This is a genomic window from Pontibacter coccineus (genome assembly GCF_030546575.1).
In the GTDB taxonomy this organism is placed as follows: domain Bacteria; phylum Bacteroidota; class Bacteroidia; order Cytophagales; family Hymenobacteraceae; genus Pontibacter; species Pontibacter coccineus.
Window position 1 is genome coordinate 1 of sequence record NZ_JAUOTN010000003.1, and the last position, 115343, is coordinate 115343.

Below are 115343 nucleotides of genomic sequence, written 5' to 3' on the forward strand. Positions count from 1 at the left end.
AAAGGACTCTTCTGCCATCAAACGCCAATTGAATGCTGTCGGCTTCCAGTTTGTGGCTCATCTGATTTTGTAGGCTAGCACAGCAAGAAATATAAACAGGAAAAGCTCGAATCCCAAGATAGTTGCCCAGAGTACGGTCTTCGATAAGCCTAAATTTTGGTAATAGTAGTAATGGTTGCTCTTATAGCTGTTAATAAAGTAGAATATAAGGCCAAGGGTGGCGACTTTAAACCAGAACAGCATACCGAATATCATAAAATCGTAGTCCCAAAGCAACTTAATGCAGCAAACAGTTATCACGACAGAAGCCACGACAAAGCTTCTGTAGAAAGTCCATATAAGTCTTGCTGTTTTGTAAAGCTTCATAACGATTGAATGGCTGCTGGTGGCTTGGCTAAATGACGGCGTAGCTAACATTTAGGCGTGGTTGGCAGAAGACTCTCTTCTACCTTTCTTTTTAATTTGGCTACCAAACCAAAAGCCAACTAAAACGACAGGAACCAAACCGAATATAGTTATCCAGAAAAATGGTTTGAAAAAGTAATCTTCAAAAGGATTGTCCCCCGTACCTATATTATCAAGTCCTTCTTCGAAGAAGCCTACTAAACAGCCAACAAAAGTACCTGCCCACAAGGTTAGAAACCCGTACTTGAACCCTACCCATGTATGGTCCTTTTTTTGAATAATTATTTCGTGTCCTGCTTTCTTACCAAAGATATACCCGAAAACGAGAAGTCCTAAAAGCCCAACCAGCAGATTTTTAACATACCCAATGTGCTTTATCCAAGTGAGTGCTTCAATAATGTTGTCCCAAGACCAAGTCATAAAGGTCATGACGAGATATGCGACTATCGCTCCGAATAGAACTGACTTCATCGCAAGCCTACTGCCTATTATTTGAGCCTCCTGATCATTCATGATTATCGATTATTACCAACGGACTAGGCCATAAGGCAGCGCAGCTTGCTTTTGGGTGTGGTTAGATTAAAGTGGTTTTATTCACTTCTTCTCACTTCTTAAAAAATGCTAACACTCCGCCTCGCCCGACAACTGAAAGCGTCAGGTATTCATCAGACAGTCCTGTTATATAATAGCATATTGTACTTTCATCGCCAACGTTTATAAGCTGTAAGAAAGTTGAATTCGCATCGACGGTAAATTCAAGGCCACATTGTGGAGAAGTGTTTGATATAGAATAGTTTTCAGTAGAGATTACTTCATCACCATAGTGCTGTATGCACTTACCATCAGATGTAAAAACCAACTTCCAATTTTTATCTTCTTCAGAAAGCCATGTCCCTAAAATCTTGATGGAATCTTGAACAATACTATTTCTGTCACTTCCAAGTGAGGAAAATTGGCCTATATTTTTAGTTTCTACATCTTTTTCATTTATAGCGTCTTCTTTCATTATTGGTTTTTCTACAGTAAGAGCAGTTTGCTCGGCTTCCCGTTCATCGCAGGGAAACAGCAAAAGCAATAGAACAAGATTAGTGATGAAGAGAGTGTTTTTCATTAATCTGATTTTATCCAACGGACTTGTACAGGCTGAGGCGAGGCTTTTGCCAAAGCTTAAGCCTGTGCTATGTTACCTGTTTTTTTCAATGTATGTAATATAAGCTTTAGTCAGCAGCAATTCAGAGCTTCTGAGTCCGTTTCCCGTAATCTTCTATCATTTTGTCTCTAAGCAATAGCGCTCCTTCAACAGCTTTAGCCGCCGCACTGTTGCAAATAACAATGTATCCCAGCTTTTTATTTTTATCAAGAAGTGCATAGCAATAGAATGTTCCCGCAGAGCCCACTTGTTCTGATAACTGACGTTTCTCCGTCTTTACATTTCCCCAGCCAATTGAGTAGTCTTGCATTCCATAATGGAGGAATTCGTACGTCTCCGCTTTCAGTATATTATTTCTGCCGGTTAGCCCCTGCAGGTTTAGCTGTATGAACCTGGCATAGTCAACTAGTGGCATACTGATATCCCCTGCGGGCTCCCCAAGTCTTAAGTTATAGCCAGCCACCGGGGATAAAGCGATAAGTGTGTCCTTCTCAACCCAGTGCCCCCAGGGCTGCTTACTATCGTAGCTATTGGGCCAGCCAAACCGGTAGTTTAGCTGTAGTTTTTGATTTAGAATTTCATCAATAAGTTCCTCCCATGATCTCTGTGTAACTTCTTCCAGCATGAGAGCGGCAGCGCTGTAGCCTGCGTTTGAGTAGTTATAGGCCTTACCTAGGTTCTTGATTGGCTCTTCCTGCAGAACATACCGAACGAATTGCTTTCTCTGCTCAGACCGGGTTCCTCTAAAGTGGGGCAATTGCCGATACTCAGGGCCACTCGTGTAGGGCTTAATCCCGGTCCTGTGGGAAAGGAGGTCGGCTAATGTCATGTCATGGAAGGCGGGATTACTAACTGCTTTCCATGCTGGAAACAAATCAAAGAACTTTGTCGCCCATTCTATTTTACCGTTCTCTACTAAGTAGGCAGCTACAAACCCTGTGACAGCTTTTGTATTGGAGCCAATATGGAAGTAATCTGAGATAGCGACTGGATTTGCTTCTTCAACCATATCAACCCTGTTGTATCCAATAATATTGAGTTCCAATATTGAATCAGGTGTAACTACAGCATAGGCTAAAGCGGGTATTTGATGGACTTCCCTGATATTAACTGCTGTATCCTTTAAATTTTGTCCTTGAGCTGCACAGGAAAGTAAAGCCACAAGAAATGAGAGTATAGCTTGTTTCATTCAGAATATATATGGTTATATATCAGGTAACTACCGTATAGTAGGAGTACCTACTCCCTCTATCCGCCCTATATACAGAGGCAATTTCCAATTCTTACCGCCCATGCTTCCGGATATTCCACCACGTATTGAAAATTGCCAGAGCCAATCCTGCCCCGATGAAAACCCAGCCGATATACTTGTTTTCAAAAAAATGCCCAATGCTGATGACAGCGCCTGACACTGCTAATAGCACAGCAATAAATCCGAGCAGATTGAATGATTTCATATGCTTTGTTTAGATCCAGGTATAAGCGAAGACAAGAGCCTCTCCAAAGTAAGTTACATAGATTTTTCTATATATTCTTCCTGGTCTCCCATATTTCTCCCCACACCGAACATCTCAATTCCAAATTTCTTAACTCCTCAAACTCAAAACAGCTCCTTCAGCCATTGAAAGAACTTTGGTCGGGTATAGGCTACAGCCCCCAGGTCGGGTGCAGCGTTTGATTCAGTGGAGTTGCCGAAGACGGCTTCTGTGGGTGGAGAGAATGCAGGCGGGAGAGGCACGGCTATACCTTGCCCGATCAACGGTGATTTTTTCTGAAGGCTATACCTGTCACGCAGGGCATCCAAATCGAGCGGGTAGCCCAGTGTGCCTGCCGTGCCGGGGGCCTCTAGCAACGGGTCAGCGACTATACCTGTCGGCTTACCGTCTAGCCTTTCCTGACCAGTGGCTGCCTGAAAACCCTGCAGGGAGGTAAAGCGGTGCTGGCCCCACACAAAGGTATAGCGGCCGTCTTCGCTGAAGTAGGCATTGTTATGAAAGGAGACATCCATGGTCGTATCGGTCGCCACAACCATAGGCGCGCCGTTGCGACTGTAGAAAATATTGTTGAAAAACCTGACGTTGTGGTGCCCGCCGCTCTTGAAAAACACGCCTCCGCCGGAAGGAGCAACCGCGCTGTCGGCAAAGATGGTGTTGTTGTACACGAGCAGGTCCAGGTTGCCGCCTCTGTCGTGGTTCTCCACCCAGAGCGTGATGCCTTTGTAGTCGTTTTTGCGCCCGTCGTTTTCCGAAATATTATAACGGATGATGTTGTTGCGCATCGGTCGGGCCCACTCAAACTGTGCGATCAGAAAACCGGCCCCGTCGTTGTCGTGCGAGTAGTTGTACTGCAGCACGGAGTTGGTCACGCCCCCGTCCAGGTCAAAGCCGCCGCCGTCGCAGCCGCTGCCCGCGCTCATGTTGTAGGCCTCGTTGTACTGGATGGTGATGGCGTTGGCGTCCCAGGCCCAGATGCCAATCGGTCCGCCACAGTTCCTGTTCTGCATACCCGAGGTATGGACCACGCTGTGCTCTATGGTGCCGCCATCCACGTCCGACAGCACGATGCCGCTCCCGCTGTGCTTGTCGGGAAGTATCAGTCCATACACTTTATACACATGGCACTGTCCGATGTAGACGTTCTGGTGCGCGTAGCCGGTTTTGGTATGGTCGAACTCCCCGTAGGTGTTGATGCCGACCGAGTCGATGTCGTGCACCACGGCCTGCGTAATGCGGGCATCGCGGAAACCGCTGTTGCCTTTCCAGGCGCCCAGGGTGATGCCGGATTTCCGGAAACCGCTCACCTCCACCTGGTCTATGACAATGTGCGGCAGCTTCACATCGCCGGGCAGATCGTTGTAGAAAAGGATGCCGTGGTTGGTGTTGCGGGTATAGCCACTGCCCCGGAAGTTCAGGTCCCGGATCTCTATGCCTGCCACGTTGTGCGCATAAAAACCATAGCCGGCACCGGCATCGATGGTAGCACGGCCTTCGCCAAAGGAACTGATGACCACCGGCGCTTCCGCTGAAGCCGTGTTGGCCGGATGTAAGTACAGCCCTCCCTTAAACCCGCTTCCGCCTTCAAACAGAATGGTATCTCCGGAAGAGTACTTGTGACTGTTTACCCGCTCAATGGTGCGCCAGGCGGAAGCAGGCGAGCTGCCCGTGTTGGCGTCATCGCCTCTGGAGCTGATGTAGTAGGTGTGCGCCAAGGTATAGGGTGCTGTGCAAAGGTATAGAAAGGCAGAAAAAAGAAGCGCCAGGGCCAGTTTCATAGTCAAAGTTCGTCAGGTGCAGGTATAGCCTTGCGTCGGCTATACCTGGCGGAGTCTATTTGTCGGCGCCGCTATTGGGCATTTCCAGTTCCGATACGTGCAGTGGGCGGAGCATGGATGTTTTCTTGTGCTGATGCTCCTGCATGCGCTGGAGAATGTCATCGAGCAGCTCCACGGCCCGCAGCACAAACGGCCCTTTGTTGAGCATCACGCAGTCGGCCCGCTGCGACATGGCCGCATCCGTAATTTCAGCTCTTGACGGGCGCCCTTTCTTGGCGAGCGACTCGAGCACCTGCGTGGCCCACACCACGGGTATGTGCGCCGCCTCCGTTATCCACAGAATCTCCTCCTGCACTTCGGCCAGTCGCTGCCAGCCGCACTCCACAGCCAGGTCGCCCCGGGCAATCATCACGCCCACCGGGTGGTTCTTCATAACCGTCAGCAGCAAGTGGGGCAGATGGCGGAATCCTTCTTTTGTCTCGATCTTAAGGATGATGCCCAGGCGAGGCGGCGCTTTCAGGCGTTTCAGTTCCTTATGCAGTGCCTCGATCATCTCGGGGTGGTTCACAAACGAAAGACTGACGATATCGGCATGTTCCACAACGAACGTGAGGTGCTGACTGTCCTGCTCCGAGAGCCCGTTGAGCTGCAGATCGCTTTCGGGCAGATTGATGCCCTTGTCGTGCATCAGGCGGCTTCCCGAATCTTTGGCCTCGGTAATTTTCACAAGCAGGGCATCGTCGCTCACGTTCATGATCACGCCCGCTATTTTGCCGTCGTCAAACAGAATCGGCTGCCCCTCCTTCACGCGACGGAACACTTCGGGTAAGGTACAGGCAATGTGCGCCGGTTTTACAATGTGGCCTTCGGCATCGTAGAGGGCGGGCTCACCGGGTGTTTCGTCTTTGGTGAGGATCAGCAAATCGTCTTTGCGCAGGTAAATGGGCGCCACGCTCGCGGGCAATTCTCCCACTTTAGCGCTGCGCTCCAGGGCGCTCTGTTTCGTGATGGTGAGTTCGGTTCCCGTGCCGATGTAGGAGGTTTTGAACAAGTGTGCGATGACGCCCTTTTCTTTGCGCTGCATCACGGTGAAAGATCGCCTGCGACCGCGCGTGTCCTTGAACCGGAGCTTATCGCCTTGTTGCAGCTGGGCCACCCAGGCCTCGTCGAGCGGCAGACTGGCGTCCGTGGGCACTTCGCTCTCCACGCCGGCAGGAGCGAGCCATACCTTGGCAGGCGACACTAGTTGCCCTAGTTCGTTCTGTATCGGCCGGATGGGCAGCAGCGCAGGGCCAGGCTTGAGGGCCCCCGTGCGCAGCTTGGGTCCCATCAGGTCCATCAGGATCTTGCAGCTACGGCCCGTTTCTTTCTCAGCCTTTCGGATGGACTGTACCATGGCTTTCCATACCTCCTCGTCATCGTGGGCGCAGTTGATGCGGGCGCAATCCATACCTGCCAGCAGCATGCGCTTGACCAGTTCGTAGTCCTGGGCCAGCTCGGTGGAGAAAGTGACCATGATGCGGGTGCTGCGTTTCGGAGGCCGCGCCCCCAGTAGTTCGCTCGTGTGCTTTTCGAGCAGCTCAACGCTCTCGGCATGCGAAACAGGTATAGGTTTTTTGGTGGGCGCACAGTCAAGCAGGTGGCAGAGCATGTTGTGCACGGCCTGCAGACTAGCCAGCACATGCCCTTCGGAGCGGCCCAGCGACGAGAGACCCAAACGGGCCAATCCCTCCTGCAGCTGCCGGATGTCGTGCTGCCGCAGCGACAGGTAGTGCAGCAGGTTGCGGGCGCTTGTGCGGAAAGACGGGTGCACGCTTTTGATGGCGGAGGCAAATTTCTTTTCCAGTTCAAGGGCATCGTGCTGGAGCACGTCCAGCTGCGAAATCATCTCGCGAAGGTGTTTCTCGTCTGTTTGCATGGTATTAAAAGGTATAGCATCCTATCAAACTCAAGAGACAGGAGCAAGGTTATTTAAAAACTATTGACCATGGCCCTGTGCAACGAATTGGAGCTCCAGTAGCCACTCGCAATAATACGGCGGATGCTGTGCAGCGGGTCCTGCGGATCTCGTGTGTCGGCCAGTTGGAAAGCTGCCACCATGCCTCGCTGTTTCAGTTCAGGTATAGCCGCGGGGTTCCAGAGGCCGAAGGGGTAGGCGAAGTATTCGGTTGGTTTGCCCGTAATTTCGGCCAGTTGCCGCGACGGCTTTTCCACTTGCGTGATCCAGTCCTGCCCCTGGTATTTCTTTACGTTCTGGTGGTCCCAGGTATGCGAACCCATCACATGTCCCTTGTCCGAAAGCTCCTTTACCTGCGCCCTGGTCATGTAGTTGGGCCTGCCCAGCGACACGATCATGATGAAGAACACGCCCTTGAACCCGTACTTTTCCAGCTCCGGTGCGGCCACGGTATACTGCCCCAGGCTGGTGTCGTCGAAGGTGAGCATCACGGGTTTTTCGGGGAGCGGAGAACCGGTTGTTAGGTAAGCCAGCAACTGGTCGGGCAGCACGGTCTGGTAACCACTGTCAGCCAGCATTTTGATATGGTCTTTGAAGCGCTCCTCCGGTATAATGTAATCTTTGGACTGTTTGGAGTCTTTCTCCCGCCAGTCGCGCACCTGGTGGTAGCACAGAATCGGCACTTGTTTGCGGGCGATGATGGTTTCGGCATCGGCTACAGAACTGGCCACCACTGCTGCGGGCTGAACCGGCCCGGCAGGTATAGCGGCCTGCAAACTCAGGCTGTCGGGGGCAGGTATAGCGGCGTTGGTATTGGCTGAAGCAACAGGTATAGCCGCCTCTACTGGTGATTGCGTTTCAACGGTTTTGCCTTCCCGCACACAGGACGAAAAGCAGAGAAGAAAAGCGGATAAAAGTGTGAAAAAACTTGTGAGAAAAAGGGAGTAAGGGTATTTCATGGTCGTATTGGTAAACGCTATAATGATAGCCATTTTTTAGCTGTCTTCCCATTCACTGAAAGAAAAAGCAACTGAATTTGTCAGCAAAAAACGTTACCTTAAGCTATCGTTCCCAAGCCAATCAGAAACTGCATAACCTATACCTGAAACCGCCTATGGCAGCCATTCCGTTTACCCGCGAGGCCATGCTGCGCCAGCTTTCCGAAGTGCCTGAGTGGGATGTGCTCGTGATTGGCGGCGGCTCCACCGGCCTCGGGACTGCCTTGGATGCTGCTTCGCGCGGGTACAAGACGCTTCTGCTCGAACAGTCCGATTTTGCAAAAGGCACCTCGAGCCGCAGTACCAAGCTGGTGCACGGCGGGGTGCGCTACCTGGCGCAGGGCAATATCCGGTTGGTGTTCGAAGCACTTCGGGAGCGGGGAATTCTGCTGCTTAATGCGCCGCATGTGGTGTCAGTACAGCCGTTTGTGATCCTTTGCTACAGCTGGTGGCAGCGATTCTTCTATGGCATCGGCCTCACACTCTACGATTTTCTGGCTGGCAGGTATAGCCTGGGACGCACTGCCTGGTGGAGCCGCAAAACGGTGCTGGAGCGTATGCCCACCGCCAAACCCGAAAACCTGAAAGGCGGCATCGTGTACTACGACGGACAATTCGACGACGCCCGCCTGGCCCTGAACATCGCCCAGACCTGCGCCGAACAGGGCGGCACGGTGCTTAATTATGTTCGCGTGACTGGCCTGACAAAGGACGCCAATAGAAAAGTGAACGGCGTGGAGGCGCTGGACCTCGAAACCGCTCAACCCTATACCTTGCGGGCCAGAGCGGTGGTAAATGCCACGGGCGTGTACGTGGACGATATCCTGCAGCTTGACCAGCCTGACCGTAAGCCGCTCGTCATGCCAAGCCAGGGCGTGCATGTGGTGCTCGACAAGTCTTTTCTACCCGGTGGTACGGCCCTGATGATTCCCAAAACACCGGATGGTCGCGTGCTCTTTGCGATACCTTGGCAGGGCCACGTATTGGTCGGAACAACAGATACCCCGCTGCACCAACTGAGTCTGGAGCCCGTGGCGCTGGATGCTGAGATTGACTTTATCCTGCAAACTGCTGGAGCTTATCTGCAGCAGCCCCCGACACGGCAGGATGTGCTCAGCGTGTTTGCAGGCCTGCGTCCCCTGGCTGCTCCCGACAGCCTGACTGGCAACACCAAAGAGATTTCCCGCAGTCATAAACTGCTGGTGGCGCCGTCCGGACTGATCACTATTACAGGCGGCAAGTGGACCACCTACCGGCAAATGGCTGAGGATACCGTAAACGCAGCTATCCGGGTGGCGGGCTTGCCTGCTATACCTTGCCTTACAGAAAAGCTGCCCATTCATGGTGCTATACCTGCCTCGTCTATACCTGCGGCAGATGGCCCGGGTGAACTCGCCCGCTACGGCAGCGACGCTGCGGCTTTGCAGGCGCTGATGCAGACTGAACCAGAGTTGGCCCAAAAGCTGCACCCTGACTTTAGCTATACCCTGGCTCAGGTAGTATGGGCGGTGCGCCACGAAATGGCCCGGACCGTGGAAGATGTGCTGGCACGTCGGTTGCGGGTGCTGTTCCTCGATGCCCGCGCTGCACTGGCTATGGCGCCTGCAGTAGCCGCCCTAATGGCTCGCGAGCTCAATCGCGATGAAGCGTGGCAGCGGGAACAGGTAGCTGCTTTCGAAAGGCTGGCCAGGCATTACCTGCCACAGCCCGCCGAAAAGACCGTGGTGCAGGCACTTTGACGAAATTTTTCCGAAATTGCAGCAAAATTACCCGATCTCATGCAACGACCCATCAAATTCATCATATCGGCTGGCATTGCGCTGGTGCTCTTCTACTTTGTGCGCGAGTCTTTTTTAAGCGACGACAATTACCTGATTCCGCTGAAAAAAGAGCGCGAGGAAAAAGATCTGTCGTTTCGCAGCCGCACCAACAGTCCTTTTGAGGAGGCCGACCGCAGGATGTTCACCAACCTGGTTTATTACGAGCCTAATCTGAACTATCGTGTAAAGGTAAAACTGGAGGATATTGAGCCGAAAGACACGGTGCATATGCCGATGACCAACGGCAGCACGGAGGCTTACCTCCGCTATTCTTTGGCTAATTTCGAGCTAAACGGGGAGCCGCAGCGCCTGACGCTCTACAAAAAGGTGAAAGAGGAAGAGGAAAAGCTGTTTGTGCCTTTCACGGATAAAACCAACGGCTTCGACACCTATGGCGGCGGCCGCTACCTGGATGTGCCTTTCAAGGAAGGCGCCAAAACAGCCACCCTCGACTTTAACCGCGCCTATAGTCCTTTCTGCGCCTACAACCCCGATTACGTATGCCCCGTGCCGCCTAAGGAAAACCGCCTGACCGTTGCCGTGGAGGCCGGTGAGAAAAATTACGACAAAGTGCATCCGGTGGTGGAGTAGGGGGCTTTAGCGTATCAGGTAGCACGATTCCTTAAAGATGACCTGACAAAGGACCATTTGACAAAGGACAAAAGGCGTAGGAGCACATACAGCGCTCTTTCGGATTTGCAATCCGATAGTTTATGACCAGCGGATTTGCAATCCGCTTTGCAAAGGCTTTGCTATTGGCAGGCAGCGGATTGCAAATCCGCATAGTAAGTAGTTTCGGATTGCAAATCCGGAACAGCAGTTTGGACAGTAAATTAGAAAGTCAGACTGCAAATCCGAAAAAGCGGTCTTCCCAGAGGTCTTTTGTCCATTGTCGAAATGTCCTTTGTCAAGTTAAAAAAAATCGTACGACGTGTGTCGTGATACTTGATACGATCTACGTGATACGAAAGAAAAATCCTTAATTTTGGGAATTAGCTTCTAAAAACGAGGCTATACCTTACAGAACAACAGAAATAAACCATGCTGATTTCATTCGACTGGCTGAAACAACTCATTCATATAGAGAATACCGCTGAAGAAACGGGTGCCTTGCTGACGGGCGCAGGCCTGGAGGTGGAGGCAATCCACAACTTCGACCAGGTAAAAGGAGGCCTGGAGGGCATTGTGATAGGCGAGGTACTGACCTGTGAGCGCCACCCCGACGCCGACCGCCTGAGCGTAACCACGGTGGATATTGGTACCGGCGAGCCAAGCCACATTGTGTGCGGTGCGCCAAACGTGGCGGCCGGGCAGAAGGTGGTAGTGGCGACTGTTAACAGCACGCTCTACCCGACAGGTGGTGAGCCTTTCAAAATCAAGAAGTCAAAGATTCGCGGTGCCGCTTCAGAGGGCATGATCTGCGCCGAAGACGAAATTGGCGTGGGTACTTCGCATGCCGGCATCATGGTGCTCGACACCGACCTGCCAAACGGTACGCCTGCCGCAGAGTACTTCGGTCTTGGCTCTGACAAAGTGTTTGAGATCGGCCTGACGCCAAACCGCGCCGATGCCGCGTCGCACCTGGGCGTGGCCCGCGACCTGAAAGCCCTGTTGCGCGTGCCCTATACCTTGCCTTCGGTAGAAGATTTCACAGTAAGCAACAATTCCCGCCCGATCGAGGTGGAGATTGAGAATATAGAAGCCTGTCCACGCTATGCCGGTGTTACGGTGAGCGGCGTGAAAGTGGGTCCTTCACCCGAGTGGCTGCAGAAACGCCTGCGGGCCATCGACCTGGCCCCTATCAACAACATCGTGGACGTGACCAACTACGTGCTGCACGAGCTCGGTCAGCCACTGCACGCTTTTGATGCTGATAAAATCAAAGGCGATAAGATCGTGGTGAAAACAGCCGAAGCCGATAGCAAATTCGTGACGCTGGACGGGGTGGAGCGCAAACTCAAAGCCAACGACCTGATGATCTGCAACGCCGAGGAGCCCATGGCGATTGGCGGAGTATTCGGTGGCAAAGAGTCGGGTGTGAGCGAGGTGACGACGAGCATTTTCATCGAAAGCGCTTACTTCTCGCCTGACTACGTGCGTCGTACAGGCATGGCGCACAACCTCAAAACCGACGCCTCGTTCCGCTTCGAGCGCGGCACCGACCCGAATATGGTGACTACCGCCCTGAAGCGTGCTGCCCTGCTGGTGCAGGAAGTGGCCGGCGGCGAGATCAGCTCTGACATCGTGGACGTATACCCGCAGCCGATTCAAAACCTGGAACTCACACTGGATATCAAACGCGCCCATACCTTAATCGGTCAGCACATTGGCGCCGAGCGTATGAAGGAAATCCTGACAGACTTAGGTATAGAGATCACTGGTGAAACAGAAGAGAAGCTACACGTGTCGGTACCGCCGTTTAAGGTGGACGTAACCCGTGAAGCCGATTTGGTGGAGGAGGTCCTGCGCATTTACGGTTTCAACAACATTGAGGTGAGCGAGCACATGGCGACTACTTACATGGCCAGCTTCCCGAAACCTTATCCGGAGGATATCAACAAAACGATACTGGACTATATCTCCGCCAACGGCTTCCACGAGATCATCACCAACTCCATTACCAACTCCAACTACTACGCCGCTGGCGGGGAAGAGGAGACGGCAGGACTCGTGAAGGTGCTCAACTACAACAGCGAAGACCTCGACGTGCTGCGTAAGAGCATGGTGTTTTCCGGTTTGGAAGTGCTGCGCTACAACATCAACCGCCGCCAGCGCGACCTCAAGGTATACGAGCTGGGTAAGGTATACGAGCAACTGGAAGACGGCTTCAAGGAAACCCGCAAACTGGCCCTCTACATGGTGGGCAACACCACAGCCGAGAGTTGGAAGCAGCCTGCCCAGAAAGTGGCTTTCCACGACCTGGCCAGTGTGGTGCAGAATGTGCTGCAGAAACTCAACGCCGCCGACTACGAAGTGCAAGCCATTGAGCAAAGCCGCTACATGCGCCAGGGTATCACCTATGTGAAGAACGGCGCCGTGATCGCGCAGATAGGCTTGCTGGACGTCGCCGTGACCAAAGCCATGGACGTGAAAGAGCAGGTATGGTATGCCGAACTCAACTGGGACTACCTGACCAAGAAGTATAAAGACAAACTGGTGGCCGAGGAGCTTCCGAAGTTCCCGGAAGTACGCCGTGACCTATCGCTGGTGGTTGACAAGAGCCTGACCTTTGAGCAGCTGAAGCAAGTGGCCCTGCGCACCGAGCGCAAGCTCCTGCAAGGCGTGAACGTGTTCGACGTGTACGAAGGCGACAAGATCGAAGCAGGCAAGAAAGCCTATGCCCTGAGCTTCACGTTGCTGGACCGCCAGCAAACTTTGACCGACAAAGTGATCGATGGCGTGATGAACCGCCTGATGCAGCAATTTGAAAAACAGCTGGGAGCCATTATCCGCAAATAGTTATGCCAAAGGAAAAACAACTGCAACAGCTTCAGTCGATTGAGAGCAAGGTACGCCAGCTCCTAAACCGGCATGCCGAGGCGCAACAGAAGCTTGTCGCCGCTCAGGAGGAAATTAAAATGCTGGAGTCGCAGCTGCAAGAGCGGGATCAGCAAATAAAAAATTTTCAAAATCAAGAGAATATTGTTAAGATTGTAGATGCGATAGCAGGAAACACTGCAAATTCGACAGAGTTAAAGCTGAAGTTAAACGAATATATAAGGGAAATTGATAAGTGTATCGCCTACTTGCGTGACTAGCGGGAGGCAGTGAGCTGGAGCCGGACATACGGCAGGCCATTGTTAAAAAGCAACGAGACGCGGTAGCCTATACCTAAAAAACGCAACGGATGGGTGAATTAGCTATTAAGATTCGCATCGCAGAACGCGAGTATCCGATGCGGGTGAAGGAAGAAGAAGAAGAAAGGCTTCGGGTGGTAGGTAAACTTTTGAACGAGCGTTTGCGCTTCTTCAAAGACCAGTTTGGCATACAGGACAAGCAGGACTTGCTGGCGATGGTCGCTTTTGAGACCATGGTAGACAAGCTGAAGCTCGAGGATGACAAAAACAACCACCTGGACAAAGTGGGCGCGCAACTAAGCGTGCTGGACGAGCTCTTATCAACAAATAAGTAAACGTATTCCGAGGCGGCTTCCCAAGCGGCCTCTTTAACTACGGTGTGGTTTGAAAACCACTTCACTGTCCTGCTGCAGGTACTGCTATAGTTTTTATAAACCATAAAAGCGTATAGTATGTCCGATATTTTAATCATTCTAATCACCGCCATTGTCGCGCTCGGAGTCGGCGTGTACATTGGGCGCGTACTGCTGCTAAAGGTATACAAGCAGCAGGAAGAAGCCGCCCGCCAGAAGGCCAAATCCATCATCCGCGAAGCGGAGATCAACGCCGAGAGCATCAAGAAAGACCGCATGCTGGAGGCCAAGGAGAAATTCCTGAAGCTGAAGTCTGAGTTCGAAGAAGAGTCGAACAAGAAGAAGAACATCATCATCCAGAACGAGAACAAGGTAAAGCAGCGCGAGCAGCACGTGGCCAAGCAAATGGAGCAGACCAAGCGCCGCGAAACCGAACTCGACAAGGAGAAAGAAGCCCTCGACCACCAGCACGAGCTCCTGAAGAGACGCAAGGAGGAGGTAGAGCAGCAGCACAGCGAAGTAGTGGCACGGCTCGAGAAAATTGCCGGATTGACCGCTTCTGAAGCTCGTGAGCAGATGGTGGAAGCCCTCAAGAGCGAAGCCAATTCACATGCTTCTTCCTACGTGAAAGACATCGTGGCGCAAGCCAAACTCACCGCTACCAAAGAGGCCAAGAAAATCGTGGTGGAGACCATCCAGCGCACTGCTGCGGAGCACGCCATCGAAAACTGTGTGTCTGTTTTCAACATCGAAAGCGACGACATCAAAGGCAAGATCATCGGTCGTGAAGGCCGCAACATCCGCGCCCTCGAAGCCGCTACCGGTGTGGAGATCATCGTGGATGATACGCCGGAGGCGATCATCATCTCTGGTTTCGACCCGGTTCGCCGCGAAATCGCGCGTCTGTCGCTGCACCGCCTGGTGGCCGACGGCCGCATTCACCCTGCCCGCATCGAGGAAGTGGTGGGCAAAACCCGCAAAAACATCGAAGAGGAGATCGTGGAAATCGGTGAGCGTACGGCCATCGATTTAGGTATACACGGTCTGCACCCCGAATTGATCAAAATGGTGGGCCGCATGCGCTTCCGCTCGTCTTACGGACAGAACCTGCTGCAGCACTCACGCGAAGTAGCCAACCTGTGCGCCACTATGGCCGCCGAGCTGGGCCTGAACGTGAAGCACGCCAAACGCGCCGGTCTGTTGCACGACATCGGTAAAGTAACTCCAGACGAGCCGGAATTGCCACACGCGATCATCGGTATGGAGCTGGCCAAGAAATACAAGGAGCATCCAGATATCTGCAACGCCATCGGCGCTCACCACGACGAGATCGAAATGACGGCGATGATTTCTCCATTGATTCAGGCTTGCGATGCTATTTCCGGTTCAAGACCGGGCGCCCGCCGCGAGATCATGGAGTCTTACATCAAGCGCCTGAAGGATCTGGAAGCAGCTGCTGTATCGTTTGACGGCGTGAACCAGTGCTACGCCATTCAGGCCGGCCGTGAGCTCCGCATCATGGTAGACGCTGACAACGTGAGCGACGAGAAGGCCGCGCAGCTTTCTTTTGACATCTCTCAGAAGATCGAGAAGGAAATGCAGTACCCTGGCCAGATTAAGATCACGGTGATCCGCGAAATGCGCGCCATTAGTTACGCCAAGTAAGGTATAGGCCCTATACCTGTAAATACAAAAAGCCGCCTGTTACAATTGTAGCAGGCGGCTTTTGCATTAAACTAAACCAATCGTCACTCTCACTATTCTTAGCTCAGGAATGCCTTCAGCATCCAAAGCGTCTTTTCATTTTCGTTGATGTCCTCACTTACCAGGGCTACCGTACCTTCGTCATCGCGCTCTGCAGCCAATGCCAGAATATCGCGCTCCAGGCTTACAATCACGGACAGGTTCTGGTGTGTAGCCTCTACCGTTTCGCGGTCGCCGCTCAGGCTCGACGCTTCCTGTATGCTGGACACGCGCAGGTATTCTGAGAAGGTATGCAGCGGCTTCTGGCCGATGGTCAGGATACGCTCAGCCAACGCATCGATGCGGGCAAGGGCGCTGTTGTAGAGCTCCTCGTACTTGGCATGCAGCTGAAAGAAGTGTATACCTTTGATGTTCCAATGGAAACCGCGCAGGTTCTGGTAATAAATGTGATAGTTGGCCAGCAGCTCGTTCAGCTTGTCGGCAATCTCTACGGAGTCTTGTTTCTCCAATCCAATATTCGTTAGCTTATTCATAGTCTTTCCAGTGTTTTATGTTCGTTGTTTGTATATACAAATATACTGCTAATAAAGTTATCAATCAAATCGATTATGCTTATGTTTATATAGGTGTATCCTATAACTTGCGGGGCGATTCGCTGTAATGAGGAGATAAGTTGCAGATAAGGGCGGACCCCATTATGGAGGTCCGTCATATTACCACTATACGTTTAATACCATGACACTGGTACAATTAGAATATTTGTTGGCAGTAGACACGCACCGCCATTTCGCCACGGCTGCAGACCATTGCTTTGTAACGCAGCCCACTTTGAGCATGCAGCTGCAGAAGCTGGAAGAGGAGCTCGGGGTGCAGTTGTTCGACCGAAGCCGTGTGCCTGTGCGGCCCACCGAGATTGGCAAAGAAGTGATTGCACAGGCCCGCTTGGTGGTGGCCGAGTCGAAAAAGATAAAAGAGATCGTGCAGAGCCAGAAGCAGGAGCTAAGCGGTGAATTGCGCGTGGGCATTATACCTACCTTGGCGCCTTACCTGATTCCGCTGTTCGTGACCAGCTTCATGGAGAAGTATCCGGATGTGCGGCTGGTGGTGCAGGAGTTGCTGACCGAAGAAATCGTGCAGAAGCTGAACTACGAGCTACTGGACGTGGGCTTGCTGGTGACGCCCCTCGAAGACAAATCGATCAAGGAACTGCCGCTGTTTTATGAAGCTTTTGTAGCCTATATCAACCCGGCACATCCCTTGGCCAGCAGCAGGGCCATCAGCCCGGAGCAGCTCGACCTGGACGAGCTGTGGGTACTCAACGAGGGGCACTGTTTCCGGAGCCAGGTGCTCAACATCTGCAACAGGGGAGGGGGTAGCACAACACCATCCGGACACTTCGACTACAAGAGTGGTTCCCTTGAAACACTAAAGCGCATCGTGGAAACCCAGCGCGGACTCACGCTACTGCCTGAGCTATCGGTGCTGGACATACCCAAGGAAAAGCAGTCGCTCGTCCATACCTTCCAAGAGCCCCAGCCACTGCGGGAGGTGAGCCTGGTGGTGCACCGCAGTTTTTTGAAGAAAAAGCTGATCGAGGCGTTACAGCAAGAGATCATCAACTGCATTCCAGAAAGTATAAAAAACCGCGATAAGGCGAAGGTGGTGGCAATAAAGTAAAAAAGTAGAAAGGTAAAAAAGACCTCGCAGTGCGCGCAGCTCCTTCGAGTGTCTGGAGCTTATATAAACATAGAACTATGCAGAAAGTACGGTGGGGAATAATTGGCTGCGGAAACGTAACCGAAGTAAAGAGCGGTCCGGCCTTCAGTAAAATAGAGAACTCTGAGCTGGTGGCCGTGATGCGCCGCGATGGAGCCAAGGCAAAGGATTACGCGGAGCGCCACGGCGTATCCAGGTGGTATGATAATGCCGAAGCCCTAATCCACGACCCCGAAGTAGATGCCGTGTACATCGCCACACCCCCGGGCTCGCATGCTGCTTATACTTTGCAGGTAGCCGCTGCCGGCAAGCCGGTGTATGTGGAGAAACCGATGGCCCTGAACAATGCGCAGTGCCAAGAGATGATTGTCGCCTGTGAACAAGCAAATGTGCCGTTATTTGTAGCTTACTACCGCAGGAGCCAGCCTGCTTTTAAGAAAGTAAAGGAGCTACTGGAGCAAAAGCTAATTGGAGATATACGCTTTGTAACTATCAAATTGTACCAGCCGCTGCAGCCACAGCTGTATACAGATAACTTGCCATGGCGCGTGCAACCTGAGATTTCCGGTGACGGCCTGTTCCACGACCTGGCTCCCCACCAGCTCGACATACTTGATTTTATATTTGGGCCAATTATCTCTGCGTCCGGACAAGTAACTAACCAGGCTAGGTTGTATAAGACGGAAGATCTGGTAACGGCGCAGTTCAGATTCGAGAGCGGCGTGTTGGGCAGTGGCGTGTGGTGCTTCAGCGTAGCCGAACAGCAACAGGAGGATAGTATAGAGATTGTTGGCAGCGCAGGCCGCATCACCTTCCCGACTTTTGCCAGAAAACCTATCGTGTTAGAAACCGCAGCAGGCACAGAGGAGCTTTTGCTTCCCCCGCCAGCCCATGTGCAGCAGCCTTTTATCCAAACTATTGTAGAGGAGCTAACCGGAAAAGGCAAATGCCCCGGCACCGGCGTTTCAGCTGCGCGTACTTCTTGGGTGATGGATCAGATTGTGGGGAGGGAGTAGGTTTATGAAAAGACCACGCAGCGTCCGAAGGTCCTGCGAGTATCTGGTAATTACTGTTGCTTAGCCACCAAGACGGTCGCGTGTCTCAAAGACACCACGAGGCCATGCTGAAGGCAATCCCGAAAACAAAACGGGCTGCTTCTAAGGGAAGCAGCCCGTTTTTATAACTTATACCTTAATGTAGGTATAAAAAATCAAATTAAGCGTTGATCATGCCGGCTTTGGTCAGCACCTCTACCATCGTAGCGCCGATCTCAGCAGGAGAGTCCACCACGTGGATGCCATTCTCGCGCATGATCTTCATTTTAGCGGCAGCTGTATCGTCAGCACCACCCACGATCGCACCGGCGTGGCCCATACGACGACCGGCAGGAGCTGTCTGGCCGGCGATGAAACCAACCACTGGCTTCTTGTTGCCTGTCTCGCTGATGTACTGGGCAGCCATGGCTTCGTAGTTACCACCAATCTCACCAATCATCACGATCGCATCCGTCTCAGGGTCTTCCATCAGCAGCTGTACCGCGTCTTTCGTAGGTGTTCCGATGATCGGGTCACCACCAATGCCGATCGCTGTAGAGATACCCAGGCCAGCTTTTACGATCTGGTCAGCAGCTTCGTAGGTCAAGGTACCTGACTTAGACACGATACCGATACGACCTGGCTTGAACACGAAACCTGGCATGATGCCTACTTTCGCTTCGCCTGGCGTGATCACACCCGGGCAGTTAGGGCCGATCAGGGTAACGTCTTTGCCTTTCAGGTAGTTTTTAGCCGTCACCATGTCCTTCACAGGAATGCCTTCTGTGATCGCAACGATCACTTTGATGCCCGCATCAGCAGCTTCCATGATCGCGTCGGCAGCGAAAGCCGGTGGCACGAAAATGATAGAAACATCGGCTCCTGTCTTCTTCACAGCGTCTTCCACTGTATTGAAAACCGGCAGGTCCAGGTGATTGTTGCCACCTTTGCCTGGCGTAACACCACCCACTACGTTGGTGCCGTACTCGATCATCTGAGAGGCGTGGAAAGAACCTTCAGAGCCCGTGAAACCCTGTACGATCACTTTCGAATTTTTATTTACTAAAACACTCATGTGTATCTTATTAAGTTGATGAATGATGGTCTAAAATAAGGTAGTGCAAAAATAGCCTTTTTTGTGGCGCTTCCAAAAAATAGTTAAAGCTAATATAGGCGTTAAAACAGCCTGGCGGAACGGGAACGGGTACGCCTTCTGTTATACGGGAGGCAGGGGGCTATACCTGTTAAGTATAATTTTTATTACGTACCTTTGCACCCGTATCTCAAAAAAAGCACTCAGATGAAATACCTGAATCATATAACCGAGGCGATCGGTAACACACCCCTAGTAAAGCTCAACAACGTAACCAAAGGCACTAAAGCGACCATTCTGGCCAAAGTGGAGTACATGAACCCGGGCAACTCGGTGAAGGACCGCATGGCGATCAGAATGATCGAAGATGCCGAGAAAGCCGGTATCCTGAAGCCGGGTGGCACAATCATCGAGGGCACTTCCGGCAACACCGGTATGGGACTGGCCCTGGTCGCCATCGCCAAAGGCTATAAGTGCATCTTCACGCTGGCCGACAAGCAGAGCAAGGAGAAAATGGACATCCTGCGCGCTGTTGGCGCCGAGGTGCGTGTTTGCCCTACCAACGTGGCACCTGACCATCCGGATTCGTACTATTCGGTGGCCAAGCGCCTGAATGAAGAAATCCCGAATTCGTTCTATCCGAACCAATATGACAACATGTCGAACTGGGCGGCGCATTACGAATCTACCGGCCCCGAGATCTGGGAGCAGACGGAAGGGAAGATAACCCACTTTATCACGGGTGTTGGCACAGGTGGTACAGTAACCGGTATCTCCCGCTATTTGAAGGAGCAGAAGCCGGAAGTAATAACGGTAGGTATAGACACCTATGGCTCTGTGTTCAAGAAATACAAGGAAACCGGTATTTTCGACGAGAACGAGATCTACTCCTACGCCACCGAAGGTATAGGCGAGGACATCCTGCCCAAGAATGTGGATTTCGACGTGATCGACACCTTCTTGAAGGTAACAGATAAGGACGGTGCCGTGATGACGCGCAGACTGGCCAAAGAGGAAGGGCTGTTCGTAGGCTGGTCTTGTGGCACGGCCGTACATGGCGCGCTGGAATACGCCCGCGAAAACAATCTGACCGAAGATGATGTGATCGTTGTGTTGCTGCCAGACCATGGTACCCGTTACTTGGGCAAAATCTACAACGACGAGTGGATGCGCGCACAGGGCTACATCGATTAATCAAACTTAGGTAACTAAATTCGAGGTCTATAATTTGTTTGAAGCATCCAACTTATGTACCTTGTGATGCGGCAAATACCTAGGGTTAAATGCAGGACAACAAAATTCAGAAACGTTAGCTTGAAATATACGGCTTGCGTAAATACAGGCCGGGGATAGTTTAGCTATGAAAAAGATATCAGGCGTTCTTCTAATTGACGACGACGACACCACAAATTTCCTGAACCAGCGTCTGCTTGAGCGGATGCAGGTGACAGACAATATACGCACGTTTGTGAACGGCAAACAGGCATTCGATTACCTGTACAATGTGAGTAACAACAACTACGAGCAGACCGATGGGAACTACTTTCAGCCAGAGCTGATTTTCCTGGATATCAGCATGCCGGTGATGGATGGGTTCGAAATGCTGGACCTGTACGAGCGGCTGAACCCGGAGTTCCGTAAAAATATCGTACTGGCCGTACTCACTACCTCTACGCACCCACAGGATACGGACGCCGCCCAGAAGTATTCGGCAGAGTACCTCACCAAGCCGCTTACAGCAGAGAAAGTTAAAAACCTGATCAACAAGCATTTTAGCTCCGCCAACCAGGAGGCCTAAAAGATGGTAGGTATAAAGACGAGCCGATGCGCTGACTTCATCATGAGCAGCACATCGGCTCGTTTCGTTTTACCCTGTTTGAAGCCAGGTATACGCCCGCCGGGTTGCAAGCCTAAAGTATAAGCATCCGATTAGGTAGGATGTCCTATACCTGAGTTGATGCGCTATACCTAGAACGAGAAGCCGAAATTGGATTTGATCAGCAGGTTGATGATCACGCCCGCGCCGGCTAGCAGTAAACCAATCCCGATCAGCTTTTCGAGGCCCTGCATTTTGCCCTGTCTTTTCTTCAGCATGTTGCCACCAACAGCCCCAATGGCAAAGGCGGCCATTAGCGGTAGGCTGCGGGTCCAGATCACGTTGCCGAGCAGGTAATGGCTGATAAACCCGGTGAAGCTCGTAATCACCAAAATGAAAAGGGAGGTGGAAGTGGCGATCTGGGGCGGTATGCGGAACAGCTTGATCATCATAGGGGTCTGCAGGAAGCCCCCGCCGATCCCGAACAGGCCTGCAATAATGCCCGAAGCAAAACCAAAGACCGATACCAGGCCCCCGTTCAGGCGGTAGGCAGTGTGCTTGGCCCTGTTTTTCCGGATAAAGGAGGTAGGCACCCGCCGAATGCGATACATCATACCGGAATGCCGCTGGATCTTATCTTTCTCCTGGGGCTTTACCATAAAAAAGCCCACCGTCAGCACAAAAAGCGCGAAGATAACCTGCAGCTCGGAGACCGGCAGGAAAGCCACCATAAAAGCCCCCAGCACTGTGCCAGCCACCGCCGGAAACTGAATCAGGGAACCAACCAGGTAGTCGATGCTGCGGTCGCGGAGGTTGAAAACTGAGGCAATGATGGAGGCCGGCACCAACGCCGACATGGTCGCACCGATGGCGATCTCGATGTTGTATCCGAAGAAGATGATCAGGATCGGCACCATGAACACGCCTCCCCCGAAACCGATGATGGTGCCAAACCCGCTCACGAGTGCACCCACAACAAAAATGATGAATTCCTCCATTTGCTAAGCCTCGCAGGGCCGTGGTATTATACCTTTTTGTGCAAGGTACACTATTCAGCTACAGGTACGAATTTAAAGTCATCACCGTTAAACAATCCTTTGTCGCTGAGCTTGAGCGAAGGTATAACGAGCAGGGCCATAAACGAGAGCGTCATGAAAGGGGAGGCCAGTTGGCTGCCCATTTCCTTGCTCATGCGGTCGATGGCTGAGTAGGCGCGGGCCACTTCATACCCATCGGCCGCCGACATAATACCCGCTACCGGAAGCGGCAACAGTTGCTCGTTGTCACCATCCACGGCCGCTACGCCACCCTTGGCACTGATGATCAGGTTGACGGCACGGGCAATGCTCTCATCGTCTACCCCCACAGCGATGATGTTGTGCGAGTCGTGGCCTACGGAGGAAGCGATGGCACCGCGCTGTATACCTACGTTCCTGATGAAAGCCACCGCCGGCTCGGCATTCGCATACCGGTTCACCACGGTTATCTTGAGCACATCCTGCGCCACATCGGAAACGATATACCCATCCTCGGTTTTCGGCTCGGCCCAGACCTGCTGCGTGATCAGCTGGCCGTCAAATGCCTCGATCACGCGGATCTTGCTGGCTTTGTCGGCTGGTAACCCGAACTGCGCTGGCGTTTTGGGTTCGGTGTTGAAGTTGTTGATCTCTTCGCTTGGCGTAAAAGTAATATTCGACTTGCCGTGCTCCGCCACCAGTTCCCCGTTGATGTAGGTTGCTTCCACAGCAAAGTCTTCCAGGTTGTTCACCACGATAAAGTCAGCCGGGTCACCTTCACGAAGCAGGCCCACTTCCAGCTTGTAATGCTCCACTGGATTAAGGCTGGCGGCGCGCAGCACATGGAACAAGTCGTGGCCTTTGGCGAGCGCCCGTTTCACGAGTAGGTTCAGGTGGCCTTCCACCAGGTTGTCGGGGTGCTTGTCGTCGGAGCAGAACATGATTTGGTCCGGGTGACTAGCGAGCAAAGGTATAAGCGCTTCGAAGTTCTTGGCGGCACTGCCCTCGCGGATCAGGATCTTCATACCGACGGCCAGTTTGTCAAGTGCCTCTTCGGCCGTGAAACACTCGTGGTCGGTGGTGATGCCGGCCGAGGCGTAAAGGGCAGCCTGTTCGCCACGCAGGCCGGGTGCGTGTCCGTCCACGGCTTTGCCATACTTTTTGGCCAGCTCTATTTTCTCCATCACCGCCGGGTCGCGGTGCAGCACGCCGGGCCAGTTCATCATCTCGGCCAGGTACTTGATCTCGTCGCGCTGGAACAGGGTTTCGATGTCGGCGGCCGTAATCTCGGCGCCTGCTGTCTCGAAAGGCGTGGCGGGCACGCAGGAGGGAGCCCCGAAAAAGAACTTAAACGGCACCTTTTTCCCGTTCTCGATCATGTACTCCACGCCGGCTATACCCAGTACATTGCCAATCTCGTGCGGGTCCGACACGGTGGCCACCGTACCATGCGGCACTGCCAGCCGGGCAAATTCGGAGGGCACCAGCATGGAGCTTTCCACGTGCACGTGCGCATCCACAAAGCCCGGCAAAATATAACTGGAAGAGGAGGTGGCCTCACGAACTATTTTAGAAATGCGGCCGTTTGACACATGGACCGTTCCCTCAAAAATGGCTTGCTGGTGCAGGTTTATGATGCGTCCGCTTACGGTATAGGAGCTATGCATGGATAGGACTGTCTTGTTGATATAAAATGCCCACTGATGGGGATTGAACCCGTAAATTACCTTATATTTGCGTTAAAATTCGTCGTTTTGAGAAAGATAATTTCATACATACTTTTAGCGGGGTTTCTGGCAGCCGGCCCTCTGGCAAGCTGCACTACCAAGACTCCTCAGCAAAAAAAGACGGCCTCCTTCATGAAAAAGAGCAAGCGCGGCAATGTGCCCTGCCCTTGCGACTCGAACTAACACCTGACAGCTTACCATGAAAAAAATTGTAATCGCCATAGATGGCTACTCCTCGTGCGGTAAAAGTACAACGGCCAAACTGGTGGCTGCCGAACTGGGCTACGCCTACATCGATACCGGGGCAATGTACCGGGCGGTTACGCTTTATTTTCTGGAGCATCATGTCAGCCTCACCAACCCCAAAGAGGTAAACGACGCCCTGGATAATATAGATATCACGTTTCACTACAACCCAAAGGCCAAAAGAAACGAAGTATTCCTCAATGGGCTGAACGTGGAGGACGAGATTCGCAAGATGTACATCTCTAATCAGGTGAGCGAGGTGAGTGTGGTAAGGGAGGTGCGTCGCGCCATGGTAGCCCAGCAGCAGAAGATGGGCCGTAAACGCGGTGTGGTGATGGACGGTCGCGACATTGGTACGGCTGTGTTTCCGGATGCTGAGGTAAAAATCTTTATGACGGCTGACGTGGATACCCGCGCCCGCCGGCGTCAGGATGAGTTGCTGGCCAAAAAGCAGCTGATCAACCTCGACGAGATCCGTGCGAACCTGCAGAAGCGCGACCTGATCGACTCGACCAGAGCCGAGAGTCCGCTGCGCCGTGCCGACGATGCTTTTTTGCTCGATACATCGCATATGACCATCGATGAGCAGGTAGAGTTTGTACTTAATAAGGTAACTTCCCGTATCTTCAACGGTGACTATGCCTTACAGGAATAGAGGAAAGTAGAAATGAACGTAACGATAGACAAAAATTCCGGTTATTGCTTCGGTGTGGAATTCGCCATTCAGATGGCGGAGGATGAAATGGAGAACTGCGAAGAGCTCTATTGCCTGGGCGATATCGTGCACAACAGCATGGAAGTGAAGCGCCTCTACAAAAAAGGACTTCGCATCATTGACCGGGAGCAGCTCAAAGAGTTGCGCGATACCAAAGTGTTGATCAGAGCGCACGGCGAACCGCCGGAAACCTACAAGACAGCTCTGGAGAACAACATCGAACTGATAGACGCTTCCTGCCCGGTGGTGCTCAAGCTCCAGAACCGTGTGAAGCACGCTTTTGATGCGGACAAAACCAAGGGCGGCCAGATCGTGATTTACGGACAGGTAGGCCACGCCGAGGTGATCGGACTGGCAGGTCAGACAGGTGACGAGGCCATTATCGTGACCACGGAGGAGGATCTGGACAAGATCGACTTCTCACGTCCGGTGACCCTTTTCAGTCAGACCACCAAAAGCACCAAAGGCTTTTACCACATCAAGTCGCTGATCGAAGAGCGCATCCAGCAGGCCAACCAGGACAGCACCGCCTTCAACGCCAACGACAGCATCTGTCGTCAGGTGTCGAACCGCGAACCGCAACTGACCAGGTTCTCCATGGAGCATGATGTGATCATCTTTGTGAGCGGCAAAAAGAGCTCCAATGGTAAGGCACTCTATAGCGTGTGTAAGCAGCACAACCCCAACAGCTATTTCGTGGAGAACGAGGAAGAGCTGGAGAAAGACTGGTTTGCCAATGCAGCGAGCGTAGGTATATGCGGAGCCACTTCCACGCCGATGTGGCTGATGCAACAAGTAGCCGACAGCATCGAAAAATTTGACCTTGAGACAGTATAGGTATAACACTATACTACAACATAGTGGCTTTTTAGCTAATTTAGGCTTTGCATTGGCAAGGCCTATTTTTTTATGTATAAACCCGCATGAGACGCATTTTACGTTATTTCCTGAACGGACTCCTGATTGTGGCTCCTTTCACCATCACGGTTTGGATCGTGGTGGTCATCATCGATTGGCTGAACAGCCTGTTCGACTTGGGTATACCTGGGCTGGGAATCATGCTGATGTTCGTTTTGCTTACTTTGATCGGTTTCATCAGCTCGTCCTTCTTCGTGAAGCCCTTCATTGTGATCACCGGGCGCTGGTTTAACAAAGTGCCGTTGGTGGGCATCGTCTATTCCAGCATCAAAGATCTGTTCGATGCCTTCGTGGGCGACAACCAGAAGTTTAACAAACCCGTGATGGTGAAGATGTCGGAAGACTCAGATAACCTGAAGTTCGGTTTTGTGACGCAGGATACGTTCAGTTCTTTGAACGTGGAAGACCGCGTAGCCGTGTATTTCCCGCACTCCTACAACTTTTCGGGTGAGCTGTTTGTGGTGCCCGCACAAAATGTCGTATACCTGGATTTGCCGAGCAGCGACGTGATGAAATTCATTGTTTCAGGCGGCGTGTCGAAGTTGTAATTGCCGTTGCTATACCTGTGGTAGCCGAAATAAATCAGCGGCGAAACTATCCTTAAATTTCTGGCCATTCTTGTATCTTATTTGTATGCATGCCGAATAAGTAAGAAGAGATTTCCAACTCAGAATGCCTTACATTATACACAACGGTACAAAACTGCACTACAGGGTGCTGGGACAGGGCTCACAGCCGCTGCTTGCCTTCCACGGATATGGGCAGAGCGGTGCTTACTATGAGCCTATGGGGCACGCGCTGGGAAGCGACTATACCATTTACGCCTTCGACCTGTTCTTTCACGCCCATAGCACGCTGCACAAAGAGAACATGCCGCTCGACAAGGATTTTTTGCAGGAGCTGATCGGTTTGTTTCTCAAAAAGGAAAAGATCGGTCATTTCTCGCTGATGGGCTTTAGCATGGGTGGCAAGTTTGCGCTCACGCTGGTGGAACGCTTCCCCGAGCGCATCGACGAGCTTTTCCTGATTGCGCCGGACGGCATCAAGACCAGTTTCTGGTACAACATTGCTACTTACCCGGGTTGGCTGCAGCAACTCTTCAAGCGCACCGTACTCAAGCCGGAGCCTTTCTTCCGGTTGCTCAACGTGCTCAACCGGTATAACATGATCCACAAAAGCCTGATCCGCTTCGCCCGTTTCCAGATGGACAGCACCGAGAAGCGCCTGCGGGTATACCGCAGCTGGATCGGATTCCGCGAACTCAACTTCGACATCCGCGAGATTGTACGGCTCCTCAACCACAAGCAGGTGCCGGTTACGATGTTTCTCGGCGAGTTCGACCAGATTATCTCTCCCAAGCGGGTGAGTGTGTTCATAAAGGCCCTGCACAAAGGGGAGTTGGTCGTGCTGAAAGCCGGGCATTCGCATCTGCTGCAGGAGGTTGCAGAGCTATTGCACCAGAAGAAGGTTGGGATTGTGCCACCGGCGAATGACTAGGGTTGATATGCTAGTATCTGTCCTAAATCCTGTCTATCCCGCAGGTTTAGCAACGCGTAAGTGTGGTTTGTATGCAGTCAGTTTGTAACTGGTGTAGCGGGAGTTTTAGGTATAGCAAATGCTTTGTTTCATTGCTTCGCCTGTGCGGCGGGCACTCACTTTTTTCCTTGATGAAAAAATCGAGGGCCCCTACCCCCAGTAAGCAAAAAAATCAAGACGATTTTGAACTCGCTGACCGCTCAAACAAAAAATCGTCACTGGTGCACCTGGCTAGTGCTATCTGCTTTGTAGCTTCCGGGTCAAGCTACTCTTGCTATACCTGCCAGTGGTATGTGACAGGTGTCATAAAGCTTATACCTTTGAAATGGCAGCGGCGGAAAAGTCCCTCTTCGAAGGGGGCAGGGGGGATGATAATCGTGCACGGGAAACCGGAACTATAGTGTCTATACCTGTTGAATGTCAACTACAGATTCCCTGCCTGGGGGTAGAGCCCTCTTAAAGGGAAAGGAGGGGCGGGGGTGGTTTGACCCGGTTTTGCAACGGAAACTGCAGCGCCTATAACTGCAGATTAACAATAGACAAAAAGCCCCCTTGGAGGCAAGAGATGTTAATCGTGTACGGGAATCCTGAAAATCACTTAATCCTGCAAATCCTGATTCAGACAATCCATACTTAAATAACCCACCAGACGCTCGCAGGTCTGGAAGACGCTGCGAGCGTTTATGCTTTCCTCCAACTTCTTCAATCCCGAAAATCCTTAAATCCTGAAAATCCTGATCCACATTCGTCGTACGTAAAGCAGAATGCTTAAATTGGCCCCTGATGAAAGAGGAGAACCTAAAAAAGCCCAAACCAGAGAAGAAGATCATCGGCAGGCGCGAGATGGTGGCCTTTCCCGAACTGGATATCGACGAGATAGAAGCCAAAATTGACACCGGCGCCTATACCTCCGCCATACACTGTTCGGATATTCATGAGGAAACCCTCGCCGACGGAACTAAAGTGATCAGTCTGGACTTATTAGACCCATCGCACCCGCAGTACAATCACAAAAAACTGACTTTTGCTGACTATAGTTTGCGCGATATCCGTAACTCGTTTGGTGATGTGCAGGAGCGCTACGTCATCAAAACACGTATCAAGGTGTTCGACGAGCTGATCGAGGCGGAGTTCTCGCTTTCGGACCGCAGCGATATGAAATACCCGGTGCTGATTGGTCGCAAATTGCTGAAGGGCCGGTTTATAGTCGACGTTTCCCGTAAAAACGTATCACTCAAATTCAACAAAAAACAAAAGAAGAATAAATAGTCTTTATGAAAATAGCGATTCTCTCTCGCAACTCTAAGTTGTACTCTACCCGCCGCCTGGTGGAAGCTGCCCAGCAGCGAGGCCACGAAGCCGTGGTGCTCGACCACCTGCGCTGCGACCTTGTGATTGAGCAGGGCGACCCGCACATCCTCTACAAGGGAGAACGCTTAACCGATATCGACGCCATCATCCCGCGCATCGGGGCATCGGTTACCTTTTACGGTACGGCCGTGGTGCGTCAGTTCGAGATGATGAAAGTGAAGAGCGCCGTAGACTCCCAGAGCATCGTGCGCTCCCGCGACAAACTGCGCAGCAGCCAGATCCTCTCCCGGGCAGGACTGGGCATGCCGAAGACTGCCTTCACGAACTATTCCAAGGAAACCTCCATGCTGGTGAAGGAAGTAGGCGGCGCCCCGCTGGTGATCAAACTGCTGGAAGGTACACAGGGCCTGGGTGTGGTACTGGCCGAAACCAAAAAGGCGGCTGAATCGGTGATTGAGGCATTTCATAACCTGAAGGCCCGTATCATTGTGCAGGAATTCATCGCTGAGGCGGCAGGTGCCGACATCCGCGCTTTTGTGGTGAACGGCGAAGTAGTGGGAGCCATGAAGCGCCAGGGCAAGGAGGGTGAGTTCCGCTCTAACCTGCACCGCGGTGGCAACGCCACCCTCGTCAAACTCACCCGGCAGGAGAAGGCCGCCGCTTTGCTGGCCGCCAAGTCGCTTGGCCTGGGTATAGCCGGTGTGGACATGCTGCAGTCCAAGCGCGGACCGCTGATCCTGGAGGTGAACTCATCGCCGGGTTTGCAAGGTATAGAGAAGGCGACCAACAAAGACATCGCCATTAAAATAGTGGAATACGTGGAGGGGCTCGTGCAGAAGAAGGCCGCTAAGAGAGTGAAAGAATAGCATGCCCGAAACCATTAAAATCAACGGTGTCAGCATAGACCGTGGAGAAAAAGTGCTCACCCGGCTCGTTATCTCCAAGTTGCCCAGCGGCACTGTCATCGACATACCTGTTTATGTGTTCCGCTCGGTGCACGACGGGCCGGTGCTCTTGCTAATGGCAGGTATGCACGGCGACGAGGTGAACGGCACGGAGATCATCCGCCGCATGATCACGAAAAAGATGCTGTACCCGCTCAAGGGAACCATCATTGCGGTGCCTATTTTAAACATCTACGGCTTCCTGAACTTTTCGAGGGACGTGCCGGACGGCAAGGACGTGAACCGGAGTTTCCCTGGGAACAGAGAAGGCTCGCTGGCCAGCCGTGTGGCGCATCGTTTTATGAAAGAGGTGATGCCCTACATCGATTACGGCGTGGATTTCCATACAGGCGGCTCGAGCCGGGGCAACTACCCGCAGATACGCTGCGTGCTGGCCGAATCGAGAAATCAGCAACTGGCCGAGGCCTTTGCTGCGCCTTTCACGCTGAACGCGTCGTACCGCCAGGGCTCGCTTCGGAAGGAGGCCGCCAAATTGGGCAAGCACATTCTGGTGTATGAAACCGGTGAGTCGCTGCGCTTCGACGAGCGAGGTATAGCGATGGGTATAGAAGGCACGCTGCGCCTGATGCACCACTTAAGTATGGGCGCCTCGGCCCCCGCTCCAACAGAGCCAACCACCATTTGCATGAAGGACATTTGGGTGCGCGCCAAAAATGCAGGCTTGTTCCGTAGCCTGGTGCAGGAAGGTAGCTACGTCAGGAAAGGCCAGGTAGTCGGTACGATCACGGACCCCTACGGTGAAATGGAAGTGCGCCTGAATGCGCCGGCTGCCGGTTATATAGTGGGTTTGAATAACATGCCGGTTGTTAATCAGGGAGATGCCCTGATGCACATTGCTTTTTAAGGTATAGCAAACAAAAAAGAGCCCGCTACCGGAAGGTAGCGGGCTCTTTTTTTATAAAGCTTTTCAGCTGTTAGAATACGTAACGCACGTGCAGGGCAGAATCCCAGAAGCCACGGCCATGCGGTATGTTGATGTAAGGCTTGATATCAGCACCGATCGTGAACGGAATGTCGCGGATGTAGTACTCAAGACCTAAAACAGCGTCAATACCAAAGCCCACTACGTTGTCATGATAGTATCTGTCGCGTCTGTCCTTGTCATAATAGTAGTAGTAGCGACCTTCGTAGAAACCAACGTGACCACCTAAACCATAGTACCACTGCAGGCCTTTGGCGTTGAAAGCCGGGGCGTGCTTTTCGTAAAGTACTGTCACTACGGCTCCTCTGTGACGGAAACCTGTGCTCAGGATACCTTCGATGGCGGCATCACTTTTAATAAAATGCTTGATAGTAAGGCCAGAAGCTACACCGCCTCTGAATCCTATACCTGTTTTGTACTCCTGTGCATTGGCACCAAAAGCTAGCGTCATCACCAGGGCCAGGGTAAAGCCGACGCGAAGAAATGTTTTCATTGTTCTATTAAAAAAGTTATATCCAGCTTGCCAGACAGGTACGTCCAGCTGGCAGGCTGCAAAAATAGAACTTCTTCCGGTCGAAAAAACTAATATTTACTTTTTTCGCAAATTTTAACCCGATTGCTTGTACGACTGCAGGTAGGCAGTCTTGGAGGTTCGCCGTCCGATTAGCTTGAAAAACGTGATAAACTTCTCTTTGTCAAGCTCCAGCGCTCTGGCGAAGGCGTCTTCCTCCTCTGACTTCTGGTAATCCTTCATGTACTGCTCACGCACCAGCCCGGCTTCTGTCAGTTCAGCGGCGGCCTCTATTTCCACTAGCCCCGTTTTCTCCCAAAGCCTGCGCCACCAATCGATGGTGTGAATAAAGTACCAATAGTTCTGATAATCATCTTGTAAGAATTCAGGTACCTGGTTGTGGGTTTCGATTTCTTCGGTGAAACATACATCAACAATCGCGATGTGCCCCTCTGGTTTGATGAAGCGGGCGATATAGGGCAGGTACTTTTCGTCGGTGCCGAAGTAGGTATAGGAATCCACCACGATCACGGCATCAAAGTACTCTTCGGGGAAGGGGAGGGAGCGGGCCTCCATCTCAAGCGGGAACACCTTGTCTTCGCAGCCCTCGCTGCAGATGCGCTCGTAGTTGTCGCTGGCCGACACCGCCTCATCAACGGCCCAGACGGTAACCCCGAACTCCTTGGCCAAAAAGATGGAACTGATTGCTTTGCCACAGCCCAGGTCGAGCACGCGCATGCCGGGCTTCAGGTCAAGGGACTTGGTCAGGCTCTCCAGGTTGAAGAGGACGTTCTCGCCCATGGAGTGCTTGCGCACCCAGGCCGGGTCATATTGGGAGGCTTTCGGAAAGGCGCGGCGCAGGCTTTTGTTTGGCATAGGTATAGGTATAAGATGCCTTGGAGCTTACGCGACAGGTATAGGGAGGGTTAGCGGCCCAGTCGCTCTATTTCGTCAGACAGGTATACCTTGTCGCCTTTGTGGTCCTGCGCAGCGACCCGCAGCATGGCATTGGCTACCGTTTCAGCCTGAATGGGACGGTATTTGCGCAGAGGACCGAACATGATTTTGGAAAGAGGCTTCATGATCCGGGCGCCAATCTCCTCTTCGGTGCGGTGCTCTTCGCGCTCGCCCAGCAAAAGCGAAGGCCTGAAGATGTGCAGTGACTGAAAACCCAACTCCCGCACATCCCGCTCCATTTCGCCTTTCACGCGGTTGTAGAACATGCGCGATTTGGCATCGGCACCCATCGACGAAACCACCAAAAACTGGTTGGCATTGCGACGCAGCGTGACCTCGGCCAGCTGCGTGACGTAGGTATGGTCTACCTTATAGAAAGCCTCTTTGGTGCCGGCTTTTTTGATGGTGGTGCCCAGGCAGCAGAACACATCGTCGGCGGCCAGCTCAGAGGCGCTTTTGTTGAGGTGATCGAAGTCGACGATCTGCTGGTCGAGCTTGGGATGGATGATGGCCAGTTCGCGGCGGCCTGCGGAGATCACCTGGCTGTAGCGGTCGCTCTGCAGGAGCATACGCAGCAGGTGACTGCCCACAAGGCCGCTGGCGCCGGCAATCAGTGCGGTTCGGGTTCGGTGCATGGAGGTTTGCGTTTCGCTGAATTACGTGAATGCCTGCCACATAGGTTAGCAAATCGCGTGCTTTCCCATAAATAATCCGCTTGCGGCTGTTTTTGTTTTGAAACCAGCCTCCCGCGCAATACCAGGGTATAATCTGATGGAGTTTATTCGTCGCCTTTCAGCCGGATGTGGTCCGTGTCAATCTCGATCTTGCCCTCTTTGTACAGTCCGCCGATAGCCTTTTTGAACACCTTTTTACTCATGCCCAGCATGCGGTATACCTCATCCGGGCTGCTTTTGTCAGACAGGGGAAGATAACCTTTGGCTGCCTCCAGCACTTCCATTACTTTATCGGCCGCCTCGCTGGATTCGCTCAGGCCGGTGGTACCCGGTTTGCGGAGCGTTACGTCAATTTTGTTGTCCGGACGGATGGTCTTGATAAACCCACGCACCTTGTCGCCCATGTAAAGCTCCTTGAACACCTCGTTCTTGTAGAGCATGCCCATGTAGCGGTTGTTGATGATCACCTTGATGCCGATCTCGGAAAAGCCGGCTACCAGCAGCTCCACCTCCTCGTTCTCTTTTAGTTCGTTGGCGGCTTCGTCGTTGTGCAGGTACTTGCCCAGCTTGGTCGTGCCCACGATGCGGTCGGAGGTTTCGTCGAGGTATACATACACGCAGTACTTGTAGCCGGGGCGCATTTTGTCTTTCTGGTTATGCAGCGGAACGAGAAGGTCTTTCTCCAGGCCCCAGTCCAGGAAGGCGCCAAAGTCGGTGCTGTCTTTGCAGGTCATGCAGGCGAACTCGCGCACGGTGGCGTGAGGTGTCAGGTTGGTGGCAATAACACGGTCTTCGGAGTCGCGGTACACGAACACGCGCACCTTGTCGCCTACTTGGGCCCCCTCCGGAATGTACTTGCGCGGCAGCAGGATGTCGCCGTCTTCAGAGGTCAGGTACATGCCGAAGTCCACTTCGCGTGCTATCTCCAGTTCGTTATAATGGCCGAGGTCTACCATAAGAGCGTATTTTGTTAGGTATAGAATGCTGCAAATATAGCGAAACCATTTCAGGTATAGTTCTCCGGTTCCGGCTGTTCCCCTTATACCTGTGCGACGGGGCAAAAGGATACAAAATGAAAAAGGCCAGGTATAGGTATACCCCCGGATGGGAAAAAATACAGGCAGCCTTTTCGGGCTGCCTGTAAGGTATAGCTGATTGGCTCAGGTATAGCGGATCGGGTCTTTACGCCTTCGCCTTTTTGGTGGTTTTGGCTTTGCCGTTCTGGCTTCTGGCGGGCTGATCGTCTTCCTCCATGATGTCATCCGGACTGGCGATCAGGCCGATGGACAGGCCGTCCTCTCCCAGGAAGTGCTCGATGTGGTGGCAGCGGTCCTCTGTCTTGAGCAGGATGCCCTCCAGCAGCGCTTTGGTCGCGAAATCTTCCTGTTCAAAGGCTTTTTTGATCGACTTGCGCAACTCCAGCACGATCGTCTTTTCATCCTCCATGTCTTTTTTGAGCATCTCGCGGATGCGGAACACGCCTTCCTCCTCGTGCTGGATGTAGGAGAGTTCCAGCTGCTTGGCCGGGTGGCAGGTCGGGCAGTAGCCCATCACGGTGAGGCGCTCGGCAATGGCGTCGTACTGCTCGTGGATCTGGGTATAGTGCTCTTCAAAGAACAGGTGCAGGTCGCGGAACTGCGGGCCTTCCACCATCCAGTGGTGCTTGTGATACTGGTTGAAGAGGGTGATGAACGACGACAGGTGGCGGTCCAGTTCGTTGGCCATGGCAGTTGCCGTATTCTTTGACAGCCCAACCGGGTTGCCTTCATATTCTGATTTTTCTCTTAGCTTTTCCATGTTCAGGGTTTTTTGAATTACTCTAACAGTGTACCCCGATCAGCTTAAAAGGATACAGGAATTTTACCTGAACTCGGCTATGCCGGGCTGTTTGAAGCGAAAGTCCTCGAATTCGAAGTACGAACGGGACGACTCGTAAATGCGGAGGTTGTTGAAGTTTTCGTTAGCCGGAATTTTCGGATAGTAGCCCACCAGGATCTGGATGGTGCTGAATGACAGGTACTCATTGCGGAAGCGTATACCTACCCCGAAGCCCGGAAAAGGCTTGCTCTTGAAAGGCGAGCTTTTGTTGCCGTACGAGAGCCAGGCCACATCCGCAAAGGCGAGGGTAGCCAGTCGGAAGCCGAACAGCGAGAAAGGGGTGTAGAGGTTGGCTTCGTAGTTAATGACCACGCGGCGGTTGCCCCGCAGCAGATCGGACCGGAAACCGCGCAGGCCTTCCTCGTTGTTGATCGAGAGCAGCTCCTCCGGGTTGCGGTTGACGCCGATGGTGCCGCGGCCCAGAATGAAGTGGCGCAGTTTCCAGTTGCCATTCTCGTACAGCCGCGTAAAGTAGAGCGACTCCAACTCCAGCATACCCTGCTCCCAGGTACCGCCTTTTATAAAGGAGCCATACCCGGCGCGGCCGTAGAGGTAGCCGAAGTCCTTGTTATAGCGGGCAAAGGAGAGATCGAGCCCAAAGTAGCGGCGTTTAAAAAGGTCTCCGTGCTCATAGCCGTACGATATGGAGGCCAGCACGCCGGCAGGTACGTCCTCTGTTCGTCCGAAGCCATACAGGTAGCGGTCTTTGTAGTAGCGGCGCACGCTGTAACCTAAGCTGGCAATGCCCAGCACATTGTCCTGAAAATTTTCGGTGGGTTTGGTGTAGAAGTTCGTATTGATCACGCGCAGCGCCGTGATCAACCGGCCACGCGGCTCATAGCCCAGGTTGTAGCTCTTGAACTTAAAGGAGCGACCCAGCCAGCCATCCTGCCGCTGATAGCCAAGGTCAGCAAAGCGCTGGATGGTATCCTCCGGCACAGGCGGCAGCAGGAGCCGCTCGTCTATTTTGCTGGCCCCGACGGCACCGGCGTAGCGCGTGTTGGTGGCAAAGAAGTCGCGCCGCAGGAAGGCGCTGCGCTCCTTGTAGTAATTCTGATCGAAGTAGTTGATGTCGGCCGTGATGTAAGTGTTGCCGATGTTTTCCACGGTATAGCCGGCGGTGGTTTCCCAGGAGCGGGGCGCGTCCATGTTGAAGCGGTAAGAGCCGCGGATCTGATGGCCCAGTCCCAGGAAGTTGAGCTCCCGCAAGGCTACTTTGCCCGCTCCCGACGAAGGGCTGTAGGAACCCGATCCGCCCAGGCTAAAGATGTCTTTGGTGATCACCAGCACGTCCACGCTGTCTTCGGTGGTGGTGCGCTCGTCCACAATGATGCGCGCATCGAGCAGGTATTCCGTCTGGCGCAACAAACGCTCCGACTCGACCAGAGCCAGCGGCTCCAAAGGCTCCATCCGCTCGAAAAGCAGTTTGTTGCGCACGAGGTGACGGCGGGTTTTCATGTGCAGCGAGTTGCCTGCCTTTTCCAGAAAGCTGCGCGGCACGCGGGTGGTGTCGTGTATAGAATAGCCCAGCGCGTCCAGCGTCATGATCTGGATATTGCGCACCACCTTATAGTTATGCCGCTCGTACTCGCGCTGAATCAACTCCGCATCCAGCCCCAGTACTTCCTCGTCTTTCCGGTCGAAGACCAGAATCGCTTTGAGCAACTTGCCCATGATGGTTTTACGCTGCGAGATTTCCCGCAGGTTGTCCATCACCCGTTGGTCAAACTTTTGCCTGATGGTATCGGTTGGAGCGGCTAGGCTGTCTTTCCGGGAAGGTATTTCCTGCGCCTGCGCATTGCCGGCCAGTAGCCACGCCCCAAGCAGGCAAGCTAACAGGCAGCATAAAATGGGCGAACGTGGAAATGCCATGGAGGTATAGGGGCGCTTACTGTTTCTTGTACGTGTTTGTACGATAGAACCTCCTAAGATACTCTTTTCGGCTTTATGTGGAAAATTTCGTTTTGAAATCTTGAAAAAGGCCTATGCTAATCATGTTAGCAATATTTAAATGTGGATAGCGTGTTGATAACTATTATTGCTAAATATTTTGGGGTTTGTGGGAATGATTTTGTAATTTTATAACCGTCAAGCAGATAGAAGTAGCGCAGATGAACGATAAGGTAATTGGTAAACTAAAAATATTAGCAGATGCTGCCAAATACGATGTTTCCTGTTCATCGAGCGGCGGAAAGCGCAAGAACGAGAACAAGGGCCTGGGCAACGCAGAAGGCATGGGCATTTGCCACAGCTATACCGAAGACGGTCGCTGTGTGTCGCTGCTGAAGATCCTGCTGACCAATTTCTGCATCTACGATTGCGCCTACTGCGTGACACGCAAAAGCAACGACGTGCAGCGGGCTGCCTTTACGGTGCAGGAAGTGGTGGACCTGACCATTAACTTCTACCGTCGCAACTATATTGAGGGGCTGTTCCTGAGCTCGGGTATTTTCAAGAATGCCGACTACACCATGGAACGGTTGGTGCGGGTAGCCAAAAAGCTGCGGCAGGAGGAGAAGTTCAACGGCTACATCCACCTCAAAACCATACCGGGTGCGAGTGAGGAGCTGATTAAGGAAGCTGGTTTGTATGCCGACCGCCTGAGCGTGAACATTGAGCTGCCATCGGAGCAGAGCCTGCAAAGTCTGGCGCCGGAAAAGAACTACAGTGAGATCCTGTTGCCGATGGGTTCTATCAAGGACCAGTTGGTGCAGGCCAAAGAAGAAAGCAAGCTGTTCAAGGCGACGCCGAAGTTCGCACCGGCCGGGCAGAGCACGCAGCTGATCGTGGGGGCCACCGCCGAGAGTGACCGCCAGATCCTGCAGCTGTCGGACCAGCTTTACAAAGGGTATAGCCTGAAGCGGGTGTATTATTCGGGTTATGTGCCGGTGAGCACGGACAGCAGGCTGTCGATCATCACGGAGCCGCCCATCATCCGGGAGAACCGCATTTACCAGGCCGACTGGCTGATGCGCTTCTACGGCTTCGATGTGAAGGAGCTACTGGACGAGGCGCAGCCGAACCTGGATCTGGACATAGACCCGAAACTGGGTTGGGCGCTGCGCAACCGGCATTTCTTTCCGCTGGAGATTAACACCGCAGACTACGAAATGATCCTGCGTGTGCCGGGTATCGGGGTGAAGTCGGCTAAAAATATCATCTCGGCACGACGGTTTGCGCCGCTGCACTTTGAACACCTGCGCCAGATGGGCGTGGTGCTGAAGCGGGCCAAGTATTTTATCACCTGCCAGACCAAAAGCCTGCAGCGGCAGGACTTCGACTCAGAGCAATTGCGACGCCGCATTTTGTTTGGCGAAGGCTCTGTGCGAAGCGCGCTGCTAACGCAACAACTGGACTTGTTCCGGCAGGTAGGCTAGTAACAATAAAACGTGACATGGAAGAGGGGAGAGAAGCGCATCATACAGAATTGTGTAACCAAAAAGATCATACATCATTTCAAACCATTCATAAGACCATGAGAAATTCTACTAAAGTTGCCCGTGTTTCCTGCTGCTGCAAACTTAACATGCTGGTGCCGCACCTGAAGAGCCTTTCTTCCAGAATGCAAACCGACAGCAAACGCGACAAAGCACGCTCAACCAGTAACGCAAAGCAGTAGTCAGCATACCTCTGCCGATGCACTTCTATACCTACGACGGTTCCTTTGAGGGGCTGCTCACCGTAGTGTTTGAGGCCTATGAGCGCAAAGCCTGGCCCACCGCCATTGAGCCCGAGCAGTTGGCGCAGCCTTCCATGTTCGGCGAAACCGTGCAGGTGGTGACAGACGAGGGCAAAGCTAACCGGGTGTGGCAGGGCTTGAAGAAGCGCTTGTCCGCTTCGGCGCTGGAGTCGCTCTACTATACCTACCTGTGGGAGCAGAGCGGCTTGGAGCGGCTGATCTTCGACTATGCCCGGCTGGTGTTTGACTCGCCGGAAAGTGTGGAGGGAAACTATACAGCCCCCTTTGTATTGCAGGTACAACAGATCCATAAACAGGTGCACCGCGAGAAGCACCGCATGGAGGCCTTTGTGCGATTTCAGAAAACGGCCGATGGCCTGTACTACGCCAGCATCTCGCCCGACTTTAACGTGCTGCCCCTGATCGTGCGCCACTTCGAGAAGCGCTACGCCGATCAGCGCTGGGCTATTTACGATGCTTCGAGGAGGTATGGGGTTTATTATGATCTGAGGCAAACAAGCTTCGTGCAGTTAGAAAACCCGGGCGTCACCCCCAGGCAACAGGGCAAGCTGAGTGCTGATCAGTACGACGAAAACGAAACCCGCTACCAGATGCTCTGGCAGGTATACTTCGACCACGTGAATATACCGGAGCGCAAGAACCCCAAATTGCACCTGCGCCATATCCCCAGGCGCTACTGGAAATACCTTTCCGAGAAACAGCCAAGATTACTGTAAATAAATAGCACTGGTAACCTTCTGTTTTTCAGGACTCTCTCATAACAAAGGCTATACTTCTGCCTGATTCACTGATTTTTTTCGCAACACAGGACAACCCGGATGCCGATTTCGGAGTATACGTGTATATAGATATTTTATGAAAACCAGTCAGCCGGCGCCCTTTGCACAAAGCAGCGGGAATAGCCCGCTGTCCTTCATTATCTAAAAAAGAACGATGAATACACGTATACGAAAAAAACTCATTCAAGTAGCCCGCGGTCGCGCTCACCTGATGTCATTCCAAAATCTGATACTGGAAGCCGAACTGGGTCTTAATCTCGAAAACACTTATGAGAAATCGCAACTTAACGACGTAATCGACGAAATCTCTGAAGCAGAGCACGCAGCGGGACGCCCCCTGCTAAGCTCGCTCGTTCGCATCAAAGGCCGCCAAAACCAGGGCGACAGTTTCTTTAAGCTTTGCGAGCGCCTGGGCTATGGCGATTGGAAAAGTCTGAAGCGCGACCAGGAGTTCCTGGAAAAGCAGCGTGAGACCTGCCGCGAGTTCTGGCAAAACAGCAACAATTTTTCATCCTACCTGTAGTACGGTGCAAAGAGGCAGGCCCGCCTTCACTCCCTGGGTCTGTTTCTTTGCCAATTTCACCCTTGTACACGAACTGGTAGCAGGGCCATGATTTACTTCATGGCCCTGCTTTTTTGTGTCCTATAGTCACGGCCAACTGTAAGTTGTACTAAAGGGAGGTGCGTACTTATCTTTAATAGTAACCCCATACTGTACAGTGCGCTGATTGTACCATTTCTGAACTGAATTTATAGCACAAGCTTTGAATAATAATATTGAAGTATAAAGCTGCTCAGGTAGGATATAAACAATAAAGTATGCAAGCGAAAATGTGAGCACGATAACAGACTTGTTGAAATTCAAGACAAAATTTTGATTTAGGGTTGATAATATAGAAGAATATTATTTATTTTATACATCGGTCTGTTGAACTGCTTTATAAATGATACCGCCATTTTATGAAGTTCCTAGACAAGCTGCAACTTCATAACATATCATGTAACCCAATTTCAACAGCCTATGAAACTTCAAACTTCTACGCTATTTTTTTCGCTCGTTTTGCTATTAGGTACCGGCCTCTCCCGTGGGTATGCGCAGGACCAGCCTGCCAAATTTGGCAAGGTGGACGAGGAAACGCTGAAAATGCGCGTGTACGATCAGGACACAAGCGCCGCCGCTGTCGTGCTATCAGACCACGGTTATTCTTACTTTACTTACAACAAGGGGTTCAAAGTCGTATTTGAGCGACACACACGCATAAAGGTGCTGAAGAAGTCAGGCTATGACGTGGCCAATATTTCAGTGCCGTATTACCAGCGCAACTCCAAAAAAGAGAGCGTCTACAGCATCAAGGGCTTTACCTACAACCAGGAAGGTGGCAAAGTGACCAAAGACAAGCTGGAGTCGAAAGCGGTATTTGACGAGCAAACGAACGAAAACTGGTTTGCCAAAAAGTTTACGATGCCGAACGTGAAGGAAGGCTCCGTGATCGAATACTCGTATACCATCACCTCTGACTTTCTGTATAACCTGCGCGAGTGGGAGTTTCAGAGTACCATTCCCGTAGCCTACAGCGAGTACAATGTGCGCATTCCGGAGTACTTCCACTACAAGCAGGAGCAACAGGGATACTTAAGATTCGACGAGTCCACCAAAACCAAGTCCAAAGACAGTTTCACCGTTGTCTGGTCGTCTAATATAACACCAGGTATGGGAGGAGGCCGCACATCTGGCGGCTCTGGACAAGTAGAGGCCAGCAGCGACACATACCGTTGGGTTATCAGAAACGCACCTGCCCTGCGTCCTGAAAAGTACATCACCACACTACGCGATTACCAGTCCAAGATCGACTTCGAGCTGCAAACGGTGAAGTATCCGAACGAACTGCCCCAGGTGATGACAGGAAACTGGGATGATGTAACGAAGGATTTGCTGATGGCTGAGAAGTTTGGCAGCCAGCTCAATCGGAAAGGCTTCTTTAAGGCTGAAATAGCAGCCATCACGGCCAAGCACACCAATCCCGAGCAGCAGATGATCGCCATACACAACCTGGTGAAAAGCAGCGTAAAGTGGAATAACAAGTACGGCTACTATACCTCCGGACCCATCCGGAAAGCATTTGAGAACCGAAGCGGAAGCGTTGCCGACATCAACCTGATGCTGACGGCCATGTTGCAGGACGCTGGTCTGAATGCAGGCCCAGTATTGGTCAGCACCCGAGAGCACGGTCGTGTGCCGCAGGGCTCCCCCATGCTCAACAAGTTCAATTACGTGATCGCACATGTGAAACTGGGTGACAAAGAATACCTGCTGGATGCCACGGACCCGCTACTGCCGGCAGGTATGCTGCCTGTGCGCTGCCTGAACGGGCAGGGACGCCTGATCAAAAAAGATGACCAGCGCTGGGTAGCGCTCACACCCACTGGCAAACTCACCAAATTCTTTAATGGCGAGCTGACCATCAACCCGAACGGAGGGTTAACAGGTACGGTGACGGAGTCGAGCGCCGGGTACAATGCCCTGAGCATACGCCGAACGATACTGGAGGACGGCAAAGAAAAATTTGCTGAAAAGATAAGCAAGGAGGTAGGCAACTACAAAGTGGAAAAGCCGGAGTTCAAAAATGTGGAGGACCTGAACCAGACGCTAAGCGTCCATTACAGCCTGTCAGCGAGTGGCAACAGCCAGCCTGTCGATGTGATCTACCTGAACCCGATGCTAGGCCAGGGCGAGACAGAAAACCCCTTTAAGCTCGAGGAGCGGCTATACCCGGTGGACCTTGCCGTGCCGATCGATTATACCTATGTCATCAAGTTTGTAATACCGGAGGGCTACGAGATAGAAGAGTCGCCGAAGGGAGCCATTATTTCGCTGCCCGAGGATGGAGGCAAATTTATGTACATGGTGCAGCGAGAGGGAAATGTGCTGCAGATCATGAGCAAAATTAACATGCTCAAGCCCGTGTACTTTGCTCCTGAGTACCCCTATCTGAAAGAGTTCTACAACCAGATCGTGGCCAAGCACGCCGAGCAGATCGTGTTGAAAAAAATATCCTCTAACTAATCATTTTTCAGCGCACTCCAGGTTAAGCGTATAGCAAGGCTTAGCCTGGAGTGTGCATTTGCCTACCTTCCATGAAAACGAAGCACACACTTATTTTAATCCCAATTCTTTGTCTCTCGGTTTTGGAGGCCTTCTCGCAGTCCGGCCCCTATAAGTACGGGAAAGTGCAGGAGGAAGAACTCCGGATGCGAACCTACGACAAGGATACCAGCGCGGCAGCCGTCATCCTGTCCGACTTTGCCGTGTCGCATTTTCGGCTCAACGGTGACGTAAAACTCATCACGGAGCGTCGCACACGCATCAAAATCCTGAAAAAGACGGGCTATACCTGGGCAAACGTAGAAGTGCCGATGTACCAGAATGGCAACAGCAAAGAGAACATCACCGGCATAAAAGGCTATACCTACAACCTGGAGGATGGCAAGATTACAAAAGACAAACTGGAGCCGAGTGCTGTATTTGAAGAGCGGCAGTCGGAGTACAGGCAGACCAAGAAGTTTACGATGCCGAACGTGAAGGAAGGCTCGGTGATTGAGTACACCTACACCGTTAACTCAGACTTTATTTACAACCTGCACGATTGGGAGTTCCAAAGTACCATACCCACCGTATGGAGCGAGTATAGGGTGAAGATACCGCAGTACTTCGACTACAAAACACTGCAGCATGGCTACCACAGTATCTATGAGCCAAAAGACAACTACGATACGAACAGAGACGGCTACCGCTGGGTGATGGTAGACCTGCCGGCACTGCGTCCGGAACGCTACATCACCACCTTAACCGATTACCAGGCCCGCATTGAGTTTGAGCTTCAGATGCTGCATGTGCCCGGGGAGGAGTCGAAGGTGATGACGGGCGAATGGAACGAGGTGATAAAGGACCTGCTGCGACAGGAGCGATTTGGCAGCCAGCTGAATCGCAAGGGCTTTTTCAAAGGAGACATTGCCGCCATCACAGCGCAATTCACCGCGCCCGAGCAACAGATGAAGGCGATCTACGAGATGGTGCAGCAACAGATGAAGTGGAACGGGAAGTATGGCATTTACACGACCGGCACCTTGCGCAAGGCCTTCGACAACAAAACAGGCAGCGCGGCTGAAGTAAACCTGCTGCTCACTGCGATGTTGCAGGAAGCCGGATTGGACGCGGCGCCTGTGCTGGTAAGTACGCGGGAGCATGGCAAGGTATACAAGGGCACGCCCATGCTCAACAAGTTTAACTACGTGATCGCGCACGTCAAACTAAATGGCCAGTCTGTCCTGCTGGATGCTACGGATCCGCTGCTGCCGGCAGGTATGCTGCCCATGCGCAGCCTCAACGGCGAGGGCCGCCTGATTAAGGACGGCTCGGACCAATGGGTAGCACTGAAGCCTTCGGACAAATACCAGCGGGTGTACACGGGCAACCTGACCATCCATGAGAGCGGACAAATGGAAGGCGATGCCACAGAGGTGAGCAGCGGCTACAGGGCCTTCTACCTACGCAAGGAGGTGAAAGAAGAAGGGGAGTCCAGTTATACAGAGAAGCTGAACAAGGAGGTCGGCACCTTCAAGTTCAGCAGCCCTACATTCAAAAACCTGAAAGAACTGAACAGCGCTCTTGAACTCAACTACAAGATATCGGCCTCAGGCAACGGGCCGGCGCTGGATATGATTTACCTGAACCCCATGCTGGGGCAGGGAGAGGACGAAAACCCCTTTAAGCTGGAGCAACGGGCCTATCCGGTTGACTTCGCTTTCCCGATCAGCGAGACCTTCATCTGTCGCTTTACCATACCGGACAATTATGAGCTGGATGACGCGCCGCAGAACGTTAAAGTGAGCCTGCCAGATCAGAGCGGAAGCTTCCTGTACATGGTAGAGAAGCGGGGCAATGTAGTGGAGGTGCTCAGCAAGATCGATATCCCGAAGCCCGTTTACTACGCAGCCGAGTACCCGCAGCTGAAGGAGCTGTATGCGCGCATTGTGGCCAAACATGCCGAACAAATTGTACTGAAACGAAAATAACCCCAGGAGGATCTGACGACGATCATCATGAAAAGAAACTTACACAAACTGCTGATCATTATGCTTTGGGTGATGGCAGGCCCGGTGCTTGGTGCTGACCCCGACCTGCTGAAGGGCGCCAATGCCATCATCAATCAGGAAGAGAAGGTATTTACGGTGCACTCGCCTAGCAAAGGCACCACCCATGTCAAGCGGGTGGTGACCATCTACAATGAACACGGAAATGACCACGCCAAGCTGTATGTGCATCACGATAAGCTGAACAAGGTCGACTTTATCAAGGGAACCAGTTATGACGGGAACGGGAAGAAAATCAAGAGCCTGAAAAACAGTGAGATCAGAAACGTGAGTGCGTCAAGTGCTGACAATGAGGTGCTGGATAACCGCGTTATGATCGCTGAGCTGACCCACCGGGTATACCCTTACAAAGTGGAGTTTGAGTACCAGACCACGACCAGCAACATGCTCTTCTACCCGAACTGGGTGCCGCTCAACAGCAGCAAAACCTCTGTGGCCAAGGCCTCTTTTCAGGTGATGATGCCAAAGGGGATGAAGTTGCGCTACCGCGAAAGCAACCTGGCTGAGAAAGTTAAGCAGTGGTCTACTACCACGCACGACATGTATAGCTGGGAAATCAGCAACCTGACCCCGGTGGAAAGCGAGCCTTATGCCCCCAGTATGCTGGAGCTGCTGCCGATGGTTCGCACGGCTCCTTCCGATTTTGAAGTACAGGGCTACAAGGGCAACATGGATTCCTGGGAAGCCTACGGAAAGTGGATCAACCAGTTGAACCAGGGGCGCGACGTATTGCCCGAAGCCACAAAAGCCAAACTGCAGGCCATGGTGGCCGGTATTGACGACCCGGTGGAGAAGATCAACAAGGTATACCAGTACCTGCAATCGAACACGCGCTATGTTTCCATTCAGTTGGGGCTGGGTGGGTGGCAGCCTTTCGAGGCCAGCTTTGTCGACTCCAAAGGCTACGGCGACTGTAAGGCGCTTACCAACTACACCAAAGCCATGCTGCAGGCGGTTGGCATTCCCTCCATATATGCCCTTGTGAATGGGGGAAGCGATGAACGGGAGGTGCTCACCGATTTTCCGAGCAGTCAGTTTAACCACGTGATCCTGAGTGTGCCGATGAAGCAGGATACGCTTTGGCTGGAGTGTACGAGCCAGTTTGAGTCCGCCGGTTTCTCTGGCAGCTTTACAGGTGATCGTCATGCCTTGCTCATCACACCCGAAGGCGGCAAGCTGGTGAAAACCCAGGAATACACAGCCAAGGACAATGTGCAGAGCCGCCTGGCTACTGTGAAGCTGGACGAGAGCGGAAATGCCGTGGCGCAGGTTCAGACAAGGTATACAGGTATAGAACACGAAGATCACCGTGACGTCATTCACAACCTGTCGCCGGAGGAGCAGCGCAAGTGGTTGTACCGCAACATCAGTATCCCGGCCTTCGATGTGAAGAGCTATTCCTTCAATCTGAAAAAAGGGCGCATGCCGGAAGTAAACGAAAAGCTGGAGCTCAGCCTGCGCCAGTTCGTGACGATAAGCGGAAAACGCATGTTTTTGACGCCTAATCTGATGAACCGCTGGAACACGGTGCCCCAAAACACAGGCAAACGCAAGTATGAGGTCGTGCGCTCGAGTGCTTACACCAACGTGGACACGATCATCTATGAGATGCCCGCCGGTTTTGCGCTGGAGTTTAAGCCAAACGATTTTTCCTTCAGCACCGCATTTGGAAAGTTTGAGTCAAAAGTAACGATTGACGGACGCCAGGTTACTTATATCAGAACCTTGCAGATGGATAAAGGCCGCTACAAGCCCGAGGTATACGCTGCGATGGTGGCGTTTATGAACGATGTCTACAAAGCAGATCAGCAGCAAGTGGTGTTCGTGAAGAGCATAAAGTAAATTGCTCGAATGGACTTAAACGCAGCCCCGCTGAAAATTTTTTCGGTGGGGCTGCGTCTTTTCAATAGGCTCCCCGTCATCAAGGTGAAACAAGACCAGAATCACCTTAAAAAGACAAAGCCATGAAAAGATTTCACGTAAATGTGCGCGTTAAAAACCTGCACGAATCGCTTGCCTTCTACACAGCCCTGTTCGGAGCGGAGCCTACGGTTGTAAAAGGAGATTACGCCAAGTGGATGCTGGATGATCCGCGTATCAACTTCGCCATCTCGCTGCACCCCGAAAACGCAGGTATAGAACATTTAGGTATACAGGCCGAAAGCGAGGAGGAGTTAGCAGAAGTATACGGCCGTTTGAAGAGGGCCAAGGGCGCCATTCGGGAAGAGGGAAAATGCACCTGCTGCTACGCCAAGTCCGAAAAGTCGTGGATTACGGATCCGCAGGGAGTGGACTGGGAGGCCTTTTATACCTTCGGCGAATCCACCGTGTACGGCGAAGGTATGAATACCCGCCCTGCCGCCAGCCAAGTAACTGTCCTTTAGTGCAAAATAAAACTACAAACCCCGGCCAGGGCAGGTATACGCTATACCTGCCCTGGCCGGGGTTATTGCAGCGTTCCCGGAAGCAACTCCGAGTTTGTCTCTTCTGCTTTTTTCAACGTAAATTGATACTCGAATTCACCTGCTTGTCACCATTACATTCTTCGAGCCATGGAAAATAAAAGCTGCCATACCTGTACGGGCACCCAGGTCATCGCCCCGGTAGATACATGCGCTGCCGTAGCGCCCCTATACCTGGAGTACGAGGCCAAGCTCAGGAGCTTTGTGCTGAAGCGTGTGAAAGATAAAGAGGAGTCAAACGACATTTTGCAACAGTTGTATGTGAAACTCTACAAACACTGCGAACAGCTGCAGGATGTGCGCAACCTAAATGCCTGGCTCTACCAGATAGCCCGCAATGCCGTGTACGATTACTACCGTGAGCAAGGCCGCAACATACCTATAGAAGACGAAAGCAAGCTGGAAGAGAAGCTTCAGCAGAATTCCGAACATCAGGATTCCGAAAGTCTGGTGCTGCCACTCATCAACATGCTCCCAGTAGAGTATGCTGAACCATTGCGCCTGAGCGAAATTGAAGGCATCAGCCAGAAGGAAATCGCGGAACGTTTAGGTATGTCCTATTCCGGAGCCAAGTCGCGGGTGCAGCGCGGCCGGGAGAAATTGAAAGAACTGTTTCTGGAATGCTGCCATCTGGAACTTGACCGAAAAGGCGCCCTGGTAAGCGCTATTGCAAAAGAAAGTTGCAAGCCCTTGCAGGTACAGTTAAAAGGTGAGTTGGGGTTTTAGTCACTGCTGTTATATCATTGGCTTTTCTCCTGTGCAGCGGGTAAGTGATATAGGTGCTGCCCGTTGCAGGTATAGCAACTTACTTGTTTTATAGCTTGCCCTGCCGGGCGGGCCCTACTTTTTTCCTTGATGAAAAAAGTAGGCAAAAAAATCAAGACGCTCCAAACTCGCTGAACGCTCGAACAGTGGAGCGCCGTAAAGTGCACCGGGCTAAAGCCTTCTGTTTCATAGCTCAGGGGTAAGTTACTCTTTCAATGCGTGCCAGTGGTGTGTGACAGGAGCAATGAAGCTTATACTTTAGAAATAACAGTTCCAGATTCCCCGCCTTAGAAAAGGAGGGGCGGGAGTGGTTGGACCCGGTACCACAAAGGAACGGCTGTAACTAAAGGAGTATAACTATAAACTAGCAGTGGCTAATTCCCCTCTCGGGAGGGGCAGGGGTGGGTTAATCACGCGTAGGTAAGCCACAGCGAAGAAGCCTATACCTGTAAAGTAGTAAGTACAGACTCCCCGCCCGGGGGTAAGGGCCCTCTAAAAAGAAAGGGGTAGTGGTGTGTTATAGCAACCGATTAACCTCCCTTCAACCAAGATCCTTTCAGGATGACAGAATGGAAAGCAGCAGCAGAAAGTCCCCCATGGGGGTAGGGGCCCTCGACAAAGAAGGGGGCAGGGGGATGTCAATCATGCACCAGAATCCTGCTATTCCCTACGGGTAGGGGGCCTCTCTAATCCTGATAAGCTATACTTTCAAAACCTATACCTTGTCTGCACTCTTATATCTGATCTTCTCGCCCCTTCAATCAGTTCCAAACCCGAACCGATGGTGCGCTGGTTTCTATAATGCGTCAGGCTATATTTCATCCATACATCCATGCGGCGCATCGGCCGGAGTTGCAGCAGGGCATACAAGCGCGTGCCTCTTCCGCTGAAAGCAGGTATGGAAAAGGCGTAAAGCACATCCCGCTCGAAGGCATACTGCCGGGTCTCATAATCGTCGGTGTCGAAGATGGCGTAACGGGTGCTCAGGCGTACTTTGTTGAAATTGAAGTTGATGTCCTGAGAAATGTAGTATCCTGTGGTTTGCGGCGACTCCAACTCGAAGCTGCTGAACTGCACACGGGAGCGCAGGTTTACAACGGGTGTCGGCGTGAATTCATAATACAGCAGGTAATTTTTGCGGTTAGCCTGCCCCACATAATCGATGCTGGTGCTGTTGTCGGCGACGTTGCGGCCTTTGCTTTCGGCGCGGAACTGAGCGTACAACGAGCTTTGTCGACTGGGTCTGAAGTAGAGCCGCAGCATGTACTCGTCGCCCTGCGAAGGCGCATCCACGCGGTAGCGCAGCCATGGAAACCAGAAGCGGTCGTAATACGCCGTGAGCTCCCACTTCGGGAAAGGTTTGATCTTGATGCCGGTATAAAATCCCTGCTCGTTGATGTTGCGCGTGCCCTCGCCAAAGGCGTTGCCATAAAAGGTATGGAAATCGCGGGCGTAGTAGCGGTAGAGCATGGCCAGTTCCACTTTGTTGGAGAGGTTGGCCGTCAGACCGTTCACTGTGCCCAGTCCGCCGCTTTTAGAGATGGCCGTTTCGCCGAACAGGTATACGTTCTGCCAGGTGTAGGCGTAGTTGGTGCCGATGTTGTAATTGCTCGTGCCGCCAAACTCAAAGCGCTGGTAGGGGAGCCCCGCCTTCTGGATAGGGGCACTGAAGTTAGTCGTCATGGCGGTTACACCTGCCAGCAGGGTGCGGTTACGGCTCTGGTACGTAGCGTTGCCGCCAGCAATCTGCTCACGGGCCTGCATTTTGTTAGCCAGCTCGGTCGGTGTGCGGTGAAAGCCGGTAGTTTGTATACCAGTAAAGAAATCCCCAAAGCTGTCCAGCGTATCAAGCTGTGTTTGCAGGTTGGCATCCACCCGCTTGCTCGATACAAAGCCCGTCACATCCACGCGGCCCAGGGTATAGGTGGCCGCCGCGCCCCGATAAAAGGCATGCTCCAGGACCGAACTGTAGGGGCGTATACCTACATTGGGCCGACTCACGGTGGTGATGGTCTCGCTACCCTTGCCCACCGTGTAGCCTGACGAAAGCAGCAAACCCTGCCCGAATTGCAGCTGGTAATCGCCCAGCGCAATGGCCTTGAACTTCCCTTTGTTGTAGAGCTGCAGATGCGCCGAGTAAAAGTCGAAACCGTAGCGGCGGGTGTCGGGATCCCAGGTGAACTGCTCGCCCGCGTCTTTTTCGGCGGTAAAGCCTAGGCTGTAGTCGCGGGTATGGCTCACGCGGTAGCGCATCAGTACCTTGTCGGGAGAGCCGAGGTAACGTGTAGTCGAGCGGCTGGTGGTGTCGAGGGAGGTATAGCCGCGGCGCTGTTGCAGGGTGCGCTCATAGCGGATGATCAGGACGTTGTTGTCTTCGCCCACGATGCGCTGTAGGAGCGGGCGCTGGTCTGCGCTCATTCCCGCGTCATCCACCCGCACAAAGTAAACCAGTTTGTAAATGGTGATGAGGTCGAAATCAGGTATAGCCTGCAGTTCGTAGATGCTCAGCAAAGGGCCGTTTTCCCGGATGTGACGGAAGAAGGAGGCAATCTGCGGGCGGGACAGGATGTAGAGCGAGGCCAGTTCCTCAGGCGAGGTACGGTTGAGGTCGATGGGCCGCTGGAAATACTGGAACAGCGTTTCGTAGAAGTCTTCGTAAGGCACGTCTTCGTCTTCCTGTTGCGCGAAAAGCTCCTGCACAAACAAGTCAAAATCGAAGGTTTGGCGGGGGTAATCCTGCGCCTGTAGCGGCAGCCAGGAGCATAGTATCATCAAAAGTGCCGCTATACCTTTTCTAATGGGAATCAGCACCGGCAGCACAACTTTAATGTTACCGCCTAGGTTTGTCGCTCTATCTATACCTCTTATCGCGGTAGCAAGTCGAAGTCGCAAGCAGTGAAAACTATCCCTGAAGTTCGTTTCTATACCTTGTCTTGTTTCAACCTGATGAGCTGGAACGTGTTGAATTTCATGGCCGAATCGTGTCGCTGTACCTGGCAATGCGCCAGCTTGCCACAGCTGCAAGTGATGAAGTATGTACTTGAAGCACGATGCTATACCTGGCCTCATAGGCATCTACTTTAGAAAGGTATAGGAAAGTGACAGATGGTGGCTCTGGCCGAGCAGGGTGGTTGAGCCGAAGGCATAATCGGCGAGTAATTGCCGTGCTTTGAAACCGAGCCCGAAAGTAGCGCGATTGGTGAGTGTGCTAAAGCCGGAGCGCAGGGCCACTTTCTCCTGCAAAAGCTGGTACTCTATACCCGCCTTGAAGTTGGCTGGAAAATCAATGTGCTTTTCGGTTTCGGCAAGCAAAAGGAGTTTCTGGTAAGGGCGATAACCGAGGCCAGCTTTCATGATGGTGGGCAGGCGCTCGTCGTCGAAAGCGGCTAATTTAGCCTGGTTGATGTTGTAGGCATAAGCCCCAAAGTAGAAGCCCGTCACAATCTCCGCCTGTCCGCCCACCGAAAGTGCCACCGCCTTGCGACTGCCGTACCCTTCGGCCGCCACCTGCCACAGGTCGGCCTTTACGCCCAAAGTAAACTGCCCCAACTTGTGGCCTATACCCAGCCCCACGTGCTGCTGACTGAACAGTTCATCACCAAATCTACTCAAACTCAGCCCGTAATTGCCATACCTGGCAGTAGGGTATACGGCCTGCAACGCCATGGTCGAAAAAGCCCTTACACCAAAGCGGTTCTCCGCGTAAGCGCCCACTTGCGCTTTCTCCAGACCGGCTATACCTGCCACGTTGTTGTTGAGCGCCCAAAGATCAGGCAGTGTGACGGAGGCATTGCCCAACGCAGCTGCTCGGGCACCCACAGGCACATCGGCCTGCGCCTGTGCGAGGCAAGGCAGTAGGTATAGAAGCAAGAAAATAAGTTTGTTTTGTAGAAGTTGTGCTATCCCATCCGGTCGTTTTTTTATAGCTAAAGTGCTATGTACGAGAGGGTAAGGTGAGAGTTGTCGGAATCTCTATATAGGGCTCCTATCCTAAGGATTTACAGGATTCTCGTGCACGATTGACATCCCCCTGCCCCCTTCAAAGGGGGACTTTCTGCTTTATACCTTTTAATAGGTATAAACTTCGTAGTAAATGTCTAGCTATACCGTGTCAAACCACCCCTGTCCCTCCTTATCCGAGGAGGGGAGTCAGTGATTGCTGCTCCAAGGTATAGCTTCGTTGTTTTTGCGGTTGCACAAACCACTGACAGGTATAGCAAGACTAACTTGAACAGAGCCTACGCAGCAAACAGCGGTGCCAAGTGCACATTTGACGAATTTGTGTTTGAGCGGTCAGCGAGTTTAAAATCGTCTTGACCTTTTGTGTCAAGACAAAAAGTGAGTGCCCGCCGCACAGGCGAAGCTATGAAACAGCTCAGGAGGCTATGCCTGCAACAAGCAGTCGCTAAACCTATACCTATACACGGGGATGTGGACATCCCCGGCAGTTTGCTTTCGGATCTGGAGATCCGAAAGAGCTTTAGATTTTTTTATGCAAGTATGTTAATCCTGAAAACCCAGATTCAGCCAAACAAAAAGGCACTGAGGTTTCCCCCAGCGCCTTTTCTATTGGCATGAAGCTTCAGCTTAGTTTTTCACTTCTACCTTTGCTCTTCTCTTACCGTCTTTCTTCTGGACTTTCACTGATTTCTTACCAGCGGCCAGCTCAGCTTTTGCTTGTTCAACGGCAGCTTTCAGCAGCTCAGTTGAGTTGTCTGCAGCTGCAGCAGTCGTTGCACCAGCTTCGGCAGGGCCTGGGCTATTGGTGTCGACGATGGTCATCTCGTTGATCAGGTTAGAGGCCCCGGCGTACTTGTCCACCATGAACAGCACGTAGTTGGCACTCACGTTGATGCAACGCTTGTAGTCCGGGTCGTACACCAGGTCACCGGTCATCGCTTCCCAGTTGCCGTCGAAGGCCAGACCGATCAGTTCACCGTTACCGTTGATCACCGGAGAACCGGAGTTACCACCTGTGATGTCGTTGTCAGTGATAAAGTTCACGATCAGCTTGCCGTCCTTGTTGGCATAGCGGCCATAGTCTTTCGCTTCGTACAGCTGCTTCAGTTTGGCAGGCACAATAAACTCCTCATTGGTCGGGTCTTCCTTCTGCATCACACCTTCCAGCGTCGTGATCACATCGTAAGTCACACCGTCAGCGGGCTTGTAGTTCTTCACAGAACCATAGCTCAGACGGATCGTTGAGTTTGCATCCGGATAGTATACCTTGTTTGGGTTCATCTCGCGCAGGCCAGCTACGTATAGGCGGTTGGCACGGGCCAGTTTGGCGTTGCTCTCCGCCAGTTTAGGAGAGATGGTCGTCTGATAGTGCTCGATGATGGAGTTCACCAAAGCGAAGGCCGGGTCGTTGGCCAGTTGCTTCTGCGTTGGGTTGTTGAGGAACTGCTCCGTCTTCTGCTTGTTCACCACAAACGAGTTGCTGTATACGTAGTCAGCCATTTTGTTGAAGTCGCCTTTGTACTTGGCCACCAGCTGCTTGAAAGCATCCGGCTGCTGGTCTTTGGCAATGTCCTCGTGGTAGGCTTTCATCATGGCAGCGAACACTTTCTTGTCTGCCGGCATGTAGTAGTCTTTGAAGAAGGCTTCGGCTCTTGGCTTCAGGTCTTCCGCAGCTTTTTTAGCGGCTTCGGCGTTGCCTGATTTTAAGGCATTGTTCAGGGCCGACATACGGTATGCGAACAGAAGTGCTTCTGTGCCCAGCACCGCTTCGTTCAGGTATACGCTGGCCAGGTTGTACTTCTCAATCTCAGCGTAGGCTTCGTTCATGTCATTCAGCGAAGAGCCGTAAAGGGCTTTGCGTTCAGGAGTAGCGTCGGCCCAGGCCTGGAATTTCTTCTCATCAGCCTGCTTGCCTTCTACGGTCTTCATGCGCTTGATGCCGGCATTCTGACCGATCGAGTATTTGTAGTAGTTGGCGGTAGAAGCATGCTTGGAGGCATACTGGATGCGCACGGCATCGCTCTTGTCCATCTCTTCTTTCCAGATGTCCAGCTTCTGCTCGCGCAGCTTAATGCGGGACTCGTTCAGCTGGTTCACATCCAGTTTCAGGCCTTCGGAGGTCATGAAACGCTTGGTACGGCCCGGGAAGCCGAATACCATGGCGAAGTCATCCTGCTCCACGCCGCCGATGTTGATTGGCAGGTGGTGCTTTGGCTTGTAAGGTACGTTGGTGGCAGCGTAATCGGCTGGTTTGCCGTCTGGCGCCATGTATACGCGGAACATCGAGAAGTCGCCTGTGTGACGTGGCCACATCCAGTTGTCGGTGTCACCACCGAATTTGCCTACGGCAGACGGAGGCGTGCCTACCAGACGCACGTCTGTGAAGCGCTCGTACACGAACAGGTAGTATTCGTTTCCGTTGAAGAAATCGCGCACATAAGACACGTAGCGATCATTCTCGCCGGCTTCTTTGGCAATGGCCTGCGCACGTTGCGAGGCAAGCTGCAGACGCTCTTTCTCCGGTGTATTTTTGTCGATGCCTTCCAGCACTTTAGCTGTCACGTCGTCCATGCGCACCAGGATGTCCACGAACAGGCCTTCGTTTGGAAGCTCCTGCTTGCGGTCCATGGCCCAGAAGCCATTGGTCAGGTAATCTTTCTCAGGGGTGGAGTGCGACTGAATCTGGCCGTAACCGCAGTGGTGGTTTGTCAGCAAGAGACCTTCGGCAGAGATGAACTCACCCGTACAAAAGCCGCCAAACTGCACGATGGCGTCTTTCAGGCTGGAGTTGTTCACATTGTAGATTTCTTCGGCAGTCAGCTGCAGGCCTTTTTTCTGCATGTCGGCATGGTTGAGGCGCTTGATCAGCATCGGCAGCCACATACCTTCGTCGGCTTTTGCGAAGGGCACGCAAAGCGAGACTAAAAGAAGGAGTGAAAGGATTCTTTTTAACATGAAATTTTGTTTAGATTAGTTAAACTGTGACAAATTTACCTAAAAAATGCGTTTACTAACAGTTGTTCGGTAAATTAAAACGCAGCAAAATCACACGATGACCTGGCTATTCAAAAAACTACTGCTCGCGCTTCTCTGGGTATACCGCAACATGATCTCGCCTTTGAAGCCCGCCACCTGCCGCTATACACCGTCCTGCTCAACCTATGCTGTGGGAGCAGTGAACAGGTATGGCCCTTTTAAAGGCGGCTGGATGGCGCTCAAGCGGATCGGGCGCTGCCATCCGTGGGGAGGGAGCGGGTATGACCCGGTGCCGTAGCTATCTGTTGATATTTTACTCAGGGCAGTTAAGAGGGGTGTCTCGCTTTCTGGCAGTTAGGAGAGACCACGCAAAGCATCAGTAACCTGCACAATCAGAAGGGGGGACATTAACGCCGCCGCCCTGTTCGTACACCACCTGCGCGCCCAGGTGGCCGGCATAGATCAGGTAGCCTGAGCCCACCAGCATAAGCAGCAGGGTGAGCAGGCGTATTGTCTTCTGGTATACCTTAACAAGGCGGAATGCCAGTAGCAGCTGCAGGGCCACTGCCGTTGTGAAAAGCCAGGCCATGGTGAGAGAGGCTGACTCGTGGCGCTTTAGAATGGTGGGGTCGCAGATTTTACGGGCCACAATGCCCTCGGCCATATCGCCGGTATACACGGCAAGCCAGACGGTGGCACCACCGACAAAAAGCAATAAAGAACCAACCTTCTGCCAGAATACCTCCTGCTCCCCCTTTAAAACAACTGCTACCATTTTGGCCACTGTCGCAAAGAGCAGCAGCGCAATGGGAAAGTGCAGCGTGAGCGGGTGCCAGAGTTCGGTTCGCCAGAGGGTTGGTTCATTCATAAGCGTTAATCCAGAATTTTGACGGCAATGGGGTCCAGGCGATTGCCCACCTTCTCTACCTGTACCTCTACCCGGCCACCTTCCTTCAGGTGATCAAACGGTGCGGTCTCTCCCTGGTGGGTGAGTGTCGTGTTCTCGGTGAAGTAGAGTTCCAGCAGTTTGCCGTCATCCGTCTTCACATAGATCTCGGTTTTTTCTGGTTCTACTTCATGCAACACCCCCTGGTAGGTGCCGGATTCCACTACATCGGTAGTCTGCTCTCCGCATGAGTAGAAGAGGGGCGCTGCTGCTACCAAGGCAGGCAGAATAAGCTTTTTGATGTTCATAGTTTTTGTATATAGTTGAAAATTAGTTTTCCAGTAGTGTCCGTTATTACAGCTTAAACTGAAGCGTCACATAATAGTTGCGGGCATCCGAAGGTATAATGCCCGGCCCCGGGTAGCCCGTGGCACGGCGCGTAAAGTAGCGGTTATCGGTCAGGTTGTTGATGCCCGACTCCAGCGTGAAGCGTTTGTAGGTATAGCTGCCCGACAGGTCCATCACCCAGTAGGCAGGTATTTTGCCAACTACGGCAGTTATATCCATTTGCCCCTTTTCCTTGCCTGTGTTCTCGGCGTCGGTGTACTGGCTCGAGGTATAGGCATACTGGTAGGCCAGTTTGAAGTTGTTACGCTTAAACGAGAGGCCGGTTTTGGCAATGAGTGCCGGAGCCAACTCTACCCGGTTCCCATCATAGGCTTTATTATCGCTTACATACTTTGTGTTCACCAGGGTAATGTTCGAGAAAGCCGAAAGGCTGGAGGGGTGCTCCCGGCCAAGGTATAGCTTCAGCAGATCTGCTTCAACGAAGGTCTCCAATCCAATGTTCCTGGAGAAGTCTCTGTTAGTGCGCAGGAGGAAGATCTGGCTGTTAATCACTTTGTTGCTGATGCCGATCCGGTTGTCGTAAGCAAGGTAAAAAAGACTGGCATCATAGTTCAAAAGGCCGCTGATGTTGCCCCTGATCCCTAAGTCGGCGTTGTAACCGGTTTCGTCCTGTAGGTTCTGGTCCACGAGCTGGTTTGGGTTGACAATGCGCATGTCGTTGAAGTTGATGGCGCGGTAGTTCTGGGATAGATTTCCGTATACCTCCATCTGCTCGGATGGTTTATAGCTCAGTCCCACCCCGAGCAGCAGCACATTGCGCGTGTTTTCGCGTGCTTCCGGAATCACTGCATCGTAGATGATATTGCCTGCCTGGTCGGCTTTCACATCACGGTAGCTGCCATCGGCATTGGTGTTGATCCACTCGTAGCGTATACCTGGCGTTACACTGAATTTCGGTGTGATATTAAAGATGTTTTCGGCAAACAGGGCTGCGTTGCGGCTCAGGTAATCGTAGTCAGAAACATTGGGCGCGCCTGTTTCCGAGTAAAACCGGAAATCTGCCTCGGAGCCTGTAGACCCATCGCCCTGCTGCTGATCGGTAAAGCCGCGGTAGTAGCGGGCGCCTACCAGTAAGGTTGAGAAAGTCTTACCCAGGTCGTAGCGATGGATCAGCCGCGTCTCGTTACCGAAATTCCTGAATTGATCCTGTAAAAGTGTGCGGGGTTGCATGGTGTCGTCCAGGCGGTTGATCTTGCCCATGTAGCCCAACGCATCGCGCTGGGCCAGCAGCCCGAAGTTGCGCACATTGATCTTCGTGCGATCGCTTAAGCGGTAATCCATGGTCAGGGCCAGCAGGTTCCACTTCACTTTAAACCAGTTGCGATCGCGCAGCGACTGGCGCGCATCCTGGTTAAAGGCAGCGTCTGTCAGTCCACCCGGCTGTTGGGCGACGTAGTCCATATAGGTATAGTCGAAGCCAAGCTCCAGCCTGCTGTTGGGTTTGTAATGCACCGAGCCAAAGGCCGTATGGGCATCAAAGCCAGCGTTTTCGCGCCAGCCGTCGCCGCGCTTGTACTGGTAGAAGCCGTAGTAGTGGAGCTTGCCCTTGGTGCCGCCAATGCTGTTGAAGGTATTCAGGAAACCCCATGAGCCCACGGTCTGACGACTGGTCAGTTCAAACGGCTTATCCTCCGGTCCTTCCTTCATCACAAAATTGATCATGCCACCGAACTGCGTACCGTACTGCAGCGACGCCGCGCCGCGCACTACTTCGATGCGGTCCAGTGCCTCGGTGGGTGGGGTGTAGTAGCTTTCGGGGTAGCCCAGAGCGTCGGCCGAAATATCGTAGCCGTTTTGGCGGGTATTGAAGTTGGAGGTGCGGTTCGGGCTCAGGCCACGTCCGCCTATACCTAACTGCAGGCCGGCGCCGTCGCTTTCCCAAATATTAAGGCCGGCCACTTTGGCAAATACCTGGCGGCTGTTGTTGGTGGCCTTGTTGGCGGTGATATCATTCAGCACCACAACCTCGCTTTTCTTGCCCTCATAGATAGCGGTACCTTCTACAGAGTTGAGGCGGGTGATGCCGAAGGTTTTCTCCCGCTCCCCCTTCACGTTTACTTCCCGCAGTTTTCCCTCCAGCGGTTTTAATTCGAATTGTACGGTGGCATTGGCGCCACTGATCGTAACCTGCTGCGTCTGACTACCCAGCCCGATGCTGTAGGCGGTCAGGGTATAGGTGCCGGCCGGGAGGTTCTTAATTAAATAATTACCCTTGGCATCGGCCTTTGTGATACTGCCATTGTTTACCAGCAGCACTTCTGCTTCAGGAGCGGCTTGCCCGGTAGTGGCGTTCCTGATCGTGCCGGAAATAGTATAGGTCTGCGCCAGCGTAAGTTGCAGGCAGCCTAGCAGAAATAAGATAGAGAATATAGTGCGCATTTTATTTTATCTGCCCCACAGTTTCTGACTGCAGTGCGTTAGATTCAAAAGGTAAGATCCAGTGCTTGTGCCGGAAGTTATCCGTAGCAGTGGCCAGGTTAAAATTCGGGTCGATCAGTAGGCGGCTTCCCCGGCCGTTCATGGTGACATAGGCCTCGGCGCGAACCTCCGGGTTTGCTATACCTTTGGCCTTAAAATCGTCGCGCAGCATGTGGGCAAACTGCAGGAGCATGTCGGGTTGCGTGGCCATCATCTTTTCCTGGTTCACGGTCAGGTAGTCGAGGTTGTGGATCTCTGTCTCGCGCCCGGTTCTTGGGTCCCGCACATAAAAGAAAGCCGTTCCTGCCTTTTCCATCAGCATCACGCGCCACGAAAAGCGGTAACCCTGCTCGGTCCAGAACAGCTTATCAGGGTATAGCAAAAAGCGCCAGGGCACCAGCACCTGCACCGCAAAGTGCAGCGCCAGCAGGGGGAGCAGTATACCTTGCGCCGGTCTGGAGGCAGGTGCGAAAGCCTTTCTTTGTGGCACCTTCACCCTGGCTATACCCCGGAGTGCATGCAGGATTCTTTCGTGGAAGCCGGCAGAGAAGAAGATCAGCGTACTCAGCATCATGATGTAGGGGAACATGCCGATTTGGAACAGTACCGCCGTGAACACGTGAAACACGACAACCGTGAGGTATGCAAGTGGCCGGCTCTTGCGCCAGTTCAAAAAGAAAGGGATGGTCAGATCGTAGAAGGCGCCGAACCAGCAGAACACGAAGGCCACCCATACCTCGTCGAGCAGCGGGCCGATGAGCGGCAGGTGGGTGTGGGCCGGCAGCCAGTAGCGGAGCGGCATGGCCTCCAACAGCCAGTCGGCATTCAGCTTGGCCAAGCCGGCATAAAAGTACACGAGCCCAAGTTGCAGCTGAAAGATCAGGATGGTCCAGCGCGGCACCTGGCTGACCCACAGGTATGGCCTGCGCAGCACATCCAGTGAGAAGTGGCGGTGCGCCGGCACCAGGATCATCAGCAGCGCCACAATGCTCACAAAGTAGTAGTGGTTGAGGTAATTGGTTTTGTCGATCAGCTCGACATAAGTAAAACTGAGAAAGAAGAGGGTCGCCGACCAGCGGTAGAACAGCCCCAGCATAATCCCCAGCGCTGAAAGAGCCATTAGGCCAAACACGGCATACATGCCCGTTTCGCCTAATGGCTTCACCCATTCAAATCCATAAAAAGGGAAGTATACTTTGGGCGCCACATACAGGTCGTGCACCCATCCCTTGGCCATAAAGCGAACAATACTGCCCAGCATCATCCCACCAAAGATGATGCGGAAAACTGCCAGCGGCGCGGCAGAAACTGGAGCGGTAAGCCCGGCTTTCAGGTCTTGAAGCATACTTCGGTGCGGTTGATTAGTCGCCGTCGTTGTCTGTGTAGGTAATGGTCACACCCAGCGCGGCAGGCATGTCAGTTTTGGTCAGCACGATGAGCTGCTGCAGTTCGTCGTATACCTTGGTCACGGCCTGCGGATTGCTGCTGACCGCCTGCGAAAGCGGTGCTGGCACAGCAGCCACTGCAGCCAGAACAGCATCAAACTGCTGGATGATGGCCGTCGACAAATTCTTATCAGCATACTTAGCGCCCACGTGGTCCAGGTAGTCATCCAGGCCCGGGCCGTTGGCACCAGAAGCCGACTGCCCCATGAAGGTTGCTTTCAGGGCTTTGAGGTTGCGCTCCAGCAAGGCGAGCGAGGTGTTGCTGTAATAAGCCTCCACTCTGTCCGGAACAGGATTTCCTGCCGAGAACCTGCCCGATGGAATGCCCACCTTGGCACGTTTGGTCAGGTCCACCTCAAAGTTGAACTGGTTGACCAGATTGCCGATGGAGCTGCCCACGGCTGTTCCTCCTGTCTCTTTGAAGCTCTTGGCTGTGTTGCCCGATGTCCAGGCGTTATGGGTGGCATCTGCCGCCTCCTTGATCAGGTTCGTAATCTCCTGCAGGTACTTTTTGCGGTTGGCGGCGTTTGCTGCGGTTGTATACCTCTCCAGCACTGCTGCCTCAGTTGCCTGCCCGTATAGCAGGTAGTCAATGGCCGGAAAACCTTTGGCCGACATATTGGCTGTCGTCTGCAGGTTGTAGTTGCCACTGCTGATATTGTTCTCTACCTGGCTGGTGGTGGTGGGGTAAATGTTGAGGTTGCTGCGCAGCAGCAGTTCATCAGCCGGACCAAATTCATAGGTGCTCACATCCTGCCAGGCCAGGTAGGCCTCCTGATACTCTTTTCGGGCACCGGCAAGTGTCGAGGCGGTAGGGCCCGTAGTAAACGCCGCAACGGCAGTCGCCATCTCGCCTGCCTCTGTCTTGAATTTCTGGTAACCCGGAATGATCAGGTTATCGGCGTAGTTCGCGAGCATGGCCTGGCGGTCGTACTCCGACTGTGGGCCGGAGTCGCCGTCGTTGGAGCCGCAGCCGGAAAGCATGGCCAGGCAAGCCAGCGCAGCAGCGAAGGTATAGTTTTTGAGTGCGGTCATAGTATAATAGTGCAAGCAGCAACAGCTACAGCGACCGGAGAAGCTGTAGCTGTTGCTATGGTTAATAGTTATGTGTCTTCAGGCAAAGCACGCGCTAAAGCTGGGATTTGATGCTATCCATGCCGTAAGCTGCGCTGATGATGTTGATGGCTGCGTTTATGTCGGCAGCTGTCGTATCATAGAAGTTAGTTCCCAGCTTGGCCATGGCCTCCTGGTGCTGTGCATCGGTGATCTTGCGGTCAGATTTAAACTTCAGGCTCATCATAAAGCCCATAGCCTCCGACAGGTAATGGCTCTTTTTAGCCTGGTCTGCCAGGTTTGCCTTGGCCTGATTCAGCTCCAGTATGGCGGAGGCTGCTACCAGTTTTTCCCACTCCGTGCGGATGGTGGCAACCGCCTCATCCTTTCCCTTCATGTCCTTTGCGGAAATGGCGGCACGGCCTTTCAGGAAAGCATCCATCATGGCTTTGTTGGTGCCTGTGCTTGGGTTCACCTTGTTGCTGTAGCTGGCCCAGAATTTCAGGTTGTTCAGGTTGGCTGGGAAGTCCACGGGAGCGCCAAAGTAACCGAAGGCCTCATCGAAGTGGTGCTCCATTTTAGTGCCTTCGCCTGGTGTAATCGTGGTGTTGTCTACTGCAGCGCCTGTTTTGGCTTCAGTCAGGTATGACTCTACCGCCTGGAAATAAAACACGGCGCCCATCAAACCCTTTTGAATGATCTGAGCAGGTTCCACCCCATTTGCATCCACTAAATATTTCGTTCCATCCGCGGTGGTCAACAAACCGGCTTTCCCTTTCAGGGCCGGAGTGCCGGCAGAAAGACTGGCATTGGCGGCTGCGTCGAAATAGCTTTCAAACAGGGATTGAGCCGATACGATTGTCTTGTCCTTCAGTTGCTTGCCGGATGTGTTCAGCTTGGCCTCAGCAAAAGGGGCGTTCGCATTGGCATACATGTTCTTCATCTTCTGGGCATCCAGCAAAGTGCCTTTGTTACCTGTCTTCACATAAGCGTCTAACTCTGTTAGCATGCTTATGCGGTCAGTCTGGCCCGAATAGTTCACATTCTCGAAATTATAAGCCTGTGGAACAGTGTAAGAAGGAGAGTCGTCTTTATCCTCGGAGCAGGAAGAGAAAAGAGAGCAAGCCGCCAGGCCCGCTATAGTGAGCAGTTTGGAGTTTAGTTTAAGGAGCATAGGTTATTAGTATTCTTATTTAGACTAATTATAAATATGCTGCAAATCTAATGGAAGGAGAGTAACCAGGCAATATTTATTTAAAATAATTCTAAATAATATTGATTTGTAGTTTACTTGGTTGGGCGGCTGCAAATAAGTTCGGCCATTTTATAGGTAATTGGGTGGCGCTGGAATGGACTGAGCGCTTCCACCCGCGGGGTGGGAGTAGGTATGATCCGGTGCCGTAGAAATTACGAATATTTTGGAGGGGCGTTGGCGTTACTTGACTCGAAAAGCGCTGGTCACTGTTCTACCAGTTCTTTTGGGCGCCTGTTTTATCATGTTGGCGAAGCTATACCTTGCCGACCGTGTAAAATTCAGGTTTGGGAAGTGCTGTGCGTGTGACAGCTATTTATAAACTAGTGTCAAAAACCTTCTGCTCTTTCGTCTCAACGAAACCGATATGCCGGTAGAAGGTGTGCGTGTCGGTTCTTTTCCTATGGCAGCGCACCCGTATCCTGCTCACACCTTTTTCCCGGGCCCATCGTTTTACCTCGTCAATCAACGCCTTGCCAATGCCTTTGCCTCTATAGTGCTCGTCTACCACCAATCCCCCAATCTCTACAAAGGCATCAGACTCCAGCCGCAAGGTATAGCAGCCGTGTATCCAGCCCACTAATTGCTCGTCTAGGATCGCGGCGTAGCCACAGTGGTCTTTGCTTGCTACAACTGCCTTTAGGCGCTGCGCCGTGTCCGCTACAGAGGAGCTATAGCCAAGCTGGCCCGAGAGCCTGGCAATAGCGGCTGCATCCTGTTCTATGATCTGTCTTAAAGTAACCGCCATGCACCGTATTATTTCACCACCCCCTTCATCCATGCACTCATCGTGTCCAGCGCTGCGGGTGCCATGGTCTCTTCTATCGTCGCGTACTCGTGTACCTGGCCTGTGTCGGCATTCTGGAAGATGTGGTTGAGGCCGGACAGCTCCTTGATGGTGTAGCGCTTGTTGCCGGCTGCTTTCAAAGCTTTTTCGGTAGCGGCGAGGTTGGCGGCAGCGGGTACCTGCAGGTCTTTGCTGCCGTTAAGGGCGAGCACGGGCATTTTGAGTTGCTGCAATGCCGGAGCCGGGTCGTAGGCCAGGAAATGGCGCATCCAGGGTGTTGTGATCTGGGCGACAACGGCATTTTCAGCCTGGGGCGACAGCATGACGGCCAGCTGCTGGTCTTTTTCTTCCAGGTTGGCTCTGGCTTCTTGCTCCAATACCCGTATTTTTTGGGCGGCCTCAAACACTTCGGCATCTGAGGCGGCTACTTCGAACTGGGCACGACGCAGCTGCAGGTACTTTTGCAGGGTTGCTTCCGGTAGCTGCGACTTTAAAATTGCTTCGTTCTGCGACACTAACAAGTCCACGCCCGGCACGGCACTGCCCGCCATCAGCACCACAAAGGCGACGTCTGTGTTCGCGGCGGCCACACTGCTCGCTATCAGGGCGCCCTCGCTTATACCCAGCAAGCCGATCTTTTTCGGGTTTACCTGCTGGTGCGTTTTCAGGAAGGCATAGGCCGCCTGCGCATCTGACACAAAATCCTGCGTCGTGGCCATGGTATGGTTACCGCCTGACTTACCGGCGCCGCGGTCGTCGAGGCGCAGTACGGCAAAACCCTGGCGCGTGAGGTGGTCGGCCAGCACCAGAAAAGGCTTATGCCCCAAAAGCGTCATGTCGCGGTCCTGCCGGCCGGAGCCGGTGAAGAGAATGACAGCCGGATGCTTACCCTTGCCGGCAGGTATAGAGAGGGTGCCCGCCAGTGTTATACCTGCCGCCTTGTTCTCCACTGTTACTTCCTGCTCCTGGAAGGGGTATGGCTTTGCGGGCATCTGCGGACGCTTCGCTTCAGTGGGCTCGCCTTTGGCAAGCGAAAGTGGAAAGGCCATGCCTGCCTGCTTCCAGCTACCGTTTATGGTTTCGGGGCCGGTGATTTTGCCGGCGTAGGCAAAGCCACCTCCCGGTACGCCTAGGTATAGGCTGTCTTTTTTGAGTTCGGTTTCAGGTATAGCCATGCCTTTTACGCCCTGCATCGGGATATCCATGGTGGCAGTCAATTGGCCGCTTTCGCTACTGTTAAGCCTGAAAATGATGGTCACCCTTGCGCCCGGAGCCTCCAGGGTGCCGTGCCAGGGGCCAAGCACCTGGGCTGGGCCTGGCTGTTGCGCCACGGCGGCGATGTTGTTGAAAAGGAAGAGGCAGCATGATAGGAGGAGGCGTTTCATAGTTGTCAGTTAGCTGTTTTTGGTGTGAAAGATGATCCCTGTATACCTGATTGGGCTTTATGGCTGCCGCTCTAATTCATGTCGCTCCCGCCGGTAGGCCATAAACGAATAGACTACAGGAATGAGTACTGTCAGGGCTATCTCGGCGATATAAAGCGTTTGCTGCATTCCCCACGCAGGCAGAAAGGCTAGCGCTATCAGCAAAAGGCCGCCGATGATCCACAGGATGCCGCCCAGTCGGTGCGTCTTGCGCCATACCTGTTCGCTCTCCAGCGTCCAGGGGGTGCGGATGCCGATAAAGTAATTGGGCTTAACCGCCTGAAAGTAGTTTCCCAACGCAACGAACAGGCCACCTATCAACACGAAATGGATATTCTGGCGGAAAGTGCCCGGATTCAAAGCGTTGTGAATGAGGAACACCGAGAGTGCCGCCATAAAAATGACGAGAATGAAGCGCAACTGGTGGTATTTGCTGCCCATGTGGGTCAGCTTCCGTTTCGGGTCGATGTGCGGCAGGGCCAGCAGCAGGAGGTTGAACAGGGCAGTCGTGCCCAGCACTATAAAGACCAGGGAGTTTTTGCCGGCCCAGCCGTCGGCCTCGCCTTGCAGGTTGAAGTGCACCGGTACCTGCTCCGGCAGACGGGTCCAAACCACCGCCAGGTTTACTAGCGGAATGAAAACGATCGCCCAAAGGATGATTTCCCGGGTCAGGTTGTTGGTTTTCATAAGGTCTAATCTTTAAGTGTGATAATCCATTTCATTAAATCGTCGAGCACCGTCGTGTTGAGCGAGTAAATCACAAACTGCCCTTGCTTCCGGTAAGTGACCAGTTCCGCCTGACTCAGGATGTCGAGGTGGTGCGAAATACTGGGCTTGGTAATCTGGAAAGCCTCCGCGATGTCCCCGGCAGTCAGATCCTTCTCCTTTAGCAGGTTGAGAATTTCTCTGCGGGTCTGGTCATTCAAGGCTTTGAAAACTTTGTTCACAATGTAAATTAGGTATTTAGACAAATATCTAAATAATAACTAAAAAGTCAACATAATCCATAAATAATTTATGCTGAATGCAGTTGTTGCGTCGTTGGTAGTATATGATATCTTAATTTGACAAGGATAATCACCAACCTGCGCAGCTATACCTTGGGCACCAGTCCTTTTGCCGGTGTCGGTTAGTCTGTGCATCGCCAACCTTGTTAGAACTTAGCCTGAGAAAATATGGGCTTGGCCGGGTTTTTTCTTACATTAGCAGAATTACATATTTTACCTGTTTATTCACTGTGCTCCGATCCAATTTTTTTACCCTCTCTCTATTTCTGTCTATTGCCCTGATCTTGGCAAGTGGCTGCACTGAAAACGACCAGTCTGCTAAGAACCCGGCGGAAACTACCCCTGAGTATGTGGCCAGTGTAGACGAGTGGCATCAGGAGCGTGAGGCGAAACTGAAGGAGCCGGACGGATGGCTCACCTTGGCAGGCCTGTTCTGGCTGCAGGAAGGTGACAACACCTTTGGCAGCGGACCCGACAACAGCCTGACGTTTCCGGAGGGAAGGATTCCGGGCCGGGCGGGTGTGATCAGTCTGGAAGGCGACACGGTGAGGATTCGCATCAATCCGGGAGTGGAAGTGTTGCTGCATGGAAAACCCGTGCACGAAGCCCTGCTCTATACCTCCGGTATGGATACCGTTCCCAAACTGTCGCACGGTTCGCTTACCTGGTTCGTGATCAAGCGTGGCAACAGGTATGGCATCCGGCTCCGCGACCTACAGAACGATGCCCTCGTGCATTTCAAAGGGATAAAGCGCTTTCCTGTAAGGGCCGACTGGCGTCTGAAGGCGAGCTTCGTAGCGCATCCCACTCCCAAGCAAATCGCCATTACCAACATTGTGGGGCAAACCTCCATGCAGGATTCGCCAGGTACGCTGATCTTCAATCTGAACGGGCAGCAGTACCAACTGGACGCCCTGCTGGAAGGGGAGGAGCTTTTCATTATTTTCGCTGACAAAACCAACGGCCTCGAAACTTATGGCGCCGGTCGCTACCTCTACGCCGCTATGCCAGGGCCGGACGGCACAACGGTGCTCGACTTCAACAAGGCGTCCAACCCACCCTGCGACTTTGTGTCGTACGCGACCTGCCCGCTGCCACCCCGCCAGAACTTCCTGCCCATTATGATTGAGGCCGGAGAGAAGTCGTACGGAGAATATTAGGCTATACCTCAAAAGCTTACCTAATTCGGTGCATTTTCAAAACAACCCAGGTATAGGTATGCGCCCGATTAGTCTATGCAGCTTGGCGCTTTAGTTCTCCCACCATCCTATCATTGATTGTTCGCGTCTGCTTTGTCATACCTCAGGTATAGCCGGAGCAGGCAATGCTTTTGTCCAATTCAGGCAGCATCCTGCTGTTGCCTACTTTGCGGCATTACAGAGCTGGGGCCTCGATCTTTTGTTATGCCCGGCCGGTTATGTGCAAGGCGCCTCAATAGATAATGTAAACAATTTGGTGCTAAAAGGGTAGAATAATGCGGGGCACTATCCAGGCCTTCGGAAGAGAACGAACTTATCGGGACATATAATTGTTAATATATAGTTCTGATAAATTTTTTAAAAAGTGAACAATGATTAACAAGACGATGCCTAATACAGTAATTACGGGTGCACATTTGGCGCAGGCCATGACCTATACGCAATACAGGGAATTAATTGACCAACTGCTGGCTGAGAACAAGACCACGGGCACAGACCATTCTGAAGCCATGGTAGAGTATACCCGCATGAACGCCCAGCGCATGCGCCGCGTCGAGAAAACCACGGAGCTGGACGCTGAACTGGTAGAGCTGATGCTGCGCGTGCAGAACAAGATGATCTGGGTGATCGTGACGGAAGCCTGGTGTGGCGACGCCGCCCAAACAGTGCCCGCCATCGTAAAGATAGCCGACGCCTCGCCGCTGATAGACGTGAAGCTGTTGCTGCGCGATGAACACCTGGAAGTGATAGACGCCTACCTGACCAACGGGGGCCGCTCCATCCCGAAGCTTATCGTGCTCGACGCTGAAACCATGGAAGAACTGGGTAGCTGGGGCCCACGGCCGGCAGCTGCCCAGGAGCTGTTCATGGATATGAAAGCCCGGAACGTTCCTTACAATGAATTTGTGGAGAAGTTGCACGGCTGGTATGGCAAGGACCGCAGCAAAGCACTGCTGCAGGAGTTCAAACAGCTGATCCCGCAATGGGGCCGTCTGCAGCCAATTGAAGAGCAGCCAATGGAACGACTCTAGCAGCTCGTTTCATATAAAAGCGGCGACCTTTGCCTAAGGTCGCCGCTTTTTTTATACCTGTCTGTTAAACTTAATTGGTTTTAGCGCGCAGGATCAGGTTGATTTGTTTGATCTTGTCGCCTACCTCCAATTGGTGCACCACATCCATCCCTTCTACCACTTTCGCGAAAATGGTATAGCGACCGTCCAGGTGCGGGGCAGGGGAATGGGTGATAAACCACTGGTTGCTCTCGGTGTCTTTTCCGGCGGAGGCCATGCCTACGTAACCCTCGCGGTAATGCAGCGGGGCGAACTCAGAGCGGATGGAGTAGTCGGAGCTGCCCCAGCCGTCGCCACGCTTGTCGCCGCCCTGCGCCACAAAGTTGGGCACCACGCGGTGGAAGTACAGTCCGTCAAAAAACTGCTTGTTCACCAGCTCCACGAAATTAGCTACTGAGCCCGGCGCATCCTCCACAAACAGCTCCAGGGTGATCGTGCCCTTCTCGGTTTCAATCACCACCTGCTGGTCCGGGTGCAGGGTCTGCACCAGTTTCCAGTCGATGGGGTGGGTGAAAGGATTCTGCGGGGTTTCGGACTGCTCTTTGCCACTCAGGTAATCGATGGTTTTCTGCAGTTCAATGTTGGTTTCCATATCGCGGGGTAGCACGAGTTTCTGCTGCGCCTCGCTGAGGAAGGAGTGGTCGCGGTATACCTCCCGAAAGTTGAGCTTCGGATTGCGGATCACCCCAGCCGCCAAGCCAGCCAGTGACACATCTCCGGAGGCTATACCTTGTTTAAAGATGGCAGCAAATTCCTGTTCCAAATTTTTCGGGAAATCTCCCTGCTGGCGCATGGCAGTGAGCGCTTCCATGCCATAGGTGCCGATCACGGGCTGCGACGCGGTGAAGGTTTCTTTGGCGATGAACTGGTAGTTTTTGTAGTCGGCGGAGAGGGCCTTGAGCAGATGGGCTTTGTCGTATGGGTTTTCGGTGCGCAGGTATAGCTGCTGGTACTCCTGGCTCAGTTTGGCCTTGTCAGGGCTGTTGCGCAGGATCACCCAGATCAGACCGGCCCGAACGCGGCCGTCCTCTACCTGCGCAAGGGCTTTGCGAAGTGTGTTGCTGTCCACGCCGGCATAGTTGGCCTGCAGAAATTCCGCCGTGGCCACGGCCGTGTTGATGTTTGGATCGGTCAGACCTGCCACGATGGCCTTGTCTATTTCCTCAAACTCGAGCCCCGCCATGGAGCGGATCGCGCTGAGGCGCACGCGGTAATCGGGGTCGCTTTGCACGATACCGGAGAGCAATGATGCTTTATCCCGGGCATTCACTTTGGAGAAAGCCTGGGCCACGGCCATGCGTACATCGGCCGATTCATCAGAAGTAACGACCGTGGTCAGCTGCTGGCGATAGGGCGTCAGGTCGAGCTTGGGGGTACGGGCCAGTTGGTGAGCGGCCGCCAGGTGCACCTCGTACGACTTTCTTTCAGTTAGCCACTGCACGGCCTTTTCTACAGCCTGCGTGTTGCTGATCTGGCGCAAGCCGGCCCGGTACAATCCCCAGGCCTGTCCCGCTTGCGCAGTTTCGTTCGCTGCCTGGTAGTTTATCAGAAAGCTGAGTCCGCCGCTATCAGCCAGTTTGCCGAGCGCTTCCAATACTTCTGCCTGCACAGCCGGGCGCTGTTCCTGCTGCAGATGCCGGATCATGGCCTGCTGGGCCTTCTTGTGCCCGATCTGGCCCAAAGCATAAGCAGAAGCCACCCGGATCACAGCGCTGGTGTCTGACAGTGAGGTCAGCAGTTGGGGGATGGCCAGCGTGTCCTGTACCGAGGCAAAGGCAAGCGCGGCCTCCCGGCGGTACTGCGGATTCGGGTGATTCAGGAAGTTGAGGAGCTCAACCGTTTTGCGCTCGTCCTGCAAGGTATAGAGCTCGCGCAGGGTAGCGTCCGAAAACTTGTTGATATGCTGCGACGGCGTGTCGGTTGCCACCGCCATACTCTGCTGGGGCTGTTGACGGCATGCGGCGAAGGCGGCAAGGGCAAATAGGAAGGTATAGCTTTTTTTCATTGTGTAGGCTTAGTCGCTTCAATATACTAAATGCCTGTAATATAGCCCTGCTAAAATGTTTTACGGCTAATTTGTTTGGCAGCTTTATAATTTTTAGTATATTGAATTCTTGAATATATATTTTTACAATGCAGCACACCGGCATTAGCATACGTCTGTTCTCCAAACCCTATGGCATCAGGTCGCAGGTGGAGCGTCTGCTGTTTGTACTTGCCTTGCTTTCTGTGGCTTTGCATGGGTGGCTTCTCTACCAGCTCATTGCTGTGCGGGACTTTCACTCCGCCATGACCTTCCTATACCTCTTCAGCCTGTTGCCCTTTTCCCTTTTTATGGTCTCCGTGTGGCTCGACCACAACCCGGGTTACCAGCGTCACCTCAGCATATCGGGTGTAGGCGTAAGGTACCGGCTTGGTTTTATGCAACGGGAGCACGAGTTTGAGTGGGAGGAAGTAGAGCGTATGATCATCAGCAGCCACGCGCTGGAGTTTGAACTTAAGAACGGGGAGCAACATGCGGTTGCGCTGGACACGGTGAACCATGCCAGGAAGCTGCAGCGCATCCGTGCAGAACTCGCGCTGATTGCAGCGGAAAAGGGGATCGCTATTGAAATAACACAAGACTGACCCTATGTATGTAAACCTCTACCCTAACAAAGCGCTGAAGAAGACAAAACAGATTCTGCTCTGGACAGGCATCCTGCTATTCTGCGGAGGTGTCTCTGCCCTGGCCGGCGAATTTATTGCCCGCGAAGAGATCCGCTGGGTCTGGGCGGGCGGCGCATTGCTAGTAGGTGCAATTGGTGCATTGGGTTTTGCCGTGGGCGCCGGCTACCTTCAATTGAAAGACGCCTACTTCTCCATGACGCCGGAGCGCATCGCCTACCGGCTCACCTTGTATGGTGCTGAGCACACCATCTACTGGGACGCCATCGACAGCATACAGGCAACCGAGCATGCCCTGGTATTCGACCTGAAAGACAGCAAGCAAATGATTATGCGACTTGGGCACATCCAAAGCCCCGAAATTGCAAACCACGTGAGTGTCAGTGTACAGCTAGCCGCTATACAGCAGCAGGTTGAAGTAAACCAGGTGCCGGTTAGCGCACAACGCGTCAGTCTGTAGCTTCCTCCTTCCCGAACTGCCAGCGATTCTGTTTAGAAGAACACTTCTGATCTACCTGCTAACACAGGTTTTTTCTTCGCCCTAAGTCCCTTTGGTGTTTGGTGCCGCTATATTCTCAATGTCAAGATCAGTTGTTAGTATGATAGCTCTATCAAGCTATACCTTGCTGCGATAACTGAACCTTATGCAGCAAGCAGAGAGCGAATATAATCTCACTCAAAACATCCAAACTAATGTTTTTTGATTTTTGGGTACTTTATTATTGGTAAAACAAAACTCGGGAAAAGGACGATCGTATTCTATTTTAGTTCAATTAATAATTTATATTTTACAATTTTATTAAATACTGCTGGTCAGCTCCGTCTTACTGTAAGTCACCTATTCAATACAGTTTCCATGTACATCAGTCTTTATACAGCCCGACAACTGCGTAGGATCAAAGACCGGCTGCTTTGGTTAGGGCTGTTTATGGCAAGTGGAGGTGCGGCGGCACTACTTTACAATCTTATACTACGGCAGGAAGCCCGCTGGTTATGGGGAATGGCAGCCTTCGTAATTGTTCTGGTCGGACTATACCTGCTGGCACTCGGCACGGGTAAAATATCGCTCAAAAATACTTTTGTGGCCATATCGCCGGACAGGATCTCTTACAGGCTTAACTTTTACGGCAAGGAGTATACCTTGGACTGGAGCAGTATAGCGGCTGTGCATTTTAGCGACCACTGCGTACTTTTTGACTTACGGGGCGACCGCCAGAAGTCACTACTTCTTTCCGGTATCGAAAGTCACAACACGGCCAGCCAGGTGGCGTTGGGTCTACAGGTGGCTGCACTGGAGCGCAATGTAACTGTCAATGGTGTGCGGTTTAATGTAGCTGGGCCGGCCAAAGGCTTTTAAGATTCCTTTCTTTTGTCTACACAGCGGCTTTCCCCCGTCGCTGTTAGCTCTCTTCCTTTTCCTGAGCTCTTCTTGATCAGGTGGCATCCAGAGGCTGCTTATCCCATAGCGAAGCTGCTTGCTTTTGGGAGATAATCAGAATATAGATGTGATGTTTTAGTAATATGGATTTAAAAAATATGATTAATTAATTTTTTAATATATATTTTTATTTTAATATTGCAATAGATAATCTTCTCTCACCTAACCAAACAGCTAATGAAATTAAGATTCTATGCGGCTTTAATCAGTGCCCTGATGCTTTTTTCGTTTGCCAGCTTCGCAAAAGCTGACCTGAAGTCTGCTACGTATGAGAAAACGACCAAGGCCAGGAAACAGGCAGTATCTGGTAATAAAGCCGCTGCGTATTTTTCGTTTAAGTCTTCGGCCTACAAAAAAGATGGCCTGGTAAAAAAGAAGCGTTACAAAAAAGGCAGCTGCCCAGTTTTCGACTAATTTACAAGTACCTTCCCGTAGAATATCTCAAGCAGCCTCGTGGCTGCTTATTTTTTTAAAAGCAGCACATGACGCAACTGCATGGTATAAGCACTTCAGCAGTCAAATTACATAGTAGCGAGGCGCCGGGGTTATAGTTTTGGAGCAATTGTTTTCGGAACTTGCGGCTTTAATCTGACTATGGCCGAGCTGAAAACACGTGTGTATGGACTTCAATTTGGATTGCTGTGCCTGAGCTCTTTTCTTTTCTTTGCAAGCTTCAACATGATCATTCCGGAGCTGCCCAACTACATCACACAGCTGGGCGGTGCCGAGTACAAGGGACTGATCATTTCGCTCTTCACGCTGACAGCCGGCCTTTCACGGCCTTTTAGCGGGCAGTTGGCCGACAAGATGGGGCGTATACCTGTCATGCTGATCGGGGGAACTGTCTGCATTTTGTGCGGTTTCCTATACCCCATCACCGGTTCGGTAGCGGCATTTTTGCTGCTGCGTCTGGTGCACGGCTTCTCGACGGGGTTTACGCCGACCGGCACGGCTGCCTATGTAGCCGACATCATCCCGACGGAGCGCAGGGGGGAAGCGACCGGACTATTGGGTCTGGCCGGTAGTCTGGGTATGGCAGCGGGGCCAGCTATGGGCGCCTCTATCGCCAACAGCTTTTCGCTGGATGCCATGTTTTACTCTTCTTCAGCTGCCGCCTTTTTGTCGGTGGCCGTGGTGGCCCGCATGCGCGAAACGCTGGACAACCCAAACCGCTTCCGGATGGGACTGCTCAAAATTTCCCGCAAAGAGATCTTTGAGCCCCGCGTGCTCAACCCCTCCATTGTGATGATGCTCACGGTGGTTTCCTTCGGCATCATCCTCACGATCATTCCTGATTTCAGTGAACACCTGGGCATTCAGAACAAAGGCCTTTTCTTTACTAGCTTTACGCTATCCTCGCTGGCCATCCGTTTCCTGGCTGGCCGGGCCTCCGATAAGTATGGCCGCATCCGGGTGCTCAAGGTCAGTTCGGGGCTGCTGGTCGTCGCGATGGGGTTGATCGGCTTGGCGGACACGGCGACAGAACTGTTGCTGGCAGCGGCTGTGTTCGGTGTGGCGGTGGGCATGAACTCCCCGACGGTTTTCGCCTGGACCATCGACCTGAGCCATCCGGAGCGCCGTGGGCGGGCGATGGCGACCATGTACATCGCGCTAGAGGCAGGTATAGGATTCGGCGCCCTGTCTTCCGGCTGGATCTATGCTAACGACCCTACCAGGTTCAGCCTGGTGTTCTGGACAGGCGGCGCATTCGCCCTGCTCGGGTTCCTATACCTCAATTTTGTAGTAAAAGACCGGAAGTAGCAGGCAGGTTCTATAAGAGCAGGTATAGCTCATTCTTGAATACTGTGCTGAGGCTTTCTACATAGGAAGGCCTCTTTTATTGCTCACACGCCGCTGCCGACAATATTTCGCTCCAGAAATAGTCAGAGGACATTGCTTGAACGTATAGCAATCTGTTGTGAAGACTGCAATAAAACAATAGCCAGGACCAGTTGTTTCTCCATCATCATGTCAGCGATCAGCCAAGCTTTTATTGACCACCTGACAGCTGTGCACCAGCAGTCCCGCCATGTAGTGCCACACTCTATGAGCTGTGCCTTTCTGGAGGGCCTGCTGCAATTGCTCTTTCCATCGCTTTCAGAACGCTCTTTCAGCTCCCGGTCCGAAGTAGAGGCCTATGTGATGCTGCTACACTCCGATCTGGAGAAGATACTGTATAGGATAGAGGAGCGCCTGCCCGGTAAGCCCTACGAGATAGCGGACGCCTACTTCGCCTCTCTGCCGGACCTGCAGCAGCAGCTCAACGACGATGCCGCCGCCATAGAGGAAGGAGACCCGGCCGCTGTAAACGTAGACGAGGTGATCCGGACCTATCCCGGCTTTTTTGCCGTGGCCGTGTACAGGCTGGCGCATCAGTTTTGCCGCATGGGCGTGCCCCTGCTACCACGCGTGCTCGCTACCTACGCCCATACCAGAACAGGAATAGACATCCATCCGAGAGCTAACATAGGCGCCCGGTTCTGCATAGACCACGGCACCGGCATCGTGATCGGGGAGACGACCGACATCGGAAACAGTGTGAAGATATACCAGGGTGTGACGCTGGGAGCGCTCAGTGTCGAGAAATCGATGGCCAATGTGAAGCGGCACCCGACAATTGAAGACAATGTGATTATTTACGCCGGAGCGACAATACTGGGCGGTAAGACGGTGGTGGGGCACGACAGCATTATAGGAGGGAATGTGTGGCTGACCGAAAGTGTGCCCTCTTTTGCCAGGGTGTACCACCGTCCGCAGATCAAAGTGAGTTATTATGAAGATAGAGCTGATGTTCTGAATTTTTCAATCTAAAAAGACACGTATATGAAAGCGCATAGCATACTTGAAACAATAGGCAGGACGCCCCATGTAAGAATCAACCGCATGTTCAAGGATAAATCGGAAGTGTGGATGAAACTGGAGCGCGCCAACCCGGGCGGCAGCATCAAAGACCGCATTGCCTTGGCCATGATCGAAGACGCTGAAACAAAGGGCATCCTTAAAAAGGATAGTGTGATCATCGAGCCAACCTCTGGTAACACCGGCGTGGGGCTGGCCATGGTCGCCGCCGTAAAAGGGTACCACCTGATTCTGGTGATGCCGGAGTCCATGTCCATAGAGCGGCGCAGGCTGATGACGGCTTATGGGGCCAAACTGGAGCTGACGCCACGCGAAAAGGGCATGAAAGGTGCCATAGAACGTGCCCGCGAATTACTCGAGGAACACGAATCCTCCTGGATGCCCATGCAGTTTGATAACGAGGCCAACACGCAGGTACACATCGAAACCACAGCGCAGGAGATCCTGTCTGACTTTCCGGAAGGATTCGATTACATGATCACCGGGGTAGGCACCGGCGGGCATATAACAGGTGTGGCCAAGGTGCTGAAGCGACATTTTCCTAACCTCAAGGTATACGCGGTGGAGCCTTCCGCCTCGCCGGTGCTGAGCGGCGGACAGCCGGGGCCGCACCCGATACAAGGTGTAGGCGCGGGGTTTGTGCCCTCTATCATGGACACCAGTTTGTTGGACGGCGTGGTGCAGGTAGCAGCCGACGATGCTTACGACTTTGCAAGACGAGCCGCCATGGAGGAAGGCATATTTGTAGGCATATCGTCGGGCGCGTCTTTGGCGGCGGTGCAGCAGAAATTGGACGAAGAGATTCCGGATGGTGCCCGGGTACTGACCTTCTGCTACGATACAGGGGAGCGATATTTATCAGTAGAGGGCCTTTTTGTGTAGGGTATACTTCTAAAAAAGCGCCGCCTGTTGCCAAATGCAACAGGCGGCGCTTTTTCTATTTAGGCAGCCAGCAGTTCCTGGATGTCCTCGTTCAGCGATTCTTTCACTTTCTGCAGCTGACCGTCGGTTATGGTGCGTTGCAGGGCCTGGAACACGGCCCGGAAAGCCGCAGTGATTTCTTCATCCTGCTGAAAGTCATTGTCAGCGGCAAAGGCGTTTTTGTTTCGGATGTAATTGATCCAGTCGTTCGCATCCCGGATTTTCACAGGTACCTTATTCAGATCATACTGATCAAAGTAGACACCTTTCCAGAAAACGGGAAGCTGAGCAGCGAATTGTATGGCATCATGTACAGGCATTCTATCCCGTACAGATTGCAGCACAGCCCTGAAAATACGACCGGCTTTGTTGAGATCCTCCGTCTGTAGCTCTGCTGCTACATCCTTCAGCAGCAATGCTGCATCTTTGGTGCTGTCTTCAAAAATAAATGGCATAGATCCTCCCTTCTTTAAGCGTTACGTCCTATATGGTACGGGCAGGAGGGGGGCATGTTCCCTAATACCCGGCTTATCAGGTATAGCGGAGCCAGGATGTGGTAGTTCAGAAGAATGAATCACGGCAGTGTCATAATCAACTGCAGAAAGGTGCTATCGGAGTTAACAGGCAAAAAAGTTATAATTCCCTGAGGTATAATGAGATTAGAGACATTTGAGTTGATTAAGTATAAAAGTATCTATATATTGTACCGGTATAGAGCCATTACGAAGTATGAATACGCAAGTCTCCTCGGTAGCACATTCGATTTTTAATAACAAAGGCGCCTTTGCGTTACTGCTCGGCTCCGGGGTTGCCGGGAATGCTGGTATACCTGCAGCCAGAGAGATAGCCACTGACCTGATCAGGCAGATAGCGGTGCTGGAAAATGCGAAATGTGAGCCGAACCCGGAGGAGTGGTTTTTTGAGCGGTTCGGAGAGAAGCCCGGTTATGCGAGCCTGCTCGAGCCGCTCGCCAACACTGAGACGGAGCGGCATAATTTGTTGAGAAGGTACTTCGAGCCCAGTGAGGCAGAGTTGGAGCAGGGACTGAAAAAACCGACGAACGCCCATCAAATAATTGCCCGCCTGGTGAGCAAGGGGTATGTACGGGTTATCCTGACGACCTCCCTGGACAGGCTGATGGAAAATGCCTTGAGATGCATAGGTATAGAGCCCGTTGTGATCAGCGGCCCCAGTCATATCGTGAACTCCCTGCCGATCGTCCATGCCCGGGTTACAGTCATCAAGATCAACGGGGACTACATTGATTCCAGCTTCCTGAATATAAAGAGCGAGGCAGACAAGTATGAAGAGCGCCTTTCGGAGCTGCTGCGCTATGTGTCCGACAACTTCGGACTGATTACCTGCGGATGGTCAGCGGAAAGTGACAGTGTGTTGAAAGAGGCGCTGGAGACTTCCAACAAATTCAGATTCTCCAACTACTTCACTTATTCAGACAAGCTTGGAAATGAGTTAGAAGAGCTAGCCTACATCAGGCGGGGGAAAGCGGTGAGCATCACAAATGCCGACTCGTTCTTCAAAGAACTGCAGGAAAAAGTAGAGGCGCTTGAAAATGCAAGGCCTGCGAACCTTTCAAGATCACAGATCGCAATCGTCGAACTGAAGAAGCATATTGTGCAGGTCGACCAGATCATATCGCTTCATGACCTCGTCAGGGGTGAAATTGATCGGTTAAATGATAGCTTCAATGCGCTGCCGGTTACGGGTATACCTTCTAAGGAAGAGATAAAGGAGCGGGTAAATTACTACTTCCAGCAGTCCAATACGCTTAGCGCACTGTTTGTGAATGGTGTTTATTGGGGGAGAGAACAGCACCATTCCATTTGGCTCAATAGCCTGGCCTGTTTTACATCCGAAAAAGAGCGGGAAGGTGAGGGTGGCGTGTGGCATGACCTGGAAACCCTGCCCGGGCTTATTTTTCTTTACAGCATAGGGCTGGCCAGCATTCTCAAGAAAGACTACAAGTTATTGTCCAGGATGTTTTCCATGACATCTCACGTGAGGTATGGTGAAGCGCCGATTCTGGATCATGTCCATGTGGCGAAGGTACTCGATTACGACACTTTGCGGGAAGCGCTGGGAAACAGGCAGCTCGTACCCATGTCCGAGTTGTTGTACTCAGAGCTGAAACCGCTCTTTAGCTCCTTCCTGCCGCACAGCAAAGACTATGAAAACCTGTTCGACAGATTTGAATACCTGCTGGCTCTGTCCCACACCAAGATAATGGGGAAAGGCCGAATTCCTGTCGGCAGGTTCGGGTATAGGGTGAAACAGCATGGCGTCAAGCACCCTTTCGAACAGATCGCGTCTGAGCTCGGAAACCATACAGAAGGCAACAGCCTGTTCTCCCCCTCTCTGTTTGTCGATATCACTGACCTAAAGCATACCGAGAAGAAATTCAAAGAATACTTTGACAAGCTTTCGGGGTATTATTTTTAAGGTAGCGAATTGAATTGATGCAGATGGAAAAGGCGGCTTTGAGCTTGTAGGTATAAGATATACCTTTTATTTATTACCAAAGTACAGTTGCAGGTATAGCCTGGCGTAAAAAAGAAAAGGCAACCTGTATAGGTTGCCTTTGTGGAGAATATCGGAGTCGAACCGATGACCTCTTGCATGCCATGCAAGCGCTCTAGCCAGCTGAGCTAATCCCCCGTTTGAGTGTCACAAAATTAGAACAAATTTTGAATATGCAAAAGCCTAAGCGCTAGATTTTGAAAATAAAAAAGGCGGGACATTTGTCCCGCCTTTTTCTGTATAAGCTATTTCTGCCTAGTTGAAGATATAGCGCAGACCAAGCTGTGCATACCAGGTAGTTGAAAGCGTTGTTACGTCTCTGAATGGTTCTGTAGGAAGCACAGTTTGTCCGTTCTCCGTAACAGTTCTCATCTGGAAAGTAGGTACACCATCAGCACTGATAGGAGCGTCTTTGGTGTTGGTTGTCAGGATGCTCTGTGCATTGTTGAATGCTGTGCTGATACCCCAGTTAGAGTTGATCAGGTTGCCGATGTTCATTACGTCAGCGCTTATCTGAAGCGTGTTACGCTTGCCACCGATGTTGGTGTAGATGTCCTGTAGCAATCTGAAGTCGAAACGGTTCAACCAAGGCATCAGGGCGCCATTACGCTCAGCATACTGACCGCGTCTGGAGCTCAGGTAGTCATCGTTGTTGATAAAGTTATCAAAGGCCGTACGCTGTTGATCAGCAGTAAATAGCACAGCGCCCGTTTTGCCGTCCTTAATGTCAGCGAAGTTCAGGTTATCTACATTGTTCGGTACATACAGCAGGTCGGCATTGATACCATCTTTGTTGATGTCACCATTGTAGGTATAAGAGAAACGTCCCTGATGTGAACCGTTGTAGAACAAGGATACAGTAGTAGCCAGGTGGTTGAAGTAGTTTACTTTATAAGAAAGGCTACCTACCACGTTATGAGGCACTGCATACTGAGAGTTATAAAGGTTCTGCTCGTTCGGGCCGTTTACAGACGGGCTACCTAACCATGCAGAAGAAGCGTTTGATCCAGGGTTACTAGAAACTTCAGTAGCGTAAGTATAGGTATAGTAAAGTGAACCAAACAAACCATTGCGAGACGGAAGAGAAAGACCAACCGTGCTGCTGAAAGATTCTCCTTTCTTAGCAGTATTAGTCAGCACTACAGCAGTGTTAGCGTTAACAGCTTCATTATATTTTGTGCTGTTTGCACCTGCTGGGTAGTATCCTCTGTTGTCGTTCTCGCCTTCACCACCGTAGTTCAGCGTTATAGGAGCATCTTTTCTGTTAGCACCAAACTGGTAAGCTGCATTCACGTCTTTTGTGTAGATAACGTCAGCAGTGGCTACCAGCGGTGTACCAGGGATCGTGTAGTCAGCACCAATGCTTGTTCTCCATACCTTAGGCATTCTGAACTCGTTGTCAACCAGGGCAAAGCTTGTAGGAACACCAGCTCTTGGGTTTTTGATGAACACGTTCTGAGCGCTTGCCGGCGTGTTGTTCAACCAGTAGTATTGTTCCGGTTGGAAACGGATGTCACCAATCCAACCTGCAACTGATGCATAGCTGTTAGGTTCTACGTTGTTCTGGATTACACCAGAGTTCGATGGCATGTTTGTCAACCATACGAAAGGAACACGGCCGTTGAACAGACCAGTACCACCACGCAGCTGCAAAGAACCATCACCAAAGGCGTCAAAGTTGAAGCCGATACGTGGAGCCAGCATGATTCTGGATTTTGGCCATTCGCTGGTCGTGTACTTTTTGTCGCCGCCTTCCGGAGATCTCAGCGTAAGCTCATCAATAGACGGGTTGGCAGTCAGGTCGTTCATGTAAACAGGCAAGTCTGCACGCAAACCTAATGTCAGGTCCAGTCTGTCAGTAGCAGCAAATTTATCCTGGATGTAAGCACCTGCTGTACCCAATACGATTGGAGCATAAGGGTCCTGACCTTCGTAAGGGTAAGTCAGACCGAACATGATTGGAGCCACTTCATTTGGAGTACCTGTTGTCAGGAAGTCTTCAACAGAGTTGTAGCGGTAGTAAGATGTACCCAAACGGATGTACTGGTTACCAAACTTCTGCGACTCAAATGTAGCACCACCAGTGATGGTGTGCTTGCCAGCCAGGTAGGTCAGGTTGTTGGTGATGCTGTAGTTGTTATTCAGTACGTCGTTTCCAAACGTAAACAACTCATAGCCAAAAGTCATGTAGTTGGTGCCACCATTCCAGATATCAACCATTGGGAAGATCTCACTAGGAGATTTACGCGTATCCTGGATGCGGCTATACGTTGCCAGTAACTGGTTAGAAAGACGGGAAGAGAAAGTGCTGTTCAATTCAGCAGAAGCCGAACGAACGATGTTCTCTGTATCGTACATGGTTTTAGCAAAAGCCATAGACTGGTCGCTCACGCGGTTTACAGTAGAGCGCGGGCTTGGGCCTGAGCTGCCGTTCACCAAAGAACCAGCCTCGCCTTTCACCTGGTTGTAACGAACAGCAAGTTTATGGTTGTCGTTGATGTTCCAGTCAATACGAGCCAGTAAGTTGGTGCTCTTAGTGCCATTGTCGTTTGCGTAGCCTTCGTAAGCGCCTGGGTCATAACCCCAGGTGTTGATCAGGTGGTTACGCACCGCTTCAAGGTCAGATCTCTTGGTTCTGGCAATGTTTTGGTCAGGGTTAGCTACACCATCATCAGATGCTTTCCAAAGGTTTACAGCAAATGGGTTAGTGCCTTTTTCGTCGATGTTCTCAGCATTTACGAAGAAAAACAGTTTATTCTTGATAATCGGACCACCTAAACGGAAACCTAAAGTACGGCTTGATGTTTCGTTGCCCTGATCAAGTTTTTCGCCATTTACTCTTCTGCCATTCATGTCCTGGTTACGGTAGAAACCATATACTGAACCAGAGAACTCGTTGTTACCGCTACGGGTAACGGCATTGATGCCAGCACCCGTAAAGCCTGACTGACGAACGTCGAAAGGAGCGATGTTTACTTGTACCTGCTCAATCGCGTCAATAGAGATAGGCTGTGACCTGCCACCAGGAAGTGGATTGGAATTCAAGCCAAATCCGTTGTTAAAGTTTGCACCATCAATCTGTACGTTGTTAAAACGACCATCACGACCTGCAAAGCCATTACCGTTAGCCTGTGGCGTAAGTCGGGTAAAGTCTGTAAGGCTACGTGTTACGGTAGGCAATGTAGCAATCTGCTCAGTGCTCACGTTAGTCGCGGCGCCAGTTCTCTGGGCGTTGAATACCGAAGACTGGTCAGCTGTTACCGTCACTTCCGATAGCTGGGTACCACCGTCAGACATGGTAGCATCCAGCACGTAAGGGCGGCCAAGCTGCAAAGTGATGTTTGTGAAAGACATAGGCTGGTATCCTATGTAGCTTACCTCGATGGTATAAGGACCACCGATACGGGTGTTGGCGATGTTAAAGCGACCCTCTGTGTTGGTCACTGCGCCATACGTGGTGCCCGAGGGCTGGTGTGTTGCTCTTACGGTTGCCCCGATCAAAGCTTCACCCTTTGAATCCTTCACGGATCCACTTACGCTACTTGTTGTCACCTGTGCGTGCATAGTAAGCACGCATAGCAACATAAGCAGTGTTGATAGTAATAACTTTTTCATAAAAGATTGATTGATTTTTGCCCGCAAAATTAGAGCGTATAATTCGAAATGCAACTACTTAGAGATTAAATTATTATTAATAATCTGTCTTATGTTATTTGCTTTTTAGCACAAATAATTTATCGTAATTTGCAAATGGGCTGCTAGTTTAAACACTGATTGCCAAAAAGAAAGGCGGAGCTGTATGGCTCCGCCTTTCTTTTTGGCAATCAGGTAGAATCGTACGCGGTTTACTTTTAATTGAAGATGTATCGGATACCAAACTGAGCTCTCCAGCGCGACGAAAAGTCGTTCACAAAAAATGGGTCGCCGTCTGTCAGGCCGCGGCCGGTATAGTTGAAACGGGGTGTCGTGGTGCCAGGCTCGTAGCCAACAAAGTCAATGGCCTGAAAAGCGTTGAAAGTCGCCGTGTACTGACGGCCCCAGTCTTTGTTGAGCAGGTTCGTGAAATTAAAAACGTCCAGGGTCAGCTGCAGCCGGTGGTTGTTCTCTTTCTGTCCTATGTAAAAGTCCTGCATCAGGCGCAAGTCAATCTGATTTGTCCAGGGTAGCCTGTCCTCGTTCCGCTCCGCATACTGGCCTCGTCTGTCGCTCAGGTAGTCATTGCCACTGATAAAGGCGTCCAGCGCCTGCCACTGCTGCTCAGCCGAAACAACGGTTCCGTCCCGTTCGGTGTAAGGCACCAGGTTTATCTCCGAGGCATTGCCCGGGATGTAGATCAGGTCATTCGTTCTGCCAGCGTCGCTGTTTACGTCACCGTTGTAAATGTACGAAAGCGGCACGCCCGACTGCCCGTTGTAGAAAGCGGAGATAGTAGTGCCCGCAAAGCCCAGGTAATTTAAATTATAGGTAAGGCCGGCCACTACCCTCGACCGCACATCATTGTCGGCAAACGCTTCCCGCACATTGTTGAGGCCTTCCACCTGGTTCACATTGATCCAGTTAGACCGTGCCTGGCTGGAGTTACCGGGGTTTACATCCTTTGCCCTGGAATAGGTATAGGCCAGCGAACCCGAAAGGCCGTTCTCCACATACGATTTCTGTAACTGAGCTGTCAGGCTGTAACCATAGCCACGGCTGGTGTTGGTCAGGTAGATGATGTCCTGGAAACTATTGCCCTGTATACGGCCAAACACAGGCCGGTTGTCTGCTCCCGTCAAGGTTCCCGTCTGCTCCAGGTTCAGGTTCTGGTAGTAGATGTTGTTCAGATTTTTGGAGTATATACCTTCCAGGGTCGCCACCAGGTTAAAAGGAAGTCGTTGGTCAATGGCTGCATTGACCCGGAACAGCTGCGGAAACTTAAAGTCAGGATCTGTGATGTTGATCTCGGCTGTTCTGTCTGACAGGCCCACGGTGGTGGCCGTAGGCTGGGTGTTAGGGTCAGGGTTGAAGCGGATCTGCTCCAGTACCGGGCCCGAAGTGAGTGACAGGCTACCCAGCATTTGGCCGGTATTGGTGTACTGGTTGGCTATCCATACAAACGGAGCCCGGCCGGTGAACACCCCAGCCCCACCACGCACCTGCGTATTGCCATCGTCCATTACATCCCAGTTCACCCCCACACGGGGCGACAACATAAACTGAGCGCCCGGCGTCTTGTCCGTCGCCAGCCCCCTGCTTCTGAAGGCTTCGTTAAACTCCTCGTTTGCGGCAGGTTCGTCGTTAAAAGTCGGGATGTCCAGGCGTATACCTGCTGTCAGCTTCAGGTTGTTGAGAACTGCATATTCGTCCTGCGCATAGAAGCCGAGTTGAAAGGCGGAAAATTCGGCGCCCTGCTGGCGGTTGTCCGTGCGGGAGTAATTCCGGAAGAAAGCGCCGGGCGCTGTTTCAGCGGGCGTGCCAATGGCTTCAAAAGCCTCGAGGGAGTTGTATTCATAGGCACCGAACTCCTGCCGGATGAACAGGTTGTAGGTTTTGTAAAATTCGTTGTGCGTTCCCAGCGTGATCGTGTGCTTACCCAAAAACAGGTTGAAGTTGTCGGTGATGGTGAGCACGTCCTGGTCGAGCTGGTTCTGGCCTGAAAAAGGCTCGCCGCCCAGCGCAATGGTGCGGCCACCTGCCAAACGGACCAGCACGCTCGGGAAAGGGGCGCCTATGATGTCGCGGTCGTCACGCACTGCCGTAAAACCGATAATGGCCTCGTTGGCATACTGGCCCCCAAACTGACTGCGCAGCTGTAGCACGCTGGAGTTGGTGGTGCTGGGGAAATACTCGGCGTTGTTAGAGAAACGCAACGCATTCGGTGTTCTGGAGTTGTCAATGTTCTCGCCATACACATAGCTGTGGCGGAGCGTAAGTTGGTGGTTGTCGGTGATGTTCCAGTCGAGTCGGGCAAAAATCTTGTCGCTCCGGGTTTCATCGTCTATACCTCTGAAGCTGCCTGGGTCATAGCCCAGGCGATTGGCGACGTTCAGCGCGCGGGTGGCTTCGTCTACTGTGATGTTGGAGCCCGGGGTGCCGGGCTCGAAGAGGAGCGGGGCCACTCGTTTGGTTTTCTCGCCATTCACAAAAAAGAACAGCTTGTCTTTGATAATAGGGCCGCCGATGCGCAGGCCGGTCTGGTAATCGGTAAAGTCCGGCAGCCGGGTGCGCGAATCATCCGGGCTCTTGCCCACCAGGCGCTCATTGTTGCCAAAATAATAGGCTGAGCCAGTGAACTGGTTCGATCCGCTGCGCGTGATGGCATTGATGCCGCCTCCCGTAAAACCGCTTTGTCGCACATCAAAAGGAGCAATTACCACCTGTATCGCCTCAATGGCATCCAGCGAGATGGGTTGTACACCGGTTTGGCCGCCGTTGGTGCCGCTGGCCGAGAGCCCGAACACGTCGTTGTTCACGGTGCCGTCTATCGAGAAGTTGTTGAAGCGGTTGTTCTGGCCGGCAAACGATATACCTGACCCAGATGTAGTGGCTTGTGGTGTGATACGGGTAAAGTCGTTCAGGCTTCGGCTGATGGTAGGTAGGGATTCCAACTGCTCTGTGGACACGTTGGTGGCGGCGCCCGTCCGGTCGGAGTTTATGACTTTGTCCTGCGTAGCAGTGATCTGCACCTCGCCAAGGGTGGTAGTGCTTTCTGAAATGGTCAGGTCCAATCGGTAGTTCTGGCCGAGTGTCAGGTTAATGTTGTCAACCCGCTGCTCCTGGTAACCAACATAGGAGGTTCGTACGGTATAGGGCCCACCTACACGCATGTTCTGGATATTGTAACGGCCTTCTGCGTTTGTGGCGGCTACGTACTGGGTATTAGTGGGGGTATGGACCGCAATAACCGTTGCGCCAGGCAATGGTGAGCCGTTCTGGTCCTGCACCACGCCGTTCATGGCCGCAGTTGTCGTACCCTGTGCCCATACCAAATGGCTGCTCAGCAGCAAAAGGAGGGATACAAGCAACTTTGTGTAAATTGTCCTCATAATACTTATAAGTTAAATTGAAAAAAATATAACTTCTTATAAGTACGTAGGTATGAGTATTTTATCTCTTATTTGATCTTAAATTTTATGTCCAGGCAGGGCGGTGTATATTTGGCATAAAGTAGCGGCGGGCTCTGTGGTCCAGGTATAGCGCTGGCTGTAGTTTCCTTAGCTATAGCGTGTTCCATACCCGAACCAAGGTATAGCTCATACCGGCCGGACATGAAATTATACCTATGGCCGGTTGGCTTCTCTTAAAAATTTGGAGTGAAATGCTAAGAGGCCTTCATGCGCCTCACTCATCAAAAGGCCGTACCGCTTTGATGAAAATCTTTTGCCAGTAATCGGAGTAGAGGTTGTTCTCGATGACCCCCAGGCTGGTGGAGGCGTGTATGAATTTGACTTCGTTATCGTTATTCACTTCCGTTACCATACCTACGTGCGTGATCTCCCGGCTATATTTGTTAGCCCCAAAAAACACGAGATCCCCTTCTTTCAGTTCTCTCACCTTTACGGTTTTGCCAAAGCGGCTCTGTTCCTCTGATGTGCGGGGCAGGTTCACATTAATGCTCTGGAAAGAGGTGCAAAGCAGACCGGAGCAGTCCATGCCCACGCGCGTGGTGCCGCCCCACTTATAAGGAGTGCCGGTATAGGAGCGGGCCGTTTGTATAACAGTGGTCACATGCTCGTCGAGGCGACGCGGGTTGGGCACGTTGGTGCGGCTGGTGCGGTCTTTGGTGGCTACGTTGCCTTTTCCACCACTCCGGGCGGCTATTCTGGCTTGTTTGCGGGCCTGCCGCTTTTCCTCAGCGATCTCTCTGGCCGACTTATAGGTCTCGCCGCGCTTGCTGAAGGTAGGCTTTGCTGACTGACACGAAGCCATCAAGCCGATAAAGAAGATAAATAATAGGTAATTGGTAAATGATGTTCTCAAAGCGTAACTTGGTAATTAATGGCTAAAATATTGTCGGGCTTGCTAAATTAAGCATAAGCTATTTAATATAAAATGAATTTCAATAAGATAACCCCGGATCTGGTAGAAGCCTTCGCCTCCATTGTAGGGCGGGAGCACCTTGTACTGCCTGCTGACCAGGAAGGCATGGTGCGCTATACCCACGACGAAACGGAGGACCTGCGCTACCTGCCTGAAGTGGTGCTCAAACCTAAGAACGCAGAAGAAATCAGTCGTATTATGCAGCTGTGCCACGAAAATCGTATACCTGTCACGCCTCGTGGGGCCGGCACAGGGCTGAGTGGCGGGGCACTGGCGGTGCATGGCGGTGTAATATTATCCATGGAGCGTCTCAATGCCATATTATCCATCGACGAGCGCAACCTGCAGGCTACAGTGGAGCCGGGCGTTATTACGCAGGTATTCCAGGAAGCCGTGATCTCCCGTGGTCTCTTTTATCCGCCTGATCCTTCGAGCCGGGGCAGCTGCCAGCTGGGGGGTAACCTGAGCGAATCTTCCGGAGGACCCAGGGCGGTGAAGTACGGCGTCACCAAAGACTATGTGCTGAATCTGCAGGTCGTGCTGCCAACGGGTGAGATCACCTGGACAGGGGCCAACGTGCTCAAAAATGCTACAGGGTATAACCTGACGCAGCTGATGGTCGGGAGTGAGGGGACTCTGGGCATCATCACTAAAATCGTGTTCCGTCTTATACCTTACCCGACACAGAACCTGGTGCTCCTGGTGCCCTTCCGGAAAGAAGAGGAAGCTGCCGCTGCCGTATCTCGCATATTCACAGCAGGTATAGTACCCTCGGCACTGGAGTTCATGGAGCGTGAAGCCATCGAGTGGACGTGCCGTTACCTGGGCCTAGACGTGCCCATGGCAGCCGACGAACGCGCCCATCTGCTCATAGAGCTCGACGGCAACGACATGGACCTTCTGTACAAAGATGCGGAGCGGGTATATGAAGTGCTGGAGACATTTGACGTAGGGGATATTCTGGTAGCCGACACCGAAAAACAGAAAGAGGACCTCTGGCGCCTGCGCCGCAGCGTAGGCCATGCCGTGAAAAGCAATTCTGTTTACAAAGAAGAGGATACGGTAGTGCCCCGTGCTGAGCTGCCGGTGTTGCTTCGGGGAGTGAAGGAAATAGGGGAAAGGTATAAGTTTAAGTCGGTGTGCTACGGCCACGCCGGCGATGGTAACCTGCACATCAACATCGTAAAGGGCGACATGTCTGACGATGACTGGCAAAACAAATTGCCCGAAGGTATAAAGGAGATTTTCAGGCTGTGTGTTTCGCTGGGGGGCACCATATCAGGTGAGCACGGCATCGGCTTGGTGCAACGGCCTTACATAGGTATAGCGCTCAGTGAGGTACAACTCCGGCTCATGCAAGGTATAAAGCAACTCTTTGATCCGAAAGGCATTCTGAACCCGGGCAAGATATTTTAGAAAAGGAAAGCGGCAGTCATACGATGGCTGCCGCTTTTATAGGTATAAAACCAAGGTATACCCTGGCTTTCGGTAAATATCAGGCTTTGCGGTCATGGTCTGGCTTTTTGTTTGCCAAAGCCTTGTCTAACTGCCGAAGGGTATCCCAGGACTGCAGGAGGTTGCGCGGGGTTTCGTGCAGTTTGGGCTGCGACGCGTCCAGCTGCTGCGTGTTAGGGTGCTCAGGGGCAGTTTTCATGTTATGCAGCTCATTCTGGGCCTGGCTGTTCTGCTCGGAGGCCTGATGACTGCGAAACAAGGCTTCATTTAAGTTTTTATCGGGTTCCGTCATAATCGCTCGTTTTAGGTGTTGTGTAATGTCTTCTCCTTTTTCTTGTCTTCCTCTTTTATAAAATTACTAACGTACTGCGCCACCTCATCGGCATGTTCTTCCATTAGAAAATGTCCGCTATCCTCAAAGTGCAGCACATAGCACTCATGAAAAAATTTTTTCCAACGCTGCAATGCCTCAATCCTGACAAGTTTGTCACGTTCACCCCATAAAATGAGGGTGGGAATATCCTGTATCTTTTTGCGCTCTTTCCACAGTTCATCATACCACTTACTCACCCCCACCAACTCCCGGGCGCAGGCCAGTGAACTGACCGTGTCATCGGGGTCGCCCAGTGCGTGGGTGTATTGGGCTTTAAGTTTCTCCGGCATCTTGCTTTCCTGTCCGAACAGTTCGTGCACCAGCGCATCCGTGGTAAGATTAAGCTTGGAGTGCAAAAACTTGCCAAGTGGGCCGATCAGGTATTTGCTGGCCTTCGAAAGCTCCTGATGGTTAGACAGCGACCAGGTCCAGGTGTTGAGCATCACAATGCTGCGGACTTTTTCGGGGTATTTGATGGCATAGGCGAGGCCAATCGGCGCGCCAAAGTCGTGCACCAGCAGCGTGATGTTGGTCAGTCCCAGGTGTTCCATCAGTTGCTCAAAGTTGCGGGCATGGGCCCTTGGCTTGTAGCTCCAGTCTTTGGGTTTGTCTGATAGGCCGAAACCGATCAGGTCCAGCGCCACGCAGCGGTACTTCTTGCTCAGGAGCTTGATCAGGTTGCGGTATACGAACGACCAGGAAGGCGTGCCATGGATCATCACGATCGGGTGACCTTCCCCTTCATCGATATAATGCATCTTGCCGGCTTCTAATTCCAGGAACTTGGATTTGAAGGGATATTCATTGGTGTCCAGCCAGTCTGGTTTCATAGGTGACTCAGGGTGTTAGCTACCCTTATCTATACTTGAGACAGGAACTCAGGTTGTAGAGAAAAGTAAAAATGTGTCCTGCGTATTTAAATTACAGGAAATACGGCACCAGGGGTAGGTATAAAAAAGGTGCCATAGCAACACAGGCTGTCGGGCAGGGAAAAGGATAGTATTGATTTATTTTAATTTTTGGGGACATACCGCAACTCTTTTGTGGTGAACAAAGTAAGACAAGGCGCCGGTTCGCGGTATTTTGAAGGAAAGACACTGCCTTACGATCAGATCATCAGACAGTAGAAAGGCTATCACAGAGTAGCCAAATTCAAATCCTTCTTAAAAAATGTTTAATTTTGTCCTTTTAACAGCGCATGTTTCATGGGAAACATCCCTGTTTAACTATTTGCAATTTTATCGAAAAACGGGTATTCCCCGCGTAGATTGATGCTTTCTTAAATAACATTTTCCTCGCTTAAGGGGGCACAAGTGTTAGAAAAGCCAGTAAGAACATACTGGCAAGTTTGTCGAGACTGCATATTGATTATTTTAAAAAACTTTAAGTTTGTACTTCATTAATAACATTTACCTATGAGAATAGCTGTAGTTGGCACCGGTTACGTGGGCCTGGTGACGGGCACCTGCTTTGCCGAGGTGGGCATCGACGTGACCTGCATCGACATCGACTCCAAGAAGATAGACAACCTCAAGCAGGGCATCCTGCCCATCTACGAGCCCGGCCTGGAGGAGATGGTGCTGCGCAACTCCCAAAAGGAGCGCCTTTCCTTCTCCACTAACCTTGCCGAGAGCGTGCAGGGCTGCCAGGTGGCCTTCATCGCCGTGGGCACGCCTCCGGGCGAGGACGGCTCGGCCGACCTAAAGTACGTGCTGGCCGTGGCCCGCGAGATCGGCCGCTCCATGACCGACTACCTGGTGGTGGTGACCAAGAGCACCGTGCCGGTGGGCACAGCGGGCAAGGTACGCCGCGCCATCCGCGAGGAACTCGAGGCCCGTGGCGCCGACATCGCCTTCGACGTGGCCTCCAACCCCGAGTTTCTGAAGGAGGGTGCCGCCATCGACGACTTCCTCAAGCCCGACCGCATCGTGGTGGGCGTGGACTCAGAGCGCGCCGAGCAGGTGATGGGCAAGCTCTACAAGCCCTTTTTGATGAACGGCCACCCGCTCATCTTCATGGACATCCCCTCCGCGGAGATGACCAAGTACGCGGCCAACGCCATGCTGGCCACCAAGATCTCGTTCATGAACGACATCGCCAACCTGTGCGAGATCATGGGCGCCGACGTGAACATGGTGCGCAAGGGCATCGGCTCGGACGCCCGCATCGGCAACAAGTTCATCTACCCGGGCATCGGCTACGGCGGAAGCTGCTTCCCCAAGGACGTGAAGGCCTTGATCAAGACGGCCTCCGAGAATGGCTACTCCATGGAGGTGCTCAAGTCGGTGGAGACGGTGAACGAGCGCCAGAAGTCGGTGCTCTTCAACAAGGTGATGAACTACTTCTCGGGCGACCTTTCGGGCAAGACTTTCGCCGTGTGGGGCCTCTCCTTCAAACCAAAGACCGACGACATGCGCGAGGCCCCCTCGCTGGTGATCATCGAGAAACTGCTTGAGCAGGGCGCTAAGGTGAAGGCCTACGACCCGGTGGCCATGAAGGAGGCCAAGCATTCTCTGGGAGACCGCATCGAGTACGGCAAGGACGAGTACGAGACCCTGATCGACGCAGACGCCCTGCTGCTGGTGACCGAGTGGCCCGACTTCCGCTCCCCTAACTTCGCTGTGGTCAACAAGCTGATGAAGGAGAAAGTGGTGTTCGACGGCCGCAACATCTACGACGCGCGCGAGATGGAGGAGAAGGGTTTTACCTACTTCGGTATCGGCGTCAAGCAGGCCAGTGTTCCAAAGCAAACAAAGGAGACAGTATAGCATGGCCAGAAAAAGAGTATTGGTAACAGGCGGAGCCGGCTTTCTCGGTTCCCACCTGTGCGACAGATTCATAGCCGAGGGTTACCACGTGATCGCGATGGACAACCTGATCACCGGCAACCTCGAGAACATCGAGCACCTTTTTAAATTAGAGCAGTTCGAGTTCTACCACCACGACGTGTCCAAGTTCGTGCACGTGCCGGGCAAGCTGGACTATATCCTGCACTTTGCCTCGCCTGCCAGCCCGATCGATTATCTCAAGATTCCGATCCAGACGCTGAAGGTGGGTTCGCTGGGCACGCACAACCTGCTGGGCCTGGCCATGGCCAAGAAGGCCCGCATGCTGATCGCCTCTACTTCGGAGGTATACGGCGACCCACTTGTGCACCCGCAGAGCGAGGACTACTGGGCAACGTGAACCCGGTGGGGCCGCGTGGCTGCTACGACGAGGCCAAGCGCTTTCAGGAGGCCATGACCATGGCCTACCAGATGCACCACGGGCTGGAGACGCGCATTGTGCGCATCTTCAACACCTACGGCCCGCGCATGCGACTGGACGACGGCCGCGTGCTGCCTGCTTTCCTGGGCCAGGCCCTGCGCGGCGAGCCGCTGAGTATTTTCGGCGACGGCAGCCAGACACGTTCCTTCTGCTACGTGGACGACTTGGTGGAGGGTATTTACCGCCTGCTGCTGAGCGACTACCACATGCCGGTTAACATCGGTAACCCGTCTGAGATCACCATCAAACAGTTTGCCGAGGAGATCTGCAAGTTGACGGGTGTAGAGCTCAACATTGAGTACCAGCCGTTGCCAACTGACGACCCGCAGAAGCGCCAGCCGGACATCACCAAAGCCAGAGAAGTGCTGGGCTGGGAGCCGAAGGTAGACCGCGCCGAGGGGCTGCAAAGAACACTTGAGTACTTCAAGCAAAAAGTAAAGGTGCCTGCCGAGCGTATGGTAAACTAGACACCGCATAAATCATAAAACAAAAAGCCCTGACAGATTCGCTGTCAGGGCTTTTTGTTTTATAGTTAACTAAGGTATAGAAAGCTTAAATCTTCTTGTGCGCTTTCATAAAGTCCTTTGCCTCTTTGTTGGCAGCATGTTTTTTGTCGGTTGCTTCCAGCACAATACCATAGTAGTGCTTCGCCGTTTTCAGTTCACGCTCCTGTTTGGCAATGCGGGCGAGGTTCAGATAAGAGTTGACAAAATAGCCGGAATCACGCTCATTGCTCATTTCAGCGAATGTAATGGAGTTCTGGTAGTACGCTTTTGCCTTCTGTAAATCGCGGTACTTGTTCTGATTGATATAGGCCAGGATATAAGAGGCATAACGCCCGCTAACGGCCTCGTAGCCGGGCATGCGCCGGTCGAGTTTGCTTAGAATATCGAGGCACACCCGCTCCGCCATCGTAAAGTGGCCCTGTACAAAGAGCGCACGTGCGTAGAAACGCTGGAAATAGGCGTTGTTCGGATATTTCTCAACAAGTCCCTTCACCAGATCCAGGGCCGCTTCCATGTTGCCTTCTTCGTTGGCATATATCTTCATCAGGAAGAATTTTGCCTCCGTGCCGGTATAGAAGCCATTGTTGGCCACGTAGCGCAACTGCTTTATACCTAGCCGCTTATCGCCGCTCGGAAAGAAAGCCAGCACCGGGCGCAGCATTTTGTAGTTTTCATGAATCCAGATGGAGTAGTAGTTGAAGAGCGCCTCTCCAAACAGAAACTCCGGGCTCAGGCCGTTGCCGGCTTTGGCTTTCTCCAGGTATTCCAGCGACCGCTTACTGGCAACGGTTGCTTTGCGCCAGTTGCTGCGCTCGGAATGCAGGCGTCCGGCAAACCCGTTAGCGGCTGACAAAAAGAAGGCGGCCTCGTAGTCTTTGTTATTGGCATCGTAGAGCTTCTCCGCTTTCATGATGGTAGAGTCCATGTAGGCGAAAAACAGGTCATCGTACGCCAGGGTTTGGATATTGGTAGGCACGATCTTCCACCACTGGCTGAGGCCCATCAGGAAATAAGGTAGCGGATGATTGGGATAGCGGCGACGCAGGGATTTGAATTGTTTTTCGGCGAGCTCGTACTTGAAGTTGTACATGTTGTCCACGGCACCTTCCAGTTCGTACTGGATGTCTTTGTCCATAAGCAGCATGCCTTTGATATTGCCGGCCGCAGGAATCACCTCTACCGATTGTATTGTCACTTCTCTGATGGCCGTGTCAGACTGCTCCTTAGAACCCTGCCCTAAAGCGAAGTTAGTCAGGATGATACCGAGAAACGCAAGTACAATCTTCTTCATAGGTCAAAAGAAAAGTCCGGAGTGTCGTGCCAATAGCCCCTCATTTGGAGAACAGGTACTAAAAGTACAACAATTATATTAATTTTGAATTGATACAAAAGAAATATTGCATGAAACTCCTGAAACAACTCTGCAGCATACACGCACCGTCCGGCAACGAAAAAAAGCTATCCGATTTTCTGCTTAACTACATTGAGGAACAGAAAGTTCAGTGGAGGCAACAACCTGTGGTTATTCATGGAGAAGGTTTCCAGGATTGTATTTTGTTAATATTCGGGAAGCCAAGGACAGCGATTTTTGCGCACATGGACTCGATTGGATTCACCGTGCGCTATGGCAAACAGCTGGTAAAGATCGGCGGGCCTGACCTGGAAACCGGCTATGCGCTGGTAGGAGAGGACTCACAAGGGAAAATTGAGTGTACACTGGAGTTCGATGAAGAAGAGCGCGAGATCAGCTACAAGTACGAACGGGAAATAGAGCGGGGAACGGAGCTTGTCTTTAAGTGCGATTTCCGTGAAACCCAGGAAACAGTGCAGTCCTGCTACCTTGATAACCGACTGGGGGTGTGGAGCGCATTAAAAGTTGCTGAGACGTTGGAGAACGGCATCATTGTGTTTAGTGGTTGGGAAGAGCACGGCGGTGGCTCCGTGGCCTACCTGGCCAAGTATATCGCGGAGCGTTACGGCGTGCACCAGGCGCTTATTTCAGATATTACCTGGGTAACCGAGGGTGTGAAGCCGGGAGAGGGCGTCGCGATCTCGATGCGCGACAGCCTTATACCCCGCCGGTCTTATATTGAGAAGATCATAGGTATAGCCAAAGCCTCCGGTATACCCTATCAGTTGGAAGTAGAAGGTTCAGGCGGCAGCGATGCCAAGGAGTTGCAGCACGGACCCTATCCCTGGGACTGGTGCTTTGTCGGCGCCCCTGAAGACAATGTGCACACCCCGAACGAAATTGTGAACAAGAAAGATATTGAGAGTATGGTGGCGATGTACAGGGAGTTGATGGCGAAGTTGTAGGGGAATTTTAGAAAGGAAGTACAGGATCATGAATTCACAGAGAGGGGAACTCCAGGGCGAAAAGCTAAGTGAAATCCGGCAAGGTGGGGTTTACGCTATCTGCTGCAATGTGAAAGATTGCCCCTGTGAAGCTAAAACATCTCCATGTCCAAGAGGCTTCTTCTCGTTGTTTATTCAGGCTATCTATGGCATTGAACTCTCTAAACGCTATGGGATACCTTACTATGTGGATTTCGGTAACCATAAATACCTCTATACTGAGCCTTCCAGAAGTGAGCAAAACTTCTGGAACTATTACCTTGAACAAACCGGTGTGGAACCTGCCTACTTAAGCAAAGCAAGGTTTGTAAGAAATTCCCTACATGAGGTGTATCCATTTAGGGTATGGAGTAGACTTCATTTCTTGAAGATGCATCATACAGTAGTCCGTGAGTTAAAATTCATTGACTCACTAGAGAAACATTTTGAAGAAAAGAGGCACTTCTATGGAGCACATAAGGTTCTTGGTGTACAGATTAGACGTACTGATCATGGACAGGAGATTGAACAGGTAGGTCTGGATGTATTTATTAACATTATTGATCGAAAGCTGGGTAAATTCGACTATCTATTTGTAGCTACTGACGATAACAAAGTGATTGAATTGCTATCACAACGCTATACGGATAAATTGATTTGCAACAATGCCGTGAGGTCAGATAATGACGAAGCTGTACACTCAAACCTTAATATAGAAAACAGGTATGAACTGGGGCAAGAGGCTCTTATTGACTGTTACTGCTTGTCACTTTGCACTCACTCTATCTTAATCCAATCAAATATCTCTTACGCAGCATTGCTGTTTAATCCAAAGCTATCTTACACTTTGCTGGAGAAAGGTAGGTTCACGTTTAAGTTAAAACGACTTGCACGCTACTATTTAGATGAAATCATATTGAAAGTCAGCTACAGAAAATATCGGTAGCTTTTAAGTGCTAACGATATAATCAAGGAAGCCCCTGCAATAGTGGGCTTCCTTTTATTTTAAATAAAGACAGGCTGAGATGGTGCGAATAGGATAAGATAACAGTACCCGGCACAAATGACCTAACTATGAGCGGTATAACCTGCACATTAGGTCTAAGGCTTTGGAAGTAAATATTTGGAAAAGTCAAACCAATAGGCTTTCTTTAATAGCTCTATATAGCAATTTCAGAATCTCAACCCTTATTTACAAAACTAACTCTTATTGGATGGAACCTATTCTCTACGCAATTCCTGGATTTGGTCTGGCGGCCCTCATTTATACCTTTATAAGGTCGGCCTGGGTAACGAAGCAAGCAGCTGGTAACGAACGCATGACGGAGATCGCCCGCCACATTTCCGATGGCGCCATGGCTTTCCTGAAGGCGGAATACAAAGTGCTCTTCTACTTCGTAGTCATCGCCAGTATATTTCTTTTTTATCTGGGCTATTCCGGTGAGAAATCGCACTGGACGATTGTACTAGCCTTTATCATGGGTGCTCTTTTCTCAGCTGTTGCCGGCTTTATCGGCATGCGCATTGCCACTAAGGCCAATGTGCGCACGGCAGAGGCAGCCCGAACAAGTCTGTCACGCGCCCTTAGCGTGTCGTTTGCCGGTGGTTCGGTCATGGGTATGGGCGTGGCCGGTCTGGCTGTGCTGGGCCTGGGCTCGCTCTTTATCGTGCTCTACTACTTCTTTGTTTATAGTGTGGATGGCAGCGTGAATGGCCACGAAATGGAAGTGGCCCTTGAGGTGCTCACAGGTTTCTCGCTGGGTGCTGAAAGTATCGCCCTTTTTGCGCGCGTGGGCGGCGGTATCTATACCAAAGCGGCCGACGTTGGAGCTGACCTCGTGGGGAAGGTAGAAGCAGGTATACCGGAGGACGATCCGCGTAACCCGGCTACCATTGCCGACAACGTGGGCGACAACGTAGGTGACGTGGCCGGTATGGGAGCCGACCTTTTCGGCTCGTATGTGGCCACTATTCTGGCAACGATGGTGCTGGGCCGTGAAGTGGTTTCGGAAGATAATTTCGGTGGCATGGCCCCGATCATTCTGCCGATGTTCATTGCGGGTCTGGGCATTTTGTTCTCCCTGATCGGTATGTTGTTCATCCGGGTGAAAGAAGGTGGCGACGTGCAGGGGGCCCTCAACCTCGGTAACTGGATCTCTGTCGCCCTGACAGCCGTTGGCGCTTATTTCGCCATCCACTGGATGCTGCCTGAAAACATGAACCTGCGTAACTTCGAATTTACCTCAAATGGTGTGTTCATTGCCGTGATTGTGGGTCTGGTAGTAGGCACACTGATGAGTATCATCACGGAGTACTATACGGCGATGGGCAAAAAGCCGGTTAATTCGATTGTGCAGCAATCTTCTACAGGCCACGCCACCAACATCATTGCTGGTCTGGCGGTAGGTATGCACTCCACTGTGTTGCCTATTATCGTTTTAGCGGCTGGTATCGTGTTGTCTTATGCCTCTGCCGGACTTTACGGTGTGGCGATTGCGGCAGCCGGTATGATGGCTACGACCGCCATGCAGCTGGCCATTGATGCGTTCGGGCCTATTGCTGACAACGCTGGTGGCATTGCCGAGATGAGTGAACTTCCAAAAGAGGTGCGCGGCCGTACCGATATTCTGGATGCTGTGGGCAACACCACTGCTGCTACCGGTAAAGGCTTCGCGATCGCGTCTGCCGCCCTTACCTCGCTGGCCCTTTTTGCCGCCTTCGTAGGTATAGCCGGTATCGATTCCATTGACCTTTACAAGGCGCCCGTGCTGGCTGGCCTGTTTATCGGTGCCATGATTCCGTTCATCTTCTCAGCGCTTTGTATCGCGGCGGTAGGTCGTGCGGCCATGGCCATGGTACATGAAGTGCGCCGTCAGTTCCGCGAAATTCCGGGTATTATGGAAGGTACTGGTCAGCCAGAGTACGAGAAATGCGTGGCTATCTCCACAAAAGCGGCTATCCGCGAAATGATGTTGCCTGGCGCTATTGCCCTGACCGTGCCGGTTTTGGTAGGCTTTGGTTTTAGAGACGTGTTTGCAGATACCCCTTCAGCCGAAATCCTGGGTGGTTTACTGGCCGGCGTAACCGTATCGGGTGTGCTGATGGCAATGTTCCAGTCCAACGCCGGTGGCGCCTGGGACAATGCCAAGAAGTCGTTTGAGAAAGGTGTGGAGATCAACGGCAAGATGGAGTACAAAGGCTCTGACGCTCACAAGGCTTCCGTAACGGGCGACACCGTGGGTGACCCGTTCAAAGACACTTCCGGTCCTTCCATGAACATCCTGATCAAGCTGATGTCGATCGTATCGCTGGTAATCGCACCGCACATTGCCACAGAGCGTACCCCGGCTATACCTGAAGAACCGAATCTGAACATGGAGATACAGCAGGAGGCCCCGTCTACCGGACAGATCATCAACTCTGAAAACACGGTTGTAGTGGCTGGTCTGACTGCCAGATAACTAACACAATATTGCTAAGTATAAATAAGCCCATCCTTTCGGTTGGGCTTATTTTTTATTATCCTTACCTTTGTTTACCAACAAGACCTATTATATGGAGCCCCGTACAATCACGATTCACGATTGTGACTTCAGTACCTACCTGTACGAAGAAGAAATCATTGCCCGCATCGTGATGCTGGCAGAGCAAATTGAGCAGGACTACGCTGGTAAAAACCCACTTTTTTTGGCAGTCTTAAACGGTTCGTTCATGTTCACGGCCGATCTGATGAAGCGCATCAACATACCTTGCGAGATCTCATTCATCCGGATGTCGTCTTACCAGGACATGCACAGCACCGGCCAGGTGAGAGAAGTGCTGGGTCTGACCGAGAATATTGAGGGACGTGATGTGGTGGTGATAGAAGACATCGTAGATACCGGCCATACCGTCAATGCGCTTTTGCAACAACTGCGCGAAAAGAGCCCGTCTTCCATCGAGATCATTACGTTGCTCATGAAGCCTGAGTGTCTGCAGCACGAATTGGATGTGAAGTATGTGGCCAAGTCTATACCAAACGATTTTGTAGTGGGCTATGGACTCGACTACAACGGACTGGGCCGCAACCTGCGCGATATTTACAAGATCGTTTCCTAAAGAACCGGCACTAATTGGGGTGAAAACGATCTTCCCGGATTTGACCCTGCGCAAAAAATATTGAACGAAACACCGATTTTATACTTAAATTTGTTTTTTATCATAAATCATAGATATGCTCAACATCGTTTTGTTTGGCCCTCCAGGTGCTGGTAAAGGTACGCAAAGCCAAAAGCTGATAGACAAGTATAACCTGATACACCTGTCAACGGGTGATTTGCTGCGCTCGGAAATTGCCGCCGGCACTGAACTGGGGATGAAAGCTAAATCGCTGATGGACAATGGCCTCTTGGTGCCGGACGAAGTTGTGATTGGTATGATCGCAAACAAAGTGAGAGAAAACAATCACGCGGGCGGGTTTATCTTTGACGGATTCCCTCGCACGGTGCCACAGGCGCAAGGCCTGGACAAGCTCCTGATGGACCTTGGCACGGAGATATCCTGCATGATTGCCCTGAAAGTGGACGACGAAGAGCTGACCAAGCGCCTGTTGCTGCGCGGACAGACTTCCGGACGCCCTGATGACCAGAATGAAGAGCTGATTCGCAAGCGTGTAGTGGAGTACAACACCAAAACCACACCAGTCGCTGACTACTATGCTGGACAAAGCAAGTATTATGCAGTGGATGGCATTGGTGAGATTGATGAGATCTTTACCGAAATCTGCAAGCACGTCGACAACCTGAAAGAGAAGCAGCAGAAATAGTCTTCTTCACAGCTTTTCTAAAATAGAACACAGAGGTATAAGCAGGTCGGAACTCAATTGCTCCGTTCTGGCTTATACCTTATAATTTATACCTGTTAGCATTACCTACATTGGCCCAATCCAACTTTATTGATTACGTAAAAATCTGTTCCCGCTCCGGGCACGGTGGCGCTGGCTCAGCGCATTTGCACCGCGACAAACGCACCGCCATGGGTGGTCCTGATGGGGGCGACGGGGGCAGAGGAGGCCATATCATCCTGCGTGGCAACGCACAGCTCTGGACTTTGCTGCACCTGCAGTACCGCAAGCACGTAATTGCCGAAAATGGTCAGGGCGGTGGCCCAAGCCACTCTACGGGTGCCCAAGGCAAGGACGACGTGCTGGAGGTTCCGCTGGGGACGATCGCCCGCAACGCCGAAACCGGCGAGTTCATGTGCGAGATCACCGAAGACGGTCAGGAGATCATCCTGACACCTGGTGGCCGAGGCGGACTGGGCAACGCGCACTTTAAGTCGCCTACCAACCAGACGCCGCGCTATGCCCAGCCAGGTGAGCCAGGTATAGAGGAGTGGGTGATTCTGGAACTGAAGCTTCTGGCCGATGTCGGCCTGGTGGGGTTCCCGAATGCAGGCAAGTCAACTTTGCTGTCCGTGGTATCGGCAGCCAAGCCAAAGATCGCCAACTACGCCTTTACGACGCTGGAGCCTAACCTGGGCGTGGTCGCTTACCGCGATTACAGATCCTTTGTGATGGCCGATATACCGGGTATCATCGAAGGAGCTTCGGAAGGAAAAGGCCTTGGCCTACGCTTCCTGCGCCACATTGAGCGGAACTCCATGCTGCTGTTCATGATCTCGTGCGACAGTCCGGATATAGCAGAAGAGTACAAGGTGTTGGTAAACGAGCTGGAAACCTTTAATCCGGAACTACTGGACAAAAAACGCATACTGGCCATCACCAAAACCGATATGATCGATGATGAGTTGGAAGCCGAAATGCGCGAGACTTTGCCCAAGGACCTTCCGACTGTATTTATCTCGAGTATGACCCAGAAGAATATCACACAGTTGAAGGATATGATCTGGTCTGAACTCAACTCGTAGTCCGTCAGCCATTTGCAAATTATAATCGGTAGAGGCTGCAAGGTCTGCTACCGATTTTTTTTGAGACGCAGTACTACATGTTGAATAGCTGCCTTGTTAACTTATTGATAGAGAGTAGAAAATGATTCACTCTTAAGGTCGGATTTACTGAACTTCCCATCGGGATGGACAGAAGGATCATTAGCTATACCTAGGTATAGCGCCAAACGAAGCCCCCCAACAATTTAACAATTCAACTATCAACAATTAATAAATGCCAATCTGACACGAAAACAGAATTGGCAAGACAATTGAAAAGACAAAACAGACCTATCAACCTATAATTCTTAAGGCATTATGTCAGAGAAAGATATTAAGAAAGAGCAGGAAAACGCAGAAGCACAGGATAACACTGCCAATACAGAAGAAACTATCGGACAGGAGCAGGCCGAAGAGACAGCAGAACAAGCTGGCTCTGAAACACAAGCCGAAGCCGAACTGGCAGAGATGAAAGACAAATACATCCGCCTGATGGCTGAGTTTGAGAACTTCAGACGCCGCACCAACAAGGAGCGCATGGACCTGCTGAAGACAGCGAACGAAGACCTGATGACCGAGCTGTTGCCCGTGATGGACGATATGGAGCGTGCCCGCCAGTCGATGGAGGCAACTAAAGAGGTAGATGCTTTGTTGCAGGGCCTGGAGCTGGTGTTCCACAAGCTGAAGCACGTGACCCAACTCAAAGGTTTAAAGCCGATTGAGATCAGCGCAGGAGATGAGTTTGACAGCGACTTTCATGAAGCTGTTACCCAGATTCCGGCTCCGTCAGAAGAGTTGAAAGGCAAAATAGTAGACGTAATCGAGAAGGGCTATACCTTGAATGATAAGGTGATCCGCTTCGCGAAAGTTATAATAGGAGCTTAATCAATGGCTAAGAGAGATTATTACGAGGTTTTAGGGGTAAGCAAAGGAGCAAGTCCGGAGGAGATTAAGAAGGCTTACCGTAAGCTCGCCATTAAGTTTCACCCCGACAAGAACCCCGACGACCACACCGCTGAAGATAAGTTTAAGGAAGCGGCTGAAGCGTATGAGGTACTGAGCGACCAGCAGAAGCGCCAGCGCTACGATCAATTCGGCCATCAGGGCATGAACGGCGGCTTCGGTGGCGGTGGCGGCATGAACATGGAGGATATTTTCTCCCAGTTCGGCGACATCTTCGGCGGCGGCGGTGGCGGCTTCGAGAGCTTCTTTGGCGGCGCTGGCCGTCAGGGTGGCCGACGTACCCGTAAAGGCAGCAACCTGCGCATTAAGCTCAAACTCAACCTCGAGGAAATTGCCAACGGCGTTGAGAAGAAGATCAAAGTAAAGCGCTACGTGGCCTGCAGTACCTGCGGCGGCAACGGCGCCAAGAACGGTACCGACATGCAGACCTGCGGCTCTTGTCAGGGTTCGGGTCAGGTGCGCAAGGTGGTGAACACCATGCTGGGCCAGATGGTGAGCACGGCAACCTGCCCTACCTGTAACGGCGAAGGCCGCATCGTAACCAAAAACTGCGAAGCCTGCCACGGCAGCGGCCGCGAACTGCAGGAAGAAGTGATCACGATCAATGTGCCGGCTGGCGTAATGGACGGCATGCAGCTGTCGATGAGCGGCAAAGGCAACGTGCCGGAGCGTGGCGGTGTGCCGGGCGACCTGCTGATCCAGATTGAAGAAGAAGAGCACCCAAGCCTGAAGCGCGATGGTAACAACGTGATTTTTGACCAGTACATCAGCTTTGTTGATGCTGCGCTGGGTGCCGATATCGAAGTGCCGACCATTGGTGGCCGCGTGAAAATCACGATCAAGCCGGGTACGCAGAGCGGAGAGATCTTCAGGCTGCGGGGCAAAGGTGTGAAAGACATCAACGGGTATGGCAAAGGCGATCAGCTGATCCACATCAACGTATGGACGCCGAAGACGCTGAGCAGCGAGGAACGTGCTACACTGGAGCGTTTGCGCGATTCCAATAACTTCGCACCGCACCCGGGTAAGAGCGACAAAGGCTTCTTTGAGAAAGTGAAAGACTATTTCCAGTAAGCCTTTTAAGGACCAGATAAATAAAAGCCTGCCTTTTCAGTAGAGAAGGCAGGCTTTTTTGTTGCGTATATAACGCAGCACCCGTATTTGGTATAGCCTATACCTGCGTTAGTCGATTAAGTATAGTGCTTTATTGATATCACTTGTCACTCAGCCCTAAAAAGTCTATTTTTGAACATACCAAAAGGTTATAAGCATTGAGCATTCTTAAAGTTGACGGCGTAACCAAGCGATACGCCAACCACACTGCCCTTGATAACGTCAGTTTCGACATCCCGGCAGGCTGTATCTTCGGCTTGCTGGGGCCTAACGGGGCAGGCAAAACGTCCCTTATCCGCATCATCACCCAGATCACAGGTGCCGACTCCGGCGAAATATACTTCAAAGGCGAGAAATTGCGCCCGTCGCACATCAAGGACATAGGGTACCTGCCTGAAGAGCGCGGTCTGTACAAAAAAATGAAGGTAGGGGAGCAGTTGCTATACTTGGCGCAGCTCAAAGGCTTGACCAAAGACGAGGCCACGGCCCGGATCAAAGAGTGGGTAGTGCGTTTCGAGATCAAGGACTGGATGAACAAGCACATCGAGGACCTTTCGAAAGGGATGCAGCAGAAAGTGCAGTTTATGGCCACCGTGATGCACGAGCCTTCGCTGATCATCCTCGACGAGCCTTTCTCGGGTTTTGACCCCATCAATGCCAACCTGATCAAAGACGAGATCCTGCGCCTGCGCGACAACGGAGCCACCATCATTTTCTCGACGCACCGCATGGAGTCGGTAGAGGAGCTCTGCGATAACATTGCCCTGATCAACCGCTCCCGCAAAGTGCTCGACGGGCCCGTGCGCGAGATCAAAGACACCTACAAGACCGATACTTACCAGGTGATCGGCAACGGGCAATTGCTTGTCACCTCCCCGGATTTTGAGGTGCTGGAGCAACACGAGAACCACGGTGTTTTCCGCGCGTCTATCCGTCTGCTCGACGGTGCTTCGCCAAACGACTTGCTGCGTTACCTGATTCAGCGTGTGGAGGTACACTCCTTTGTGGAACTGGTGCCGAGTATCAATGACATTTTTATCCGAAAAGTAAAAGAAACCTACCATGCATAAGATCTGGCTCATTATACAACGCGAATACCTGACACGCGTGCGGAAGAAAAGCTTCATCATCATGACTTTCCTGACACCGCTGTTGCTGGCCGCTTTCATGGTCATACCTGCCTGGCTGGCCACTATCTCAGACAGTGAGGATGTGGTGATGGTGCTGGACGAGAGCGGACTGTTTGCCGATAAGCTGGAAAGCAAAGAAGATCTGAAGATCATCCCTATAGCAGCGGGTTCGCTGGAGCAGGCCAAAACCGCCTATCAGGAAACCGACTATACCGCTCTGCTGCACATCCCAAAACTCGACCTGGACAATCCGGAAGGTATACGCCTTTACTCCAAAAAGAACACCAGTCTGCAAGTGAAGTTCAGGCTGGAAAACATGCTCGAGAAGGAGATTGAGAGCCAGCGTTTTATGGCCTCAGGTATAGACCGTGAGATGCTCAACAAGATGAAAGCCAACGTGACCATGACGACCGTGAATCTGAGCGAAAGTGGCGAGCGCGACAGCAACGTTTGGGTGACGTCGGGTGCCGGTATCATCGGGGCGGTGATCATCTATTTCTTCATTTTCCTGTATGGTGTGCAGATCATGCGTGGCGTGATCGAGGAGAAAACCAACCGCATCGTGGAGGTGATGATCTCGTCGGTGAAGCCTTTTCAGCTGATGATGGGCAAGATCGTAGGTATAGCCGGCGTGGGCCTGACGCAGTTTTTGCTTTGGGTAGTGCTGTCGACCATCGTGGTAGGCGGCGTGCAGGCGGCCTTTGACATTAAGCCAGCACCTACCCCCATCGAGCAAATGCAGGCCGGGCGTGATTTAGCGACTGGCGAAGAGTCAGCGCAATCAGAAAAAGCAAGCCAGGCGGATATGTTGTCGGAAGTGAGCAGCGCTATTTCCAACCTGAACTTTCCGCTCTTGCTGGGCTGTTTCCTGTTTTACTTTCTGGGTGGCTACCTCTTGTATGGTTCACTGTTCGGGGCCATTGGCGCTGCCGTGGACAACGAAACGGATACGCAGCAGTTCATGTTCCCGATCACGATTCCGCTCATCATCTCCTTCATCATGTCGTACACCGTGGTGATACAGAACCCGGACGGACCGGTGGCGTTCTGGATGTCGATCATCCCGTTCACATCCCCGATCGTGATGATGGTGCGCATTCCTTTCGGCGTACCGGCCAGTGAACTCTTGCTCTCGATGGGACTTCTGATCCTGGGCTTTATCTTCACCACCTGGATCGCCTCCCGCATCTACCGCGTAGGTATATTGATGTACGGCAAGAAGATCAACTACAAAGAACTTTCGAAGTGGTTGTTTTACAGGGTGTAACCGACAAGGTATAGGTATAAAATTAGAATAGCTGGTTCTTCGGAGTCAGCTATTTTTTTATAACTTGATAGGGGAAACTGCATATTTGAAAATGAAACAGAAGATAGAAATACCGCTTAGCAAAACTAAAATGACGCTCTTCCTGATGGGAGCCATTGTGTTCGTCGTTATGGGCGTTTTCTTTGCAATGGAGCCAGCCAGGTTCATATCTCCAGTTTTCAGGAGTGAGGGGCTTGTACGGATAGCGGGAGTTGCTTCTGTGCTATTTTTTGGTTTGGGCGCCGTGTATATGCTTAGAAAATTATTCGATAAAAAAGTGGGGCTGACGATTTGTGAAGCGGGAATTACGGATAACTCGAGTGCAGTGAGCGTTGGCTTAATTGAGTGGCAGGATATAACCGGCGTAGAAACACTTGAGATAGCGTCGAACAAAATACTGCTAGTGCATACCAACAATCCTGAAAAATACATGGCGCGGGGTACCAATATCTTCTCAAGGAAAGCAATGCAAGCGAACCACAGGATGTATGGAACACCTTTGTCCATCACAGCAAATTCGCTCCAAATTACCTATAAAGAACTGGAGCGGCTGGTATGCGAAGAATTAGAAAACAAAAGTGTTCGCTAATCCACCAAGCCGAATAAGTTTCCTGAACGAACTGCCCCTTAGAGTTAATAACGAAACGATGACCAAACTTTCACTTCTTACACTCCTGTTGCTCATGTTCACCACAGGTATAGCCGCTGCCGCTGACAAAGACAAACCCGCCTATCAGCTTTTCACCGCGAAGGGCAAGCAGGTAAGGTATAGCAAGATGCTGGACGAGTTGCAGAAAGCCGATGTGGTGCTGTTTGGCGAGCAGCACAACGACCCGATTGCGCACTGGCTGCAGTTGGAAGTAGCCAAAGACCTGCACAAGGCGCATCAGCAAAACTTTGCCATCGGCGCTGAAATGTTTGAAGCCGATGTGCAACTGGTACTGAACGAATACCTATCCGGGCAGGTGGCTGAGAACAACTTTGAACAGGAATCAAGGCCTTGGAATAACTACAAAACCGACTACCGACCGGTGGTGCGTTTCGCGAAAGAGGCGTCTATACCTTTTATTGCGACCAACGTGCCACGCCGTTATGCCGCTATGGTTTCGGCTGGAAGCCTGAAGGCGCTGGAGAATGTATCGGCAGACGCCAAACGCTTCATCGCCCCATTGCCGGTGCAAGTGGATATGAACCTGCCGGGGTATAAGAACATGCTGGCCATGTTCGGTGGCAGCACCCACGGCAATACCAAGAGCGAAAACATCGTGCAGGCACAAGCCCTAAAAGACGCGACCATGGCGCATTTTATAATGCAGCAGGTAAACAGCGGCAAAAAAATGCTGCACCTGAATGGCGCTTACCATTCTGATAATTTTGAAGGGATTGGTTGGTACCTAAAGCAGGGGAATCCGCAACTTAATACGCTTACTATCACGACCGTGCTGCAGGAAGATCTGGACAAGCTGACTGAAGAGCATAAGCAGAAAGCAGATTTTATACTGGTCGTGCCGGCAAGTATGACACGAACTTATTGAGTTTGAGAGTTAGAGAATTAAAGAAGCTAAGGTGTGAGTGATATCATTGTACGTTCTTCGTTATCGAAAGAAGAAACACTTAAAAGACTCGGGCAGGTTTTCAAGGAAGGGAATGACCTTGATGTAGAGATGACGGTTCTGCATGGAGAGTTTTATTTGTCTAATGCCCCTGAATATAACTTAGGGCTTTTACCTGGCAAGCAGAGAAGTATTTCACTAGACCCCTTCTATATGCAATTCCGGGTGAAAGGGGGAGCAGATAGCTCTACTATTCACATTACACCGCAGTCCAAGGCTTTTTTCATCGCATTAAGTTCGATGTTTCTATCCTTAGGATGGATTATTCTTCTGGTTTCTTCACTTGCTGAGAAGCGGTGGCTTGATATACAAGTATACTTAATTGGTATCGCGTTAACGCTGGGTATGCTACTATATCTGAAATCAAGTGGCAAGAAAGAAAAGAGAGTAATTGAGCGAATAGTCAGCGAGTTTGAGAGTTAGTCCATGGAATTCTTGTTAGGCGATATTCTATTAGCCGGATTAGGCTGGCTATACCTCCTAATAAGGTATAGGAAGAAAGAAGTCATGGCGAAAATTCTGGCAAACAAGTACGAAGGGAGCTATAGTAAGGCAGGAAGTTCATTGTCGCTGAGCGGCTTTGCCACCCTTCTTGGACTGATGCTTCCAGCTTTTCTAGTAGCTGTATTGTTTGTCTATTTGAAAGACGTTTTTCATGTATAAAAACAACAAAGCCCGACCATTTGGCCGGGCTTTGTCTTTCTACTAAAGAGAAAGAAAGGTGCTTTTTATGCTGAGAACGAGCTTCCGCAGCCGCAGGTACTCTTAGCCTGTGGGTTGCTGAAAACGAAGCCGCGAGCGTTCAGGCCGTCCTGGAAATCAACTTCCATACCCAGCACATACATTGCGTGCTTCTTGTCCATGATCAGGCTCAGGCCGTCCAGGTCGTATACCTCATCTGAGTCTTTTGCCTTGTCGAAGCCCAGCAGGTAAGACATACCCGAGCAGCCACCACCTTGCACGCCAATGCGCAGGCCGTATTCAGCAGGCACGTTCTTCTCTTGCATTATATTTCTAACCTCAACTAGCGCTTTTTCAGTAAGCGTTATCGGTGCAGTTTTTGTTTCAGTTGCCATAGTCTGTTCTAATTTGAAATGGAGCTGCAATTTACGCAATTACTCGCAATTTTGCTGCGGCTCCCGAATGTATTAGCAAAACAGCTATACCTTGAAAATGATTCATGCCAACCTAAATTAATTTTTTCCGATATTTAAGGTTCAAAACGATCGCAAATGGAAGAGAGCACGAACATTATACTGGATATACTTAAAATTTCTATACCTGCTATCCTGGTGGCCGCAGTAGCTTATTCTATCATCAAAAAGCACCTGGAGCGCGACTACAAACTGCGCCTCCTGGAACTGCGCCAAAAAAGTGCTGAAGTGGTAACGCCTATCCGTCTGCAGGCCTACGAGCGCATTGTGCTCTTGCTGGAGCGCATCACGCCAAGTAATCTTCTGTTGCGGGTGAGCGGCGGAGGCCATACTGCCGCCGAGTACCATCGCATTTTGCTCACTGAGATCCGCAACGAGTTCAACCACAATATGTCGCAGCAGGTATACATGACCGAACAAGCCTGGCAGCAGGTACGCCATGCCCGCGAAGAAGTCGTGAACCTGATCAACAAATCCTACCAAAGTCTGGGCGAGAAGGCGAAAGGCACCGAGCTGGCCAAACGCATCCTGGAAAGCGTCCTCAACAACGAAGTTGACCCTACGGCAAGAGCCATTAGCTTCCTGAAACAGGAAATCGGGCAGGTGTTTTAAGTTAGAAGGTTGGGAAGGTAGAAAGTTGAAAAATTGAAATGTAGCGACGTGGCACTCTGGCGTCGCTAGAGACGGGACAGGTCACTCCCTATTCTGTCAATTTAAGGCTTGTAGCCTAATTTGTCATCTCGAAAAAATTGAGTGATCTGGATTGTTTCATCGCAATAGTAGTACTCCAGACTTTTCCCTAAGGTCAAAAAGACAAGAAAAAAGATCATTGGCTCTTCCGGACATCCATGTCTGGAAGTATTTCTGCTGGGGACATCCCTGTCCCAGTAAACAGACAAAACCAACCCAGTACACGGGGATTAGGAAATCCCCGACCGTTTGCTTCGGGATTGATAAATCCCGAAGAGCCTTGTAGCCGAGCATTTTCAGAACGTGAGCATCTGTAGGGACAGGTCGCGACCTGTCCGAATCGTGCACCCGTATACCTGTCAATGTCCCGCACCGGCTCACCAGTCCCAATCGTGCACAGGCATTCCTCTTCGAACCAGTATACCTTAAAACTTATACCTGAGTCGTTATCTGATATACGCTGTATACCTATACCTGCGTGTGTCCTACACTTGGCTGGAATGTGTGCCACAGGTATACCTACTTTTGCTATACCTACAACTCACTGCCTCTTCAGCACAGCCAGCTATACCTGAAACCGTACCTTAATACAATATCCGGAACTTGATCGTAGCCGGCACCTGCTTCATCTCCTCAATCACTTCCTTGTTATACAGCTTGTCGATGTCGGTGATCACGTAGCCGATCTGTTCGTTTGTTTTCAGGTACTGACCCAGAATGTTCACCTGATTACCGGCCAGCACACTGTTGATATTGGCGAGTACGCCTGGCACGTTCTGGTGAATGTGGATCAGGCGGTGCGCGTTTTTAAGCTCCGGCAACTGGATGTTCGGGAAGTTGACGCTCTGGTAGCTGTTGCCTGTGTTGATGTACTCCATAATCCGGCTCGGCACGAAGGTGCCGATATTTTCCTGCGCTTCCATGGTACTTCCGCCGATGTGCGGAGTCAGGATGACGTTGGGCAGGCCGCGCAGTTCGCTCACAAATTCCTCATCGTTGGTAGCAGGTTCGTAAGGAAACACATCCACTGCAGCACCCTGTACCTTACCCGATTTAATGGCTTCTACCAAAGCAGGCAAATCCACAATATGGCCACGGCTCAGGTTGAGGAAGATGGCACCGTCCTTCATGGCGGCGAACTCTCTTTCCCCGAACATGCCTTCATTGCTGGTGCGTCCGTCCACATGCAGACTCACAATATCCGATATTTCGAGGAGCTGTTTCAGCGTCTCGCACTTGCGGGCATTGCCAAGTTGCAGGCGCTCTATCACGTCATAATAGTACACATCCATCCCCAGTGCCTCAGCCAATACCGACAGTTGTGCGCCGATGCTGCCGTAGCCCACTATACCTAGCTTCTTATCACGTACTTCCACACTGCCCGTGGCCGACTTATCCCAAATGCCCTGGTGCATTTTGGTGCTTTTGTCCACCACATTGCGGCAGAGCATGATGATCTCACCGATGGCCAGTTCCACCACACTGCGGGTGTTGCTGTAAGGGGCGTTGAAAACGGCCACGCCTGCTTCCAGACAGCCACTGAGGTCAATCTGATTGGTGCCGATGCAGAAAGCACCGATACACATCAGTTTGTTGGCATGCTCGAGTACCCGTTTGGTCACCTGCGTTTTGGAGCGTATACCCAGCACCGATACGTTTTTGATCCGCTCGCACAGCTCGTCCTCACTCAAAGCACCCGACACAGTTTCGATCTGGTAGCCTTCGCGTTTGAACAACTCGACAGCCTTCGGGTGTACGTTCTCCAATAGCAACACTTTGATGCGGTTTTTGGGGTAAGAGATAGCCATCGGCAGCTTGTGCTGGTACAGGAACTCGTCCAGGCTCGGGGCTACGTTGTCGGCTTTGGCTACCACATTGTCCCGCACCACGTTTTCGGTGAAGGCATAAAATTTATTGGCTAGCCCCGCTTCCTTGATCTCGTAATCGGTATACCCATCACCGAGCACGTATACATCGCCTTCGAGCGCCAGCTCTTCCAATAGCTTTATCTTGCCCCGGTCTAAGCTCAACAAGTTCTCCTCGTCAAAGCCGATGATATTGCCGTGTTCGTCAAACTTAAAGGTATTGGCATAGATGTTTTCTTCCTTGATGCCATACTCGGTCACGATGGGGGTGATAAATTCTTTAAACCCGCTCGACACGATCAGGATATTGTCGGCATAAGCCTGGAAGAAATCTTTGTTGCGTCTGATGGAGTCCGATACCCTGTTCTGTAAAAGCTGGATCAGCGGTTTCAGGTGGCGTCGGTTTGCTTTGAGTAAGGCGAGGCGTTTAGAAAGACCTTCGGTAAAAGAGCTCTTCCCCTCCATGGCCCCGTTGGTCAGGTCCCGGATCTGCTGCAGGATCGCTGCTTTGTTGTCCTCGCCTTCGAGCGTTATTTCGCCCAGTTCATCCAGCGCCTCTACCTGTGTAAACGTGCTGTCGAAGTCGATGATGTAGTATTGGTCTTTTGCCATAGTCGGTGGGGTGATGGGTTCAGTCAGGTATAGATTCACATCCTGTGGGTGTGAGTTGTTCTTTTGTCATTCCTTGCATGCTCTTTACCCTCGCTCGCCTCTGGCGAGTGTGAGCTATGCGGTGGCGTCCTGCCACTTGTGCCTAAAGGTATATCGCTCTTTTGGATTTCTCAACCCGGAAGTCTTATCAAGTGTCCCTATCCCCACTGTCGGGTTGAGAAATCCCCGTGCCACCTGAAACGCAGATTACAATCCGCAACAGTCAGATTTCGGATTGATAGATCCGAAATAGCATTCGCTACGGTGCCAGCGCACACATCCAAGCGGGCCTAATACCTTACACACACCAGAGATGAACGAGGGGGATGTTCTCATCTTTCGCCGGGCGGTCAGCGTGGAATTATGGGACGACAAATCACAGAAGATACACCAAGGTAAATATAGGACATAAAAAAATCCGGCAACAGGTATAGCGGCCGGATTTTTCTACTATTTAATTCTGGGTTACAGCGAATTGCCTATTTCAGCCAGTTGCGCGTCGATGATGCGATGGTAGAATTGCTCGTAGAGCGGCACTATCTTCTCAATATCAAAGTCGTGGGCGCGGGCCAGGGCGTTTGCCTTGAAAGTAGGCAGGTTAGCGTCGTCGAGGACGTAAAGAGCATTTTGCACCATGTCGTTCACATCGCCTACTTCGCTCACGAAACCGGTTACGCCGTGTATGTTCAACTCAGGTATACCTCCGGCGTTGGTCGAGATAACAGGCACCTCGCAAGCCATCGCTTCGAGGGCAGCCAGTCCAAAGCTTTCCTTTTCGGACGGCATCAGGAATAGGTCTGCGATGGAAAGTACTTCTTCCACGGCCTCCAGCTTGCCCAGGAAACGCACATCGTTGTAGATGTTCAGGTCACGGCACAATTTCTCCATTTTAGGGCGCTCAGGGCCATCGCCCACCATCAAGAGTTTGGATGGCATTTGCTCTCGCACTTTGGCAAAGATGTGGATCACGTCCTCCACACGCTTCACGCCCCGGAAGTTTGAGGTATGGACCAGGAGCTTTTCGTTGTTCGGACCAATGGCCGCCCTAAAATGCTCTTTCTTCTGGCGCTTGAATTTGTTCAGGTCGATAAAGTTGGGAATTACCTCAATCTCTTTTTCGATCTGGAAGAACTCGTAGGTCTCGGTACGCAAACTCTCCGACACGGCTGTTACGCCATCGGACTGGTTAATGCTGAACGTAACTACCGGCTCAAACGAAGCGTCCTTGCCCACCAGCGTAATATCGGTTCCGTGCAACGTGGTGATGATAGGTATATGGATGCCTTTAGTACGCAGGATCTGTTTGGCCATGTACGCCGCAGAAGCATGCGGTATAGCATAGTGCACGTGCAGCACGTCGAGTTTTTCGAAACGGGCGATGTCTACCATCTTGCTGGCCAGCGCCAGTTCGTAGGGCGGGTACTGGAAGAGCGGGTAATTCGGGATGTATACTTCGTGGTAGAACAGGTTCTCGTTAAAAAAGTCGAGGCGGGCCGGTTGGCTGTAGGTGATAAAGTGTACCTGGTGCCCTTTGAGGGCCAGTGCCTTGCCGAGTTCAGTGGCGACCACGCCGCTTCCCCCGAAGGTAGGGTAACAAACTATTCCGATTTTCATGGTTTTGTGCTGTGGAAACAACAAATGCAGCCCCACGCGGAGCTGCATTTGTCAACAATCCATTCTATGTTAAGTTTTAGGAACAATCGATTTATAAATCACATCGTGAATACGGGTGCGGATGTTATACTTCACCAACTTGGAATTGCTGGCGTCCGGGTATACCCTGTTGCTCAGGAAGATGTAGATCAGCTGGTTCTCCGGGTCTACCCAAGCACCTGTACCGGTGAAGCCCGTGTGGCCAAAAGTAGACTTAGACGCTAAGTTCGAAGTCGGGCCGTTGCCGTCGGGGTCGGGTTTGTCCCAGCCCAGGCCGCGGCGGCTGGTGGCAGACTGTCGCTTCGAGAACTCCGTCACCACCGGGGTATTGTAGTATTTGTGTCCGCCGTAGTTGCCGTTCTGCAGGTTCATCTGCAAGAGCACGGCCAGGTCGTTGGCGTTGGAGAACAGGCCCGCATGACCGCCCACACCGCCCATCATGGCGGCGCCCTGGTCATGCACCGTGCCCCAGATCAGGTTCTTACGGAAGTAATTGTCATCCTCTGTCGGTACGATCACATCGCGTGAGTGCTTCAAAAGCGGGTTATAGGTCATGGTGCTCAAGCCGAGCGGACCATAGAAATTCTGATCCATGAACTCGTTCAGCGGCTGGTTCAGCATGCGCTCCGACATACGTTTGAGTATATAGAAGCCCAGGTCGCTGTACTGGTAATCGTAAGCTTTAGCATTTTTCGGCTTCACCAGCAGCGGCGAGCGCACCGTCCAGGCCCAGAGCGAGTCCTCCATCGATTTGATGGAGTAGATGCCCGGCACCACTTCGTTCGGGAACACATCATTTTGAGCGCTGGCGTAGAAGGTCTGGTTCAGCTGCAGCTTGTCCAGTGTTTTCTGCCAGTGCGGTATACCTGCGCGCAAACCTGACTGGTGGGCCAGCACGTCGCGAATCACCAGGTTGGCTTTGTTGGTGCCCTTCAGCTCCGGCAGGTACGTGGCTACTTTCTCGTCGAGATTGATCTTGCCCTGGTCTTTGAGGAACATCACCGCCTGCAGCGTAGCCGCCACTTTGGTTATGGACGCGATGTCGTATACCGTGTTGTTGGTGACCGGCTTTTTCTTGTCGTAGGTATAGTGGCCGTATGATTTGTTGAAGATCACTGTGCCGTTCTTCACCACCAGCACCTGCGCACCCGGTGTAGCGGCGTAGGCAATGGCTTCGGTTGCGATGTTGTCGATTTGAGCCAGCGTCTTGGAGTCCATGCCCACGCTCTCCGGCGTGCCATACTTCAGGCGGCTGAGGGAAGGTGTGGCCATACCTGAGCCTGCCTTTAATGTAGCCGAAGCCGTGATTGGCAGCTTGCCTTTGGCGGCGCGGGCACCAAACAGCACCTGCGGCACCAGCGACTGGGAGGTCGGATTGTCTTCGTAACCAGCTACCAGCCAATCGCTCTTGTCGAAATACTTCAGGCTGTAGGCGTTGCCAAACACAACTACCACTACTTTCTTGTTGGTGCGCTCCTGCAGGTACTTGATGAAAGCACGCGTACCCAGGCCGATACCGAAATCACGGAAAGGCGTGTTGTTCATGCCGTGCACGCTCACTACCACGACATCATGGTCCTGCAGTTTTGTGAAAAGTTTAGTGAAGGCAGAGTCCGGGGCGAAGCGATCTTTGATGTTAAATTTTGTTACAGGCGCGTAGTTGCCCAGTGTTTGCTGGAAGATGTTGTTAGGACCTGTGCCAATGGTTACAGAGGCAATGCTCAGTGTGTCGAGGTTACGGAAAGGGATCAGGTTGCCTTTGTTTCTGGCCACGGTTACGGCATGCTCGTAGAGCTGCTCCTGCACCACATTGCTCAGCGGACGATCCACATCCTGCTGCAGGTTGGTCAGTAACACCGGCTTGTAGTTGTTCAGCCCAGCCCAGTATTTGGCATGCAGGATCTTGCGCACGCGCTGGTCAATGTCTTCCTGCTTGATTTGCTTATTGGCGATGGCCTCGTTGATCTTGCGCACGGCAGTCGGCACGTCCTCCGGGAACAGCAGCACATCGTTACCAGCCAGCAGCGCTTTCAGGTCCACTTCGCCGGGCTTGTAGAAACTGCTCACGCCCTTCATGTTGAGGGCATCGGTAAACACTAGGCCCTTGTACTGCATCTTCCCTTTTAGTAGCCCTGTTACGATTGGCTTCGACAGCGTAGCTGCCTGATTTTTGGTCGAGTCGATCTTGGGCATGTGCAGGTGCGCGACCATCACGCCCATCACACCGGCCTCAAACGACTTATGGAAAGGGTATAGCTCCACCTCCGAAAGGCGCTTCATGTCGTGGTTCACCACCGGAAGGGTCAGGTGGGAGTCGGTGTCGGTATCGCCGTGGCCGGGGAAGTGCTTGGCTACGGCAATCACACCATGGTCCTGCAGACCTTTAATATAAGCAACGCCGCGGCGGGCCACTTCTTCTTTGGTCTCGCCGAAAGAGCGGTTGCCGATCACCGGGTTAGCCGGGTTCACGTTCACGTCCAGCACAGGCGAGAAGCTTACGTGCACGCCCATACGCTTCATTTTGAGCGCAATTTCGCGCCCCATCAGGTATACGTACTTGTCATCATCGAGCGCGCCCAGCGTCATTTGCTTGGCAAAGTGCATGCTGCTGTCGAGGCGCATGTTCAGGCCCCACTCGGCGTCCAGCGCGATCAGCATCGGTACACGGGCCTGGCTTTGGAAACGGTTGGTGAGTTGGGCCTGCCGCACCGGGCCGCCCTGCATGAACATGATCCCGCCGATGCCGTAGCGGGTCACCAGGGTGTCGATTGACTGGAAGTGTTTTTCGTTTTTGTTGGAGTAGGCGGCCACCATAAACAGCTGGCCCAGACGCTGATCGGGAGTCATAGAGACAAAGACACTGTCTACCCAACTTTGCTCTTTAGAAGCCACAATGATGCTGTCTGACGGTGTCAGTGACATCAGTGGTCCCATTCCGAGAAAGATAAGTATAAGTAATCCTAAGCTAAAACTCTTCAACATCCTGTACTGGTATTTATATTGGAACAAGTCGAAATTACCCCTATTTTTGCAGAAGGCGGTTCAAAAAACCAGAAAAATTATTTCCGGTCTTTTTTGCCTCCCCTAGGCGGTATGGCGGATGGTGCTTGCAAGTGCTAACGCCTCTGGAGTCACAGGCCATATAGCTTCTCTTGTTAAAATCAGAATCCGGACGAACGCTAAGTTTCCGGGCGTATTTTGTAACCGGTCTGTAAATTAGTAATAAAATTCATTCCGAATAAGTTCTGTTTTGACAAAATAGTCTATTCAAAAACCCGGCCGATTTCCGAAATTGGGTGCTTTGAAGGGAAGATACCACCAAATTGATTTGAAAGCGGATGTCCGATATTATACACTTATTGCCCGATTACCTTGCCAACCAGATAGCCGCAGGCGAAGTGGTGCAGCGGCCTTCGTCGGTGGTGAAGGAGTTGCTGGAGAATGCCATTGACGCCCGCGCCACCAGCGTGCAGCTGATTGTGAAGGATGCTGGCAAGCAGCTGGTGCAGGTAGTGGACAACGGGATCGGCATGTCGGAAACTGACGCCCGCATGTGTTTCGAGCGACACGCCACGTCTAAAATAAAATCCACGGAAGACCTCTTCCGGATCCGCACCATGGGTTTCCGGGGCGAGGCCATGGCCTCGATTGGAGCGGTGGCGCAGGTAGAGCTC

Annotated in this window: 96 protein-coding genes, 1 tRNA gene and 2 pseudogenes (1 of these 99 running past the window's edge); 56 read left to right on the plus strand and 43 right to left on the minus strand. The window is 52.1% G+C overall.

Going from position 1 to position 115343, the window contains the following annotated elements:
* Positions 1–417: 417 nt before the first annotated feature.
* The 7 genes from Q4E40_RS07275 to Q4E40_RS07305 all read right to left on the minus strand — a co-directional run bounded on the left by Q4E40_RS07275 (position 418) and on the right by Q4E40_RS07305 (position 7775).
* On the minus strand, positions 418–918 hold the full coding sequence (locus Q4E40_RS07275) for a hypothetical protein (RefSeq protein ID WP_303411086.1): 501 nt from the start codon (positions 916–918) through the stop codon (positions 418–420).
* Between the two features lie 91 nt (positions 919–1009).
* Positions 1010–1516, minus strand: a complete 507-nt coding sequence (locus Q4E40_RS07280) for a hypothetical protein (RefSeq protein WP_303411087.1) — start codon at positions 1514–1516, stop codon at positions 1010–1012.
* Between the two features lie 121 nt (positions 1517–1637).
* On the minus strand, positions 1638–2744 hold the full coding sequence (locus Q4E40_RS07285) for a serine hydrolase domain-containing protein (protein ID WP_303411089.1): 1107 nt from the start codon (positions 2742–2744) through the stop codon (positions 1638–1640).
* 94 nt (positions 2745–2838) lie between these two features.
* Positions 2839–3012: a hypothetical protein gene (locus Q4E40_RS07290; protein WP_303411091.1), complete on the minus strand. Its 174-nt coding sequence runs from the start codon at positions 3010–3012 to the stop codon at positions 2839–2841.
* A 143-nt stretch (positions 3013–3155) separates the two neighbouring features.
* On the minus strand, positions 3156–4826 hold the full coding sequence (locus Q4E40_RS07295) for a right-handed parallel beta-helix repeat-containing protein (RefSeq protein ID WP_303411094.1): 1671 nt from the start codon (positions 4824–4826) through the stop codon (positions 3156–3158).
* Positions 4827–4881: 55 nt separating this feature from the next.
* Positions 4882–6744 carry a pyruvate kinase gene (locus Q4E40_RS07300; RefSeq protein WP_303411096.1) on the minus strand — a complete coding sequence of 621 codons (1863 nt, stop codon included), beginning with the start codon at positions 6742–6744 and terminating at the stop codon, positions 4882–4884.
* 53 nt (positions 6745–6797) lie between these two features.
* Positions 6798–7775 carry a polysaccharide deacetylase family protein gene (locus Q4E40_RS07305; RefSeq protein WP_303411097.1) on the minus strand — a complete coding sequence of 326 codons (978 nt, stop codon included), beginning with the start codon at positions 7773–7775 and terminating at the stop codon, positions 6798–6800.
* A gap of 122 nt (positions 7776–7897) precedes the next feature.
* Between Q4E40_RS07305 and Q4E40_RS07310 the strand changes: the two genes are divergently transcribed.
* The 6 genes from Q4E40_RS07310 to rny all read left to right on the plus strand — a co-directional run bounded on the left by Q4E40_RS07310 (position 7898) and on the right by rny (position 15416).
* The gene (locus tag Q4E40_RS07310; protein WP_303411099.1) at positions 7898–9520 is read left to right on the plus strand and encodes a glycerol-3-phosphate dehydrogenase/oxidase; all 1623 of its coding nucleotides are present in this window, start codon (positions 7898–7900) and stop codon (positions 9518–9520) included.
* A gap of 39 nt (positions 9521–9559) precedes the next feature.
* A complete protein-coding gene (locus Q4E40_RS07315; protein WP_303411100.1) occupies positions 9560–10192 on the plus strand; it encodes a DUF1684 domain-containing protein in 633 nt (210 codons plus the stop codon).
* Between the two features lie 450 nt (positions 10193–10642).
* Entirely contained in the window at positions 10643–13060 is a 2418-nt protein-coding gene (gene pheT, locus Q4E40_RS07320; RefSeq protein ID WP_303411102.1) for a phenylalanine--tRNA ligase subunit beta, read from the plus strand.
* A gap of 2 nt (positions 13061–13062) precedes the next feature.
* A complete protein-coding gene (locus Q4E40_RS07325; RefSeq protein WP_303411104.1) occupies positions 13063–13359 on the plus strand; it encodes a hypothetical protein in 297 nt (98 codons plus the stop codon).
* A gap of 89 nt (positions 13360–13448) precedes the next feature.
* The gene (locus Q4E40_RS07330) at positions 13449–13733 is read left to right on the plus strand and encodes a cell division protein ZapA (protein ID WP_076671813.1); all 285 of its coding nucleotides are present in this window, start codon (positions 13449–13451) and stop codon (positions 13731–13733) included.
* 117 nt (positions 13734–13850) lie between these two features.
* Positions 13851–15416 carry a ribonuclease Y gene (rny, locus tag Q4E40_RS07335; protein ID WP_303411109.1) on the plus strand — a complete coding sequence of 522 codons (1566 nt, stop codon included), beginning with the start codon at positions 13851–13853 and terminating at the stop codon, positions 15414–15416.
* A 98-nt stretch (positions 15417–15514) separates the two neighbouring features.
* On the opposite strand, the gene Q4E40_RS07340 is transcribed toward rny, so the two are convergent.
* Positions 15515–15988: a Dps family protein gene (locus tag Q4E40_RS07340; protein WP_303411110.1), complete on the minus strand. Its 474-nt coding sequence runs from the start codon at positions 15986–15988 to the stop codon at positions 15515–15517.
* 202 nt (positions 15989–16190) lie between these two features.
* Here Q4E40_RS07340 and Q4E40_RS07345 point away from each other — a divergent pair, with 202 nt between their 5' ends.
* On the plus strand, positions 16191–17132 hold the full coding sequence (locus tag Q4E40_RS07345) for a hydrogen peroxide-inducible genes activator (protein ID WP_303411113.1): 942 nt from the start codon (positions 16191–16193) through the stop codon (positions 17130–17132).
* 77 nt (positions 17133–17209) lie between these two features.
* Positions 17210–18187 (plus strand): Gfo/Idh/MocA family protein, encoded by a 978-nt coding sequence (locus Q4E40_RS07350; protein ID WP_303411115.1) that lies wholly within the window; start codon positions 17210–17212, stop codon positions 18185–18187.
* Between the two features lie 199 nt (positions 18188–18386).
* Here the strand turns inward: Q4E40_RS07350 and sucD are convergent, their stop codons facing one another.
* A complete protein-coding gene (gene sucD, locus Q4E40_RS07355; protein WP_303411116.1) occupies positions 18387–19280 on the minus strand; it encodes a succinate--CoA ligase subunit alpha in 894 nt (297 codons plus the stop codon).
* 225 nt (positions 19281–19505) lie between these two features.
* On the opposite strand from sucD, the pseudogene Q4E40_RS07360 reads away from it, so the two are divergent.
* Together Q4E40_RS07360 and Q4E40_RS07365 are read left to right on the plus strand one after the other, a co-directional pair.
* Positions 19506–20489: pseudogene (locus Q4E40_RS07360) on the plus strand (PLP-dependent cysteine synthase family protein); the annotation flags it as partial.
* Between the two features lie 169 nt (positions 20490–20658).
* Complete coding sequence (locus tag Q4E40_RS07365) at positions 20659–21096, plus strand: response regulator (RefSeq protein WP_253402365.1); 438 nt, start codon at positions 20659–20661, stop codon at positions 21094–21096.
* Positions 21097–21266: 170 nt separating this feature from the next.
* On the opposite strand, the gene Q4E40_RS07370 is transcribed toward Q4E40_RS07365, so the two are convergent.
* Complete coding sequence (locus tag Q4E40_RS07370) at positions 21267–22112, minus strand: sulfite exporter TauE/SafE family protein (RefSeq protein WP_303411118.1); 846 nt, start codon at positions 22110–22112, stop codon at positions 21267–21269.
* Positions 22113–22162: 50 nt separating this feature from the next.
* The gene (gene ade, locus Q4E40_RS07375) at positions 22163–23797 is read right to left on the minus strand and encodes an adenine deaminase (RefSeq protein WP_303411120.1); all 1635 of its coding nucleotides are present in this window, start codon (positions 23795–23797) and stop codon (positions 22163–22165) included.
* Between the two features lie 259 nt (positions 23798–24056).
* Here ade and cmk point away from each other — a divergent pair, with 259 nt between their 5' ends.
* The 7 genes from cmk to Q4E40_RS07410 all read left to right on the plus strand — a co-directional run bounded on the left by cmk (position 24057) and on the right by Q4E40_RS07410 (position 30392).
* Entirely contained in the window at positions 24057–24758 is a 702-nt protein-coding gene (cmk, locus tag Q4E40_RS07380; protein ID WP_303411122.1) for a (d)CMP kinase, read from the plus strand.
* A gap of 12 nt (positions 24759–24770) precedes the next feature.
* Entirely contained in the window at positions 24771–25655 is an 885-nt protein-coding gene (locus Q4E40_RS07385) for a 4-hydroxy-3-methylbut-2-enyl diphosphate reductase (RefSeq protein ID WP_303411123.1), read from the plus strand.
* Between the two features lie 86 nt (positions 25656–25741).
* Positions 25742–26284 carry a DUF502 domain-containing protein gene (locus Q4E40_RS07390; RefSeq protein ID WP_303411124.1) on the plus strand — a complete coding sequence of 181 codons (543 nt, stop codon included), beginning with the start codon at positions 25742–25744 and terminating at the stop codon, positions 26282–26284.
* A gap of 124 nt (positions 26285–26408) precedes the next feature.
* Positions 26409–27233: an alpha/beta fold hydrolase gene (locus tag Q4E40_RS07395; RefSeq protein WP_303411125.1), complete on the plus strand. Its 825-nt coding sequence runs from the start codon at positions 26409–26411 to the stop codon at positions 27231–27233.
* 822 nt (positions 27234–28055) lie between these two features.
* Complete coding sequence (locus tag Q4E40_RS07400) at positions 28056–28541, plus strand: ATP-dependent zinc protease family protein (RefSeq protein ID WP_303411126.1); 486 nt, start codon at positions 28056–28058, stop codon at positions 28539–28541.
* A gap of 5 nt (positions 28542–28546) precedes the next feature.
* Positions 28547–29449 (plus strand): 30S ribosomal protein S6--L-glutamate ligase, encoded by a 903-nt coding sequence (gene rimK, locus Q4E40_RS07405; RefSeq protein WP_303411127.1) that lies wholly within the window; start codon positions 28547–28549, stop codon positions 29447–29449.
* Position 29450: 1 nt separating this feature from the next.
* Positions 29451–30392, plus strand: coding sequence for a succinylglutamate desuccinylase/aspartoacylase family protein (locus tag Q4E40_RS07410; RefSeq protein WP_303411128.1), 942 nt, complete (start codon positions 29451–29453; stop codon positions 30390–30392).
* A gap of 70 nt (positions 30393–30462) precedes the next feature.
* On the opposite strand, the gene Q4E40_RS07415 is transcribed toward Q4E40_RS07410, so the two are convergent.
* The 6 genes from Q4E40_RS07415 to Q4E40_RS07440 all read right to left on the minus strand — a co-directional run bounded on the left by Q4E40_RS07415 (position 30463) and on the right by Q4E40_RS07440 (position 36362).
* Positions 30463–30963, minus strand: coding sequence for a hypothetical protein (locus tag Q4E40_RS07415; RefSeq protein WP_303411129.1), 501 nt, complete (start codon positions 30961–30963; stop codon positions 30463–30465).
* Positions 30964–31077: 114 nt separating this feature from the next.
* Positions 31078–31857: an SAM-dependent methyltransferase gene (locus Q4E40_RS07420; protein ID WP_303411130.1), complete on the minus strand. Its 780-nt coding sequence runs from the start codon at positions 31855–31857 to the stop codon at positions 31078–31080.
* 50 nt (positions 31858–31907) lie between these two features.
* The gene (locus tag Q4E40_RS07425) at positions 31908–32573 is read right to left on the minus strand and encodes an oxidoreductase (RefSeq protein ID WP_303411131.1); all 666 of its coding nucleotides are present in this window, start codon (positions 32571–32573) and stop codon (positions 31908–31910) included.
* A gap of 143 nt (positions 32574–32716) precedes the next feature.
* Positions 32717–33568 carry a CvfB family protein gene (locus Q4E40_RS07430; RefSeq protein ID WP_303411132.1) on the minus strand — a complete coding sequence of 284 codons (852 nt, stop codon included), beginning with the start codon at positions 33566–33568 and terminating at the stop codon, positions 32717–32719.
* A 226-nt stretch (positions 33569–33794) separates the two neighbouring features.
* On the minus strand, positions 33795–34409 hold the full coding sequence (locus tag Q4E40_RS07435; protein ID WP_303411133.1) for a Dps family protein: 615 nt from the start codon (positions 34407–34409) through the stop codon (positions 33795–33797).
* Positions 34410–34472: 63 nt separating this feature from the next.
* On the minus strand, positions 34473–36362 hold the full coding sequence (locus Q4E40_RS07440) for a BamA/TamA family outer membrane protein (protein ID WP_303411134.1): 1890 nt from the start codon (positions 36360–36362) through the stop codon (positions 34473–34475).
* Positions 36363–36601: 239 nt separating this feature from the next.
* Between Q4E40_RS07440 and Q4E40_RS07445 the strand changes: the two genes are divergently transcribed.
* The 9 genes from Q4E40_RS07445 (at position 36602) to sigZ (ending at position 47308) form a co-directional block, all read left to right on the plus strand.
* Positions 36602–37867: a putative DNA modification/repair radical SAM protein gene (locus tag Q4E40_RS07445; RefSeq protein WP_303411135.1), complete on the plus strand. Its 1266-nt coding sequence runs from the start codon at positions 36602–36604 to the stop codon at positions 37865–37867.
* A gap of 98 nt (positions 37868–37965) precedes the next feature.
* Positions 37966–38109, plus strand: coding sequence for a hypothetical protein (locus tag Q4E40_RS07450; RefSeq protein ID WP_303411136.1), 144 nt, complete (start codon positions 37966–37968; stop codon positions 38107–38109).
* A 17-nt stretch (positions 38110–38126) separates the two neighbouring features.
* On the plus strand, positions 38127–38906 hold the full coding sequence (locus tag Q4E40_RS07455; protein WP_303411137.1) for a TIGR03915 family putative DNA repair protein: 780 nt from the start codon (positions 38127–38129) through the stop codon (positions 38904–38906).
* A 217-nt stretch (positions 38907–39123) separates the two neighbouring features.
* Entirely contained in the window at positions 39124–39492 is a 369-nt protein-coding gene (locus Q4E40_RS07460; RefSeq protein ID WP_303411138.1) for a hypothetical protein, read from the plus strand.
* 498 nt (positions 39493–39990) lie between these two features.
* Positions 39991–42033 carry a DUF3857 domain-containing protein gene (locus Q4E40_RS07465; RefSeq protein ID WP_303411139.1) on the plus strand — a complete coding sequence of 681 codons (2043 nt, stop codon included), beginning with the start codon at positions 39991–39993 and terminating at the stop codon, positions 42031–42033.
* Positions 42034–42104: 71 nt separating this feature from the next.
* Positions 42105–44042, plus strand: a complete 1938-nt coding sequence (locus Q4E40_RS07470; RefSeq protein WP_303411140.1) for a DUF3857 domain-containing protein — start codon at positions 42105–42107, stop codon at positions 44040–44042.
* Positions 44043–44069: 27 nt separating this feature from the next.
* Complete coding sequence (locus tag Q4E40_RS07475) at positions 44070–45962, plus strand: DUF3857 domain-containing protein (protein WP_303411141.1); 1893 nt, start codon at positions 44070–44072, stop codon at positions 45960–45962.
* 122 nt (positions 45963–46084) lie between these two features.
* Positions 46085–46504: an ArsI/CadI family heavy metal resistance metalloenzyme gene (locus tag Q4E40_RS07480; protein WP_303411142.1), complete on the plus strand. Its 420-nt coding sequence runs from the start codon at positions 46085–46087 to the stop codon at positions 46502–46504.
* Between the two features lie 168 nt (positions 46505–46672).
* Entirely contained in the window at positions 46673–47308 is a 636-nt protein-coding gene (sigZ, locus tag Q4E40_RS07485) for an RNA polymerase sigma factor SigZ (RefSeq protein ID WP_303411143.1), read from the plus strand.
* Between the two features lie 747 nt (positions 47309–48055).
* Here the strand turns inward: sigZ and Q4E40_RS07490 are convergent.
* From Q4E40_RS07490 to Q4E40_RS07500, 3 genes are all read right to left on the minus strand, one after another.
* Positions 48056–50119, minus strand: a complete 2064-nt coding sequence (locus Q4E40_RS07490; protein WP_303411855.1) for a ComEA family DNA-binding protein — start codon at positions 50117–50119, stop codon at positions 48056–48058.
* Between the two features lie 303 nt (positions 50120–50422).
* Positions 50423–51217, minus strand: a complete 795-nt coding sequence (locus Q4E40_RS07495) for a PorV/PorQ family protein (RefSeq protein WP_303411144.1) — start codon at positions 51215–51217, stop codon at positions 50423–50425.
* Positions 51218–51934: 717 nt separating this feature from the next.
* Positions 51935–54262 (minus strand): S46 family peptidase, encoded by a 2328-nt coding sequence (locus Q4E40_RS07500; RefSeq protein WP_303411145.1) that lies wholly within the window; start codon positions 54260–54262, stop codon positions 51935–51937.
* A gap of 97 nt (positions 54263–54359) precedes the next feature.
* On the opposite strand from Q4E40_RS07500, the gene yidD reads away from it, so the two are divergent.
* Complete coding sequence (gene yidD, locus Q4E40_RS07505) at positions 54360–54581, plus strand: membrane protein insertion efficiency factor YidD (RefSeq protein WP_303411146.1); 222 nt, start codon at positions 54360–54362, stop codon at positions 54579–54581.
* Positions 54582–54659: 78 nt separating this feature from the next.
* On the opposite strand, the gene Q4E40_RS07510 is transcribed toward yidD, so the two are convergent.
* From Q4E40_RS07510 to Q4E40_RS07555, 10 genes are all read right to left on the minus strand, one after another.
* Entirely contained in the window at positions 54660–55151 is a 492-nt protein-coding gene (locus Q4E40_RS07510; RefSeq protein WP_303411147.1) for a DUF2231 domain-containing protein, read from the minus strand.
* Positions 55152–55156: 5 nt separating this feature from the next.
* On the minus strand, positions 55157–55477 hold the full coding sequence (locus tag Q4E40_RS07515; protein ID WP_303411148.1) for a hypothetical protein: 321 nt from the start codon (positions 55475–55477) through the stop codon (positions 55157–55159).
* Positions 55478–55523: 46 nt separating this feature from the next.
* Entirely contained in the window at positions 55524–57956 is a 2433-nt protein-coding gene (locus Q4E40_RS07520; protein ID WP_303411149.1) for a TonB-dependent receptor, read from the minus strand.
* 1 nt (position 57957) lies between these two features.
* Positions 57958–59340 (minus strand): HTTM domain-containing protein, encoded by a 1383-nt coding sequence (locus Q4E40_RS07525; RefSeq protein ID WP_303411151.1) that lies wholly within the window; start codon positions 59338–59340, stop codon positions 57958–57960.
* A 16-nt stretch (positions 59341–59356) separates the two neighbouring features.
* Positions 59357–60475 carry an imelysin family protein gene (locus Q4E40_RS07530; RefSeq protein WP_303411154.1) on the minus strand — a complete coding sequence of 373 codons (1119 nt, stop codon included), beginning with the start codon at positions 60473–60475 and terminating at the stop codon, positions 59357–59359.
* Positions 60476–60569: 94 nt separating this feature from the next.
* The gene (locus Q4E40_RS07535; protein WP_303411156.1) at positions 60570–61667 is read right to left on the minus strand and encodes a DUF4856 domain-containing protein; all 1098 of its coding nucleotides are present in this window, start codon (positions 61665–61667) and stop codon (positions 60570–60572) included.
* A gap of 394 nt (positions 61668–62061) precedes the next feature.
* Entirely contained in the window at positions 62062–62493 is a 432-nt protein-coding gene (locus tag Q4E40_RS07540) for a GNAT family N-acetyltransferase (protein ID WP_303411157.1), read from the minus strand.
* A gap of 8 nt (positions 62494–62501) precedes the next feature.
* A complete protein-coding gene (locus Q4E40_RS07545; RefSeq protein WP_303411158.1) occupies positions 62502–63917 on the minus strand; it encodes an alpha/beta hydrolase in 1416 nt (471 codons plus the stop codon).
* Positions 63918–63974: 57 nt separating this feature from the next.
* Entirely contained in the window at positions 63975–64643 is a 669-nt protein-coding gene (locus tag Q4E40_RS07550) for an SdpI family protein (RefSeq protein ID WP_303411160.1), read from the minus strand.
* Between the two features lie 5 nt (positions 64644–64648).
* A complete protein-coding gene (locus Q4E40_RS07555) occupies positions 64649–64903 on the minus strand; it encodes an autorepressor SdpR family transcription factor (protein WP_076672168.1) in 255 nt (84 codons plus the stop codon).
* A 290-nt stretch (positions 64904–65193) separates the two neighbouring features.
* On the opposite strand from Q4E40_RS07555, the gene Q4E40_RS07560 reads away from it, so the two are divergent.
* Together Q4E40_RS07560 and Q4E40_RS07565 are read left to right on the plus strand one after the other, a co-directional pair.
* The gene (locus Q4E40_RS07560) at positions 65194–66123 is read left to right on the plus strand and encodes a DUF1684 domain-containing protein (protein ID WP_303411161.1); all 930 of its coding nucleotides are present in this window, start codon (positions 65194–65196) and stop codon (positions 66121–66123) included.
* 425 nt (positions 66124–66548) lie between these two features.
* Positions 66549–67193, plus strand: coding sequence for a thioredoxin family protein (locus Q4E40_RS07565; RefSeq protein WP_303411162.1), 645 nt, complete (start codon positions 66549–66551; stop codon positions 67191–67193).
* Positions 67194–67263: 70 nt separating this feature from the next.
* Here the strand turns inward: Q4E40_RS07565 and Q4E40_RS07570 are convergent, their stop codons facing one another.
* Positions 67264–69237, minus strand: coding sequence for a peptidylprolyl isomerase (locus tag Q4E40_RS07570; protein WP_303411163.1), 1974 nt, complete (start codon positions 69235–69237; stop codon positions 67264–67266).
* Positions 69238–69365: 128 nt separating this feature from the next.
* Here Q4E40_RS07570 and Q4E40_RS07575 point away from each other — a divergent pair, with 128 nt between their 5' ends.
* From Q4E40_RS07575 to cysK, 7 genes are all read left to right on the plus strand, one after another.
* Positions 69366–69860, plus strand: coding sequence for a hypothetical protein (locus Q4E40_RS07575; RefSeq protein ID WP_303411164.1), 495 nt, complete (start codon positions 69366–69368; stop codon positions 69858–69860).
* A gap of 4 nt (positions 69861–69864) precedes the next feature.
* Positions 69865–70359 carry a hypothetical protein gene (locus Q4E40_RS07580; RefSeq protein ID WP_303411165.1) on the plus strand — a complete coding sequence of 165 codons (495 nt, stop codon included), beginning with the start codon at positions 69865–69867 and terminating at the stop codon, positions 70357–70359.
* 540 nt (positions 70360–70899) lie between these two features.
* Complete coding sequence (locus Q4E40_RS07585) at positions 70900–71256, plus strand: hypothetical protein (RefSeq protein WP_303411166.1); 357 nt, start codon at positions 70900–70902, stop codon at positions 71254–71256.
* Between the two features lie 258 nt (positions 71257–71514).
* Positions 71515–71751 carry a hypothetical protein gene (locus tag Q4E40_RS07590; RefSeq protein WP_303411167.1) on the plus strand — a complete coding sequence of 79 codons (237 nt, stop codon included), beginning with the start codon at positions 71515–71517 and terminating at the stop codon, positions 71749–71751.
* 180 nt (positions 71752–71931) lie between these two features.
* On the plus strand, positions 71932–73098 hold the full coding sequence (locus Q4E40_RS07595) for an MFS transporter (RefSeq protein ID WP_303411169.1): 1167 nt from the start codon (positions 71932–71934) through the stop codon (positions 73096–73098).
* 207 nt (positions 73099–73305) lie between these two features.
* Positions 73306–74148 carry a serine O-acetyltransferase gene (locus Q4E40_RS07600; protein WP_303411171.1) on the plus strand — a complete coding sequence of 281 codons (843 nt, stop codon included), beginning with the start codon at positions 73306–73308 and terminating at the stop codon, positions 74146–74148.
* 12 nt (positions 74149–74160) lie between these two features.
* Positions 74161–75078, plus strand: a complete 918-nt coding sequence (gene cysK / locus Q4E40_RS07605) for a cysteine synthase A (protein ID WP_303411173.1) — start codon at positions 74161–74163, stop codon at positions 75076–75078.
* 59 nt (positions 75079–75137) lie between these two features.
* On the opposite strand, the gene Q4E40_RS07610 is transcribed toward cysK, so the two are convergent.
* The gene (locus tag Q4E40_RS07610) at positions 75138–75572 is read right to left on the minus strand and encodes a DUF2267 domain-containing protein (RefSeq protein WP_303411175.1); all 435 of its coding nucleotides are present in this window, start codon (positions 75570–75572) and stop codon (positions 75138–75140) included.
* A gap of 274 nt (positions 75573–75846) precedes the next feature.
* Here Q4E40_RS07610 and Q4E40_RS07615 point away from each other — a divergent pair, with 274 nt between their 5' ends.
* The gene (locus Q4E40_RS07615; protein WP_303411176.1) at positions 75847–77574 is read left to right on the plus strand and encodes an SIR2 family protein; all 1728 of its coding nucleotides are present in this window, start codon (positions 75847–75849) and stop codon (positions 77572–77574) included.
* Between the two features lie 142 nt (positions 77575–77716).
* On the opposite strand, the gene Q4E40_RS07620 is transcribed toward Q4E40_RS07615, so the two are convergent.
* From Q4E40_RS07620 to Q4E40_RS07635, 4 genes are all read right to left on the minus strand, one after another.
* Positions 77717–77790: transfer RNA gene (locus Q4E40_RS07620), tRNA-Ala, on the minus strand.
* Positions 77791–77907: 117 nt separating this feature from the next.
* A complete protein-coding gene (locus tag Q4E40_RS07625) occupies positions 77908–81267 on the minus strand; it encodes a TonB-dependent receptor (RefSeq protein ID WP_368411162.1) in 3360 nt (1119 codons plus the stop codon).
* A gap of 236 nt (positions 81268–81503) precedes the next feature.
* Positions 81504–84677: a TonB-dependent receptor gene (locus Q4E40_RS07630; protein ID WP_303411177.1), complete on the minus strand. Its 3174-nt coding sequence runs from the start codon at positions 84675–84677 to the stop codon at positions 81504–81506.
* 295 nt (positions 84678–84972) lie between these two features.
* Positions 84973–85611: a C40 family peptidase gene (locus tag Q4E40_RS07635; protein ID WP_303411178.1), complete on the minus strand. Its 639-nt coding sequence runs from the start codon at positions 85609–85611 to the stop codon at positions 84973–84975.
* 72 nt (positions 85612–85683) lie between these two features.
* Between Q4E40_RS07635 and Q4E40_RS07640 the strand changes: the two genes are divergently transcribed.
* Positions 85684–87087: an FAD-binding oxidoreductase gene (locus Q4E40_RS07640; RefSeq protein WP_303411180.1), complete on the plus strand. Its 1404-nt coding sequence runs from the start codon at positions 85684–85686 to the stop codon at positions 87085–87087.
* A gap of 79 nt (positions 87088–87166) precedes the next feature.
* On the opposite strand, the gene Q4E40_RS07645 is transcribed toward Q4E40_RS07640, so the two are convergent.
* Both Q4E40_RS07645 and Q4E40_RS07650 read right to left on the minus strand, forming a co-directional pair.
* A complete protein-coding gene (locus Q4E40_RS07645) occupies positions 87167–87418 on the minus strand; it encodes a hypothetical protein (RefSeq protein WP_303411181.1) in 252 nt (83 codons plus the stop codon).
* Between the two features lie 11 nt (positions 87419–87429).
* The gene (locus Q4E40_RS07650) at positions 87430–88329 is read right to left on the minus strand and encodes an alpha/beta fold hydrolase (protein WP_303411182.1); all 900 of its coding nucleotides are present in this window, start codon (positions 88327–88329) and stop codon (positions 87430–87432) included.
* Between the two features lie 585 nt (positions 88330–88914).
* Between Q4E40_RS07650 and Q4E40_RS07655 the strand changes: the two genes are divergently transcribed.
* Positions 88915–90267 carry a UDP-glucose dehydrogenase family protein gene (locus Q4E40_RS07655; protein ID WP_303411183.1) on the plus strand — a complete coding sequence of 451 codons (1353 nt, stop codon included), beginning with the start codon at positions 88915–88917 and terminating at the stop codon, positions 90265–90267.
* A 1-nt stretch (position 90268) separates the two neighbouring features.
* Positions 90269–91233, plus strand: a pseudogene (locus Q4E40_RS07660) (UDP-glucuronic acid decarboxylase family protein).
* An 85-nt stretch (positions 91234–91318) separates the two neighbouring features.
* Here Q4E40_RS07660 and Q4E40_RS07665 read toward each other — a convergent pair.
* Positions 91319–92563 (minus strand): tetratricopeptide repeat protein, encoded by a 1245-nt coding sequence (locus tag Q4E40_RS07665; RefSeq protein WP_303411185.1) that lies wholly within the window; start codon positions 92561–92563, stop codon positions 91319–91321.
* A gap of 110 nt (positions 92564–92673) precedes the next feature.
* On the opposite strand from Q4E40_RS07665, the gene Q4E40_RS07670 reads away from it, so the two are divergent.
* The 14 genes from Q4E40_RS07670 to Q4E40_RS07735 all read left to right on the plus strand — a co-directional run bounded on the left by Q4E40_RS07670 (position 92674) and on the right by Q4E40_RS07735 (position 106319).
* The gene (locus Q4E40_RS07670; protein ID WP_303411187.1) at positions 92674–93588 is read left to right on the plus strand and encodes a M20/M25/M40 family metallo-hydrolase; all 915 of its coding nucleotides are present in this window, start codon (positions 92674–92676) and stop codon (positions 93586–93588) included.
* 28 nt (positions 93589–93616) lie between these two features.
* Complete coding sequence (locus tag Q4E40_RS07675; RefSeq protein ID WP_303411189.1) at positions 93617–94552, plus strand: O-fucosyltransferase family protein; 936 nt, start codon at positions 93617–93619, stop codon at positions 94550–94552.
* A 268-nt stretch (positions 94553–94820) separates the two neighbouring features.
* On the plus strand, positions 94821–97067 hold the full coding sequence (locus Q4E40_RS07680) for a sodium-translocating pyrophosphatase (protein ID WP_303411191.1): 2247 nt from the start codon (positions 94821–94823) through the stop codon (positions 97065–97067).
* A gap of 94 nt (positions 97068–97161) precedes the next feature.
* Entirely contained in the window at positions 97162–97704 is a 543-nt protein-coding gene (gene hpt / locus Q4E40_RS07685) for a hypoxanthine phosphoribosyltransferase (protein ID WP_303411192.1), read from the plus strand.
* Positions 97705–97819: 115 nt separating this feature from the next.
* Positions 97820–98410 (plus strand): adenylate kinase, encoded by a 591-nt coding sequence (locus Q4E40_RS07690; RefSeq protein ID WP_303411193.1) that lies wholly within the window; start codon positions 97820–97822, stop codon positions 98408–98410.
* 110 nt (positions 98411–98520) lie between these two features.
* Positions 98521–99513 (plus strand): GTPase ObgE, encoded by a 993-nt coding sequence (gene obgE / locus Q4E40_RS07695; protein WP_303411194.1) that lies wholly within the window; start codon positions 98521–98523, stop codon positions 99511–99513.
* Between the two features lie 336 nt (positions 99514–99849).
* The gene (locus Q4E40_RS07700; protein WP_303411195.1) at positions 99850–100416 is read left to right on the plus strand and encodes a nucleotide exchange factor GrpE; all 567 of its coding nucleotides are present in this window, start codon (positions 99850–99852) and stop codon (positions 100414–100416) included.
* Between the two features lie 3 nt (positions 100417–100419).
* On the plus strand, positions 100420–101568 hold the full coding sequence (dnaJ, locus tag Q4E40_RS07705; RefSeq protein ID WP_303411196.1) for a molecular chaperone DnaJ: 1149 nt from the start codon (positions 100420–100422) through the stop codon (positions 101566–101568).
* A gap of 197 nt (positions 101569–101765) precedes the next feature.
* Positions 101766–102677, plus strand: a complete 912-nt coding sequence (locus Q4E40_RS07710; RefSeq protein WP_303411198.1) for an ABC transporter ATP-binding protein — start codon at positions 101766–101768, stop codon at positions 102675–102677.
* On the plus strand, positions 102670–104004 hold the full coding sequence (locus tag Q4E40_RS07715) for an ABC transporter permease (RefSeq protein ID WP_303411200.1): 1335 nt from the start codon (positions 102670–102672) through the stop codon (positions 104002–104004). The genes Q4E40_RS07710 and Q4E40_RS07715 overlap by 8 nt, the downstream gene beginning before the upstream one ends.
* A gap of 91 nt (positions 104005–104095) precedes the next feature.
* Positions 104096–104632, plus strand: a complete 537-nt coding sequence (locus tag Q4E40_RS07720; RefSeq protein WP_303411202.1) for an STM3941 family protein — start codon at positions 104096–104098, stop codon at positions 104630–104632.
* Positions 104633–104690: 58 nt separating this feature from the next.
* Positions 104691–105578, plus strand: a complete 888-nt coding sequence (locus Q4E40_RS07725) for a ChaN family lipoprotein (RefSeq protein ID WP_303411204.1) — start codon at positions 104691–104693, stop codon at positions 105576–105578.
* Between the two features lie 33 nt (positions 105579–105611).
* Positions 105612–106079 carry a hypothetical protein gene (locus Q4E40_RS07730; protein WP_303411205.1) on the plus strand — a complete coding sequence of 156 codons (468 nt, stop codon included), beginning with the start codon at positions 105612–105614 and terminating at the stop codon, positions 106077–106079.
* Between the two features lie 84 nt (positions 106080–106163).
* Positions 106164–106319 (plus strand): hypothetical protein, encoded by a 156-nt coding sequence (locus Q4E40_RS07735; protein WP_303411206.1) that lies wholly within the window; start codon positions 106164–106166, stop codon positions 106317–106319.
* Positions 106320–106384: 65 nt separating this feature from the next.
* Here the strand turns inward: Q4E40_RS07735 and Q4E40_RS07740 are convergent, their stop codons facing one another.
* Complete coding sequence (locus tag Q4E40_RS07740; protein WP_303411208.1) at positions 106385–106732, minus strand: HesB/IscA family protein; 348 nt, start codon at positions 106730–106732, stop codon at positions 106385–106387.
* Between the two features lie 156 nt (positions 106733–106888).
* On the opposite strand from Q4E40_RS07740, the gene Q4E40_RS07745 reads away from it, so the two are divergent.
* A complete protein-coding gene (locus Q4E40_RS07745; protein WP_303411209.1) occupies positions 106889–107422 on the plus strand; it encodes a DUF7935 family protein in 534 nt (177 codons plus the stop codon).
* 662 nt (positions 107423–108084) lie between these two features.
* Here Q4E40_RS07745 and serA read toward each other — a convergent pair.
* From serA to Q4E40_RS07760, 3 genes are all read right to left on the minus strand, one after another.
* Complete coding sequence (gene serA / locus Q4E40_RS07750; RefSeq protein WP_303411210.1) at positions 108085–109977, minus strand: phosphoglycerate dehydrogenase; 1893 nt, start codon at positions 109975–109977, stop codon at positions 108085–108087.
* A gap of 504 nt (positions 109978–110481) precedes the next feature.
* Positions 110482–111630 (minus strand): N-acetyl-alpha-D-glucosaminyl L-malate synthase BshA, encoded by a 1149-nt coding sequence (gene bshA, locus Q4E40_RS07755; RefSeq protein ID WP_303411211.1) that lies wholly within the window; start codon positions 111628–111630, stop codon positions 110482–110484.
* Positions 111631–111699: 69 nt separating this feature from the next.
* Entirely contained in the window at positions 111700–114591 is a 2892-nt protein-coding gene (locus tag Q4E40_RS07760; RefSeq protein WP_303411212.1) for a serine hydrolase domain-containing protein, read from the minus strand.
* Between the two features lie 416 nt (positions 114592–115007).
* On the opposite strand from Q4E40_RS07760, the gene mutL reads away from it, so the two are divergent.
* Positions 115008–115343, plus strand: partial view of a DNA mismatch repair endonuclease MutL gene (gene mutL / locus Q4E40_RS07765; RefSeq protein WP_303411214.1) — the 5' end (the start) only. 1491 nt of this gene lie beyond the right edge of the window; only the first 336 of its 1827 coding nucleotides appear in the window; it begins with the start codon at positions 115008–115010; its stop codon lies off the right edge, out of view.

Coding starts and splice junctions, on each gene's coding strand:
- Q4E40_RS07305 (WP_303411097.1), bottom strand. CDS start 7,775: ATGGCTATCATTATAGCGTTTACCAATACGACCATGAAATACCCTTAC.
- Q4E40_RS07595 (WP_303411169.1), top strand. CDS start 71,932: ATGGCCGAGCTGAAAACACGTGTGTATGGACTTCAATTTGGATTGCTG.
- bshA (WP_303411211.1), bottom strand. CDS start 111,630: ATGAAAATCGGAATAGTTTGTTACCCTACCTTCGGGGGAAGCGGCGTG.
- Q4E40_RS07340 (WP_303411110.1), bottom strand. CDS start 15,988: ATGAATAAGCTAACGAATATTGGATTGGAGAAACAAGACTCCGTAGAG.
- Q4E40_RS07470 (WP_303411140.1), top strand. CDS start 42,105: ATGAAAACGAAGCACACACTTATTTTAATCCCAATTCTTTGTCTCTCG.
- Q4E40_RS07615 (WP_303411176.1), top strand. CDS start 75,847: ATGAATACGCAAGTCTCCTCGGTAGCACATTCGATTTTTAATAACAAA.
- Q4E40_RS07525 (WP_303411151.1), bottom strand. CDS start 59,340: ATGCTTCAAGACCTGAAAGCCGGGCTTACCGCTCCAGTTTCTGCCGCG.
- Q4E40_RS07550 (WP_303411160.1), bottom strand. CDS start 64,643: ATGAAAACCAACAACCTGACCCGGGAAATCATCCTTTGGGCGATCGTT.
- ade (WP_303411120.1), bottom strand. CDS start 23,797: ATGCATAGCTCCTATACCGTAAGCGGACGCATCATAAACCTGCACCAG.
- Q4E40_RS07515 (WP_303411148.1), bottom strand. CDS start 55,477: ATGAACATCAAAAAGCTTATTCTGCCTGCCTTGGTAGCAGCAGCGCCC.
- Q4E40_RS07280 (WP_303411087.1), bottom strand. CDS start 1,516: ATGAAAAACACTCTCTTCATCACTAATCTTGTTCTATTGCTTTTGCTG.
- Q4E40_RS07700 (WP_303411195.1), top strand. CDS start 99,850: ATGTCAGAGAAAGATATTAAGAAAGAGCAGGAAAACGCAGAAGCACAG.
- pheT (WP_303411102.1), top strand. CDS start 10,643: ATGCTGATTTCATTCGACTGGCTGAAACAACTCATTCATATAGAGAAT.
- Q4E40_RS07290 (WP_303411091.1), bottom strand. CDS start 3,012: ATGAAATCATTCAATCTGCTCGGATTTATTGCTGTGCTATTAGCAGTG.
- dnaJ (WP_303411196.1), top strand. CDS start 100,420: ATGGCTAAGAGAGATTATTACGAGGTTTTAGGGGTAAGCAAAGGAGCA.
- Q4E40_RS07520 (WP_303411149.1), bottom strand. CDS start 57,956: ATGCGCACTATATTCTCTATCTTATTTCTGCTAGGCTGCCTGCAACTT.
- Q4E40_RS07440 (WP_303411134.1), bottom strand. CDS start 36,362: ATGGCATTTCCACGTTCGCCCATTTTATGCTGCCTGTTAGCTTGCCTG.
- Q4E40_RS07655 (WP_303411183.1), top strand. CDS start 88,915: ATGAGAATAGCTGTAGTTGGCACCGGTTACGTGGGCCTGGTGACGGGC.
- Q4E40_RS07570 (WP_303411163.1), bottom strand. CDS start 69,237: ATGAAAAAAAGCTATACCTTCCTATTTGCCCTTGCCGCCTTCGCCGCA.
- Q4E40_RS07665 (WP_303411185.1), bottom strand. CDS start 92,563: ATGAAGAAGATTGTACTTGCGTTTCTCGGTATCATCCTGACTAACTTC.
- Q4E40_RS07600 (WP_303411171.1), top strand. CDS start 73,306: ATGTCAGCGATCAGCCAAGCTTTTATTGACCACCTGACAGCTGTGCAC.
- Q4E40_RS07480 (WP_303411142.1), top strand. CDS start 46,085: ATGAAAAGATTTCACGTAAATGTGCGCGTTAAAAACCTGCACGAATCG.
- Q4E40_RS07530 (WP_303411154.1), bottom strand. CDS start 60,475: ATGACCGCACTCAAAAACTATACCTTCGCTGCTGCGCTGGCTTGCCTG.
- Q4E40_RS07625 (WP_368411162.1), bottom strand. CDS start 81,267: ATGAAAAAGTTATTACTATCAACACTGCTTATGTTGCTATGCGTGCTT.
- cmk (WP_303411122.1), top strand. CDS start 24,057: ATGAAAAAAATTGTAATCGCCATAGATGGCTACTCCTCGTGCGGTAAA.
- rny (WP_303411109.1), top strand. CDS start 13,851: ATGTCCGATATTTTAATCATTCTAATCACCGCCATTGTCGCGCTCGGA.
- Q4E40_RS07540 (WP_303411157.1), bottom strand. CDS start 62,493: ATGGCGGTTACTTTAAGACAGATCATAGAACAGGATGCAGCCGCTATT.
- Q4E40_RS07285 (WP_303411089.1), bottom strand. CDS start 2,744: ATGAAACAAGCTATACTCTCATTTCTTGTGGCTTTACTTTCCTGTGCA.
- Q4E40_RS07760 (WP_303411212.1), bottom strand. CDS start 114,591: ATGTCACTGACACCGTCAGACAGCATCATTGTGGCTTCTAAAGAGCAA.
- Q4E40_RS07500 (WP_303411145.1), bottom strand. CDS start 54,262: ATGTTAAAAAGAATCCTTTCACTCCTTCTTTTAGTCTCGCTTTGCGTG.
- Q4E40_RS07295 (WP_303411094.1), bottom strand. CDS start 4,826: ATGAAACTGGCCCTGGCGCTTCTTTTTTCTGCCTTTCTATACCTTTGC.
- Q4E40_RS07545 (WP_303411158.1), bottom strand. CDS start 63,917: ATGAAACGCCTCCTCCTATCATGCTGCCTCTTCCTTTTCAACAACATC.
- Q4E40_RS07670 (WP_303411187.1), top strand. CDS start 92,674: ATGAAACTCCTGAAACAACTCTGCAGCATACACGCACCGTCCGGCAAC.
- Q4E40_RS07410 (WP_303411128.1), top strand. CDS start 29,451: ATGCCCGAAACCATTAAAATCAACGGTGTCAGCATAGACCGTGGAGAA.
- Q4E40_RS07725 (WP_303411204.1), top strand. CDS start 104,691: ATGACCAAACTTTCACTTCTTACACTCCTGTTGCTCATGTTCACCACA.
- Q4E40_RS07330 (WP_076671813.1), top strand. CDS start 13,449: ATGGGTGAATTAGCTATTAAGATTCGCATCGCAGAACGCGAGTATCCG.
- Q4E40_RS07745 (WP_303411209.1), top strand. CDS start 106,889: ATGGAAGAGAGCACGAACATTATACTGGATATACTTAAAATTTCTATA.
- Q4E40_RS07400 (WP_303411126.1), top strand. CDS start 28,056: ATGAAAGAGGAGAACCTAAAAAAGCCCAAACCAGAGAAGAAGATCATC.
- Q4E40_RS07275 (WP_303411086.1), bottom strand. CDS start 918: ATGAATGATCAGGAGGCTCAAATAATAGGCAGTAGGCTTGCGATGAAG.
- Q4E40_RS07450 (WP_303411136.1), top strand. CDS start 37,966: ATGAGAAATTCTACTAAAGTTGCCCGTGTTTCCTGCTGCTGCAAACTT.
- Q4E40_RS07455 (WP_303411137.1), top strand. CDS start 38,127: ATGCACTTCTATACCTACGACGGTTCCTTTGAGGGGCTGCTCACCGTA.
- cysK (WP_303411173.1), top strand. CDS start 74,161: ATGAAAGCGCATAGCATACTTGAAACAATAGGCAGGACGCCCCATGTA.
- Q4E40_RS07390 (WP_303411124.1), top strand. CDS start 25,742: ATGAGACGCATTTTACGTTATTTCCTGAACGGACTCCTGATTGTGGCT.
- serA (WP_303411210.1), bottom strand. CDS start 109,977: ATGGCAAAAGACCAATACTACATCATCGACTTCGACAGCACGTTTACA.
- rimK (WP_303411127.1), top strand. CDS start 28,547: ATGAAAATAGCGATTCTCTCTCGCAACTCTAAGTTGTACTCTACCCGC.
- Q4E40_RS07475 (WP_303411141.1), top strand. CDS start 44,070: ATGAAAAGAAACTTACACAAACTGCTGATCATTATGCTTTGGGTGATG.
- Q4E40_RS07640 (WP_303411180.1), top strand. CDS start 85,684: ATGAATTTCAATAAGATAACCCCGGATCTGGTAGAAGCCTTCGCCTCC.
- Q4E40_RS07315 (WP_303411100.1), top strand. CDS start 9,560: ATGCAACGACCCATCAAATTCATCATATCGGCTGGCATTGCGCTGGTG.
- Q4E40_RS07345 (WP_303411113.1), top strand. CDS start 16,191: ATGACACTGGTACAATTAGAATATTTGTTGGCAGTAGACACGCACCGC.
- Q4E40_RS07350 (WP_303411115.1), top strand. CDS start 17,210: ATGCAGAAAGTACGGTGGGGAATAATTGGCTGCGGAAACGTAACCGAA.
- Q4E40_RS07300 (WP_303411096.1), bottom strand. CDS start 6,744: ATGCAAACAGACGAGAAACACCTTCGCGAGATGATTTCGCAGCTGGAC.
- Q4E40_RS07430 (WP_303411132.1), bottom strand. CDS start 33,568: ATGGTAGACCTCGGCCATTATAACGAACTGGAGATAGCACGCGAAGTG.
- sigZ (WP_303411143.1), top strand. CDS start 46,673: ATGGAAAATAAAAGCTGCCATACCTGTACGGGCACCCAGGTCATCGCC.
- Q4E40_RS07510 (WP_303411147.1), bottom strand. CDS start 55,151: ATGAATGAACCAACCCTCTGGCGAACCGAACTCTGGCACCCGCTCACG.
- Q4E40_RS07740 (WP_303411208.1), bottom strand. CDS start 106,732: ATGGCAACTGAAACAAAAACTGCACCGATAACGCTTACTGAAAAAGCG.
- Q4E40_RS07395 (WP_303411125.1), top strand. CDS start 26,409: ATGCCTTACATTATACACAACGGTACAAAACTGCACTACAGGGTGCTG.
- Q4E40_RS07435 (WP_303411133.1), bottom strand. CDS start 34,409: ATGGAAAAGCTAAGAGAAAAATCAGAATATGAAGGCAACCCGGTTGGG.
- Q4E40_RS07565 (WP_303411162.1), top strand. CDS start 66,549: ATGCCTAATACAGTAATTACGGGTGCACATTTGGCGCAGGCCATGACC.
- Q4E40_RS07680 (WP_303411191.1), top strand. CDS start 94,821: ATGGAACCTATTCTCTACGCAATTCCTGGATTTGGTCTGGCGGCCCTC.
- Q4E40_RS07535 (WP_303411156.1), bottom strand. CDS start 61,667: ATGCTCCTTAAACTAAACTCCAAACTGCTCACTATAGCGGGCCTGGCG.
- Q4E40_RS07575 (WP_303411164.1), top strand. CDS start 69,366: ATGCAGCACACCGGCATTAGCATACGTCTGTTCTCCAAACCCTATGGC.
- Q4E40_RS07690 (WP_303411193.1), top strand. CDS start 97,820: ATGCTCAACATCGTTTTGTTTGGCCCTCCAGGTGCTGGTAAAGGTACG.
- Q4E40_RS07585 (WP_303411166.1), top strand. CDS start 70,900: ATGGCAGCCTTCGTAATTGTTCTGGTCGGACTATACCTGCTGGCACTC.
- Q4E40_RS07630 (WP_303411177.1), bottom strand. CDS start 84,677: ATGAGGACAATTTACACAAAGTTGCTTGTATCCCTCCTTTTGCTGCTG.
- Q4E40_RS07490 (WP_303411855.1), bottom strand. CDS start 50,119: ATGATACTATGCTCCTGGCTGCCGCTACAGGCGCAGGATTACCCCCGC.
- Q4E40_RS07420 (WP_303411130.1), bottom strand. CDS start 31,857: ATGCCAAACAAAAGCCTGCGCCGCGCCTTTCCGAAAGCCTCCCAATAT.
- Q4E40_RS07310 (WP_303411099.1), top strand. CDS start 7,898: ATGGCAGCCATTCCGTTTACCCGCGAGGCCATGCTGCGCCAGCTTTCC.
- Q4E40_RS07650 (WP_303411182.1), bottom strand. CDS start 88,329: ATGAAACCAGACTGGCTGGACACCAATGAATATCCCTTCAAATCCAAG.
- hpt (WP_303411192.1), top strand. CDS start 97,162: ATGGAGCCCCGTACAATCACGATTCACGATTGTGACTTCAGTACCTAC.
- Q4E40_RS07715 (WP_303411200.1), top strand. CDS start 102,670: ATGCATAAGATCTGGCTCATTATACAACGCGAATACCTGACACGCGTG.
- Q4E40_RS07370 (WP_303411118.1), bottom strand. CDS start 22,112: ATGGAGGAATTCATCATTTTTGTTGTGGGTGCACTCGTGAGCGGGTTT.
- yidD (WP_303411146.1), top strand. CDS start 54,360: ATGACCTGGCTATTCAAAAAACTACTGCTCGCGCTTCTCTGGGTATAC.
- Q4E40_RS07590 (WP_303411167.1), top strand. CDS start 71,515: ATGAAATTAAGATTCTATGCGGCTTTAATCAGTGCCCTGATGCTTTTT.
- Q4E40_RS07675 (WP_303411189.1), top strand. CDS start 93,617: ATGAATTCACAGAGAGGGGAACTCCAGGGCGAAAAGCTAAGTGAAATC.
- Q4E40_RS07425 (WP_303411131.1), bottom strand. CDS start 32,573: ATGCACCGAACCCGAACCGCACTGATTGCCGGCGCCAGCGGCCTTGTG.
- Q4E40_RS07385 (WP_303411123.1), top strand. CDS start 24,771: ATGAACGTAACGATAGACAAAAATTCCGGTTATTGCTTCGGTGTGGAA.
- Q4E40_RS07645 (WP_303411181.1), bottom strand. CDS start 87,418: ATGACGGAACCCGATAAAAACTTAAATGAAGCCTTGTTTCGCAGTCAT.
- Q4E40_RS07720 (WP_303411202.1), top strand. CDS start 104,096: ATGAAACAGAAGATAGAAATACCGCTTAGCAAAACTAAAATGACGCTC.
- Q4E40_RS07445 (WP_303411135.1), top strand. CDS start 36,602: ATGAACGATAAGGTAATTGGTAAACTAAAAATATTAGCAGATGCTGCC.
- Q4E40_RS07735 (WP_303411206.1), top strand. CDS start 106,164: ATGGCGAAAATTCTGGCAAACAAGTACGAAGGGAGCTATAGTAAGGCA.
- Q4E40_RS07460 (WP_303411138.1), top strand. CDS start 39,124: ATGAATACACGTATACGAAAAAAACTCATTCAAGTAGCCCGCGGTCGC.
- Q4E40_RS07580 (WP_303411165.1), top strand. CDS start 69,865: ATGTATGTAAACCTCTACCCTAACAAAGCGCTGAAGAAGACAAAACAG.
- Q4E40_RS07415 (WP_303411129.1), bottom strand. CDS start 30,963: ATGAAAACATTTCTTCGCGTCGGCTTTACCCTGGCCCTGGTGATGACG.
- Q4E40_RS07325 (WP_303411104.1), top strand. CDS start 13,063: ATGCCAAAGGAAAAACAACTGCAACAGCTTCAGTCGATTGAGAGCAAG.
- sucD (WP_303411116.1), bottom strand. CDS start 19,280: ATGAGTGTTTTAGTAAATAAAAATTCGAAAGTGATCGTACAGGGTTTC.
- Q4E40_RS07610 (WP_303411175.1), bottom strand. CDS start 75,572: ATGCCATTTATTTTTGAAGACAGCACCAAAGATGCAGCATTGCTGCTG.
- Q4E40_RS07465 (WP_303411139.1), top strand. CDS start 39,991: ATGAAACTTCAAACTTCTACGCTATTTTTTTCGCTCGTTTTGCTATTA.
- Q4E40_RS07365 (WP_253402365.1), top strand. CDS start 20,659: ATGAAAAAGATATCAGGCGTTCTTCTAATTGACGACGACGACACCACA.